The following is a 115343-nucleotide window of genomic DNA, read 5'->3' on the forward strand; positions in this document are numbered from 1 at the left end:
GCGTCATGGGTCATATTCTACGACACATGCTCTACTTTTGTTCCTTCTTCTTTTTTCTTCTTACCCCGACTTACTGAGCGGATACGATTATTTGATGTCTCTAAATTCTTGATAGTTCAATACTATAGCGTTCCTACTTGATTCATGAACAGATAAATCTTGTAGAGACTTAGCAATGCTGCATCTACAGAATTTTGATTTTTACACACGAATTATTTAGGATTACGATATAAATACTTAAAACATAAGTTAACTTAAAATATAAATCTATCCCTCATTTAGCAAAGGCTTAAATAATGGCGGTTTTCAAGATACTTTGGAAACAAAAATTATGAAAACAAAAATACTCTTGAGGAGTACATAACTCTTCTCCTCAAGAGTAAAATAATCGTTTTCTTTCAATTTTCAATATGCGTCCTCTACCTCAAGTTGTGCAACTGTTACAGCATTAAAAGCAAAAGCCGCAACTATTGGTAACGGACACCGAAAAACATAAGCAACTAAAGCTGCGGTCATTGTTGCACCAACTGCAAAAATTGACCAAAAGCGTTCTTCACAGGTTAATCCATGCTTTGCTTTAATTGCTCTGAGAACCTGAACGGGAATTGGTTCTGGTATTACCCCTCCAGGAGGAAAAGCCCAATAGTTATTAGACCGCTCTTCAAATAAATCAGTCCAACCGTTTTCTTGGCACCATTCCTGAACCCATTCGTTGCTGTAATGCTTCATAATAACTGTTTGCAAATAGATTCTGTGTCTGTGTAGAAATTTGGAATTTAATAGATTCCTTTTTTATCCTTCAAATGCTCTCAATTTATGTGGCAATATCTCTGTGAAAATATTTCGGATTTCGGAATACTATGTTCGGGATACTATATGCCCAATACTATGTGTAGATGCTGAATTTATAGGCCCTAAATCATAAATTCTAAATATTAACTTTCATTAAGGAAATAATACGCATTAAATTTTCAAGACCAGTAAACATTTATTTTCTATTCTAGATATTAACAGCATATCGCTAGGCACTGCATTAAATGAAAATAAATTTATCTCTTTTTGAGAGACATTTTTCAATATTTTTGCCACGACATACTATTTATTTAGCAAATTTTTCAGGTACTAACAAGTCATATTTTCAAACTAATTTAAGCGCCAACAATAAGCGCAATATTTCTTAACAAATCACTTCTTTTTTATTGAGTAAATCTTTGTCAAATTGACTTTATGTAAATAAATATAAAGACTATTCTTAGTGAGTGATGATCAACAGCAAGCTAGTATTCATACTCAATAAAACATTATTGTATTAGGCTTTTATTTATCCGTAGGTGTGAGATATTTAGAAGAAATCTTCGTGAGTACCAGTGGCTATTTGCTAGTAGTTCAGTTTATTGGATATGGAATTATTCAGCATTAAGCATACCGTTCTAGGAGGAGTGTTCTTAGTGCTTATATTTTCTTGGGGCTAGAGCAGAAACTGATTTACAAATGTCAAAGATGAAATCTGAGATTTCAAAGCCTCGACATAAATCAAAAGCACTGCTAGTTATCGAACAGCCAGTTATCAATTTGTCGAGTTTCGGCTTCTTAGCCTCGTTCAGAAGATAATTCAAATCTCCCAACCAGTGAAATTTAGGAGGGGTTGGAGAAAAATAACTTCAGTTAACAACAAGTAATAATTAATTACTGATTTTCAGTTCTTAACAATTTAATGGGATAATTAAAATTTCAAATTTTTCAAATTCCGGTTTATTCTTATTTTTCGACTATTTATCCCTCAAATTGCACATAAATCCTATGTCCATTTCCAAGGAAGAAGCAAAACAACTTCTAGAACGAATGATTTTTGAAGATACGCTACCTCAAGACTGGGTGCAGGATGTTTGGGGACTAAGTCCATTATTAGGCGATGGTGCGGCAAAATTATTCGATGCTTTTGAAGCATTAATTGATTGTTGTCCAGAAGCACAATTGGAAAATTTAGTTCAAAGTCTGTATCAAGAACGCATCGATAATTCCTAGGTCAATTTTTAGATCGTACTTCTTAATGTATAGTTACGACATTTATACTTGTGACTGTTAACAAGTGCTTTATAGCTTCATGTTTCAATCCCTGTGATTTAATCTTCCCCTTCGATGGGAAGATTTTTGTTTTTTTATGAGCGCGAATTAATTATTAAGTATATAATTATTATCCTAAAGTTTTTATCCACAAAATATTTTTTGGAACTATCTAATAATATTTTCCAAGAGAAAAAGGATAAGATACCTCCTTGTTAATTTTTGCGTTTCATAGATTTAGAATCGATTCCCCCGCGATCCTGGATTAAAGAATAAATCTGAGCAGTCAATGCTGTAAAAGTTAGAGCAACCTGAGTTGCATAGAACTGAAACAGCAAATACTGCCAAATTACACAACCACTTCACCTATAGGGTGCATCTATCAAATATGTTTCAGTTGGGAATCGGATCGCGTTGCTTGGAAGTAGAATCCAATCAATTTGGAGTTGAATCACATCCAATTACACCAGTAATTCATCCTTGGTTAGCATTGTTTCCATTTTCTTGTTTTATAATGATGGATCGTGTTGACATAAAACAAAATAATGCCCAAACTCAAGAGTCGCAAAGCAGCAGCAAAAAGGTTCCGCGTTACTGGTAGCGGTAAAATCGTCCGCCGTAAAGCTTTCAAGAATCACCTTCTAGAAAAGAAAACTACTGGTAAAAAACGCAAGCTATCAAAAACAGTGATCGTAAATGAGCGCGATGCTGATAACGTTCGTGGTATGCTTCCATATTTGTAAGTCTCATAAGGAAGTATTAAATAAAAGAAGGATTGAATTATGACAAGAGTAAAGCGCGGTAATGTTGCTCGCAAACGCCGCAAAAAGATTCTCAAGTTAGCTAAAGGTTTTCGCGGTTCCCATTCAACTTTATTTAGAACCGCTAACCAACAGGTAATGAAGGCGTTACGCTATGCTTATCGCGATCGCAAAAAGCGCAAGCGTGATTTTCGTCGTCTGTGGATTACCCGCATTAACGCTGCTGTTCGCCAACATGGTATGAGCTACAGTCAATTTATGGGCAGTCTGAAGAAAGCTGACATTCAAATTAACCGTAAAATGTTGGCACAGATGGCAGTTTTAGACCCGGAAGGTTTTGGTAAAATTGCCGAAATAGCCGGTCAAGCTAAAGCATAAAGAGAGTAACGGATGAATAACGGATTTTACAATTTAAAAAGGTTTAATCCGTTACATCTGCTACTAGTAACGGCGATAATTTGTTTGTTAACCTTTTTCTTTGTATTTGCAGATAATGGACTTGTAGCATCTGCTGCCGAGTTCAAAAAAATTCAAGAACGGGGTTATATTACAATTGCGGTCAAAGACAACTTACCTCTGTTGGGATTTAAAGATTCAAAGGGCGAACTCCAGGGACTGGAAATTGATTTAGCTAGGCGTTTAGCATCAGACTTATTCAATCAACCCGATTCAATAAAGCTTCAACCGGTAGGAAATCGAGAGCGTCTTTCAGTAGTTGTGGATAATAAAGTCGATCTTGCTATTGCTAGAGTTACAGCTACTGAGTCGCGATCGCGAATAGTAAGTTTTAGTTTTCCTTACTATTTTGATGGTACGGTATTAATTACAAAAAACGCTTCAATTCAAAAGTTAACAGATCTAAAGCAGCAGAAAATAGCCGTACTTGAGAAATCTAGTACTATCGCTCCAGTGCGTTACTATTTACCTGACGCTAAATTAGTCGGAGTAAGTTCATATTCGGAAGCTAAAGAAATTTTAGACACAAACCAAGCTGTTGCGTTTGCTGCAGATGCTAGCGTTCTTGCGGGGTGGGTTAAGGAAGATCCAAGTTATCAAATTCTTGAAACCAGAATTTCCACTGAACCATTATCTGTTGTGATGCCGAAAGGTTTACAATATGCTGAATTGCGCAACAGAGTAAATCAAGCTATTACTGGTTACTTGAAAGAAGGTTGGTTGCAAAAACGCGTTGAGTTTTGGGGTTTACCTGAATCCAAGTTTGCAGGGGCGAAATTCAGGAGTTGGAATCAAGAATGAGTTTCGCCTATACAGGTCCAAATATCTGCCTAGGAATTAATTCCCAGGCTCATAGAAAAAGTCTGATAAATCAGACTGGGTAAGGTTTGTAGTGCGTTTTAAGGTACTTGGATTATAAGCCTTGTTCGCTAGAGCGGCGACACGAAGCGTGTTGAAATTTATTTCAAGGTGGGATGTTGGACATAATCAGATTGCTGCAAGTTATCAGTTTCAACAGATAACTTACTGCATTTTCAAATAATCTAAATATCCGCCTAGGAATGAATTCCCAGGCTCATAGACAAAGTCTGATAAATCAGACTGAGTAAGCTTCGTAGTGCGTTTCAACGTACTTAGATTATAAGCCTTGAAATTTATGATGCTGTTGGCGAATATAAAGGGGGTTTGACCCATCATTCCCAAACCATATTAATTTCCCCGATTTAAGTGCTTTGAAATAGATTCATAAACTTTAGCCCGTATTTATTGTATGGAATATAAACGACGCAAAATAAGGACTTTTAGAGTGAGGGGTTAAACCCTACGCAAATTAACCAACAACATCATTTATTTCAAGGTGGGATATTGGACTTAATCAGATTGTTATCCCTGATAGGGATTAGGTTTAGTTTCAACTTAGCAAAAGAATTACTATCTTCAAGCCCTAAAGCGTCTCAATCCCTGATAGGGATTAGGTTTAGTTTCAACGTGTTCCGGATTTATTCGCTTGCCATTTATTTTGTTTCAATCCCTGATAGGGATTAGGTTTAGTTTCAACGGGTATTAACATTAATGTCGCCATTATCATTTTTGTTTCAATCCCTGATAGGGATTAGGTTTAGTTTCAACGGAAATGTTAGCAGCAATTAAATCCAAGTTGCAACGTTTCAATCCCTGATAGGGATTAGGTTTAGTTTCAACAATACTAAAGTTACTTTTCATATAGCAGGAGATATGTTTCAATCCCTGATAGGGATTAGGTTTAGTTTCAACTCAACCACTCCTCAAGCTTCACTGCGGTCATCCCAGTTTCAATCCCTGATAGGGATTAGGTTTAGTTTCAACAAAAATCCAAGAATTCGTCAAAGATCGGCGAAAGTTTCAATCCCTGATAGGGATTAGGTTTAGTTTCAACAGCTCGCTCCAGAACCCTTACTATATTTGATTTTCGAGGTACATTTGCGCCAACCTCATTCAAAAGTATCGTTTCAGCCCCTGGCTTGTCAACAGTAGCAAAAATAAAAACTCCGAAACCATCGCACAGAAGGTATTTCAGCGATTGCGCCAACCTCAAACACTCTAAAAAACCTTGAAACTCTTGCTGCATAAGGAATTCAGCCGAAAAAATTGACCTATGTTTTTTAACACCCCCAGGTTGGCGCAAATTTTTGCTTCAACGGGAGAAAATTACTGATCTTTGATTCGCAATAATCCTTATCTTATGTTAGCCAATTTGCCCAAGCTTGGCGGTGCGTTACGACGCGATTGAAGCTTACTTGTAAATGCTTTATTTCTTTGCGCGTCTAACAGCACCCTACGGGAACAAAAATTAATTTTTTCTACTATTCTTCTCGATTCCCGGTAGGTTATTCTCTATTACTTAATAATAGAAACAGAAAAATCGACAGTTCATAAAGGCAATGGATAACAATCTAGCGATTATTTATCTTTCTATTTTGGTTGCGGTGCTACTATTCACCGTTATCAGCGTTTTTCGCCAAATTTTTAAAAGTCGAAGAATAGAAGGTTCTTTTTCTAAATTACGGAAAAAACTGACTAAAGAAAAAGGAACGGCTCAAGAATATTACCAGTTAGGCAGCATTTACTCTGACAAGAAATTATATGCTCAAGCACTGACTTTGTTTAAAAAAGGAATTAAAGCTCTTGAGGATGAGGGAAACCAAGAGGAAGAACAAGAAAATCTTGCTTTGATTTACAATGCTTTAGGTTATGTGTACTTTGCTCAGGAACAGTACGATTTATCGATTCGTAATTATAAAGAAGCAGTCAAATTAAAACCTGATTACGTCACTGCTTACAACAATCTCGGTCATGCTTACGAGAAGAAAAAGTTAAATGCTCCAGCTCTAGAAGCTTATGAAGAAGCATTAAAATTAGACCCTAAAAATAGTACAGCTAAACGCCGTTGTGAATCTTTACGACGCTTGGTTGCGGTTTGATTGGGAACTGGGGACTGGCGATTTGAGACTGAGGACTGGGGAGAAGTCAAAAGTAAGAAGTAAGAAGTAAGGAATTTATTATCCGGATTACCAATTACCAATTACCAATTACCCATTACCAATCCCCAATCCCCTAAAGATAAAGCCTGCACCAACGTTCCATTTCCCACAATACGTGGGCTACAGCTTCGCGGGAACTGTAACTGTGACGCTCAAATGGTAGTGATACCCATCTCACATTTCCCCCAAGTCCTTTAAGTGCTTGATAGAGTCGTTTGGTTTGTAATGGGTATGTACTGTGATGATCGTCGCTTGCACCGTGGATTAGTAATAGCGGAACTTTAACTTTATCAACGTGGGTAAAGGGAGACATTTGAGTATAGATTTCTTGTGCTTCCCAATAATTACGTTGTTCTTCTTGAAAACCAAAGGGAGTTAAGGTTCGGTTATAGGCTCCGCTACGAGCGATTCCCATTTTAAATAAATCTGTATGGGCTAGTAAATTTACTGTGGTGAAAGCTCCATAGGAGTGACCCCCAACACCAATTCTTTTCGGATCGGCGACACCGCGTTCTACTACGCAATCTACTGCTGCTTGGGCTCCTGCAATTAATTGTTCTACGTAGGTGTCATTGGGCTCGGTATCTCCTTCGCCAATTATTGGTAGGGTGGGACCGCTTAAAATTCCGTATCCTTGGGTGAGGAGAAATAAAACTGAAGCTCCCCAAGGACGAACAAAAGCATTTTCTGCTGTGGTTACCTGTCCTGCGAATTCAGCATCTTTAAATTCTCTCGGGTATACCCAAAATAGTAATGGTAATGGTCCGTCGCGTTCGGCACTATAACCGGGGGGTAAATAAAGTTTTGCTGAAAGTTTAACGCCATCTGCTCGCTGATATTTAAGCAATTCTTTTTGCATCCCGGCTAATTGGGGTGCAGGGTCTTGGTTATTTGTGAGGGCGGTTTTATTGGTGCGATCGCTAAGATTAAATAAAAAGTAGTTTAGTGGTTCTGTTGGGGATTGACGATTGGTAATTACAGTTTGGTTTTCCGGGTCGAGCAAATAGGAAATACCTTCAAAATAAGGGTCTTGACATTGCCATAAACGCTCTGTTTCCGCTGTTTCTAAATTAAATTTATCTAAAAAGGGGTATACACCTTTAGGCGATGCACCGCGACCGCTCAGATAAATGGTGTTATCTTCTGGTGCAAAGCGCAAAACTCTGTATCCATATTTCCCTGTGGTCATCAGGGGAACGCCCGGGGAATTGTATCTGTCCTCAGTGCTACGATCAAATAAAAGTTTTGCTGGTGTTTCAGGTTGCTGGGGATTAATACGCCAAGTTCTTTGTTTGCGGGTGTCGTACCATCCTTCTACAACTACAGCAAGGTCATCTTTACCCCAACGAATGCTACGAAACCGATATTGCGATCGCCAAATTTGTTTGGGTTCCTCAGTAAAAGGAGCATCTAACTCAAATAAAACATCCCGAAAAGGTACTTCATTTTTGGGGTCTCCTTCATCTAAAGCTTCTACCCAATACAAGGTCGCCGGACGATCCCCACGCCAATTAATTTTTCTCGGACCTTGGCGTACTGTTTCATGTTTGGTGGAAGGTCGTTCGTAGGTGGGTAGGTCAGCAAGTTGATAAATCAATTTTCCAGTATCATCAATTATCTCGACTCGCAGGGGAAAACAAGAAGCTCGAACTTCATGGGAAAATGGACGATGTATTGTGGTTAATAAAATAAATTTACCGTCAGGTGACGGTGTTGCTGCGTAGATCGCAGATGGAGCCAACAAGTCCAAGTTATTACATGCACCATCCAGAGTAACCTTACTCAATACACAGGTTAGATAATACTCAAATAGCACCTCATCATATTCAGTTTTTAGTAAATGGGTGTGAGTGCGTTCTGGTCTTTTTTGACCTTGATTTTCCTGAATTAACGGTCCTGGAGGAATTTCGGGTATAATGGGAGGTTCCCCACGTTGAGGAGGTACGCATTTGCAGATCAGCGCATTATTATTTAACCAACTATAAGGAGAACCCCAAACTCCATTTAAGATAGGTTCGGTTAGGCGTTGGGTTACTCCTTGCTTGAGATCCAAAACCCACAGTTCCAAACCATCGGGCTGAGTTAAGGTAAACGCCAGTTTTTGACTATCAGTTGACCACCTCAAAAAATCAATTTGGGCATTTTGCGGTAAATTTGCAGTTACAACATCTGTAGAAGCTAATTTCCGATACTTTAAAATATGGTAGGGACTGTAACGAGCTGGTCCATTGGATTGGGGATGCCAACGCAATCCCGCTAATGCCATAGTTTTCTGTACAGATTGAGCAATTGGTACAAACGAAACTCTTTCCAGTTCTACCATCCATTGCCGATCTGGAGAAAGAAATACCAGTGGAGGGGGTGGAGAATTAAGAATTTGATTTATCGGATCTGGAGGAGATTGCCAAACTCGATCTTGATGAGAAGAATCAATCATGTGTAGTGGGATTAAATAGGACTCATCCGGTTACGAGTCAGCGATCGGGAGTGAAAGGTGCGCGCTATATGTAAGGCGCTATATATAAAATCTCTCTGACTCTCGATCCCCAGGATGAAGATTTCTTGATGCTAGTTTTTAGATCCTAGCTTTTAGCACAATACGGTTCAGATAAGGATAAATTTCTTGCTAGAGACGTACTGTGGTAAGTCTCTACAGTTTTATTTTTTTGAAAAAAATATTAACTGAACTGTATTGGTTTATAGCAACTATTTTATTTATAACTATTTTACTGGTATGCAATCTCACTTCACTGGAAAAGCTTCAAAATATACACATTAAATTATGTTATCAGTTTGACTATTTTCCCTATTATTCCGTGAAAATTGGGGATTAGCGATGGCTATTAAAAGTAAAAAGTAAAAGTAAAAAGTAAGAACTAACCAATCCCCATATGCCGTAAGGCGGCACGCAGTGCTATCCCTAGTCCCTAATCCCCATTCGCCGTTAGGCGCGGGCTCACCCTAATCCCCAATCCCCATAAAGAGAGAGATAAACATGAAATTAGCTTATTGGATGTATGCAGGTCCTGCCCATATTGGCACTTTAAGAGTCGCTAGTTCCTTTAAAAATGTTCATGCAATTATGCATGCTCCATTAGGAGATGACTATTTTAATGTTATGCGCTCAATGTTAGAGCGGGAGCGGGACTTTACCCCAGTAACAGCAAGCGTCGTAGACCGCCATGTTTTGGCGCGAGGTTCTCAGGAAAAGGTGGTGGATAACATCACTCGCAAAGATTCTGAAGATAATCCGGATTTAATTATCTTGACTCCCACTTGCACCTCCAGCATCCTCCAAGAAGATTTGCAAAATTTTGTTGACAGGGCGCAGATGGACTCTAAGGGTGATGTGATGTTAGCAGATGTCAATCACTATCGCGTCAACGAACTGCAAGCAGCAGATCGTACCTTACAACAAGTTGTTCAGTATTACACTGAAAAAGCTCGCAAAAAAGGCGACTTACCACAAGGAAAAACTGAAAAACCTTCCGTTAACATTATCGGTATTTCCACCCTTGGTTTCCACAATCAACACGACTGCACCGAGTTGAAAAAATTGATGGGAGATTTGGGAATTGAAGTAAATGTTGTAATTCCCGATGGTGCTTCCGTTCATGAGTTAAAGAATCTATCTCGGGCTTGGTTTAACCTCGTACCTTATCGGGAACTAGGTATGATGGCGGTTGAATACTTAGCAAAAGAATTTGAAATGCCCTATGTAGATATTACGCCTATGGGTGTAGTGGAAACTGCTCGGTGCATTCGTAAAATTCAACAGGTAATTAATCAGCAAGGTGCGGATGTTAATTATGAAGCATTTATTGAAGACCAAACCTTGCATGTATCTCAAGCTGCTTGGTTTTCCCGTTCCATTGACTGTCAAAACTTAACTGGGAAAAAAGCAGTTGTATTTGGCGACAATACCCACGCTGCAGCAATGACGAAAATCTTGGCGCGGGAAATGGGTATTCACGTTGTTTGGGCGGGAACTTATTGTAAATATGATGCTGATTGGTTCCGGGAACAGGTGAGCGAATACTGTGATGAAGTTCTAATTACCGATGACCACGGCGAAATTGGCGATGCGATCGCACGGGTTGAACCTTCAGCAATTTTCGGTACCCAAATGGAACGCCATGTGGGTAAACGTCTGAATATCCCTTGCGGTGTAATTGCTGCTCCAATCCACATTCAAAATTTCCCCATTGGTTACAAACCATTCATGGGTTATGAAGGTACCAACCAAGTTGCAGATTTAGTATATAATTCCTTCACCTTGGGAATGGAAGATCATCTTCTAGAAATCTTCGGGGGACATGACACCAAAGAAGTAATTACTAAAGGTATATCTGCTGATTCCGATCTTAACTGGACAAAAGATGGTTTAGCAGAATTAAACAAAATACCTGGTTTTGTACGCGGTAAAGTGAAGCGCAACACTGAGAAATTTGCTCGCGATCGCGGAATTAAAAATATTGATGTTGAGGTACTCTATGCTGCGAAAGAATCTGTAGGTGCTTAGGACTCTTTTTTGACTGGAAGTTTTAAAAATTAATCTCTGAGTGATACGACACAATTTTTATTTTCAGGTGCGTTACTAAGTATATGTAATGCACCATTTTGTTATTGATATAACTATTCCAATTATCTTTGAAAAATCAGGAGACAGGAGAGTAGATTTATTAACCAATTTGTTAATGAATTTATTAATTTAATTTAATTTGTTAGTTAGATTCTTTGTCGTTTCAAACTTTCCTGACAGTTTATATTCTTTCTTATTTTCGTATTAAAGTTTTTTTCAAATAAATAGTTCGTATGAACTAAACTATTTATCAAGAACATAACTCCTAATTGATTCTAAATTGTCACCCACTTCTTGAATTAAATCATTAGCAACATTTAAGTCTTTCAGCGTTGATACCAAGTGCTCAAATACTGCATCAAAATGTTCATCACTCAATCCAAATTCTTTAACTAAGTTTTGATGGGCTTTACGTAATGAAAGACCTTGATAATATGAACTTCCACCAAATGTAAATTTTAAAAAAGCTGCCTGATGTTCCCGCTGTTTCTCCATATTAACTCCAGCGAAAAAATGATTTATTCGGCTATCTTCCATAACTCGAAGATAAAACTTGTCAACAACAGCTTTAACTGCAGTCTCGCCGCCTAGTCGTTCAAAAAGTGTGCTAGTACGAACGGTCATTTTTTAGGGTTCACATTAAAAATAAACACGATCAATTCTACTATTTTTCATTCAAATTATTATCTTTTTTCTCAGCAAATCAATACTCATGTAGTGAAAATTTTAGCTTGGTATTTTTTAATACAAATCTTGATGTATATAGAATATACTGCTTGAATTAATTTGATTAAATCATATTTTTTTATAAGGTATTTCATCATTTTATGTACTTATGATTTTACCTCGTTATTAATTATTTTTTGATAGCGCAAATATTTTGGAGTAAATACTACAAGTGTAAAAATTACATCCAAAGACAGATATAATTCATGTTTCTCATTGTATTTAGACTAATTTAGGGCTGTATCACATATATTTTGACATCTTAAAAATTGTGATATTTTGGTAGCGAATAAAACCTTTATGTTGAGTCTGTGTCTCTAATAGTATTTTTTATTAACTGTAATTTAATCAATAATTTGATTATTATTGTTTACAATTTTTAGCTAGAAATTATTATTACTAAAATTATTTTTTATAAAAAAATAAATTGTATTCGTAAGGTTACGAGTATATAAAACAACATTTGAATTTGCAAACTACATTATAGTAATTCATCACCCTGATAGATAAAAACTCCACCACTGCAGCCAGATATTATCGCCTTTCATGTTGAAATATTTTTTACTTCTTTTGCTGACGTAACTAAAAGAGTAAAGAATTTTGTCTTTATTTTTTATACCGTAGTACAGCTAAATTTTATTTAACAAATGGTAACAGGCGGCTAGTACCCCAAAATTCGACATGTAGGAGTTATCAATTAGTTTGTTCGTAGAAAATACCTCTTGCAAAACTCCCACTATCTATCTCTAGATAGGCACCTATCTGATTCTAAATTCAATAAACTGCCATTTGAGTTAACTTGGGTCGCACTATTACTGTCATTAATCTTCAAACTATTGTTCGTCGACTTGAGGGTGCTTGCGGTACTGAACATTTGAGTGTCAAACCTAATTTTTCAGAGGAGTGAAGCTATGACAGCTGCTAGTGGGATCGCAACCTTTGTCGAATTACTACGCTACCGTGCTAGCATTCAGTACGAACAAACTGCTTATACTTTTCTTGCTGATGGAGAAGTCGAAACGGGACGTTTGACTTACGGTGAGTTAGATTTACAAGCGCGGGTGATCGCTGCAAAACTCAAATCGCTTTGCGCTCCCAAAGATCGGGTTTTATTAATTTACCCATCAGGTTTAGAATTTATTAGCGCCTTTTTTGGTTGTTTGTATGCGGGAGTAGTAGCGGTTCCGGTTTCTCCTCCCCGACGTCATCAAAATTTATCCCGATGGAAAGCGGTTGCTATTGATGCTCAAGCGAGAGCAGCGCTGACAACTGAAAAGATGTTGGCTGAGCTTGAGCAGCGAGGTTTAAATAAGTTGGGTTTAAATCTGGAGTTGAATGAGTTACATTGGCTCGCAAGCGATTGTATTACTTCGGATAAGCCATCTGATTGGGTTTCTCCTGATGTAATGGAGGAGAGTTTAGCATTTTTGCAATACACTTCCGGTTCCACCGAAGCACCGAAGGGGGTAATGGTAACTCATGCTAATTTGCTTAATAATTCCGAAACAATAAAGCAAGCTCTCGGACATAACGAGCAGACAATTATGCTCAGTTGGTTACCAAATTACCACGACATGGGATTGATAGGGAATATACTGCAAACAATCTATTTAGGAAGCTCATGTTTGTTGATGTCACCAACTGCTTTTTTGCAAAAGCCTTGGCTTTGGCTGCAAGCAATTTCTCGCTACAAAGTTACGACAAGTGGAGGACCTAATTTTGCTTACGATTTATGTGTAAACAAGATTAAGCCTGACGAACTTGCGAATCTCGATCTAAGCAGTTGGGAAAAAGTTTTTAATGGGTCTGAACCGATTCGTGCGGATACCTTGGAAAAATTTGCCAATTATTTTAGTTCTTATGGATTTAGTTCAGAAGCTTTTTATCCTTGCTACGGGATGGCTGAGGTAACTTTATTGATTTCGGGTAGAGCGCAAGCCAAAAAGCCAGTAGTTCTTCAAGTTGACCGGAAAGCTCTCGAGCAAAACCGAGTTATTGTTGCATCTGACCCACAAAGTGCTCGGGCGATAGTTAGTTGCGGTAAAAGTTGGTTGGGACACGAAATAGTTATTGTTAACCCTGAAACTTTAGCTCGGTGTCAGGATGGAGAAGTGGGAGAGATTTGGGTCTCCGGGGAAAGTGTAGCTCGGGGATATTGGAATCGACCCCAAGAAACAAGAAAAATCTTTCAGGCTCGTTTAGATTCTCAAGGGAAAGATTTTCTCCGGACTGGTGATTTGGGATGCTGGCTTGATGGTGAGTTATTTATTACAGGTAGACTCAAAGATTTAATTATTATCAGAGGTCGTAACTATTATCCTCAAGATATCGAATTGACTGTTGAGAAGAGCTATCCAGGCTTGAGACGAGGCTTTGGAGCAGCATTTTCTATAGAGGTAAATGGGGTTGAACGGTTAGTTACGGTTCAGGAAGTAGAACGAACTTACCTGCGAAAGTTGGATAAAAATGAGACAATCAATGCGATTCGACGGGGTGTCTCCCTGGAACACGAGTTGGACGTTTATGCTGTTGTGTTGCTCAAGACTGGAAGTATTCAAAAAACCTCTAGTGGAAAAATTCAACGCCGTGCTTGTCGAGATGCTTTTTTACAGGGAAATTTATCCATAGTCGGAGATTGGAAGCAGGGATCAGCAGAGCAGGGGAGCAGTAGAGCAGAGGAGAAGATTTGGCTTTCTGGTGCGCAAAATCAAACTCAACAGGACTTGCACGCAGATAAGTCACTTACGGTTGAAAGCAATACTCAAGCTCTCAATTCTCATCACAACTTTACAGGTCCCACTCAAAATCAAATTCAAAATCAAATTCAAAATCAAGCTAAAAACAGCGATCCATCTGTAGAGAAAAAATTACGCGTTCGCATTGCTCAAATTTTAGAATTCGACTCTACGGATATCAAAATCGAGCAACCTTTAACTAGTTTGGGGTTAAATTCTTTAAAAGCGATTGAAATTAAAAACTTTGTTGAAGCACAATTTAATCTATTTTTACCAATTGAAAAATTCTGGGAAGATTTAAGTATTAAGGAACTAGTCAATTGGATTGATTTACAGCAGACATTTTCGACCCCAGAGGTTCCATCTGATGAGGTCTTTTCTCAAGGGGTAAACTCTGAGGGGATCGTCCTATCTTCCCCAAAGCAAATATCAAGTACGAGTTCTGCAACTAAAACCACTGGAAATATAACTAACATGCAGTTCAGCCTGTTATATTTTTCTAGTAATGAGGCTGGATTTGAGAAAAATAAATATGAGCTACTGATTGAAGGAGCAAAGTTTGCCGACCGCCATGATTTTACTGCGGTATGGATACCGGAACGTCATTTTCATGCTTTTGGTGGTCTTTATCCCAATCCTTCTGTATTAGGTGGGGCTTTAGCGATGGTGACGGACCGGGTTCGTATCCGCGCTGGAAGTATTGTTCTACCGCTACATAATCCGATCCGAGTTGCTGAAGAATGGTCCGTCGTCGATAATTTATCTCAAGGTAGAGTCGATCTAGCCTTTGCTAGAGGCTGGAATCCGAATGATTTTGTCATCTCTCCAGAGACATATGCTAACTCGAAAGATGTGATGTATTCGAGTTTAGCTGCTGTCAGAAGGCTTTGGCGTGGGAAAAATCTACGGTTACCTAATGGAGTTGGTGAAGAAACTGAAGTTACAATTTATCCTTTACCTTGTCAGCAGGAACTTTCAGTTTGGATAACTTGCACGGGTGGAAAGGAAAGGTTTATTGAGGCTGGGTATCGGGGCGTCAATATCCTTACAGCCCTATTGTTTCAGCCCATAGAAGAGCTAGCCGAAAAAATATCTCTTTACCGTCAAGCTCGTAAAGAGCATGGTTACGATCCCGATACGGGACATGTAACATTAATGTTACATACCTTTGTCAGTGAAGATTTGGGGACGGTACGTAAAAAGGTAAGACAACCGTTTATAGATTATTTAAAATCTTCCGTCAATTTATGGCGACAAGAAGCAAAAAGTTTAGACGATTTAAATGAGCAAGACCGAGAAGAGTTATTGAATTATGCTTTTGAGCGTTATTTTCAGACCAGTGCATTATTCGGTACTCCGGAAACTTGCTTGACGATGGTAAATCGACTCAAGGGGATTGGAGTTAATGAAATTGCTTGTCTAATTGATTTTGGAATAGATACAGATTCGGTGATGTCTGGTCTTTATTCCCTCAAGAAGTTGAAGCAGATTTCAACTAATTCTTTAAAGGGAGGGGGGGTAGCGGAGGAAGCAGAAGAAGCGGAGGAAGAAGGGGAGCAGGGAGTGCGGGGGGAGGGCGAAGATAAGGATAATATTATTGGCGATAGCTCTGGTGAAAATCTCGATGGATCCTATAGAGACTTAGCATGCTACATTTCCCACGAAAAGGCTGCGATCGCGGATAATTATTCTTCCCAGATTGATGTAAGTACGAGTTTGGTTAAATCTTATCCACTTTCTGAGGGACAAAAAGCTTTATGGTTTTTATACCAGTTAAATCCGGAAAGTGCTGCTTACAATACTGCTTTTACCGTTCGCATCCGTTCTAAGTTAGATATTGAAGCTTGGCATAGTGCTTTACAAGCTTTGGTGGAAAGACATCCAATTTTACGTAGTAGTTTTACTCAGCAGGGAGACGAACCGTCTCAGAAAGTTTATGATTCTCGCAAGATTAATATCGAGGAAATTGATGCTAAAGGTTGGACGCAGAAGGAATTAAAAGAAGAGGTAATTAAAGCCTATCGTCGTCCTTTGAGGTTAGAGAAAGGGGAAGTATTAAGGGCGAGTTTGTTTACTCGTACACAACAAGATAGAGTATTTTTACTGACAATACATCACATTGTCCGCGATGGATGGTCGATGGGGATTTTGATTCAAGAGTTACGAGAACTTTATTTAGCTCAATTGCAGCAGCGAGAAGCATCTTTAGCTCCTCTAGAATACAATTACCAAGATTTCGTGCAATGGCAAACCGAGATGTTGCAAAGTTCCCACAGGGAGCGCTTGGAGAATTACTGGTGCAAACAGTTAGCTGATGCAACACAGATTTTAGATTTACCCACAGATAGACCGCGTTCGCTTCACCAAAGTAATAATGGAAGGTCTTATACTTTTAAGTTGAGGAGTAGCATAACTCAACAACTTAAGGAGTTTGCTCGGGAAGAAAAAGCAACTTTATATATGACTGTTTTGGCTGCTTTTCAAGTATTGTTGTATCGCTACACGGGTCAAACAGATATTTTAGTGGGTTCTCCTGCTATTGGTAGAAATCAAACTAAATTTGCTCAAACTGTCGGTTATTTTGTGAATCCGGTTGTTCTAAGGGCTAAGTTTACCGAAGATAATCTTAGCTTTAAGGCGTTTTTGGCTCAGGTGCGTCAGACAGTTTTAGAAGCGATAAGCGCTCATCAAGATTATCCTTTCCCTCTGTTGGTAGAACAGTTACAACCACAAAGAGATTCTAGTTATTCTCCTTTGTTTCAAGTGTCTTTTGTATTGCAAGAAAGGGAAGGTGAATTAGCAGAAATTACGGATTTGTTTGTACCTGAAGCTGGAAAAATTCAAGTTGATTGGAATGGGTTAAAATTGGAGCCATTTCCAATTCCCCAAGAAGAAGGACAGTTCGATCTAGTTTTAGAGGTAATAGAAGGACACGACTCTCTACATTGTGTCTTTAAATACAATAGCAATCTGTTTGATCAAACTACTTTTGTGCGGATGTCTGAAAATTTCCAAACCTTACTGGAAGGAATTATCTGCAATCCGGAGCAAGAAATAGTCAAATTACCTTTGCTTGCTGAAGTTGAGAAAAATCAGCTACTTAGAGAATGGAATTTGACTCAAGTTGAATATCCTCAAAATAAATGCATTCATCAGTTGTTCGAGGAGCAGGTAGAGAAAACTCCTGACGCAATCGCAGTAGTATTTAAAGAACGACAACTGAGCTATTCGGAGTTGAATCGTCGAGCAAATCAATTAGCTCATTACTTGCAAAGTTTAGGGGTAGGAGCAGAAGTATTAGTAGGTTTATGTGTCGAACGCTCCCTGGAAATGGTAATAGGGTTACTCGCAATCCTCAAAGCGGGTGGTGCATACGTACCATTAGATCCGGCTTATCCCCGAGAGCGCTTAGAGTTTATGCTTTCGGATACTGGCGTTAAAGTACTGCTAACTCAACAGAACTTATTGACGATTTTGCCAGAGTGTAGTTTAAACGCAAAATTAATTTGTCTCGATAACCCCAAAGAGGTTGCGCGCTCTAACGCGGTAAACCTAACGCATCAGCGCGTGCTCAGCGATCACGACTGGGATACAATTTCTCAAACTTCTGCAGACAATTTATCTGAAGACAATTTAGTTAGTGCAGTCAAACTAGAAAATTTGGCTTATGTTATCTACACTTCTGGTTCCACAGGTAAACCAAAGGGAGTTTTAGTTCCTCATTCCGGACTAATAAACTTGACTTTTTGGCATCAATCTGAGTTTAAAATTACTCCATTAGATAGAGCCACTCAATTAGCAGGAATTGCTTTTGATGCTGCGGGATGGGAGATTTGGCCTTATTTAACCACTGGAGCTAGTATTTATTTGGTTGAGTCTGAGATTGTTGTTTCGCCAATAGATTTACAAAATTGGTTAACGAATAAGGAAATTACAATTAGTTTTGTCCCGACCCCGTTAGCAGAAAAGTTATTATCTTTGGAATGGAGTAAAAATACAGCTTTGCGAATCATGTTGATTGGGGGAGATAAGCTTCATCAAGCTCCATCAGCATCAATTCCTTTCCAGGTAATTAATAATTATGGTCCAACGGAGAATACTGTTGTTACTACTTCTGGGGTGGTTGTCGCTGACGAGGAAGTAGATAATGCACCTTCCATTGGTAATGCGATCGCAAATACTCAGGTGTATATTCTCGATCGCTCTTTACAACCAGTACCAATTGGTGTTCCGGGAGAATTACATATCAGTGGTGCGGGTTTAGCAAGGGGTTATCTCAACTGTCCGGAATTAACCGCAGAAAAATTTATTTCTAACCCGTTTTTAGGAAGAGGAGCACAGGGAGCAGAGGAAGCAGAGGAAGAAAATTGTCTTTCCTCCCTAACTTCCTGTGCTCTTTCCCCAGTCACAAATCCCCATATGACGCTGTCGCGTCACGCTGCGCTAACGCAAATCCCCAACCTCTATAAGACGGGAGATTTAGCGAGATATTTACCGTCAGGGAAGATTGAATATTTAGGAAGAATCGACAATCAAGTAAAAATTCGTGGTTTTCGGGTTGAATTAGGTGAAATTGAAACGGTATTAGCTCAACATCTGCAAATAGAACAAGCTGTAGTAGTTGTAAAAGAAGAACATGCAGATAAACGCTTAGTCGCTTATCTTGTTGCTCTCGATGAATCCACAATTACGACAACACAACTCAGAGATTACTTGCAACAAAGGCTACCAAATTACATGTTACCTTCAGCCTTTGTATTCCTGTCAGAGATTCCATTAACACCGAATGGCAAAGTTAATCGTCGAGAGCTTAGTGTACTAGAAATAACCAGAGAGCCTAGTCAAGCAGAATTGCGAGAGCTTACAGCAACAGAAGAAATTTTAAAGGGAATTTGGATCGAAATTCTTGACCTAGAAGATTTAGCGATCGATGAAAATTTCTTCGAGTTGGGGGGACATTCCCTACTCGCGACTCAAGTTATTTCTCGCATACGTCAAACATTCGAAGTAGAATTACCTTTGCAAAGTTTGTTTACATCCCCTACGGTAAAACAGATTGCTCGAGAACTAGAATCGTTTCGTCAACAAGGTTTGGAGTTAGTTGTTGGAAGTATTAAACCTCGTTCACGAGCATTAGAAACTCAAGAATTACCTTTATCCTTTGCTCAGCAACGATTATGGTTTTTAGAGCAACTTGAAGGAGAAAGTGCGGCTTATAATTTACCAGTAGCAATAAGTTTGAATGGAAATCTGCAGCTAAATGCTTTAAAAATGGCTGTGGAGGAAATAATTCAAAAGCATGAAATCTTGCGTACTAATTTTTCTTGCATAAATGATTCACCCATACAGATAATTCATCCAAATCTTGAATTTAATTTATCTGTAATCGATTTACAGCATTTGAGCGAAGAAGAAAAACCTGTTGAAGTTCAAAGTTTAGCAAGAATTGAAGCACAAACTCCTTTTCACTTATCCCAAGATCCTTTGCTGAGAATGAAGCTGTTACAGCTAGCAGAATCTGAATATGTGTTGCTGTTGACGATGCATCATATCGTTGCTGATGGTTGGTCCCTGGGGATTTTTGTCAGGGAATTATCAGTTCTTTATCAAAGCTTTTGTAAGGGTAAAGTTTCTCAATTAAAAGAATTACCAATTCAATATGCTGATTTTGCTGTATGGCAAAGAGAATGGTTAACTGGAGATGTCCTAGATAAACAGGTTAATTATTGGAAACAACAGTTAGCAGATGCTCCCCCATTATTAGAGTTACCCACCGATAAACCTCGTCCTCCCATCCAAAGCTTTCGTGGTGGAAGTGAATCTTTTCGTTTGAGTGAAGAACTTACGCTTAAGCTGAAAAAATTAAGTCAGCGATCGCAGACAACCCTATTCATGACTTTACTGGGAGCTTGGGCGGTATTATTATCTCGTTACAGTCAGCAAGAAGATTTAGTAATTGGTTCGCCGATCGCAAATCGCAATCACTCAGAAATAGAACCTTTAATTGGGTTTTTTGCAAATACTTTAGCTTTACGATTCAATTTGCAAGATAATCCTAGTTTTGAACAGTTTTTAGCGCAAGTTAGAACTGTCACTTTAGATGGATATGAAAATCAAGATTTACCTTTTGAGCGTTTAGTTGAAGAATTACAACCGCAACGCAATTTAAGTCATAATCCTATTTTTCAAGTGATGTTCACTTTGCAAAATTCTTCACTTGAAGAACTTCAACTTCCCGAGTTGAATTTGAAAGTACTAGAAACGGAAAGACTCAGCACTAAGTTTGACTTGATGTTGTCGATGGAGGAAACAAAATCAGGACTTAAAGGAATATGGGAATATAACTGCGATCTGTTTGAAAAAACGACTATTCAGCGCTTGATCGCAAATTTCCAGACATTACTCGAAAGTATCTCTACCGAACCGACCCAAGCAATAGCAAACTTATCTTTAGTCAGTGAAACCGAACTGCAACAATTACTGTACCAATGGAACGACACCGAGTTAGATTATCCTCAAGACAAATGTTTGCAAGAATTATTTGAGGAACAAGTAAAGCGATCGCCAGATGCGGTTGCAGTAATATTTAAAGAACAAAGTTTAAATTATAACGAGTTAAATATTCGTGCTAATCAGCTAGCACATCACCTCAGAGAGTTAGGAGTAAAACCGGAAATTTTAGTCGGAATTTCCATGGAACGCTCTTTGGATATGGTGGTAGGAATATTAGCAATTCTCAAAGCTGGTGGTGCTTACGTTCCACTCGACCCAGCTTATCCCTCCGAGCGCTTAGCTTTCATGCTTGCTGATGCTGAAGTAAAAGTGCTGCTGACCCAAGAAAAATTAGTAGCAGATTTACCAAAATTATCAGCCCAAATAGTTTGCTTAGAGCGAGATTGGGAGATTATTTCTCAACAACCTCAAAACAATCCGGTTAATAAAGTTCGACCAGAAAACTTGGCTTATGTCATTTACACTTCTGGTTCTACAGGTAAACCAAAAGGAGTTGCGATCGCCCATCGCAGTCCGGTAGCTCTATTATTTTGGGCGCGAGAAGTCTTTACAATTGAGCAAATAAGGGGTGTCTTAGCTTCAACTTCTATTTGCTTTGACCTTTCGGTATTTGAGTTGTTTGTCCCCTTGAGTTGGGGAGGTAAAGTAATTTTAACTGAGAATATTCTCGAGTTACATAATTTACCTGCAGCTGACGAGATCACCTTAATTAATACGGTTCCTTCTGCGATCGCGGAGTTAATTCGAATTAAACCTTTACCGCGTAACGTGCGAACCATTAATTTAGCTGGAGAAGCTTTGCAAAACAAACTCGTACAGCAGCTTTATCAACAAGAGAATATTGAAAAAGTCTTCAATCTTTATGGACCTTCGGAAGACACCACATACTCAACATTTGCTTTAGTTGGGAAAGGAGCGGATAATTCACCGACCATTGGTAATGCGATCGCAAATACTCAGGTGTATATTCTTGATCGTCATTCACAACCTGTACCAATTGGTATCCCAGGAGAATTACATATCGGTGGTACGGGTTTAGCAAGGGGTTATCTCAACCGTCAGGAATTGACCGCAGAAAAATTTATTATTGTAGAGACCTTACACCCACAGACGTCACACGTGGAAACGTCGAATGTAGAGACGTTGCATGCAACGTCTCTACAGGGTGTACGGTTGTACAAGACGGGAGATTTAGCGAGATATTTACCTTCAGGGAAGATTGAATATCTGGGAAGAATCGACAATCAAGTAAAAATTCGCGGTTTCCGGATTGAATTAGGTGAAATTGAAACGGTATTAACTCAACACCCGCAACTAGAACAAGCAGTGGTAGTTGCAAAAGAAGGAAATGCAGCTGATAAGCGTTTAATAGCCTATCTCATTACTGATTCACACTCCTTAATTACAACAACACAACTACGAGATTACTTGCAACAAAGGCTACCAAGTTATATGGTGCCATCAGTCTTTGTGTTCTTGTCAGAGATACCATTAACGCCGAATGGTAAAGTCGACCGTATAAGACTTAGTGTATTAGAAGTAACTAGAGAGCCTGGTCAAGTAGAATCTCAAGAGCTCACAGCAACAGAAGAAATTTTGAAGGGAATTTGGATCGAAATTCTCGGTGTAGAAGATTTAGCGATCAATGAAAATTTCTTCGAGTTGGGGGGACATTCTCTACTTGCGACTCGAATCATTTCTCGGGTACGTCAAGGGTTTGAGGTAGAATTACCTTTGCAAAGTTTGTTTACATCCCCTACAGTAAGACAGCTTGCTCGGAAAATAGAATCACTTCGTCAACAAGGTTTAGTTTTAGAATCTGTAATTGCAAATATTAAACCCCGTCCCCAAGAATTAGAAGTTCAAGAATTAAAAGTTCAAGAATTAAAAGCTCAAGAATTACCTTTATCCTTTGCTCAGCAGCGATTATGGTTTTTAGAGCAACTTGAAGGGGAGAGTGCAGCTTATAACTTATCAGCAGCAATGAGTCTGAGCGGAAATCTGCAGTTAGATGCTTTAAAAATGGCTGTAGAGGAAATAATCCAAAGACATGAAATCTTACGTACTAATTTTTCTACCCTAGCTGATTCACCCATACAAATAATTCATGCAAATCCCGAGTTTAATTTATCTGTAATTGACCTACAGCATTTAAGCGATTTAGATCGACAATCTGTTGAGGTTCAACGTTTAGCAGTTATTGAAGCACAAACTCCTTTCGATCTATCTACTGATGCTTTGCTACGAATGAAGCTGTTACAGCTAGAAACATCTGAACACGTTTTGTTGTTGACGATGCATCATATTGTTGCTGATGGTTGGTCGTTAGGGATCTTTGTCAGGGAATTGTCCGAGCTTTATCAAGATTTTTGCGCAAATAAAATTTCTCAATTAAAAGAATTACCGATTCAGTACGCTGATTTTGCTGTATGGCAACGAGAATGGTTAACTGGAGATGTCTTAGATAAACAGGTTAATTATTGGAAACAACAGTTAGCAGATGCTCCCCCATTATTAGAGTTACCCACCGATAAACCTCGTGGTGCTGTACGAAGCTTTCGCGGTGGAAGTGAATCTTTTAGTTTGAGTGAAGAACTTACACTTAAGCTGAAAAAATTAAGTCAGCGGTTGGGGGTTACCCTATTCATGACTTTACTGGGAGCTTGGGCGGTATTATTATCTCGTTACAGTCAGCAAGAAGATTTAGTAATTGGTTCCCCGATCGCAAATCGCAATCACTCAGAAATAGAACCTTTAATTGGGTTTTTTGCAAATACTTTAGCTTTACGATTCAATTTGCAAGATAATCCTAGTTTTGAACAGTTTTTAGCGCAAGTTAGAACTGTCACTTTAAATGGATATCAAAATCAAGATTTACCCTTTGAACGCTTAGTTGAAGAATTACAACCACAACGCAATTTAAGTCATAATCCCGTATTTCAGGTGATGTTCGCTTTGCAAAATACACCACTCGAAGAACTCGAACTTCCCGGGTTGAATTTGACACAACTAAAAATAGAAACAGCGCGAGTTCAGTTCGATTTAATCTTGTCGATGGTGGAAACTGATGGGGAATTAACTGGTTCGCTCGATTACAATACCGATCTGTTTACAGCTGAAACAATTCGCCGTCAAATCGGACATTTTCAGACTCTACTTGAGGGAATAACTACCAATCCCCAACAAAAATTAGGACTATTACCATTACTAACAGAAGCCGAAAAACATCAGTTACTCTTTGAGTGGAATAACACCCAAGCCGATTATCCTCAAGATAAATCTATTCATCAATTATTTGAGGAGCAAGTAGAAAAAACTCCCCACGCGATTGCGGTTGTATTTAAAGAGCAAAAACTGAGTTATCACGAATTAAACACCCGCGCAAATCAACTTGCTCATTACCTGCAAAATTTAAACCTGCAAAATACAGGAGTAAAAGAAGAAGTACTAGTAGGTTTGTGCATTGAGCGAACTACTCCCGAAATGCTTGTTGCGATGTTAGCAATTCTCAAAGCTGGAGGAGCTTACGTTCCCTTAGATCCGAGTTATCCCCCCGAGCGCTTAAATTTGATGCTTCTTGACGCTCAAGTAAAAGTATTAATCGCACAACATAAATGGGTGACAAAGTTACGACAAAGTGAAGCACAGTTGGTTTGTATAGACACAGATTGGGAAGTAATTTCCCAACAAAGTCAAGAAAATCCCGACCTCCAAGTTAGTTCGGACAACCTTGCTTACGTAATTTATACTTCAGGTTCTACCGGTAAACCCAAGGGTGTAGCCATTCCCCATCGAGCGATCGCGCGCCTATTATTGAATGCAAACTATATTCAAATCGATTCTACCGACAACATTGCTCAAGTTTCCAATATCTCTTTTGATGCAGCAACCCTTGAAATTTGGGGTGCACTGCTTCACGGTGCAAAACTGGTAATCATTGATCGAGATACAATACTCTCACCCCACGACTTCGCAAACTGTATCCGCGATCAAGAAATTAGTATCTTATTTTTAACAACCGCTTTATTTGAACGTTTAGCTAGCCTTGTCCCCCAAGCTTTCCAACCTTTGAAATACCTTCTGTTTGGTGGTGAAACTGTAAATCCTCAACGAGTTCGAGAAGTACTTAAAAACAATTCTCCTCAGCAATTGTTGCACGTCTACGGTCCGACAGAAAGTACAACATTTGCTAGTTGGTATTTAATAGAAAAAGTTTCCCTAAATGCAACTAACCTTCCCATCGGGAAACCAATTAGCAATACCCAAATCTACATCCTCGACTGTCGACTCCAACCAGTACCCATTGGTGTACCTGGAGAATTATATATTGGTGGAGACGGTTTAGCCCGAGAATACCTCAACCGTCGGGAATTAAACGCAGAAAAATTTATCCCCAACCCTTTTTACAAGTCAAAACAGACCGCGCTTTCAGCGAGAAAAAGTAAAAATTCAAAAGTTAAGACTCAATTACCAATTACCAGTCCTCAATCCCCGGTCCCTAGTCCCCAATCCCCAATCCCAAATTACCAATCCCCAACCCCCAAACTATACAAAACGGGGGATTTAGCAAGATACTTGGCTGACGGTAATATTGAATACCTTGGCAGAATCGATAATCAAGTTAAAATTCGCGGTTTTCGGATTGAACTAGGGGAAATCGAGGCGATACTAAACCAATACCCCGGGATACGCGAGTGCGTTGTGCTTGCTCGAGAGGACAAACCTGATAATAAATATTTAGTAGCTTATATTGTCCCCGATCACGAGTTAGCTTCACCACAACTGAATTTAACCAGATCGAAAGAACAAAATAAGCTGGCTGATAAATCGCTGTCTGAGTCGATTAGAGATATTCGCTCTCACCTCAAAGAGAAGCTACCCGAGTACATGTTACCGAGTAGATTTGTACTGCTACCAAAATTACCTTTGACAGCTAACGGCAAAATTAATTACCGCGCTCTACCTAAACCTGAAGAGTACAAAGTTGAAGAGACTGCATTTATAGCACCCCAAACCCCAACCCAGGAAATAATTGCTGAGATTTGGACTGAAGTTCTCGGAGTTAATAAAGTAAGTATCCATGACAACTTCTTTGAAATTGGGGGACATTCTCTGCTCGCAACATTAGTAATGGGTCGTCTACACGATAGCTTCCAAATAGATTTACCTCTACGCTGTCTATTTGAGAACCCTACCATTGCTAGTTTGGCAGAAATTATTGAGAAAATTCGTTTCACATTCGAGCAATTACAGTTCGCTCCAGGTGACGAGTCAGGAAATAGGGAGGAAATTGAGTTTTGAATATCTACGATTTTTTAGCCAGACTTAGCAAGCAGGATATCAAATTATGGATTGAGGGGGAGCGTCTGCGTTGTAATGCTCCTCAAGGTGTGCTGACAGGAGATTTACGCGCTCAAATCGCCGATCGCAAAGCAGAAATTATCTCTTTTCTCAAGCAAGTTAACTCTGCTTCGGATTCTACTGTTGAGGAAATAAAACCCGTTCCTCGCGATGGGAATTTACCTTTATCATTTGCTCAACAGCGATTGTGGTTTTTAGAGCAAATAGAAGGTTCAGCTGCTGTTTACAATATACCAGCAGCGATCAAGCTAAAGGGTTCTTTAAATATTGCTGCTTTAGAACAAGCATTGAATGCGATCGCACAACGTCACGAAGTTTTGCATACTCGTTTTGAAGTGGTAGATAATTCACCTGTACAAATAATTGAAGAACAAGGAGTAGAGGAACAGCGAGCAAGGGGAATGAGTTTCCCTATAGTTGAATTACAGTATTTAAGCGATGAAGATAAATCTCTCGAACTCAAGCTTTTTATTGCTAATGAAGCACGACATCCCTTCGATTTAACTAAACTACCTTTATGGAGAGTAAAATTATTACGCTTAGAAGAATCAGAATATGTGTTGTTATTAACAATGCATCATATCATTGCTGATGGTTGGTCGTTAGGGGTATTAGTGCGAGAGTTATCTGTTCTCTATCAAGCTTTTTGTGAGAATAGGGCTTTTCCTTTAAAACCATTATCCATTCAGTATGCAGATTTTGCGGTTTACCAACGTCAATGGTTAACAGGGGAAGTTCTTGATCGACAACTTAATTACTGGAAACAACAATTATCTGATGCTCCTTCATTATTAAATTTACCTACAGATAGTCCCCGTGGAGCAGTACAAACTTTTTCGGGTCGCAGTCAGTCATTTACAATTAATCCAGAACTGACACAAAAACTTAAACAAGTTGCTCAAAATAGTAGCGCAACTTTATTCATGACCCTGTTAGCTGCTTGGGGTATTTTACTTTCTCGTTACAGTCAACAAGAAGATCTAGTAATTGGTTCGCCGATCGCAAATCGTAATCATAAGCAAATTGAACCATTAATTGGTTTTTTCGCCAATACTTTAGCTTTACGTCTCGATTTATCAGATAATCTTAATTTTAGTCAGTTTTTAGAGCGAGTAAAACAGACTACTCTAGATGCTTATGTTCATCAAGATTTACCCTTTGAAAGGTTAGTTGAAGAATTACAACCACAACGCAATCTAAGTTATTCTCCCCTGTTTCAAGTGATGTTTGCTTTACAAAACGCACCATTGGGAGAATTAGAATTACCGGGTTTGAGTTGGAGCGAGCTAGAAAGACAAAGCGTAACAGCGAAATTCGATTTAACCTTAGCGATGAGGGAAACAAATCGAGGATTAGAAGGAAACTGGGAATATAACTGCGATTTATTCGAAGATGAAACTATCTCTGGAATGATAGAACATTTCCAAACCCTACTTACAGCGATAGTCACCGAACCTCAATCATCCACTGCAAATCTACCACTACTAACTTCAACAGAAAAACATCAATTATTCTTGGAATGGAATGTTGTAATACAGAAGCAGAAACAAGAACCCTTATTCAAAGAAGTATGGGGAAAACTCCTCAATGACAGAAAATTAAAGCTACTCGGTTCGAGCGATCAACAAATTTTGCTCCAAAGTTTTCGAGTGACTATTGGGGAAATAGAAGCAACATTATTAAAACTTCCAGAGATTAACGATTGTCGCGTACTACTCAGACAAACACAAACCGATATTTCTCAATTCAATATTTTTCAACTCGTCGCTTATATTGTCACCTCAAAACAATTCAATCCAGAACAATCACATTTAAACTCAAACTCAAACTCAAACTTAAAATTAAAATTAAACTTAAACTTAAATTTGCAGGCTTTATTACCTGCTCATATGTTACCTGATGTCTATGTCCCCCTATCTGCTTTACCACTGACTAAAACGGGGAAAGTAGACGAACAAGTTTTACAAAGCTTACCGGTAATAGATTCTAATTTAGTACAAAGCTGGGAAGAGCAAATCAGATCCCTTCCGGAAGTTGAAGAAGTAGCGGTAGTAGTTCGGGAACAACGTGAAAATATTCCTCTCCTACACCTGAGGGACTTACTTATCCCCATAGAAGAGAGAGTCAACCCGATTGAAACTGAAAAACAGTTTTCAGTAAGTGTTTCCAAAACACCCAAACAACAATCCAATTCGAAAAAACTAGCTATAAGTCATGGAGAAACTTTACAACTAAAAGCTGATACACCTCTGACTTTAGGAAAAGTTTTACAACGCGCAGCATCTCAAAGTTCAGGTAAAAGTTCGACCAAGGGAGTTACTTACATTCGCTCTGACGGTTCCGAGTTGGTTCAATCCTATGAAGAACTACTAGAAGAAGCACAAAGAATTCTTGCTGGGTTGAGAAAGCTAGGTTTAAAACCTCAAGACAAAGTAATTTTCCAGTTGGAATTACTTGAAGATTTCGTTCCTGCTTTTTGGGGTTGTATGCTTGGAGGTTTTGTCCCCGTTCCCGTCTCTATTCCTCCCAGTTACCAGCAAGTTAACGCTGCTGTAAATAAACTCCATAATGCTTGGGAGATGTTAGAACAACCAATTGTCCTAACTGACGAAAATTCCGCTCCTCAAGTTAATAACCTATCTCAACTTTTCGGTATAGAAAGCTTTAGAGTTGAAACCATTGATCGTTTATGTCAGTGGGATCCCGATAAAAACTGGCATCAAAGCCAACCTGATGACCTGGCAATTTTACTGCTAACCTCCGGAAGCACCGGACTTCCCAAAGCAGTGATGCAAAGCCATCGCAGTATTATTAGTCGATCTGCAGCTACTGCTGTGACGAATAATTTTACCAGGAATGATATCTCATTAAATTGGTTTCCCTTAGATCACGTTGGTGGTTTGGTGATGTTCCATATCCGGGATGTTTTCCTTGGTTGTGAACAAATCCACGCTCCAACCCAAACAGTTTTACAACAACCCCTCAAATGGTTGGATTGGATCGAACATTATCGAGCTACAATTACCTGGGCTCCTAATTTTGCTTATGGTGCGATCGCGGCTTTGGAACGAGAATTAAATAGCCGAAAATGGGATTTATCCTCAATGCGTTTCATCTTAAATGGTGGTGAAGCGATCGTCGGAAAAACAGCGAGAAAGTTTTTACAATTGCTTGCTCCCTATGGATTACCTGCTACTGCGATGCATCCAGCTTGGGGGATGTCGGAAACTTGTTCTGGTGTGATGTATTCCCAGAGTTTTTCTGTAGATTCGAGCGCAGAGGATCTACATGTGGAAGTAGGAACACCAATTCCAGGATTTTCTGTTCGGATTACAGACGACCGAGACCAGGTAATAGCAGAAGAAAAAATTGGTCGGGTTCAAGTTAGAGGAGCAAATGTTACTTCGGGTTATTACCAAAATCCAGAACTTAACCAAGCAGCTTTTACCGATGATGCTTGGTTTAATACGGGAGATTTAGGTTTTCTGTGTCAGGGAAGTTTAACTATTACCGGTCGTCAGAAAGATGTCATTATTATCAATGGCGTTAATTATTACGCTCATGAAATTGAATCGATAGTTGAGGAAATTACAGGTGTAGAAATTTCTTATACCGCTGCGGTTGCGCTTCGAGATGACCTTAGCGATACAGATCGATTAGTAATCTTTTTCGTTCCGAGTTTTACTGATGAAGGGAAATTAACCCAACTGATAAAAACGATTCGCACGAAGGTCATTCATGACATTGGTATTAATCCAGAATATTTAATTCCCCTAGAAAAAGCATCCATTCCCAAAACTTCCATTGGGAAAATTCAGCGATCGCAACTTAGTAAGAGTTTCAAAAATGGTGAATTTGACGCTACTGTTAAACAGCTCGATTTAATTTCAGAAAATGCTAATACTCTTCCCAATTGGTTTTATCGTCAAATATGGCGACCAAAAGTAATTCCTAGTCAAGTAACCAGTCAAACAACCCTTCCCCAAAATAATTTTACCATTGTATTCCTCGATTCTTCGGAGTTAGGAACTTCTATTTGTCATCAATTGACTAAACTCGGTCGAAATTACATTCAAGTAGAAGCAGGAACAGAATTTCGTCAAATCGATCAGTTCACAGAGCATGCGCTATGTGATTGCAAACGCTATCAAATTAATCCCAGTAAACCGGAACATTATCGTTACTTATTTGAATCTCTAGCTGAGAATAACTGTTGTGTCGGTCAAATTTTGCACCTTTGGACTTACGGTATTGAGATTGATACTCTAAAGACGATTGAAACCAAGGGAATCTACAGTTTATTATTTTTAACTCAAGTTCTCTTTGAGTCTACCGGAGCAAGGGTTGATGAGAAAAAAATCCGCTTACAAGTTGTTTCTAACCAGGTTCAGTTAATTGAAACTGCAGAAAATATTGCTTATGAAAAAGCATCCATTTTAGGATTACTTAAAACAATTCCCCAAGAAATACCTTGGTTAGAATGTCGTCATATCGATCTAAATGTCGACAATGTTGAAGTTAATACAAAGTTTATTTTACAAGAATTAAGTGATTTCTCCACAGAACCAGAAGTAGCTTATCGTCACAGACAGCGTTTAGTTTCCCGTTTAGCTCCAGTAGAGTTTAAAGAACAAGAAAAACATCCACTCCCTTTTAAAACCGGAGGAATGTATCTCATTACCGGGGGAATGGGTGGTATTGGAATAGAAATTGCGAAGTATTTGCTCGAATATTACCAAGCTCGACTTTTATTGGTAGGAAGAACTCCCCTATCAGAAAAAACTAGCGAAGAAATTGCAACTTATAGGGAACTAGAGCAACTTGGAGGTAAAATCACTTACAAAGCAGTTGATATCTGTGATTTTCCCCATTTACAACAGATAGTCGAGCAAACTAAAACTATATGGAAAAGCGAATTAGATGGAATTATTCATCTCGCAGGAATTTTCCAGGAACGATTTTTAGTTGAAGAAACTCAAGAAAGTATCGCAACCGTACTCCGTCCTAAAGTTACCGGGACTTTGGTTTTACACCAATTACTCGAGCAGTATAATAAACAGGGTCTTTTCATTAACTTCTCTTCAGTCAACGGTTACCAAGGTGGTACTAGTGTAGCTGCTTATGCTGCTGCGAATAGTTTTGTTGATAGTTTTAGTCGTTACCAAAAATCCCAAACTTCCTTATCAAGTTATTGCTTCGCTTGGAGTATGTGGGATGAAACAGGAATGAGTCGGGGTTATCAATATAAAGATTTAACTCGCGATCGCGGTTTTTTCATTCTCAGTCCTACCCAAGGATTATATTCTTTCCTCGCGGGTTTGCACTACAAAGAGCAACTTTGGATCGGTTTGGATGGTACGAATTCTCATGTGCGTCATCAGATAGAGAATAAGAGGGAAGCGGGGAACGGGGAACAGGGAACGGGGAACACTTATGAATTACAAAGCTTAATTGCTTATTTCACTGAGAAGCGAGTAGGGAACAAGGAAACGGGAACAGGGGATGCGCTACGCGATAAGCTTTCTGAGCATGCGCTACGCGACCGCTTTGGAATAAAGAGTGAATGTAGTTTTGTCCAACTTGCTGAAATACCTTTAACAGAAGCAGGAGAGGTGGATCGAAAGCAATTACTTACTTTCAAAACCCCTCAACAGCAAAAAACTGAAAACCGGATCGAACCCAAAACAGAAATTGAACGTCAAATAGCGAGTATTTGGAAAGAAGTTCTGAACGTTCCCCGGGTAGGTACCAATGAGAATTTCTTTGAATTAGGAGGACACTCACTACTCGCAACTCAAGTTGTCTCCCGGATGCAGGAAGTTTTCGGTATAAAGTTATCCCTAAGGTCTTTGTTTGAGTCTCCCACGATCCAGGAACTAAGCAAATATCTAGAAACTCAAACTCAAACTGCTCTTCAAGCAGATAATGCTTTAAAAATTTCCGTCATTGAGCCAGTTGAAAGAGATGGAGATTTACCTTTATCATTTGCTCAACAACGATTGTGGTTTTTAGAACAACTTGAAAGTTCAAGTGCTACTTATAATGTTCCAGCTGCGATCGAGCTAAAAGGTTCTCTCAATATTACAGCTTTAGAACAAGCATTAAATGCGATCGCACAACGACATGAAGTTTTGCGTACTCGCTTTGAGATGCTCCATAATGCACCGGTGCAAATTATTGAAGGACAAGGAGCACAGAAGCACCCAGCAGGGGAATTAAGTTTACCTGTAATTGACTTACAGCATTTAAGTAATGAAGATAAATCTACCGAAGTCCAAAATTTAACCACAACCGAAGCACAACATCCCTTCGATTTAACGAAAGCACCTTTGTGGCGAGTAAAATTATTGCAGTTAGGGGAATCGAAATATGTGTTGTTATTGACAATGCATCACATCATTGCTGATGGTTGGTCCTTGGGAGTCTTGGTACGGGAGTTATCTGTTCTTTACCAAGCTTTTTGTGAGAATAAACCTTTTCCTTTAGAACCATTATCTATCCAGTATGCAGATTTCGCCGTTTACCAACGTCAATGGTTAAGAGGGGAAGTTCTTGATCGACAACTTAATTACTGGAAACAACAATTATCTGATGCTCCTTCATTATTAAATTTACCTACAGATCGTCCCCGTGGAGCAGTACAAACTTTTTCTGGTCGCAGTCAATCATTTACAATTGGTTCGGAACTGACGCAAAAACTCAAACAGCTGACACACAAATCCGGCGCAACCTTATTCATGACCTTGTTAGCTGCTTGGGGTATTTTACTCTCTCGCTACACTCAACAACAAGATATAGTCATTGGTTCGCCGATCGCCAATCGCAATCACAAACAAATTGAACCATTAATCGGCTTTTTTGCTAACACTTTGGCTTTACGTCTCGATTTGCAGCATAATCCCAACTTTATTGAGTTTTTAGAACGAGTCAAGCAAGTAACACTCGACGCTTACGCTCATCAAGATTTACCTTTTGAGAAGTTAGTTGAAGAATTACAACCACAACGGGATTTAAGTTATTCTCCTATCTTCCAAGTGATGTTTGCTTTACAGAATGCACCGTTCGGAGAATTAGAACTACCGGGTTTGAGTTGGAACGAACTAAAAACACAAACCGTTACAGCTAAATTCGATTTAAGTTTAGCGATCAGGGAAACAAACGCAGGATTAGAAGGAAATTGGGAATATAACTGCGATTTGTTTGAAGATGAAACAATCTCCCGAATGATAGGACATTTCCAAACCCTACTTACAGCAATAGTCGAGCGTCATCACCAACCCGTTAGCAACCCATCGGTTTGCGACCCCGAATCACAAATTACTAAACCGTCCGTTGCAAATTTACCACTATTAACTCAAGCAGAAAGACATCAACTGCTCGTAGAGTGGAATGCAACCGAAAGTGAGTATGCTTCAGATAAATACGTTCATCACTTATTTGAAGAGCAAGTAGAGAAAACACCCGAAGCGGTAGCGATAGCGACTCCCTTAAGGAGTATCGCATTGCTGTTTGCAGAGCAAAGACTAACTTATCAGCAATTAAACGCCCGCGCAAATCAACTCGCTCATCACCTACAAAATTTGGGAGTAAAGGAAGGAGCACTAATAGGGTTATGTATCGAGCGAACTACTCCCGAAATGCTCGTTGCAATATTAGCAATTCTTAAAGTGGGAGGGGCTTATGTCCCGTTAGATCCGGCTTATCCCTCCGAGCGTCTAGAGTTTATGCTCCTTGACGCTCAAATAGAAGTATTACTCACACAAGATAAATGGGCGACCAAACTACCCGCAAGTGAAGCACAATTGGTTTGTGTAGATAGCGATCAGGAAGTAATTTCCCGACAAAGTACGCAAAATCCCGTTCGTCGATTTAGATCCGATAACCTTGCTTGTGTAATTTACACTTCCGGTTCTACAGGGAAACCCAAAGGTGTAGCCATTCCCCACAAAGGGATTGTGCGCTTATTGTTAAACACTAACTACGTTCAAATAAATTCTGCTGACAACATTGCTCAAATTTCCAACATCTCCTTTGATGCAGCAACTTTTGAAATTTGGGGTGCACTGCTCCACGGTGCAAAACTAGTGGTTATTGATCGAGATACGATACTTTCTCCCCACGACTTCGCAAACTGCATCCGCGAGCAAAAGATAACCGTCTCATTTATAACAAACGCTCTATTTGAACGCTTAGCGACCCTTGTCCCCGAAGCTTTCCAATCTTTTAGATATCTTCTTGTTGGTGGTGAAGCTGTAAGTCCTCAACACGCTCGAGAAGTCCTGAAAAATAATCCTCCCCAGAAATTATTGAACGGTTATGGACCAACGGAAAGTACAACATTTGCTTGCTGCTATTTAATAGAAGAAGTTCCCCCAGACGCAACCAATATTCCCATAGGACGACCAATTAGCAACACCCAAACCTACATCCTCGATCGCCAACTCCAACCAGTACCGATCGGCGTACCTGGAGAATTACACATCGGTGGGGATGGTTTAGCACAGGGTTATCTCAACCGTCGGGAATTAAACGCAGAAAAATTTATCCCCAACCCCTTTTATAAGTCAAAATTAAAAACAGACCGCGCTTTGGGCGAGCAAAAGTCAAAAGTTAAGACCCAATCCCCAGTCGCAAATCCCCATATGACGCTGTCGCGTCACGCTGCGCTAACGCAAATCCCCAAACTATACAAAACAGGGGATTTAGCCAGGTATCTACCCGATGGTAATATTGAATATCTTGGTCGAATTGATAATCAAGTAAAAGTTCGCGGTTTCCGGATTGAGTTGGGAGAAGTCGAAACTGCGATCGCGCAACATCCCCAAGTGCAACAAGTAGCAGTCATTATCCGGGAAGATAAACCAGGTAATAAACGTTTGGTGGGTTATGTTGTTCATAGTGAAACATCCCTGACAACCAACGAACTGCAAAGTTTTCTTAAAGAAAGACTACCAGAGTACATGGTGCCTTCAGCATTTATGTTACTCGAAGCAATGCCTTTAACCCCAAATGGCAAAGCTGATCGTCGCAAACTACTTACTATTAAGCCAACACGGGAAAATGTAGCAAGTGATTTCGTCGTACCTAGTAATGATACTGAAGCAAAACTAGCAGCAATTTGGAGCGAAGTTTTGGGGTTAGAACGAGTAGGTATCCACGACAACTTTTTTGCTTTGGGTGGAGATTCGATCCTCAGTATTCAAGTGGTTTCCCGAGCAAGTCAAATTGGTTTGGGACTAACACCAAAACAACTTTTTCAACATCAATCGATTGCTGAATTAGCTGCTGTGGTGGAGACAACAGTTCCAACTCAAGCTCAACAGGGTTTAGTTACGGGTTCTGTTCCTCTCACCCCAATTCAACATTGGTTTTTTGAACAAAACCCTAAGTTTCAATCCCAACCCCAACTCCATCACTTTAACCAATCAGTATTATTAGAACTATCTCCCGACGTCAAACCAGAATTGTTACGAGAACTCATCAAACAATTACTAGAACATCACGATGCTTTGCGCTTACAGTTTGTACGGGAAGAAGGCGAAAGTTGGGAACAAATTAATACCGATGCAAAAGTTGAAATACCTTTCCAAGTACAAGATTTATCGAATTTACCTCCAACTGAACAACAAGCAGCTTTGGAAACAGTAGTAAATCAACTCCAAGTAAGTTTGGATATTTCGACAAAATCTTTGCTCCAAGCAACTTTACTCCATTTCGGTAATAACCAACCAAGTAAATTACTAATAATAATTCACCATTTAGCTGTGGATGGGGTTTCTTGGCGGATTTTATTAGAAGATTTTGCACTAGGTTATCAACAACTTAGCCGGGGGGAAACCAAACTAAAATTCCCTCCTAAAACCACCTCTTTCCAGCAATGGGCTAAACGGTTACAGGAATACGGGAAATCGGAAACTTTAGCTAACGAATTAGATTACTGGTTAAATCAATCTCACTCCCGTGCTTCTTCTTTACCAGTGGATTACCCCTATGATGAAGAAAATAATACCGTAGCGAATACAGATGTTATTACTGTCGATTTGAGTAAAACAGAGACTCAAGCCCTATTACAGGAAGTACCATCAGCCTACAATACTCAAATTAACGATCTGTTGCTAACAGCTTTGTTACAAACTTTTGTGACTTGGACAGGAGACAATTCCCTGTTAGTTGACTTGGAAGGACACGGAAGAGAAGAACTGTTTGAGGATGTGGATTTATCCCGGACGGTTGGCTGGTTTACGAGCATATTTCCCGTACATTTGCACTCAAATTCAAATTCAAATTCAAATTCAAACTCAAACTCAAACTTTCCAGAACCTGGAGAATTAATTAAATCAGTCAAAGAACAACTGCGTCGGATACCTAACCGGGGAATAGGTTATGGTATTTTACGTTATCTCAGTCCAGATCCAGCGACGCGGACAAAACTTGAAACATTACCAAAACCCCAAGTAAGTTTTAATTACCTCGGTCAATTCGAGCAAACCCTCAACCTACCAGGAATACTCGGTGTCGTTCGAGAATCAGTTGGGAATGAAGTTAGTCCCTTCACAGTTCGCAGACATTTGCTGGAGGTTAATAGCATTATTGTCGAACAAAAACTGCAATTTTCTTGGACCTACAGTCAAAAAGTACATCACCCACAAACCATTGCAAGTTTAGCAAATAATTTCCTGCAAGCATTGCAAGCTTTAATCGCCCACTGTCAGTCCCCATCTGAACAGTGTTATACTCCATCAGACTTCGCAGCAGCTAAGCTTAACCAAAAACAACTCGATAAGTTTGTTAATAAGTTTAAGAAGAAAAAGCCCAAAAATAAATAATCCAAAAATAAAGAAAAAACAAAAAAATAATTAGGAGTAGTGGTGTGGATGATATTGCAGATATATACGAACTTTCTCCCTTACAACAAGGGATGTTGTTTCACAGTCTTCGTTCCCCCCAGTCGGGGATGTATTTTGAGCAATTAAGTTGTACTATTGATGGTAAAATTAACCTCCGGGCATTTAAACAAGCCTGGGAAAAATTAGTCAGCAGACACCCAATACTGCGTAGCTCATTTCATTGGGAAGAAGTAGATAAACCCCTCCAGGTCGTACATACAACTGTCGAATTGACTTGGACTGAACATGATTGGCAAAATCTAAGTTTAAGTGAGCAGCAAGAACGGTTAGAAAACTTTTTACAAGCCGAGCGCGATCAAGGTTTTGAACTCGAGGAAGCACCACTGATGCGTTTAGCCCTAATTCAGTTAGGTGCTGAAAATTACAAATTTGTTTGGAACCATCATCATTTACTCGTAGATGGTTGGTGCTTACCAATTTTATTCAAAGAAGTTTTAGCTTTTTACCAAGCTTGCGATCGAGGCGAGGATTTACATTTACCGACTCCCCGTCCTTACCGAGATTATATCTTATGGTTGCAGCAACAAGATATGAGTTTAGCTCAAACTTGGGCAGAACAAACACTTAAAGGTTTTCATACTCCCACCCCCCTGATCAAAAATAGTTCAAAAAATAGTTCAAATCATAGTTCAGAACATAATTCAACTACTCCAGAGACTGACACCCCAGAAACATACCAAGAACAGCAAATCGAACTCGATCGCGAGTTAACAGCATCTCTACAATCCTTTGCTCGACAACATCATCTCACACTCAGCACTTTGATTCAGGGAGCTTGGGCGCTACTTTTAAGTCGTTACAGTGGCGAACAAGATGTCCTATTTGGCACAACTGTTTCTGGTCGTCCTTCCAGTTTGAAGGGAGTAGAATCGATGGTCGGACCGTTTATCAACACCTTACCAGTGCGGGTACAAGTCGAACCACAAACAGAGCTATTACCCTGGTTCAAAGAGTTACAAGCAAGCCAGGTAGAACGAGAACAATATTCTTACGCCTCCTTAGTTGATATTCATGGTTGGAGTGAAGTACCTCGGGAAACACCCTTATTCGAAAGCCTAGTAGTGTTTGAAAACTATCCAGTAGATAGTTCTTTAAGCAAAAGTAGTGACAGCATCAAATTTGGTCGAGTTCAAGCAGTCGAACGTACTAATTATCCCTTAACGGTTGTCGCTGGAATCGTCGAAGAATTATCGATGCGAATTATCTACGATCGCGAACGCTTTGATGCTGGGACGATTGAGCGGATGATGGGTCATTTTCAAACTTTGCTTGCGGAAATAACTAACAATCCCCAACAGCAATTAGGAAAATTATCATTACTAACAAAAGCTGAAAAACATCAGTTACTCTTTGAGTGGAATGCAACTCAAGTTGAATATCCTCGAAATAAATCTATTCATCAGTTATTTGAAGAGCAAGTAGAAAAAACTCCCAATGCGGTAGCGATCGCGACTCCCTTAAGGAGTATCACAGTTGTATTTAAAGAACAAAAACTGATAAATCCGCCTTTGTCCCCCTTAGTAAGGGGGATTAGGGAGATTAAGGATCGCTCTTTTTCCCCCTTATCAAGAGGGGTTGGGGGGATCTCAAATTTTATTGGTATGAGTTACCACGAATTAAACATCCGTGCAAATCAACTTGCTCATTACCTGCAAAATTTAAACCTCCAAAATTTAAACCTCCAAAATACAGGAGTAAAAGAAGAAGTACTAGTAGGTTTGTGCGTCGAGCGAACTACTCCCGAAATGCTTGTTGCGATGTTAGCAATTCTTAAAGCTGGAGGAGCTTACGTTCCCTTAGATCCGAGTTATCCCCCCGAGCGCTTAAAGTTGATGCTCCTTAATGCTCAGGTAAAAGTATTAATCACACAATATAAATGGATAACAAAGCTACCTGAAACTGAAGCACGATTAGTTTGTGTAGACACAGACTGGGAAGTAATTTCCCAACAAAGTACACAAAATCCTGTTAATCGAGTTAAATCAGATCGCCTTGCTTGTGTAATTTATACTTCAGGTTCTACTGGTAAACCCAAGGGTGTAGCCATTCCCCATCGAGCGATCGCGCGCCTATTATTGAATGCAAACTATATTCAAATCGATTCTACCGACAACATTGCTCAAGTTTCCAATATCTCTTTTGATGCAGCAACCCTTGAAATTTGGGGTGCACTGCTTCACGGTGCAAAACTGGTAATCATTGATCGAGATACAGTACTCTCACCCCACGACTTCGCAAACTGTATCCGCGATCGAGAAATTAGTATCTTATTTTTAACAACCGCTTTATTCGAACGTTTATCTAGCCTTATTCCCCAAGCCTTCCAATCTTTAAGATACCTCATGTTTGGTGGTGAAACTGTAAATCCTCAACGAGTTCGAGAAGTACTTAAAAACAATCCTCCCCAAAAATTATTACACCTCTATGGTCCGGCAGAAAGTACAACACTTGCTAGCTGGTATTTAGTAAAATCGGTTTCCCCAAATGCAACTAACCTTCCCATCGGAAAACCAATTAGCAACACCCAAATCTATATTCTCGACCGTCAGTTGCAACCAGTACCTATCGGCGTACCTGGGGAATTATACATCGGTGGAGACGGTTTAGCCCGAGAATACCTCAACCGTCCAGAACTAACCGCAGAAAAATTTATTGTACAGACGCGCCATAATGTAGAGACGTTGCATGCAACGTCTCTACAGGGTTTGCGATTATACAAAACAGGGGATTTAGCAAAATATCTCCCTGACGGTAATATTGAATATCTTGGTCGAATTGATAATCAAGTCAAAATTCGCGGTTTCCGGGTCGAACTGGGTGAAATTGAAGCAGTCCTGAGCCAGCATTCTGGGGTACGCGAATCTGTAATTGCAACTCAAAAAGATACTCTTGGTAATCAATCTTTGGTAGCTTATGTGACTTTGCTGCAACAATCGCTGAATCTCGATGACTTACGAAGCTTTCTCATAGCAAAACTACCCGAGTACATGGTTCCTTCGGCGTTTGTAGAATTAGAAACACTACCATTAACACCAAACGGTAAAGTAAATCGCTCCGCTTTACCAACTCCAGACATAACAGCTTTTACCCGTTCAAATCAATTTATTGCTCCCCATACCCCAACCCAAGAACTTCTAGCGACCATTTGGGCTGAAGTTCTAGGACTAAAACAAATAGGTATCCACGACAATTTTTTTGCTTTGGGAGGTCATTCTTTACTTGCTACCCAACTTATTTCTCGGGTGCGGGAGGCTTTCTGTGTAGAAATACCACTCAGTAGTTTATTTACGAACCCCACCATCGAACAGCTGAGTTTAGCAATTGAGACAGAACACCAGATAGACTCAGGGCTAAAACTTACAGCCATCGAACCGGTTGATCGAGAAGAGATAAATACACATCTACCCTTATCTTTTGCTCAACAACGACTGTGGTTTCTCCATCAACTTGAAGGGTCAAGTGCTGCTTATAACATGCCAGCTGCTGTTAAATTAAATGGTAATCTGGAAATTTCAGCCTTAGAGCAAGCCTTAACAGAAATTGTCCAGCGTCACGAAGTTTTACGTACCAGTTTTAAAGTAGTTAATGGCTCTCCCGTACAAGTTATTAACCCCAATCAAAGTTTATCTTTACCACTAATAAACCTACAGCATTTACCAGAAAACGAAAAAACTGCTGAAGTAAAACGGTTAGCGATCGCCGAATCTCAACAACCCTTTGACTTAAGCAAAAGTCCTTTACTCCGAGCTACCATTGTGCAACTGGGGAATGAATCTCATGTGCTATTGTTAACAATGCACCACATTGCATCTGATGGCTGGTCAATAGGTATATTTATTCAAGAATTATCCACCCTTTATCAAGCTTTATCTCAAGGAAAACCATTATCTACAGCCACGCAATCCCTTGCACCCTTACCAATTCAATATGCTGACTTCGCCCATTGGCAACGAAAATGGTTAACTGGAGAAGTATGGGAAAATCAACTCAAATACTGGAAGCAACAACTCGCAGACGCACCGCAGATTTTAGAACTACCGACTGACCGTCCGCGACCCCCAGTGCAAACTTTTCGCGGTAGCACCCACCAATTTGAACTTGATCGCAAACTGACCCAACAATTAAAAACTCTCAGTCAAAGTTCAGGGACAACCTTGTTTATGACTTTGTTTGCAGGGTTTGCAATCTTACTTTCCCGTTACAGTAACCAAAAAGATATTGCTATTGGTTCCCCGATCGCAAACCGTAATCATCGTGAAGTAGAATCATTAATTGGCTTTTTTGTCAATACTTTAATTTTGCGTACTAACCTTGAGGATAATCCTAGCTTCTCGGATTTACTAACTCAAGTTCGCCAGGTCGCTTTAGACGCTTACGCTCACCAAGATTTACCTTTTGAGAAACTAGTAGAAGAATTACAGTCCGGACGAAATTTAGATCGCAACCCCCTCGTACAAATAGTCTTTACTCTCCAGAATGGATCTACAAGTTCTTGGGAACTGGAAAATCTCAGCTTGACCCAATTAGAATTGGATTATCAAACGGTTAGATTCGATCTAGAAGTACATTTATGGGAAGTAGGAGAACAACTCGATGGCTATCTTGTTTACAATACAGACTTGTTTAATAAAACTACTATTACCCAAATAGCAAATAACTTCCAAACCTTACTTAAAGCAATTGTCGCCGACCCCGAACAACAAGTTTTCTCATTACCTCTGTTAACCGTAGACGAACGACATCAATTACTAAATCGATGGAACGACACCGAAATTAACTATCCTCAAGATAGATGCGTTCATCAATTATTTGAGAAACAAGTAGAGCAAAATCCCCGCGCAGTAGCTGTAGTCTGTGAAGAACAACAACTAAGCTATGAAGAATTAAACACCCGCAGCAATCAACTAGCCCATTACTTGCAATCTCTGGGAGTAGGAGCAGAAACATTAGTAGGAATTTGTGTCGAGCGCTCCTTAGATACCATTGTCGGAATATTAGCAATTCTCAAAGCTGGTGGTGCTTATGTCCCGTTGGATCCGAGTTATCCAAAAGCACGTCTTGGGTATATGTTGTCAGATTCTCAGGTATCGGTACTATTAACTCAACAAAAATTAGTACCTGAACTTCCCGACTATCAGGGTAAGTTAATCTGTTTAGATACAGACTGGGAATCGATTTCTCAAGCAAGCAAAGAGAACTTAGTTGTTAATATTACTCCTGAAAACTCAGCCTATGTAATTTACACATCCGGTTCTACCGGAAAACCTAAAGGAGTATTAATCACCCATAAAAACCTGTTAAACTTAATATTCTGGCATCAAGAAACCTTTGCAATTACTTCCTCAGATCGAGCTACTCAATTAGCAGGAAATGCATTTGATGCTTCAGTATGGGAAATATGGCCTTATTTAACAGTAGGAGCAAGTCTTTACCTAGTCAAACCCGAACTTCTCAAATCTGCACTGAATTTACAACAGCGGTTAATAGACCAAAAAATTGCGATCGCATTTGTACCTACACCCCTAGCAGAAGAATTATTTTCTTTAGAATGGCCCCAAAACACAGCTTTACGAACTATGCTAATTGGTGGCGATCGCCTGCATCAATACCCAGCAAATACCCTTCCTTTCCAAGTAATTAACAACTACGGACCTACAGAAAATACTGTAGTAACAACTTCTGGGCTTGTGGTTAACCCTAATCTAGGTAAGACCTCACCACATAATATTTCACCACCAATTGGTCGCCCAATAGCCAATACCCAAGTTTACATATTAGATGAATACCTGCAACCATTACCAATAGGCGTTCCTGGAGAACTGTGTATCAGTGGAGCTTCCCTAGCCCGAGGTTACCTCAACCGTCCGGAACTGACCGCAGAAAAATTCATTACAAATCCCTTCATAGAGACGTTGCAGAGGCTTAACGCCGACGCCGCAGGCTCTGTGAGGTCTCTACATGGCGCGTCTGTGCAAAAGCCAATCGCCAGTCCCCAATCCCCAATCGCCAGTCGCAAATCCCCAACCCCCAAACTCTACAAAACAGGTGATCGTGCTCGCTATCTCCCAGATGGGAATATTGAATTTCTCGGTCGTATTGACCATCAAGTGACACTTCGCGGCTTTCGAGTTGAACTCGGAGAAATTGAATCTGTATTATTGCAACATCCTGGGGTACAAAACGTCATCGTAGAGATGCGACATGCACGGATGCACCATGAGAGGTTGGATCCAACGTCCCCACAGGAAGATAAACGTTTGGTTGCATATATAGTTCCCAACACCGAAAATCAAAGTTTGCAAACCCAATTAAATCAACCACAAACCGAATATACCTCCCACAAGGGAACACCTTACGAAGAAACTTATAGCCGATCGCCTCAGTTAATACCCAAACTACGTAATTACCTAAAACAAACATTACCTCATTACATGGTGCCCTCGGCATTTGTAATGCTATCTGCTTTACCATTAACCTCCAACGGGAAAATAGATCGAAAAGCTCTCCCCACCCCCGAAACTGATAATAATCGAGAAATTCCCTTTGTTGCTCCCCGCGATCGCTTGGAATCAGAGCTAGCGCAAATTTGGTCAGAAATTCTCGATGTTCGATTGATAGGAGTGCGCGATAACTTCTTCGACCTTGGGGGTCATTCCCTATTATCCGTCCGTTTAATGGATCGAGTAAAGCAAAAATTTGCCAAAAATCTATCCCTAGCAACACTTTTCCAAAATCCCACCATCGAACATTTGGCTGACTTTCTCCGTCAAGAAACTGAATCTTTACCCCACTCTCCCTTAGTCCCAATTAATTCAGGTGGTTCAAAACAACCATTCTTTTGCGTACCCGGAGCGGGCGGTAATGTAATTTACTTTTATGACTTAGTGCGCCATTTGAGTCCAGAGCAACCATTTTACGGACTCCAAGCTCTCGGACTTGACGGAATATCCCAACCACTAACTAATATTGCAGATATCGCCACCTACTACATCAAAGCCATCCAAACCGTTCAACCCCAAGGACCTTATTTACTCGGAGGTCATTCCTTCGGCGCAAAAATAGCCTTTGAAATATCTCAACAGTTACAAAGCCAGGGACATGAGGTTAGTTTACTAGCAATTTTTGATGCTCCAACACCCTTATTTAGCGATCGCCCCGTTGGTGTTGATTGGGATGATGTTGAGTGGTTTTCCCAAATCGCCAGTGTAATCGAACGCCTACTTGGGGAAAAACTCCAAGTATCCACTGAAGTTCTCCAATCTCTTACACTAGAACAACAGTTTAACTACTTTCATCAACAACTACAAACAGTTAACCTTTTACCATCAGGGGAAGTAGGTAAACAACAAGCAAGGGGTCTAGTCCGAGTTTATCAAGCAAGTTGTCAAGCAAATTACGAATTACCAAAGAAAATTTACCCCACGAAAATTTTGCTATTTCGCGCCAACGAATCTAACTTCGCAGAAACACAATCTCAAGAATTTTCTCAAGAATTTTCCCAAACTTTAGCAGATCCAACTTGGGGTTGGAAAGAATTTTCCTCCCAACCCGTAGATATATATACAATTCCCGGAGATCACATTACCATGATGAGCGAACCTCACGTTCGAATTCTGGCAAAATATTTAGGACAAACTTTGTAGAAAAAAATCAAAGCAACTTCATAAAATAATATTCTTGGTAAGGCATCGCACCATCGTTTCTATCTATCATTTCACCACGTTCATAACCATTTTTCTGATAAAAAAAATGTGCCCGCGTGAATCTTGTATCCGACCATAGATGCAATTTACTTATTTGATTTTTTTTACACCAATTAATTACCGTATCGTGCAAAGTTTCTGCCAATCCCAAACCGCGATATTGTGGTAGCAAATAAAATCTTTTCATTAAAGCGGTATCTTCATAATCTAATTCTTTTTTAACTGCAATTGAACCAATAATTTTATTATCATCATTATTTGCAGTTTCCACCCAAAAATTACCATTACTGAAATAATTATTTTCTATATCTAGCAAATCGCGATCATAACCTTCTAAATATATAAAATCGCCATATTCTTTATAAATTGAATCAATCATTTGAATAATACTGTCTCTATCTTGGGAACGATATATTCTCATGATTTTTACCGTTGACAACTAATTACAAAAGTTCTAATTACTCGTAGCAAAATCCACATTAAGTAGAATTTGTGATGTTTCTGGACCCTATTTTGATTCAAAATAGCTAATCAGCATTACCAACACCTATAAAAAATAATATAATCTTATGAAAAATCAATATAAATCATTTTTTTTTGCTGTCTTAAAAAAACAATATTCTTCACCACGCTTTTATTTAACAACTTTACTAATACCAGTTGTATTAGGAAGCCTCTGGATTTTAGGAAATAGTTCTTCAAAGACCTGTGCTTGCGTTCCTATGTTTAAAGAAGCACAAACATATTTGGGTGTAATGAATCGCGCTCAGCAAGCTTTATATTTAGAAAAAAAATTATTTGCAAGCTCGCTCAATGAACTGAATAATTTACAAAAATTAGATCTTATTAGTGAAACTGGACATTATCGCTACTCTATTCAGCCAACGAAATTAGGTACATTTCATTATGCGATTCCAATCAAGAAAGCTGGTAGAAAATTACCGTACCATACAAGTTACATTGCAGGAGTATTTGTTTCTCAGGACTCTGATAAGCGTTCTAAAACTTCAACAATCATATGTGAAGTTAATACTCCCGACTCACATCCCCTTCCCCAACCGAAACTTAAAAATAATGTTCCTACTTGTCCTACAGGTACATCTCTTGTGAAGTAATACTAAGTCCGGGTTAGTTACCCCTTTTTTGAATGAGAGAGGGAAGTGTGGGAGGTGTGGGAAGTGTGGGAAGTGTAGAAAGTGTGGGGGAAATCCCAAAAAATATATAAATAAGCGATCGCAAAAGTAATACCAACCGACGGCAAATAAAACAAAAAATCCAAACAAAAAATCCATTTCCCAGATTGAAGGTGAGAAACGGAACCAAGAACAAAAAATTATTTTCGAACTGAACTACCAATTAACCATTACCAAAATTAATTTGGTTTGAGCCGCTCGCGCCAAGAAGTTGTACCTCTTGGTGTCGCTTTCGGACGCGATTTAGGTGCAGCAACAGGTGCTCTTCTTCTCCTTACAGGAGCCTGTCTGGTACTGCGTCGCAATTTTGACGAACCAGAATTATTTGGGCTTGATGTAGCACCTCTGCGCCGTCTATATCGCCTAACTTGAGAAGAATTGCGCCTGACTCTACGTCTAAGTCTGCGTCTTAGAGAGTTTCCACTATTATTGCGACGAGAACTACTTCTTCTCCGACGTCTACGAGAAGACCTTCTTGAATTTCTTCCTTCTGAATCTTCATCACCTTTTTTTGGAATCGGACGATTTATAAGTTTTTTTGGTTTAATTGTTTTAGCTTTAATCGAAGATTTTCTTCCTTTTAATTTTGGTCGAGGAGGGAAATTTTCTATTTTCATCCCCTCAACAACATTTTTCATGAAATCACGCCAAGTGTAAGCTGCTGTGCTGCTACTACCCCTGGTTGATTTATTGTCATCATTACCTAACCATACCCCTGTAACCATTTGAGGTATGTAGCCAATAAACCATAAATCTCTAACGTCATCCGTAGTACCAGTTTTACCCGCAACTGGGCGATTATGTAAGCCAGCACTACCACCCGTACCCTGTGTCACAACCCTACGCAACATATGGGTCGTAATAGCTGCACTATCACTATCCAAAGCACGTTTGGCATTAAATTTACTTTCGGATTTGGCATTCCAGATTTCTTCGCCCTGACGGTTAAAAATTCGACGAATACCGTGGGGTTCTAAATGCAATCCTTTGTTAGCAAAAGTTCCGTAAGCACTAGTTAATTCTAATAAATTTACTTCATTAGACCCCAGTGCTAAAGAATACATGGGCTTCAATTCTGATTTTATACCCATGTCACGAGCTAATTTAATTGTGGGTTCAAAGCCAACTTTGAGCATGACTCTGAGTGCGACAATGTTTACTGACTTTGTCAAAGCTTGTTGCATGGTCATCCAACCCCGATAACCTTTATCAAAGTTCTTCGGTTCGTAACCATCAACAACTATTGGTGCATCTAAATAGCTATCATGAGGATTTTTGCCGCTAGCGATCGCCGCAGCATAGACAAATCCCTTAAAAGTTGAACCAGGTTGACGCTGTGCTTGGGTAACACGATTAAATTGATTTTTGTCAAAGTCTTTACCCCCCACCATCGCCTTAATTTGACCATCGCGGGGATCTATCGCGACCAAGGCTGCTTGTTTAAACCTTTGCCATTTTCCTTCTCTTTTTAAAACTTTTGTAATAGTTGCTTCGGCAAATTTTTGCCACTTTGGATTAAGAGTCGTTTCTACCGTTAAACCACCAGCTTTAATAATCTCCGGGGAGATAAACTTTGGCAGTTCTTTATGAATATAACTAGTAAAATAAGGTGCCTGAACTTCCAAACGTTTCGGCTGATTTGGCTTTAGGGCGATTTCATTTTCCAGTGCTGCTTGTTTCTGAGCCTTAGTAATTACCCCGTCCTCAAACATCCGCTGCAAAACCAAATCGCGCCGCTTTTTCGCAGCTTCGGGATTTTCTATTGGGGAAAATATACTAGGTGCAGGAGTTAAACCAGCAATTGTTGCTGCTTCTACCAAGGTTAGTTCATCTACTGATTTACTGAAATAAACCCAAGCTGCATCTGCAACCCCATAAGCACCGGAGCCCAAATAAACTAAATTCAAATAGCGCTCTAAAATCTCATTTTTAGTCAATTCCTCTTCCATATTTTGGGCTAAGCGAAATTCCTTAAGCTTGCGCCAATAAGTACGTTCTTGCTTGAGGAAAAGAATTCGCGCTAGTTGCTGCGTGATAGTACTTCCACCTTGCAAACTTTCCGAGCGTAAATTATTGTAGACTGCGCGGGCTATCCCCTGATAATCTACTCCACCATGTTTCCAAAATCGCCTATCCTCAGAAGCGATAAAAGCTTTTTTCAGAACATCAGGTATTTCTTCTAAATCTAACTGTTCTCTGGTAGCTTCACCACGTTGCTGTAAGATAGTGCCATCGCCAGCCTTAATAGTTAAAGTTTGTTCTCGAATAACTGCGTTTAACTCTGCCTTGTCTGGTAGAGTTTTGTCTATTTCGGAAATCCCACGTTCGACCGCAATTATTCCACCTGCAACACTTAAACCAGCCGCCGCCCAAAACCAGTAACGACGATAAAATGGTTTGCGAGGACCGCCTGAAATTCTTCCTAATACCCCAGATGAAAAATGTTTAAATCCATAAATTAACTGTTTTGTTTTTTCTAATTTTGTTTTTGGTAAGGTATTTTTTTCAGATTGATCGGTTCCTTGAGTATCTTCAGGTGTCAATTCTGGCTTTCCCCTATTCCCATCGTCCGATTTGGTTGGTTTATGATTCAACCAAGAGTTAAACTTCGGCACCTCAACTCCTCGCTTCTAGCAGTTAGTTAATTAACTACCACAAAAAATTATTTAAGATTAACGTATCAAGACTGAATTGTTGGGTTTCGCTAGTATAATATCTCGTAAAAATCTAGTGATGTCTACACTTAAAAACCATTTTTTCATAGTTTTTTTATTGTTTCTTTAAAGTTAAAAGTAAATTATAATACATTGCTTTTAAAGTATCTAAAGGTAGTAAAATATTATCATTCCCTAGGAAAAATCTGGTAAATTCAGTTGTCACATCAGGCAAATATTTCAGCAAGTAAAGTTGCGATTGCACTTGGAAGCAATTTGGGAGATTCAATTGCAACTTTGGAAGCTGCGATTAAAGCTCTAGAAAGAACGCCAGGGATTGAGATTGTTATTGTATCTAGCTGGTATCAAACCAAAGCGATTGGTCCTTCACAGCCGGATTACATAAATGGCTGTGTTTCAATCCTAACAGAACAAGAACCACATTCGCTTTTGCAAATATTGTTAGAAATAGAAAGAGAGTTTGGACGTATTCGCCAGGAAAGATGGGGACCTCGTACCTTAGATCTAGATTTGTTATTATACGATGACTTAATATTAGAAACTGCAACCCTTCAAATACCCCATCCCAGAATTCAAGAAAGAGCTTTTGTACTTGTTCCCCTAGCGGAAATTGAACCAAACTGGGTAGAGCCGGTTTCTGGAAAAATGATTCAAGAACTAGTTAAAGTTGTGGACTGTACTAGTGTAAATTTAATAGGGAATGGATAAATTTGTAACTTATTGAAGGAACTAAGCTCGGAAGTTTTAACAATCTATTTTACAAATGGTTTGCGTAATTTCAGAATCAAAGTTTATGCCATTAGGTAGAGAAGTACCGCAATTACTTAAAAAACGTTTGTTTTACACTGGACGCAAGTTTAACTTTGAAGTTAATCGCTTACGTTTACCCAATAAAGCTGAAGGTGAGTGGGAGTGCATACGCCATCCCGGAGGTGCATTAGCTATACCTGTAACACCAGAAGGTAAATTAGTTTTAGTGCGCCAATACCGTTTTGCAGTCAGCGGTAGGTTACTGGAATTTCCTGCAGGTACTGTAGAAATAGATGAGAACCCCCTAGAGACAGTAGAACGGGAAATACAAGAGGAAATAGGTTACAAAGCCCATGAATGGCAAAAAATAGGCGAATTCTTCCTTGCTCCTGGTTACTCTGATGAAATCATCTACACATTTTTAGCAAAAGGTTTAGAAAAATTGGAACAACCACCAATTCAAGATGCAGATGAAGATATAGAGGTCGTCTTCTTCACATCCTCAGAACTAGAACAAGCAATTATGGACGGTGAACTCGTGGATTCAAAATCTATTTCTAGCTTTTTCTTAGCTCGTCACCTTTTGTAAAGATTACCCAAACTGAGACAAAATTAGATAGCTTAAGTATTGTGGGAAAAGATTAATCAAAATAAAAAAACTAATGAGCTACAATCTCTCAAACAGTAGCTCTTAAGTCTTATTAATTATTTTTAAACTCCCCAGGTAGGATTCGAACCTACGACCAATCGGTTAACAGCCGACCGCTCTACCGCTGAGCTACTGAGGATTACGAGTTCTAATAGTAGAGTAAATTTTAGGATTTGGCAAGGGTTTTGAAAAATTTTTTTTTATTCGATCTGTGGCTGCTCAAATCCCAAGATTTTAAGTATTACTAATGAACTCGCTAATTCTAGATTAGAACGCAAAAATTCCACACACATAACGAAATCTTGAATCGAAATCTCCAAACTGAAATTCCTAAGACTAAACTTCTAAACTGAAATCTCTAGCTGACATCTCTAGTTGACATCTCCAGTTGACATCTCTAAAAATTCCCTGCTTGGTGATATGCAGTTGGGAATTAATTCAGAGCTATCCCAAGCCCATTCGTAGTTCAGCTAAACGTTGACGTGCTTTCGCATCGATTGAGCTAGCCAGAAACCTACTGCTAGGACGTTTTTGTGATTTATACTTCTTGCGGATACGACAAATGTTGGACTGCACTTCATGACACAATTGTTGTGCAGAGAGCCATTGTGCACCATATCCCTGTACCATCAATTGCTGTGCCCGGTCAGATGTTGCAACAACCACACGAGAAATCAGCGCTTGAGCCACCCGGTCACGCAAAGATGCGCAAAGTTTTTCTATATAAGTGTCTGCCGTTTGTCCGAAATCAGTATAATAAACGGACATATAGTGATTAATTACTTGTTTATTGCTAGGTGTATTTTGATAATGGGCATCAAACACTACTTCTGTATGGTAACCCTCAAAAGCACTGTAGCCGGTTAGAGTTTCTACAAGTTCGATTCGAGCTGCTTCTAGTCCTGCCGTGTCACGGGTTTTTTTCAGGCAAGACCAAGCTCCGATGATATTGTAGCCATCCACTAATAGAATGGCCTTGTGCGAGGTAGAGGACATGGTTTTGAATCACAATTTCTAAGGTAAGCAAAATTCGTTCATAATTTTTATAGTAGTCTAAGCAATGCTTGTAACACTAATGTTACAAACTGAAAAAATGATTTTGCCTTATTAATCTTCGGATTTGAGGAGCGAAAGGTTAATTGAGAGACTTATAGTATAAAGTTATTTTTATTAATTAAGTATCCATTACTACAAATCAACATTTACCGAACTATGCTATTTTTTACCAATTACTTTGAACTGAAATAATAAGTAATGAGTAATGAGTAATGAGTAATAAGTAATAAGTAATGAGTAATAAGTGATTTTAGACCAAGCTTGTAGCTAGGATGGCGTAACAGGTATTACGTGATGTTATACCAAATCCGATTTTTAAAACCCCTTTATATTTTTTGGGATTCCCCCCCACACTTCCCACACCTCCCACACTTCCCCCTCTCATTCTAAAAAGGGGTAATTAACCCGGACTCAGTATTAATCGTAGTTTGGGACAACAAAAATCTCAAAGTCCCAAATTATTGGGGACCTAGAACTCATTGCTATATGTTCTCGTTTGCCCAAATACTAATAGAGACGACTTATAGAATCGCCTCGGGAAAAATATTGGTCTGTGGAGATGGGCTTAAAATAAATCAAAAAATAAATAAAAACTGCCATACACCGTACAATTATGAGCAGTTCAATAAAAACGTAGTGACCGTAACTAATATTGCTACATTATAAGAATAATTACTCAACCTACATATTCTGTAGCGTATTATGTTTGCTATACGTATATTAACTGTAAACTTTGCAGCTAGAAACCTTGCTTTAGTTAACAACTGTTAACAATTGACTAATTAAGACTTATTCCCTTCAAGATTCATTAACCGCTTTTTAAGCCGCTGAGGATCTCCTTGGTCGACCAAAGCACCCTTTTCCAGTAAAAAAGCACCGTCACAATAATTTAGTTCATCCAAGCGATGGGTTACCCATAAAGCAGCAATTCCACGACTTTTAACTAAACTGCGCACAGACGAAACCAATTCAACTTGGCTATCTGGATCGAGTAAGGCTGTTGGTTCGTCCAATAATAAAACAGAACAATGTCGAGCCAAAGCACCAGCGATCGCTACTCTTTGTTTCTGTCCTCCACTTAAAGCGTAAATGGGACGGCGTTGCAAAGATAGTAAGTTTACAGCAGATAATGCTTCTTCTACCCTTTTCTTGATTGTAGCTGGCGATAACTTTTCTTCAACCAACCCAAACGCCACATCCGCCCCAACACTTGGCATCACCAATTGATGGTCGGGATTTTGAAACACAAAGCCAACGGGATGTAAAATCCCAATCTCACCCGAATGAGGTGCTAAAAGTCCAGCTAACAGTCTTAGTAGAGTTGATTTACCACTACCGTTAATACCCAAAAGCATCCAAAATTCTCCCCGGGGTATTTCCAGAGAACAAGATCTAATTGCTGTTTCTCCCGATGGCCAGTGAAAATTTAATTCCCTAACCTTAATGGCTAATTGCCCCATTTGTATTTCACCAGATTATTACTCAGAAGTGAGTGCGAAGAAACCAGGCTGTCTGCCAGCAGCAGCACCAGAACCTTCTTTGCGGGTCATTTGTACGCCAGAAATTTCACTGCTGCGGATGGCAACTTTTTTTTCTTGCTTACCTTCGCTTTTGGCTTCTAGAATTTCTGGCTTGCCAGAGTTCATCGCTGTCAGAATTTCTTGGAATAAAGCTTCAGCGTCTTCTTCTGACTTGCGTTCCAGGGATACTGGGAATGGAACATTTCTTAAGGTTAAGTCGATGGTAAACATAAACGCTTGGTTCAAATTTGACTAGTTGAATTATTCTAGCGTTAGCCGGCTCATTGTAGCGGCCAATTATTGTGTTCTTCCAGCATTTATGAATACGAATAATCCTAAAAATAATATTTTCTTTAAATTCTTCGTATTCTTTGCCCAGACTGAGATACTGGAAATTAAAGGGCAGACAAATTAAAAACCTGATTGAAAAAAATAGGGATTTGCACCTAGAATAGATGAGAGAAAGTAAAAAAATGTAAACTAGATTGACAATCTGGTTAACATCCTAATCTTTAAATTAAGGCAGTTAATAATTAAATACTTGTCTGAGATTAGGGAAAACCCGTAATTATAAATATCTGAATTTGGAGATTTACGCGATATGACTATCGCAGTTGGACGTGCCCCCGCGCAAAGAGGGTGGTTTGACGTCGTAGATGACTGGTTAAAGCGAGATAGATTCGTCTTTGTTGGTTGGTCGGGATTACTACTATTCCCTTGCGCTTACTTAGCATTAGGTGGATGGTTGACAGGGACAACCTTTGTTACATCTTGGTACACCCACGGTTTGGCATCATCTTATTTGGAAGGATGTAACTTTTTAACCGTAGCAGTATCTACTCCCGCAGACAGCATGGGACATTCCCTATTGTTGTTGTGGGGACCAGAAGCTCAAGGAGATTTCACTCGTTGGTGTCAATTGGGCGGTTTATGGAGTTTCGTCGCTTTACATGGAGCTTTCGGTTTAATTGGCTTCATGTTGAGACAATTTGAAATTGCTCGCCTAGTAGGGATTCGTCCTTACAATGCCATTGCATTTTCCGCACCAATTGCTGTATTTGTCAGCGTCTTCTTGATGTATCCCTTGGGTCAGTCTTCCTGGTTCTTTGCCCCAAGCTTCGGCGTAGCAGCAATCTTCCGTTTCTTACTATTCTTACAAGGTTTCCACAACTGGACACTTAACCCCTTCCACATGATGGGAGTAGCAGGTGTACTAGGTGGAGCGTTACTCTGTGCGATTCACGGTGCAACAGTAGAAAACACCTTGTTTGAAGACGGTGAAGGATCTAACACTTTCCGTGCTTTTGAACCAACCCAAGCAGAAGAAACCTACTCAATGGTGACAGCAAACCGTTTCTGGTCTCAGATTTTCGGTATTGCTTTCTCCAACAAACGTTGGTTGCACTTCTTCATGCTGTTTGTTCCAGTAACAGGTTTGTGGATGAGTGCGGTAGGGATTGTAGGCTTGGCATTGAACCTACGGGCATACGACTTCGTATCCCAGGAACTTCGAGCAGCAGAAGATCCTGAATTTGAAACGTTTTATACCAAAAACATTTTGTTGAACGAGGGTATCCGTGCTTGGATGGCTCCTCAAGATCAGCCCCACCAGCAATTTGTATTTCCAGAAGAGGTTCTACCTCGTGGTAACGCTCTGTAATTAAGAATATTCTTTAGCGTTAATTAGTAACCTTACCCCTGTCCTTCTCGGTCAGGGGTTTTTTCTATTGGGTTTCAAGTCAAATCAGTACCTAGGGTTTGCTGTTTGCAGCTTACCGATTCCTTCCTTAGGGAATGAACGGCGAGCGTTAACCCCTAAACCCTAAAGGGTGTGTCTCAACCTGTAGCGTACGTCAGCTGAAAAAAAGTCTTTTGGTGAAGTTAAGGAACAGCGAAAAGTACGACTACCCCACGCTTTTTCTAAGCGCTATTCGGCGGCGCAGCCACCCCGCAGGGTGGAAATGCTATTTTTGGATGCAGCAAGCTGTATGACTACGTCACGCAATACCTATAGCTGCGCTACCTACGGATCCGGTACGCTACGCTAGCAACGCTAACATCCGTAGGATGCGTACTAACACCTCTGGTACCCCTCACATCCACAGGCTGTTTACTAACACGGTAGGTGCCTGCAAGCAAGACAGAGAATGGAGAACATTTTCACGCTTACTTTTCCAGTTTTTCCAACCAGAAAAATTTTGTTTGCAAGCTTTTCAAGTATCTTACCCCTATTCACTTGCACTTTTTCCTTGCCAATGGCAATGCCAACCTGAAGTTATTTCGGTAAACCGAACTATCTTGACTAGTCGTTAAGCAAAAATATGTTATATTCAGGAAGGAAAAGCAAAAGTTAATTTAATTGACTTTGCAATTAGAGATTAAGTCCGCTTAGGCAAAAAGGAGGTGATGCCCATGCAAGATAGTAGTATAAGCATGGGTCCTCAAGTTGCAGTAGGCCGGCTGTGCGCCGGGGCTGTTCTCTAAGATTAACCTAAGTCTCTTTGAGACACTAGTTAATCTCAAGTAGCTAGGTTCGCTTGGAGATCCTTCCGGCAGTCTGGTTGCAACTTGAAGACCCGCTAGACCGCTCTTATCTAGGCTCCTTAGCCTATCATAAGAGCGGATAGTTTTTAGAAATAATTTGAACAGAAGTAAGAATTTTAAAGGTAAGAATTTTACAGATAGTAGGTAAAGGAAAATAGCAGTTGGAACCCGGCTCTTCTGAAAGGTCAACTTTTATTCCAGAAATACTTCAAAATTTTTAGGTAATATTGTTTATAGATTATTTGCAGTTAAATTGCTGAGTATAGATATTTTCTATGCATCTTATATGGATGATACTCACCATGTGTTGATATGAAACAGTTATTTTTCAAGTAATAACAAGAATTTTTTAACAGCAAATATGTAGTGGTTTTCGTTCGATACATACCTATATCCCGCAGATACACTTTGGGAATGATGAAGGTATCTCTACCAAGCAATTCAGTCCTATCTAAGCCTAACCTAAGTACTTGGGCAAAATTAATTAGACATTTTTTTGAGGTAGGGAACGGGGAACAGGGAACGGGAAAAAGGTAATATAACTAGATAGTCAAATATATAAATAATTTTACTTACCTACTTATATCGGATTCTAAAGTGATATTGCTATGTAGTCTAGTTTCCCTTATTATCTCGAACGCAAGTAAAAACTCATTGATGTGTGGGTCAAAACTAAAAATAATATGTCGGGAACATTTTAATTCTAACTCCTGTCCTATATATTTTGGGTTATCCTATTGGCCTATATGATTGTTTAATAAAAGCCGCTAAGCATATATAGCCTAAGAGGAAACCTAAATTTCAGGTTTGATAAATACCTAAATTAATAAGATAAAGGATATCGCATTTAATTGCGCTTCACTGCAAAGGATGAAAGTACATACTATTTATGCGATTATTGAGCGTATAAGTTTGAATTTATCTATAATTATCGTTTATACATAGGTATTATTAGCAAATCAAAGTTTAACTAAATTATCCTACTTCTTAAAACCCCGGACATTAAAATTAATAGTATTCTTTATAACACTAAAATTATTTAATAAACTTATAAATACCCAAAAAGCAAGAAATAAAGCAGGGATTTTACAAGACCGCTGACAAAGAAAAAGTGTGAAATTTTTTAAACAAATACTATCAATTATTTAATACTATATAGAACATTATGAAACTAATCTTGATTTGAAATCGCAATTAGTAAATAGCACAGTAAATTATATTACTTTCAAGTAAGAAATAACTAATGGCTTGTGTGTATAAAATAATCAGTTCCTTACAAAGAAGTATGTTTGAGACAAATAATATATTATTGTATGGTTTTAAATTATACTATTTAATAGGGCAATTAAAAAGTATCAAAAGAAATATTATTTCGCCAAAAAACCCTTGTTATAGGGACATACGAGTATTTTGAATATTAATTGTAAGATTTTCCCTTAAAAGACACGGACAAAAAAAACGTAAAAAAAACTGTAAAAACAATGAGCTTTAATTTGAGATAATTAAAAAAAATACCTTAAATCATAAGCAATAATAATAATAAATTTCGATATCTATATTACGTATATTCAACTATTAAGATAATATAGGACTTATATTTTCTCATGTTGCTATATCAATCAAATGATTTATAATCCGATATTATAAATAAATGTTTTTGCACAGTTGTTTTTGCACGAGTTAATAACGAAAGTATTAATTAAAAATTTTTCTGAGCTGTTAGCTTTGCAAAAAAAACTAAAATCATAGTTAGGGCAGTCAAGCCTCTTCCACAGAAGAAGATTTAGTTAATTTCAAGGAATTGTGTTTGCAGCAAGTGAAATTGTCTATGCAAGGTTGTGAGGAGAATAGAAAAAATGTCTAATTTATTGTGGAAATCCTTGGTGGTGACTCCAGCTGTTTTTGGAGCATCAGTACTTGTCTCAACTTCAGCGATCGCTGCAACTAATGCAGGGTCATCCAAAGTCTCAACAACACAAGAGCTATCCCAGGCTGAGAAACAAGAGCCTTTAGCATTAAATAGTCAAGAAGTCCTGAACCAACCAGAAGTAATAGCTCAAGTTCAACAACAACAAACAGTACAAGTTAGCGAACTAGAGAAAATTGATCGCTACAGTCAAGAGGGGGTTAGTGGCGATTCTCAGTCCCAAGTAACATCTGTTTCTCAGTTCTCTGACGTACAACCAACTGACTGGGCGTTTCAGGCTTTACAGTCTTTGGTCGAAAGATATGGTTGTATCGCTGGTTATCCTAATGGTACCTATCGTGGTAACCGTGCTATGACCAGATATGAATTTGCAGCTGGTTTGAATGCTTGTCTGGACAGGGTAAATGAATTGATTGCAACTGCGACAGCCGATCTGGTAACCAAAGAAGATTTGGCAACTTTACAGCGGTTACAAGAAGAATTTTCAGCAGAATTAGCAACATTGCGCGGTCGTGTAGATGCATTGGAAGCTCGAACTGCGGAATTGGAAGCAAACCAATTTTCTACTACAACCAAGCTGAAAGGGGAAGCCATTTTTGCTCTTACAGATGCATTTGGCGATGGTGCTAGCGATAACAATACTGTCTTCCAAAATCGTGTTCGTTTAGGTTTGGAGACTAGCTTTACTGGTAAAGATAGGTTGATTACTCGCCTTGATTCCGGTAATGCTGAAAGGTTCGATCTAAATGATGATAACGATAATGCAGTAGATACTTTTGAAGGAACTCAAACCTTTAATGAGCCTGAAAATGGTAACGATGTTGAAATCGGTAGATTGACTTACGAAGTCCCTGTTGGACCAGCAAAACTATATGTCGCTGCTGCTGGTGGTAGACATAGTCACTACGCTGCTACCAACAATCCTTACTTTGAGGGTGAAGAGGACGATGATGGTCAAGGTGCACTATCCACCTTTGCTTCTGAAAATCCGATCTATCGCATTGGTGGTGGTGCAGGTGCTGCACTTAACTTCCGGTTTGGCGATAAAGGCGGTATTCTCAAGGGTACTTCTGTGACCTTGGGTTATTTAGGATCTGAAGGAAGTGGTCCTGGAGATGGTGAGGGCTTGTTCAATGGAAACTACGCTGCACTAGGTCAACTCAACTTTAACCTGGGTGATCGTATCGGAGTCGCAGCCACATACGTACATGGCTATCATGGTGCAGGCACACTGTTATTCGATGAAGGCGATGTAGGTGATGAAAACGAACTTCCCAGCGCTACTGTTGGTACTGGGTTTGCAAACCGTGGGGGAATAAACAGCGTTACAGGTGCGAGTAATCCCTTCTCTAGTAATACCTACGGATTATCTGCAGCTTTCAGAGCGAGTGAAAAGATTTCCATTAGCGGCTTTGTCTCTTACACCGACCTAACAGGTTTCGGTAGCAATGATGATGGTGAAGTTTGGAGTTATGGCGCGGGTGTAGCTTTCCCTGACTTTGGCAAGCGAGGTAACCTTTTAGGTATCTATGCTGGCGCACAACCTTATCTTGGAGAAGTTGGTGGTGAAAGACCCTACCACATTGAAGGTTTCTACAAGTATAGAGTCAACGATAATGTTGCCATTACCCCTGGTATCATCTACTTAACCGCTCCTGGTCAAGGTGATGACGCTGAGGAAGCCTTTATCGGTACTTTGAGAACTACATTCAGTTTCTAGAATATTCGGGATTCTGAAAGATTCGGGTTCTTGAAAGATTGAAAAAATTTAGAATAAAATAACTCTGATTCTTTTCTAATGGGGGTATAGCAGCGCTATACCCCCTATTAGTATTAATGGAAAACAACAAACCCCAGTGGAGAACCGGAGTATACTGTAATAGTAGAGATTCTCAGCCATACTGGTAATTATCCTTAATAATTATCTGTAAGTTTTAATCTCTAAACTTTCAATTTCGCACTCCGAAGTTACTATTTATTACCTGTGGAACTATCATGTAAATCTGAATATGCAATTCTGGCGTTAATAGAACTTGCAGCTAACTATCATTTGGCTGAGCCACTACAAATAAAACAGATTGCAACCAAACAAAATATACCCGATCGTTATCTAGAACAATTATTAGCAACTCTTAGGCGTGGGGGCTTGGTTAAAAGCCAACGTGGCTCAAGGGGGGGCTATTTTTTAACTAGAGAACCACGAAAAATTACTGTTTTTGAAGTTTTAGTATGTTTAGAAGGGTTAGATAAAATACATGGATGCGAAGAAGACAAACAACCCAAAACAGTGGAAAGCTTTATTGTTCAAAAAGTTTGGCAAGAAGCCCGTTATGCAGCTAATTCAGTTTTAAAAAAATATACTCTTGCTGATTTATGCGAGCAACGGGATTCACACAAACAGTTGGACATCATGTATTACATCTAATTTCAACTTGGTTGTTATCTTTCAATAGTCGATTAAACTTGACTACTAGTAATCGTAAATTATTTCTGGATGATAAATATCCCTTCCTACGGTTAGTCTCAAAATCTGTTAGGTTCAAAATCTAGGAATTAGGTATAAAACCATAAATCTTTTTTTGTTCCTATTTTTGTTCCTGAAACTCTATCTTGAGTTCTCAATTTTGTTATAAACATCCCTCTGATTTTTTGTAAAAAAAACACAATAAATATGGATATTGCTCGTAATATTACAGAATTAATTGGTCGTACTCCCCTAGTTCAACTTAACCGCATTCCCCAATCAGAGGGCTGCATAGCAAATATTGTGGTGAAGTTAGAAAGTATGAATCCTGCAGCATCAGTTAAGGACCGCATTGGCACAAGTATGATTAATGCTGCTGAAGCTGAAGGTTTAATTTCTCCCACTAAGACAGTATTGGTAGAACCTACATCTGGAAATACTGGTATTGCTCTAGCAATGGTTGCAGCAGCAAGGGGGTATCGGTTAATTTTAACTATGCCGGAAACGATGAGTGCTGAAAGGCGATCGATGTTGAGAGCATACGGAGCCGAACTTGAATTGACTCCCGGGATAGAAGGGATGAATGGAGCAATTCGCCGAGCACAGCAAATCGTAGACAAAACGCCTCATGCGTATATGTTGCAACAGTTCCGTAATCCTGCGAATGCGAAAATACACAGAGAAACAACAGCGGAAGAAATCTGGCAGGATACAGATGGAACAGTAGATATGATTGTTGCCGGGGTAGGTACCGGCGGTACAATTACAGGTATATCTGAAATCATCAAAGCACGCAAACCTAACTTCAAAGCGATCGCAGTTGAGCCAGCGAGCAGTCCAATATTATCTGGTGGTAGACCCGGACCCCATAAAATTCAAGGAATTGGTGCAGGGTTTGTTCCCCAAGTATTAAATGTAAAATTAATAGATGAAGTAATTACTGTTACTGATGAAGAAGCAATTCATTATGGTAGGCTGCTAGCGAGAAAAGAAGGTCTATTATCTGGTATATCTAGTGGAGCAGCTTTATGTGCTGCAATTCAGGTTGCTAAACGTCCAGAAAATAAAGGGAAGTTGATTGTGATGGTACAACCAAGTTTTGGAGAGAGGTATTTAAGTACACCACTATTTCAAGATTTAGAGCCAAGAGTCACTACTAATATCAGCTAAAGATATATTTCTGAGATATGTTTCTAAATATCTTTCTAAAGTACTTTCTCTAAAATATGAGTTCTAAATATGTCTAAATATGGCAGAACCCAATCATTATGAAATTCTTGAGGTTAGTCCGGATGCAAGTCAAGCGGAAATAAAACAAGCCTATCGTCGTTTAGTGAAGCGGTATCACCCCGATACCAATCAGCAAAATAAAGATAACGAGCGAATTATTCGCATAAATGCTGCTTATGAAATATTAGGTGACCTTCAACGTCGCCAATCCTATGACCGACAATTGGGGATTGGAAACTTCAGTTTTGATCGTCACAACCGACAAACTAGCGATCGCAGACAGAAAAGAGCAGCTACAGCGCAACAACAACACCAAGCAAAGCGCAAACGTCGAAAAAATGAAGACGAGAAAATTGAAGAATGGCTGCGCTTTGTTTATAAACCAGTTAGTAGTTTACTTCATAAAATTCTTTATTCTTTGCAACCACAAATTGAAAAATTGGCTGCAGATCCCTTTGACGATCAACTGTTAGAAGAGTTTCAGGATTATTTACAAGTTTGTCAAGACAAAATTAAGCAAGCACAAAATACTTTTCGTTCTTTACCCAATCCTGCTATTTTGGCGAGAGCTGCTGCTCATCTGTATTACTGCTTGGATCGGGTTGGAGATGGGTTAAATGAGTTGGAGTATTTTCCCCTCAATTACGATGAGAGTTATTTGCATGCTGGACAAGAAATGTTTCGAATCGCTGATGCATTGCATCAAGAAGCTCAAGATGCTGTGAATATATATGCTTAGGAAGAAGACAGGAGTCAGGAGTCGTAGAGACGTAGCATGCTACGTCTCTACAGGAGTCAGAAGTAAGTCAGGAGACAGGAGTCAGGAGTAATACCAATTTGGAAAAATCATGAGACAAATAAATTTTTGTAGAGACGCGACATGTTAACCTAGCGGTTACGCTGCGCTAACGCGTATCTACTGGAGAATCTATTGCAATTATTTATTGAATTGATATAAGAAGTAGGAAGAAAAGTTAGATTTGGTTTTTTAAATCTATATTTAATCAATATTCTTTAAACTCTTTTTTTAAGACGCAGATCTAGACCGCAGTAATTTTACAAAGGTATTACTTATCGTATGATCGTTGGTATCAGCAGCACATTGAATTTGTTTACTTTGTGATAGCATTTAGTTATTGATAAATATCACTTTTTTGATGCACTACCATTTGGCAATAACCTGAGAAACGCGGTAAGTAACAACTGTAGTCAACATCACTTCAAACTTTTGGTATATGAAGACTCCTTAACCATTTAGTAATTGACTCTTCAATCGATTTACGCAATCGACGATTTTCCCAGGAAAAACTATCATAAGTATGACCTTGGATATATACGCTATGCTTACGGATCAAATCTTCTTCTATCAATAGCAGAACCTGTTTACCTAAACCTTCCATATAGCTTGCCTCCATAGCTATTTTAAGATTTAGTTCATCACTATGTTCGCACCCTAAAATAGCTATACCATAAGAACAAGAGATTGCGTGTACTTTTGCATTATCCCAAGTAACCGGCGTAGCCGAAAATTCATCAGATCGAATAACCTGCAGATCGAAATTCTCTCCAATTTTTTTAATCGTATTGTACATATCTCGAAGAATTAAATCTGTCCTAGAAGTATTTTTGGAATCTGGAAACTTCATCATCAAAAAAATTAGCTTGTTTGGATTATCACCATAATGCTTCTGAAACTTCTTAACAAACCCTTCTAATACTATTAGATGCTTGTATCCTAATAAGTTAACAATTGCTGTTCCAACGGTACTTTTCCTAGACGGCTTGCTTACCAAGCTGCTTAATGGATACTTAGACTTCTTAGATTTACCCAATAATTTAATACTAGAAATCCAATGTCGTAGATAAAATATAACGGATTTTATTATACCCAAAAACGATAAAAACAAATCATAAAGTAAGTTGAGTATGCCACCCAATTTATTTGAAGAATTAGTTATTTTTCCTCCTTCAAAATCATGCATACCCAAATCTTTAGGCGTAGCATATTTTTTTATAGTACCAAGTTCCCAAAATTTTTTATAATACTTCATTGAGATATTATGAAAATAATCATTTAATAGCTCTTGTGAGTCAACATCAAGTTTTTTACTTTTAACAATAAAACCTTCCGCATGCAGAATTTTCCTACCTTGTGAGTCTCTCAAATATTCATTAGAGAGCATACTAATATCTTTACAGACAGCATATACAACTCGAAAAATTAACATTAAGTTACCAATACGATTTTTTCGTAGCTGCCGATGTATGACTTGTCCTTTAGCAGTTGGCTCTTCCTCTCCAATAGTATCAGCAATAACATGTAATAAATCCTCATCCCAGATAAAATGAGGTCCTAAAACTATTTTGTAATCTGATTGTTGATTACGACTAAATAAAAAAGGATATAAGGTATCTTTTAGCATCGTTTTAATTATTTTATCTTAGCGGTAAATCACTCTGTGAACGTTTTAATTTTATAATTCTAAATATCACTTTTTGAGTATGCTTCCTTTATTCTCAGGTGATATTTCAAAATTTTGTACATCATCTTTAAATTGCCTTACTAGCTTAAGTAATGCTTTCCTTTTTTCATTTGTAATGTAAGAGTCATTAGATTGTTTACGAAAAATTTCTTCAAGTATTCGCACGCTTATCCATTGAAATCCATTAGGTAGAAATTCAGATAATGGGTTTAATAAGTAGATGAGAATTGCGGAAGATCTTAAACTTAAAATAAATTTTCTAAATCCTGTTATTTCTTCTAATTTTATACCTTGTTTATTTTCATATTTATCTAATGAACCTTGAAGAACATCAATCAAAATATAAGCTAAAGGAATTTCAATATTTAAAGCTTCTATCTTTCTGCTCATTGTCATATTTATTTTTTTTCTTATCATTTTATTAATTTTATTGATAAATCTCTGTCTTCTACTCCCTCTGTAATCAACAAAATCTCTTCCCAAAGCACTTATAGGAATTAAACGAGTAGTACTCGGTGAATCCCTTGCCTGTAAAAACTTGTCAAATTCTGGAATGTCTGATTTAAGTTTTTTATTTATATCTTGCAATGAAAATTTACTTAACTCTTTTATATAATCCCACTTAGAAATAATGAAATGAACAGGTAGTGAGTGTCGGTCATTTTGAGTTATCTCTTGAAGCATTTTTCTTAAATCGTAAAGAAATTGATCGTGATCTTGTGTCTTTTTATCCTCTATAAAATCTAGTAACTTAGCGCCATCTAATAAGCAAAGTAAAACATCAGCAGATGCTATTTGACTTTTTAGTCTTTCATTATTTCCTTCAATAAAGGTTCCGCCAGCATAATCAATATAACTAAACTTGCAAGCTTTATAAGCTCGATTTTCACCTGGAACTATCAAATAGCAATTGAAAAACCATATCTGTGTACTACGGGTTCCATCAGGCCAATTTTCAGAAGGTGAGACCAAGGTTTCAAAAACTTTTTCTAGAGAATTCTCTCTTTGCCCATTTGATTCTAGAAAAAGATAATAACTGCCTAGTTGTAATATTTTGAGCTTATTATATAAACAAGAAAGATATATGGTCTTACCTGCACCAGACCCTCCTAACATCACAATACTAAAATTAGGTATCATAATTAATTACAGATATCTCATTAATTTTGATAATTAAAGATAAATCGATATCAAATCAAATTGACTCAAGATAATAAATTTTGCGTCAATCAAGATGGTAAAAATTAGAAATAAGTTAAGAATCGAGGCCTCAATCTTTAAAATTCTCAAATGCAAGGCAACTAAGAATATTCAGCTATAACAAAAGGAAATCTGCTACTCAGAATCGGATACCAAGTTGATATAACAAATAAACTTCAAAGTAATTATATACAAAGCTTTCATCAAGACATCAATGCTTGTGAACTGGCAAAATATCAACTATAATATTATACCTTCATTTTTTATATAGCAAGTATTTTTGATAACTTCCCCAATAAACGGGCAATAACAAAATTAATTAACAAAATTGGTTTATGCTGGTATCAGAGAAAGTTTAAGAAATTTTAAGTTTTGCTAAGAGTTCGCTCATGCAATGCATAGTTAATCGTCGCGCTCAATTTTCTGCTAGTCACCGATATTGGCTACCAGAATTGAGCGAATCTGAAAATAAAGATAAATTTGGTGCTTGTTCGCGGTTCCCCGGACACGGACATAATTATGTCTTGTTTATTTCCCTCGCTGGGGAACTAGACGAATATGGAATGGTACTAAATTTATCTGATGTCAAACAAGTAATCAAGAAGGAAGTTACTTCTCAACTTGATTTTTCCTATCTCAATGATGTGTGGGAAGAGTTTCAAGAAACACTCCCTACTACTGAAAATATTGCCCGAATTATTTGGCAACGTCTAGTACCTCAGTTACCTTTAGTCCGCGTGCAGTTGTTTGAACACCCAGAACTTTGGGCTGAATATATGGGAAACGGAATGGAATCTTATTTAACTGTTAGTACTCACTTTAGTGCTGCTCACAGATTAGCGCACCCCGACCTGAGTCTTGAAAATAATTTTGAGATTTACGGTAAATGTGCTCGCCCTAATGGACACGGACATAATTATCATTTAGAAGTTACCGTCAAAGGGGAAATTGATGGACGAACTGGAATGATTGTTGATTTAGGAGAGTTAAATCAAGTCATCGAAGACTTAGTTGTCGAACCATTCGACCACACTTTCTTAAATAAAGACATACCTCATTTTGCTTCTGTTGTTCCTACCGCCGAGAACATTGCTTTGCATATTAGTAACTTATTGCAATCGCCGATCAAGGAATTAGGAGCAAAACTTCATAAGGTTAAGCTAATCGAAAGCCCAAATAATTCTTGTGAAATCTATTGCACCGAATCTGGAGATAATTCCCAAACTGGCGTTCAAAATCAGCCTGTATTGATGCAGGTATAACAAGCTTTCTTTAAGCAATAAACTTTGTAGAGATTTTGTAGAGACGTTCCATAGAACACCTCTACTTTAGCGTCTCTACATTTTATTATTTGGAGTTTCTAACCTCCAGAAAACTTCTAAAAAAACTTATAGCGGATTGCAAGTAAGTGAGGTGTAGCCAAAAAGCTAGAAGTTATATCATGTCCGGTAAAACACTTGCGATAAGGTTCGTAGTAGCGCTTTAGCGCCATAGTAAAGATATTGGCGCTAAAGCGCTACTACAAACAAACATATTTTTTCATAAGTAATTAAGCGGACATGATATTATACGTAAAGCAGGTTTCACTCCTGACTCCTGTCTCCTGTCTCCTGACTTCTGCTATAAGGTGATTCTTCAGTATGCTCTAACCCATCAAGCTTCTGTGGTAAATACTGGGTTCCGGAAAAGTATAGGTAGCGATATATTCCCCAAGCTAAGATCCCAAAACCTATATTTACTAAAGAACGACTTAGTGTAAACCACAAAATACTTGACCCGAAAAATTCTCCCCAGCTTAAGGGACTTAAAATTCGAGCAAGAAGAAATAAACCAAAAATTGCATTACCACCTAATATCAAGGTTAATAAAATCAAACCGCGCTGGAAGTAACGATGTTTGGGAGTTTTTGCTGTGACGAGAATTATTGACGACTTGCGTTCGATTTTGCGCAGTAATTGTTCCAAGCGCCAGAACATCCACAATAATAATGGGAATAACCCATAGTTCAAAAAGCTGAGTGAAGGCTCGCGCGAAGCGCTCGAAAGAATATTTACCAATGCATGACAAATTATAGAATTAATCCAAGCTTGGGGAAATAGCTTGCGATCGTCTTCGGAATCGATTCTACATCCAACAGTAATTGCAATCGCATATGCCCAAGGTGCAGAAAACATTGCATGTGCTGGCGTACGAATTAACCTTTCTACAATTGATTCAGTGCCATTAAGTAGAGAAACACAATTTTGTTGGGCAGTAAATCCCAAAGAAACTGCGATCGCAAATAAAAAGAGACTAGTACGTCGTAATTTGTACCGTCTTTGAAAAAACCAAGCAGGTAAGAATACAGTAGCTAATTTACAAGTTTCTTCAATTGGTGCAACTTTTACAAGTTGTCGCCAAATTTCTACCACTAGGTAGCCTCTAATGCTTTGCCAATTTGTAAATGTACCCAGAATTATTTCAAAATTGGATTGTAAAATAAGAGCAATCCCACCAGAAATTGCTCCAAGTGCAAAAAACAACAGTAGACGAAACAGGGACGGGCTATTGGGAACGCGGTGAAAATAGTAAAATAAAAGTAGTAGTGGTGGTAAAACTCCCCACAATATTAAATAATTCAGTTCGCTCAAATTTTTTATACCCGAGCAATGACTGTACGATGTCGAGGACTATTGAAGCTGATGCTAGGAGTCTGGAATCCAGCATCAATTAGAGCTTGCTTAATGTCGAAACTGAAGTACTCATCAAGATAAGGCTCAGTACTTTTAAGTAATGTCAACACATAAGGTGGCATTTTTTTGAAAGCTTCCGAGCAAGGATTCATATCCATAATTGCAAAATATCCACCAGGAGTCAGCAAACGTTTAGCCTCTGCAAATATCTGTCTAGTTGCTGACTGGGGTAATTCGTGACAAACCAAACAGATAGATACTAAGTCATATAAAGCATCTTTTAACCCTGTGGATTCTGCAGCTGCATGAACCCAATTGATATTAGCTTGACGTTGTTTTGAATTATAGTTAGCAACAGCTAAAAAGTAGGGAGATAAATCTACACCTGTGATTTTGGCGTGGGGATAAATTTCTTGTAAAGCAAAGGTGCTCAGACCTACACTGCAACCCAAATCTAGAATATTTTCGGGTGTTTGGGAAATTTCGACCTTGAGGACATCGTGATAGCTTTGGCGTAGTTTTGCATCACCTTCCGAATTGGTACCACCCCAAAGTTTAGCGTGAACGGCGTAAGCTGCAGATTCTACCTCAAAAGCAGCTAGCCAACTCATATTACCTTGTTCGTAAGCATGAAATGAGGTGAGGTAATAATCTGGATAAGAAATTTGGTGATTTTGTACTTTTGCTAAATCGGTTTCCCAATTACGTAATTGCAATTGTTCGACTGTTTTTGTCCAAGGTACGCCAATTTTTTCCGCACGTTTAATCATCATTTGACGTGCTTGGTGTTTAGCAAAGTCAGCTAAAGGTTTAATTGATAGCACTCCATTTACTAACCGGGAGGCTAGATCGGGAGGATTTTTGACAGCAACACTCATCGCTCAGCTTTTCTTGGACTATTCGTTCACTTTTGGCATGATAACTGAGCTTGGGGCATAAGAAATATAAGAAGTCTTTACATTAGGTGGTAATGGGTAATTGGTAATTGGTAATGGGTAATGGGTAATTGGTAATTGAACAAGCCTGTAGCTTTCAATAAAACAGCAATATGAATGTCAGTAGCATTGCATCTAAGATTATTAAGATTTACCACTCAGATAGATAAGACGCATTTAACTCCCTGTTCCCTTCATAGTAATCCCATAAATAAGAAGAATTATTGATCGCAAAGAATTAACGGTTCAGGAGGCTCAGTGGTTTCAAGAGAACCTTTATAAACTAAAATTTCAGGTTTAATTGCTGTGTTTGTAGGTATAAAGGTCAGGATACATAATTCTGGAATGCGATCACAATCATCACCGTCAAGATCCCTGTATTTGAGATGGGGAGAATTTTCGATCTCCTCCGTAGTGAAATTGCGATTTTGAAATAATAATTGATAGTGTCCTACCGGTAATGTAAAAGAAAAAATCGTAGCATCGTCATCTCCAAAAAGATATACCCGTTCCCCATCAACAATTTGGAAAGGAAGGGCGATCGCACTAGCTTCAAAGGAGTCCTTAGCCGCAGCAATAATTGGATCCATCTCTAAGGTTTGAGAAACTGCTATCTTTACCCAATAACTTTCAGCATCGCTCAACATATCAAACCCAATAAAATCGGGATACCAAATAAATCCTTGGGGTCCCATTAGTAAATTTGGCACTCGATTTTCATATCCTTCCTTCCTCCTATACACTTCCGATGACTTAGAAATGTGGATAAATGGAGTGGATACATTATCTATTTTGATTTCTGCAAGTATTTTATTCACAAATAAATAACAATTACTGGGTGATTCTTATAGTCCCACGTTTATAAGACGAAGGGAGAACATCAGTTAATTTTATAGGTAAAATCAAGCTACAAATAAAATTTAGCTTTCATTTTCCTGCCTGCATAAAACAGATGATCATAATTAAGATTAGGTGCAGAAGTCATTTTTAATATGTTATTGCAGGGTTAAAATACTGCGAGCGTCCCAATAAGTTTAGTATATATGCGGTAGCAAGTCATCTAGGTATTAAGTAACTATTTTTATATTAGCTTTCAGGTATTATACTTGGACACATCCTAGTTTTATAAAGTTACAATCTGAGTGTTTACGCACTTACAGTAATTCAGTATTTATTTTTACTTAAAATGAAAAAAGTTATTTATTGGCTGATGGGTGACAAAGCCGGTCGTACTGTAGTTGGAGCTTGGAATTGGTTATGGGGAATACCCGTAGAATCTGGTGGTAAAGTTGCCGTAGCGGTTGCGGAGGAATCGCTACAATCAATGCAAGAATCCGTGCAAAAATTAGCACAAGCAGTTGCCGGTCAAGAAGGTGCTTATAAAAGGGCAAAGCAAAAATATGAAGAAAAAATCAAAGAGCTAAAAACCTTTGAAAAACAAGCTTTGACTGCACAAAAACAGGGGAATCAAGAAGCTGCAAGGCTGGCGATGACTAGAGTTGTCCAAGCGGAACAGATTTTACCGAAGCTTGAAGAGATGGTTAAACAAGCTGAAACAGCAGTCAATGCTTCCAAAGATAAGCTAAACCGGGAACGGATTAAGTTAGAATCATATAAGGCTGACATGCAGAATATGAAAGATATTTCTGAGGTCAATGCCGCATTAGAACAGATTGCGAAAGTTAACAACGAATTTGATATCGGTTCAGCGAAAAGTCAATTTGAAGCAGCCAAAGGTGCAGTCGAACGTCGAAACTTAAGTGCGGAAGCCTTGGCTGAATTATCAGAAAATCCGGCGGAAAAGTTACAAGCTGATTTGGAAAATATGACTTTAGATGACGAAGTTGCTCGTCGTCTACAAATTTTAGAAGATTCCGATCCTAAGCAACTACCAGAATAAGTAAATACGTAAGTTTAAGTTTTAACTACAAATCAAATTAAATATTATGAGTAAAAAAAGTGGTCCTCCCCCGATTGTTTTTATACTTTTATTCCTAGCTTTGCTCGGTGGTGGTTATTGGTGGTTCTTCATGCGTAAGCCAGAAACCACGGTACAAAATAGTGGTCAATCGTCTAAAAATCAAACAGGTCAAGGTTATCAACAAGTTACTCCTGTTTTTCCCGCACCAACTTCCGTATCTCCAGATACTAGTGTAAGAATTGATGGTTCTACCAGTATGGTGACCATTAATCAAAATCTCAAAAGAGGTTTTGAAAAAAAATTTCAAGGTGCGAGTGTTATAACAAATGCCAAGGGTAGCAGTAATGGTATCCAAGCTTTAAGTAAAGGTACCATTGACATTGCTGCGGTTTCTAGACCCCTAACTCAACAAGAACAAAGTCAAGGATTGGTCGCAGTACCCGTTGCAAACGATGCGATCGCAATCATCGTCGGCATAGATAATTCTTTTATCCGCGGAGGGTTAACCACCGATCAAGTGGCAGATATATTTCAAGGTAAAGTTAATAACTGGTCTCAGGTCGGTGGTTCAAATGGAAGTATCCGAGTAATTAATCGTCCTGCGGTTAGCGGTACCCATCAGACTTTTAAAGAATTGGTACTTAAAGGTAATAACTTCGGTACTACATTAAATATCACTACTTTACCAAGGGATGAAACAACTGGGCTAATCCGCTCTTTAGGAGTTAATGGTATTGGCTACGCTACTTTTGCTCAGGTTCAAAACCAGTCAACAGCGCGGGTACTTCCCATAGATAGTCTCAAACCGGAAGCTGCTAACTATCCCTACGTTCGACAGTTATCTTACGTTTATAAAAATCCTCCCAGTCGTCCAGTTCAAGATTTCTTGGGTTACGCAACTTCTCCCGAAGGACAACAAGCTGCATTGGTTGGTAATTAATTATTGATAGAAATTAGTAATCAATAGAAATTAATAATTAATTGAAATTAATATTAATTCGGCTGTAGAGATGTAGTTATGTTGCATCTCTATTTTTTTATCTTTTAACTTTTGCTATCTGATGCTCCACAATACTTACAGTAAGTTGCGCTAGCCGTTAACACCCTAAGATCGCGGTCTGTTTCAATTTATGTGTAGCGATATATTCAGGTTTGTAATTTCTCTGACAACATTTATACTGATAACTGGGATACATCAGTAAACAACAATAAAGAAATCAAACTTTATGAGTAAAAAAAGCAGCCTTTCCCCAATATTTTCTATGCTTTTACCGATACTGTTGCTTGGTGGTAGTTATTGGTGGTTGCTTGCGAGTAAATCTGACGTTACAGCACAAAATAGTAAAAAACTATTGTCAAATAATCCCATTACTCTAGAGGGGAAGTCTGAGACAAAAGCACTGGATAGCAAAAAATTCTTGGCTAACAGTTTGATTATTCAAAAGGACAAATCCGATCTCAAAGCACAGAGTAACAAACAAAAATTAGCAAATAATCCAATTAATCGAGAAAGTACTCAAAAAAATCAACCTGTATCTCTAAGTTTTTCCAAACCAACTTCTGTCGCTCCCGGTACGAATATAAAAATTGATGGTTCTACCAGCATGGCGATAATTAATCAAAATCTCCAGAAAGGTTTTGAGAGCAAATTTCAAGGTACAAGCGTAGTCACAACCGCTTATGGTAGTGGTCATGGTATTAAAGCTCTGATTGATAATAAAGTTGATATCGCTGCAGTTTCTAGAACTCTGACTCCAGAAGAAGAAGCTCAGGGATTAGTTGCAATACCTATGGGTAGTGATGCGATCGCAGTAATGGTGGGTAAAGATAATCTCTTCATCAAAGAAGGATTAACTAGCAATCAAGTAGCAGATATTTTTCAAGGCAAAGTTAATAACTGGTCGGAAGTAGGTGGATCTGATGGAAGTATTTTAGTAATGAATCGTCCTCCTGTTAGCGGTACCCATCAAACCTTTAAAAAGGTAGCTCTTGGAGGAAATAATTTTGGTACAACACCAAACATCACGACGTTACCACGGGATGAAACTACAGGATTGATCCGTGCTTTGTCACTTAATGGTATTGCTTACGCTACCTTTCCCCAGGTTCAAAATCAATCAATGGCGCGGGTAATTCCTATAGATGGTCTTACACCGCAAGCTTCTAACTATCCCTATAAGCGAAATTTGTTTTACGTTTACAAAAATCCTCCTAGTCCTGCAGTAAAAGCATTTCTAGGTTACGCAACTTCCCCACAAGGGAAAAAAGTTGCATTAGTTGATAAGTAATCGATTCACAGTTTTAGGGATTGGGGATAGCACTGCGTGCCGCCTGCGGCATATAGCGACTGGCGACTGGGAATGTAGTTTATCACTGTAATAGCAGCGTGGGCGTCACCTAATTCCCAATTCTTATCTTAACCTTATGGAAAATTACACGCCTCATATCAGGCGCTTTACAAACTTTAAGGTGTTACCATAGCAGATATACAGTACCACAAAACTTCAATTCATTTTTAAGTAGTAGCTGTTTAATTTGAAAGGTTTTGACTCTAAAAGTTTTGACTCTAAAAATTAAGCTCGATTGCATTACTCAATAATGAAGTAAAGAAAGTAAAAATATTGCGGCCAAGCTGGATCATAAATCATAATTATTACTCGCGTTTATTATTGTGTCTGTTTATATATTTAATTCATGAAAAAATTTATTTACTGGCTAATGGGTGATAAAGCCGGACGTGTAACCATTAGTATTTGGAACTGGTTATGGGGATTACCCGTAGAGTCTGGTGGTAAAGTTGCTGTAGCAGTTGCAGAAGAATCTCTACAATCAATGCAAGAATCTGTGCAAAAGTTAGCACAAGCTGTGGCTGCTCAAGAAGGTGCTTATAAAAGAGCAAAGCAAAAGTATGAAGATAAAGTCAAAGAGTTGCAAACCTTTGAAAGACAAGCTTTAACAGCAAAGAAACAGAGTAACGAAGAAGCTGCACGAATGGCTATGACCAGAGTTGTCCAAGTAGAACAGATTTTGCCGAAGCTTGAAGAAATGGTCAAGCAAGCCGAAAATGCAGTAACTGCTTCCAAAGATAAGCTCAAGCGAGAACGGATTAAGCTAGAAGCTTATAAGACTGAAATGCAGAATATGAAAGATATGTCTGAAGTCAATGCTGCATTAGAACAAATTGCCAAAGTTAATAATGAATTTGACATTGGTTCTGCAAAAAATCAATTTGAAGCCGCTAAAAGTGCTGTGGAACGGCGAAATTTAAGTGCAGAAGCTTTGGCTGAACTTTCGGAAAATCGAGCGGAAAAACTGCAAGCTGACTTGGAAAATATGACCTTGGATGATGAAGTTGCTCGTCGCTTACAAATGTTAGAAGATTCCGACCCCAAGAAATTACCATAGTAAGTAAGTAAGTAAGTCAATTAATTAATCGACCTATCTATAAAACCACATATTACAGAAAAAATATCGATTTACTTTGTTTGCTCAGTACTGACCCCAAAGTTATTGATTTAAATCGAAGAAAAAATTGTTATTTTGTAACTTCTTTTATTATCCTAGTCGGATTTATACTTAGAGCAATAAGGTGTGAGTAAACAAAAATAAATTAAATTTTATGAGTCAGAGAAAAGGTCCTCCTCCTATTGTTTTTATACTCTTATTTATAGTTTTGCTTGGTGGGGGTTATTGGTGGTTCTTCATGCGTAATCCTACGCAACAGGATAACGTTCAAATACTTCCTAAAAATAATCAAAATCAAGTAGCCCCTGAAGTTACTCAAGCACCGGTAGCAGCACCAATCCCTGAAGCTTTCCCTTCGCCAAATTCTGTTTCTAGTGGTACTGATATAAGAATTGATGGTTCTACCACTATGGTAACAATTAATCAAAATCTCAAAAGAAGTTTTGAGAGGAAGTTTCAAGGTACAAGTATACTCACATCAGCTACCGGTAGCAGTAATGGTATTAATGCTCTGATTGATAGTAAAATTGATATCGCTGCAACTTCTAGACCTCTAAAACCAGAAGAAAAAGCTCAAGGATTAGTTGCGGTTCCAATAGCTAGTGATGCGATCGCAGTAATTGTAGGTAGAGATAATTCTTTTATCCAGGAAGGATTAACTAGCGCTCAAGTAAAAGATATTTTCGAAGGAAAAGTTAATAACTGGTCGCAAGTCGGTGGTTCTAATGGAAGTATCCTAGTAATTAACCGTCCTCCGGTGAGTGGTACCCACCAAACTTTTAAGAAGTTGGCCCTTGGAGGAAATGATTTTGGTACCACACCAAATATAACTACGCTACCACGAGATGAAACCACAGGGCTAATACGCGTTCTGGGACTTAACGGGATTGGTTATGCAACTTTTGCTCAGGTGCAAAATCAATCAACAGCGCGGGTACTTAGGGTAGATGGAGTAACACCTGAGGCTGCCAATTATCCATATACTAGAGAGTTATTTTACGTTTATAAAAATCCTCCTAGTTCTGGAGTAAAAGCATTTTTGGGTTACGCAACTTCTCCAGAGGGACAACAAGCTGCATTAATTGGTAATTAGTGTTTGCTTTTGGGGAGGTTTAGGGGTCAGGGGTCAGGAGTTAGAAGTCAGAAGTCAGGGGTCAGGAGTCAGAAGTCAGAAGTCAGGAGTCAGGGGTCAGGAGTCAGAAGTCAGAAGTCAGGAGTCAGGGGTCAGGAGTCAGGGGTCAGGAGTCAGGGGTCAGGAGTCAGGAGTCAGGGGTCAGGAGTCAGGAGTTAGAAGTCAGAAGTCAGGAGTTAGAAGTCAGGAGTTAGAAGTCAGGAGTTAGAAGTCAGGAGTCAGAAGTCAGAAGTCAGGGGTCAGGAGTCAGAAGTCAGAAGTCAGGAGTCAGGGGTCAGGAGTCAGGGGTCAGGAGTCAGGAGTCAGGGGTCAGGAGTTAGAAGTCAGAAGTCAGGAGTTAGAAGTCAGGAGTTAGAAGTCAGGAGTTAGAAGTCAGAAGTCAGGGGTCAGGAGTCAGGAGTTAGAAGTCAGAAGTCAGAAGTCAGAAGTTAGGGGTCAGGAGTCAGGAGTTAGAAGTCAGAAGTCAGAAGTCAGAAGTCATATCAAGTCCGCTTAATTAGTTACTATATAACCCTCTTGAAAAGACGGTGGTTATTACCTAATAACCCTTTTACTTATTACTTATTACTTATTACTTACTACTTATTACTCATTACTGTGCGCTGTAGACACTAAAGTGTCTGTGTGCCTTGCTAACACTTTGTGTTTGCCCGCATCCTAGCGGATGTTAGCGTTGCTAGCGTAGCGTACCGTAGGTATTGCGTGACGTAGTCATACAGCTTTGCTGTCTATAACGCGCCCCGCTTAGCTAACATTACTTCGCCCCCACAGATACGCTTCAGTTAAGGTTTTTTAGTGATGATTTCAGGTCTGTAGAGACGTTGCATGCAACGTCTCTACCAACTAATTTAGTCTTAACTGAACTGTATTGGGTTATAAGGTATATTTCCCAAGGATTTTTGAGTTTATCTCACCAAACTCAAATCAATATCTTGGATTCTGCTACAACCACATAATGCCATTGCAACAGATAGTTCATTTCGTAAAATGTCTAGAACATGAGTTACTCCTGCTTCTCCTCCCACCGCAAGACCCCACAAAATCGGTCTTCCAATTAGTACTCCAGAAGCACCCAAGGCTAATGCTTTGAGAATATCTACCCCTCGACGAATACCACCATCTACAAGTATTGGAACTTGACCATCGACAGCTGTAATAACTTCAGGTAAAGCATCAAAAGAAGCGATCGCGCCATCAAGTTGACGCCCACCGTGGTTAGAAACAATAATAGCTTTAGCCCCGTATTCAACAGCGCGAAGAGCATCGTCACCCCGCAAAATTCCTTTAACGATCAAGGGTAGGGGAGATAGCGATCGCAACCATGCTAAATCTTTCCAAGTGATTGCTGGGTCTAGCTGTTGGGCGAAGTATAACAGTAATCCTGATTCGCCATGCTCAGTGGGAATTTCCAAATCTGATATGCTGGCAAGATTAGCTAAATTTAAACCTGCTGGTAAAGTAAATTCGTTCCGTCTGTCCCGTTCTCGCTGTCCTAAAACTGGAGCATCTACAGTCAAACAAAGTGCATTGTAACCAGCAGCATAAGCTCTTTTTACTAAGTTACTGGTTAAATCTCGATCCTTATGGATATAAAGTTGAAACCATCTGGGAGTATTATTAGAATTATTACTTGAAGAATTAATATCTGAATAATTACCTTGCGTTGCTACTTCTTCAATACTTTTAGTAGACATGGTACTTAGTGTCATACCAACACCGGCTTTTTTTGCCGCTCGTGCTGTTGCAATTTCTCCCTCTTCATGGGCTAAGCATTGAAAAGCCATCGGTGCAGTTAACAGAGGAGATTGCAGAGATTGTCCTAAAATTGAAGTACTCAAATTGCGATCGCTAACATCTATAAGTACGCGGGGTTTTAATTTCATACGCTCAAAGGCTACCCTATTATCACGTAGGGTCAATTCATCCCACGCACCACTGCTGTAATAATCAAACGCCATTTGAGACAATTGTTTTTTTGCTAATTCTTCATATTCGAATAAATTAATGGGCACAGTTTTTTATTCCATTTTGTCACGTTTAAAATAATTTATATCTCAAATAATGAATATTTAAACAAATCAGATAGTACAAACTACTATAGGAGTTTAAGGTATAAATTAGTTGATTATGAAATTCATAAATACTTAAACAGATTACAGAATCTATTAGCGCTTTTGCAAAGCGTGTATTTGTGGCTCGAATTACGTTTCTAGAATATTTTCTTCACAAAATCTTTAGCATTTATAGATTGCAGAGTAAGTGGAAATTTAAATATTGAGAATAAAATATCTTACTCTCTTCCAAGCACCAAAAAGCCACATTTAATGGATAAGTACTATCGGTAAGCCTCAAAAATTTTTATTCAAAAACAAAAAAATATATATAATCTTGATACAATCATGAGCGAAGGGTAATTAGATTGCATTAAAGTTTATCTGAGATAATTCATATCTCAAAGTATAAAGTATGGACAAATTAATCAAGATTTTCAATGGGATGTTTGCCTTAGCGGTATTAACCATTTTAGCTTCTTGCGACCGTTCTCCGAAAGTACAGAATTGCAAATTTGTTGACATAGAAAATCCAGTGAAAGAACTTAAGCTTAATGAAGTTGACGCCAAGGGTGGAGAGGTTGAGATGCGTTGCGGAGATAAAAACCTTGATGTTGCTTGGCGTCAATTTCGTCGCGGTTTCAATATCGATCCGGAAAAATATAAAAATAATTTACAAGCATTAGAAGACCAAGTGACATGTATTAAAGACGAGCATACAAAAGGTCAAGAAATCTTATGTAATAAACCGGGCGATCAAAATAATATTGTTATTTTAAACTTTACTTATGACGATTAGTGCGTGCAAATTTATTGTTGATTTATTTTTTGATAGCTATTGGTTATTAACCATAGACATCTACTCACATCATCATAATCACATGTCTATTGGTTTTGATTCAATACTGTTAATAATCGATGAGGTTGAATAATTAAAACTAATCTTAGTATTGCGATCGCTTCATGGAATACCTCTTAGGTGATTATCAATATTTAATTGCTAAATCATCTCAAAATGTGACATTGATTACGTAAACACTGAGAACAAAAAGTACTATCGATACCAGTAACAATAGTATTAGTAACTTCAGTAAGATTGATATCTGCAATCAGTAGGTCTTCATGCGGAATTGAAGAAATAAATTTATTGGTAACTTTTTTGTGTTCCTATCTTCTAAACAAAGCAAAAAACTGTTTAAGTTCAAATGATAAATTTTATTTGATTCGTATCAGACGCGATATATCGCGTCTAACGAACGTAATACCAATTTAGAAAAATAATGAGACAGATAGATTTTGTAGAGACGTTGCATGCAACGTCTCTACCGGAGAATCTGTTGCAATGATTTATTGAATTGGTATAAGAATCACCTTAGTTGCGATTTTCTACCTTGAGAACTATTCTCTGGAGAAACTTTTGGTGTTAATGGTGGAATATTTACAGAGATATCCCTTAGTGCACCTCGATAGATTAATGCACCTACAGTATTCAACTTAAATCCCCAACCTTGAGGTAAATTTCCATCACCATCATTTTGTCCCAAGTCTACATAAATGCGTGGTGGAACAAAATATTTTGCATCATCTGCGCCGATCAATTCATCTACTTTTGTCATAATTTTATCGACAATCAAATCGAGTTCGGCATAACTGCTATAGTTTTGTTGTAAGGTCGATTGAGTAAAGGCGATAAATTCCCGCACTGATTTTACTTTCTGATCTATTTCTGTACTTGATTCTTGACTTATTCTGCTCAAAGAAGAATTGTCAAGACCCAATTGTCTTAAGATTAGAGGCTCTAAATATCCAAAAAGCTTCACTTGTGCTTCAATAATTTTGGTATCATTAACGTCTTGATGACGGGGTAACAAAGTACGGAAAGCACGACGCAATACTTGAGAAAGGGTAAAAGGTGGAAAAGGAATACTGTTAGGATCTACAGCAATTCCATTGTTTGTCATGAGTACATCCAAGGGTGGTAAATCAGGAGGTACAATTGGCATTGGAATATTAAAAGCTTTTAATTGTGGGTTTAAGCTTTTGCTACTGAGAATATTTTCTTGTCTGCCATTCTGTTGCTTCTGAATTTCCAGAATTTCTTTGGCTTTACCTTCATCCCCATCTAATATTGAAGTTAACCCTTTGAGATTAAAGGGATAAACGATAGTATTCAAACTGATATAAACAAATTCAGAGCAATAAGCTTTATTTTCAGGATTATTAAGGAATTCTACTGCGCTTTCATCACCTAGACTAGCTAAAGCACAATTTTTGAGCAATTCTTTGAGACTAGTCTTATTAAGAACGCGAGTGGGGTCTCCTCCATTAAAATTATTGCTGGAAAATTGAACGAAGGGATTCATTAGTCCCATCCAACAGATAATGCTATTGGTATATCCCCTCTGCAGATCTGGCGTCACAAATTTGGGAAAAACTAAGTGTTGTGCTACTGCAACAAACCCATTTTCTCCATATAAACCCTTATGGTAATCATCGGGTTCGTTAAAAGAGGCAAAAGCTTTGGCTCCACTTTCTCTAATAACAGGTACAATTACACCAGAGTGATGTCCCTCATTTTTGATGAAAATTTCCATCAAATTATGGATGTCATAATTACTCTGGGGAGGATGACGTAAATCGACGGCTTGACCGTAACGATCCTTATTGTATTGATAGGTGCAAACTAGCAAACCGTATCTATCGAGAAATTGAATGATATCTTGATGTCCAGAAACCGTTTTTCCTTCAAAGTTAGTAATCGTCTCCCCATCTGCAATCCCAATAAACCCTGGTACCCGAATAGTTTCTATATCTATTGAGGTTTCATCATCAACGACAACTTCTTTATGAAACAATCGTTTCATATCCTCTACAGGCTTTCCTTGCATGTCATCGGGACTTCGGATAGAGTTGAAAACTTCCAAATCCACATCTTCAGGAGAATACAAAGGTAAATCTGTAGAATTAAAAGTACTATTTATCGCGTTCATGTCGAATATTTATATGTAACATACTTTGTATTATGCAATTATTTACTCCAGAAAATAGTTAGTTTCAGAAGAATTTTATATTTGAGAAAATAAATAATTAATAAGTCTTAAACTTTCAGAGGTAAGAAACCAGAGTATTTCATCTCAATTGACTTTTATTATTGAGAATATAGACTCAATTGGAATATATTTAAAAGTTATTTTTATGGTTTTGTATTTTTATAGTTTTGGGCTACGGATTTACTTATCTTGTGAAACTATCAAGACTACATAGAATATAAAATCTTCTTATTGTTTTTTATCCTATTTTTGCAACACAATCTTATTTTGAGCGATCGACATCAATAGGTACAAAACCAGCCTCTTTAATTAATTCTTTACCTTCATCACTAAGAAATAAGTTGACATAAGCTTCACCAGCCTTTTGGGCTTGACCAGCATCTTTTTTAATAACCACAAAAATTTTCCGAGTAATGGGATAGGAACCATCACTAAAAGCTTTTATATTGGTGGAATAAAAGTTATCTTTACTTCTTGGGGAAATGTAACTGTAATTTTTATTTGTTGCAAGAGAGAGAAGCTTAATTTTTGCTTCCTTTTGGTTGACAACTTGTGAAGCTGTTGCATAACTAATTCCACAAGGACTTATAGATACCTTATGGACAGATTCAGTTGTGCTTTTCACTTCTTCAAAATCTGCAAACTCTTGCTCTGCTAACACATTTTCTTTAAAATAATCTACAGTTCCACCAGCCTTCAAATTACGACTAAAAATCTGAATATTACAATCTTTGTAATTAGAATTTAATTCTTGCCAGTTATTGATTTCCCCAGTAAAAATTTTCCGTAATTCAGATATAGTCAATTCCCCAACAGCTAACCCGGAATTGACATAAACAGCAATTCCATCAATTGCTATCGGTCTAAATTCCATTTCAAATCCTTTTTCTTTAGCCAGTTGGATCTCAAATTCTTTGACAGGTCGAGAAGACTCAGAAAAATCTATTTCTCCATCGATAAGCATTTGAATTCCTGTACCTGAGCCTGGATTATATTTTTTCGACTTTACATATTCTAAATTAAAATTCGGGTGTGCTTTTTTGACTGTAGAAATTATTTTATCAGTGCGCAGCGATGCAAAAGTTGTAGAGCCACCATACTTAAAATTACCTTTCGGAACATTTGGCACTTCAGCCATTTTTCTAGGATGATGTCTCCTGTAAATAAAAGATACAGTGAATAAAATAACAACTACTATAAAAGTAAAAAAATTTAAGTATTTCTGTTTTCTATACTTACGTTTATTTAGTTCTTTACTAACCCAGTCTTGATTGAAAACAATCTCATAAATACCATTCCCAACTACTAGATTTCCCCTCTGATTAACTACCAATCCCAATTTAATCAGCTCTTGCTGCTCAAGGCTATTATTTGTTTTTATCCTTGGTCGCTGTTGCAAAATTTGGCGATAAATTTTTAGTAAATTATTAGTGTTTTTGCTTTTTAATAGTTTTTCACGTATTGTTCTTAGATGTCCCTGCTTATCTTGATGCCAATCCTTAATTATAAATTCATCAACTATTCTAGCTATCCAGCCAGCTTTATCCTCAATCTGCTTCTTGGGAAGTTTATCATCAAGAATGCACTGGAAAATTTTCTGGGTAAGAGCAGGCTCCGCTCTAGTTATATCAGCCGACAATACTCTTCTGATTATAGGTAAGGGATTGTCAAGCTTCCGGAGCAAATTTTCTGCCAATTTAATGGTTTTCCGATCTGCTTGTGTTAAAGTCCCGCGTTTGTCTGCGATCGAACTAGCGATCAAAAACTTATACTCCTTAAGACTAAAATCATCTTTTGGAACTAAGCCTTTATCTTTCAACCACTTCAATCCATAACTAAGTTCTTCTCCATGTAATAGCAGCGAATCATCTTGAGTTTCTAGCCAAGCTCTCAAGGATTCTGCATAAGGTCGAAGCTTATTAAATTCTTGTTTGACCCAATCTTGGTTAAAAACTTCTTTATATATTTGGTTATATACCTGTAATTTCCCTTCGCATTTGACTACTAATCCTGTAAGCCGTAAATTCATCTCTAAATCATAATCATCAGTGCTTGCTCTGCCTGCTTGTAAAATAGAATCATATAATTTTAGCTTCTGGTTTATCTTAGTTTTATCCTTCAAAAGGCGATCGCGAATTGTCTTTAAATGAACTGGTTCATCCTGTGATTCCCAATTTTCAATAATATGCAGCTTGACTATATTTTCAACACTCTGCGCTTCGGCTGCAACAATAATCTTAGATTGATAATCAAGGACTAATTTACAAAGTTTTTGGGTTAGAAAGGGTTGTCCACCCGTCCATCTTAATATTTCTTTAATAACTTTTTGAGGATTTTTTACTTTGCCTTCTAATCCCTTAGCTAACAATTGAGATTCCTCTAACTGAAAACCATTCAATATAATGGTTCTACCAATATTAAAGGGAGTTCGTTTTTTATCCCGAATCAATTCTGATGGGTTTGCTACACCAATAAGGGCAAAGGTTAAACGATGATATTCTGGTCTATAAGTTCTGCGGTTATAGCAACTCCTAATAAAAATAAAAAAATCATCTGTTTTAAAATCTAAGCTAAAAACACTATCAATTTCATCTATAAAAATGACAATATGCTGGCTTATCTGTACAAGCAAAACTTCTTCAATAAAGTCAATAAATCGCTGCATAATAGATAACATCTCATGCTTTCGCCACCAAAGTGGTAGCTCAAACTTTAAGTTAAAACTTTTAGCCAGACTTTGGATGATGTTTGCATACCACTGCTCTGTAGTAACATTTTGGGTTCCAAATACAGATAGATCGATTACAACACAAGCAACATCCTCTGCTTCTAATTTTTTTCGTGTTCGTACCTCCAAGCTAGATTTACCCATTTGACGAGAACCCAGCACATAACAATAATCGCCAGCTTTTAATGCTTCATAGAATTCTCGATCAGCTTGTCTTGATACATAACTAGGAGCATCGGGAGGTAGAGTTGCCCCAGCTTGATAATATTCTTGTGTTTTTTTTATTGATTTTTGCATCTTTTGAAAGTACTCAAAACCACAACTGTCTGAAAAATCAACTTTGTCAAAAAACTGCTAACACAAAGAGTAGATTCAGGGCAAACAGATCTTACTAAGATGAACCTTAAAATAACTGTGGTATAATTGGCAGTTGGGCTTTACATTATTACCCTCTATTTTGACTATTCCCATACTATGTAACTTAAACGCTTGTACTGGATCTAATTGAACCCAATCGTTTTTGAGTACTACATCTTGGAAAGCCGCTGCCAACTTGGGATTTTCTTCGAGTTCTCCTAAATGTTGGCGTAGATAGTTACTATAAATACCAGCTTCTGTGGGAGCTTGTTGCAACAGTTGTTCTAGAGTTACATTTGAATACTTCATGTAATCAAGAGCTAACTGCACTAAATATGGATGTCCTCCTACTAAATTAACTAGTTTATTAACCTGAACATCACTCCAATCCAGTTTATGCTTATGTGCTAAATCTTTTACTTGTTCATGGTTCAACTCCGGTAACTCAACAATTTTACCCACATTAGCCAGAGGTGAGGAATTTATATCCATTGAACTGTAAATATCTGTTGCGTGTACGATAATCAGGCGAAGTTTTTGCCAAGTTTCACTATCGCGATTACCGCGACGGGCTTGCTCGTGCCAACCTCGGAGCAGTACACAGAAATCATTCGCTATTGTAGAATGCTCAAAAACCAAATCCACGTCATCCAAAGCAAGAACCAAAGGGCTGTTGATTTCTTTTAACAGATAATCCTGCAAATAAATTGTGGTATTGTAATTACATCCAAAAAGATCGTTCCAATAATCATCTAGCTTGTTAGGCAACCTTAACTTATTGCTTATAACAGCACAAAACCATTTGGAAAACTTATCTAGTTCAGTGAATATCTTACTATCTGCCAGTTTAAAACTTAAAGTTTCCGTTTCATAACCAATACTTTTGGAATATTGAATAATTCGATCCATTAGCGATGTTTTACCCATATGCTGGGGTGCTTTGATTCGCAGTAGAGCTCCTGGTTTTGCTATCTCCTCATAACAATAACTCTCAATTGGAGGGCGTTCTACATAAAAGGCAGAATCTATACTAACTGGAGAAGTGAAAGATTGCTGTTCGTTATTCTCAACACCCAGATTCAACAGTTCACAATTGACTAATCCAGGTTTGTATTTCGCAAATAAATTGATCAACACAGGACGTTGTGAGTACTGTTGACCAGGAAAATTTTTTAGTTCAAATACTTTGCAAATTCTTTGAACATGTTTTCTAACAGATACTTCTGTTATGTTTTTAGATTTGGCGATCGCTTTATCTGTCTTACCAGATAATATTTCCTGCAATACCTCTTTCTGTCGATGTGTCAACCCCTCAAATGCTTTGTCAAATTTTAGTTTATCCATTATGTATCCTATTATATACAAAAGTCACAATGTGATATTAAATTAGATCGGAAATATCATTATTTCTTTCCTTGAAATGCTATGCATTAGTCAAATATTTCTTAACATCGCTGTAAGTAAGTTAGAGAAAGGGTCGCAAAAGGAAGGAAGAACCAGGATATTGACAAAACTAGATAAAATCTACCCAATTCAAAGGCAAATAAAGTGATAAGGGTAAACTTAGAAGTTGTCCTTGATTAATTCCCAGATTGTGGCGATATCATGCAAGAGTCGTAGTCCTCGCTAAATCGTTCTTACACCAGGTTCTTCATAATTACATCTTTAAGACTACCTGTATCTTTTGTCAAACTCTGTGGAATAAGATTTAACCCTTGGGGAAGACCTGCTCAAAATATTTATTTTTTTAGTGCCGCTAGAATTATTTTCACTCAAAAAAGGGTAATCAATACGTGTTCGGCATGATTTCACAAAAAATATAGTCACAGTGTGATAGCATTCCACATATCAACATCAAGTCTGAAGTCTTGCTAAGTCACTTTGTGACCTGAGGTGGATATTTAATATGTGTATCTTGTGATAAAACTGAAAAAATCTAAAACCACTATTTTGTAAAAGTTTTTTGTACGCACCTTGCGGACAAAAATCTGCCATGTTGTTGCTTATGGTAGAGTCACAACTTTTCTCCCTACTGGTATTGACAATTAACAAAGGAAAATCACAATGTTTGAAATTAAAGTTATCTCTAAACTATTGCCAAATATATCAAACCCTAACTCTAACCTTGATTGAAGACATATGAATAACCTTCAAAATCTTTATACAGCAGAGGTGATGAATTTGTGGACAATTCATCTATCACAAAGATAGTTTGCTCAAAAATGCTAAACCCACCTATAAAAGAGAAAAAAAGCACTAATTTAAATTAATCTTCAGCTATACGAGGTGACTAGTTATATTGCTGAAAATTATTAACAACCTAACACAAAGTATTTCTTCAGAAAAGATTAGTAATTAACGGCTAATGTGAATGAGATTCAGCCTTGTAATATCAAGTATTTCAAGAATCGGCTTAAATCACGTTTGTGATTATTCTCACGAATTTACGTTATCAGGAAAGGCAGAAGTTCGACGGCAGAAGGCAGAAGGACTATGCCGTAGAGCTTCTGGCGACCGGAGGGAGCAAGGGTTTAAGACCCCCACCAAATTTATTTTGGTGGCTTGCAATTGGTAGCGGGTCGGAAGCCCCTACCAATTGCTCCCTTCTGCCCTCTGCCTCCTGCCTTCTGCCTTCTTCACTTCAGCTTCTAATTCACATAAGACGTAATTAGTATTTAAGCATTCCACCCTCAAGGGCATGATTCAGCTTACGGTTTATAGAGTAAAGGAAAGCACAAACGATAAGATGGGTAATTTTCAGGGTGGAGAGATTAAAACTCTCAAGGGGCATAACTCTGATGTTAATAGTGTAGCATTCAGTCCTGACGGTAACATCATTGCCTCTGCTAGTACAGACGGCACTATAAAGTTGTGGAATTTGCAGGGGGAAGAGATTAAAACCCTGTTAGGGCATGAAGGATCGGTCTGGAGCGTAGCATTTAGCCCCAATAGCACCATCATTACTGCCAGTTGGGACAGTACTATTAAGCTATGGGACCTTCAGGGAAATGAGATTAACACTATTCATAATGGGTATAGTTCTATGGTCTTTAGTGTGGTATTTAGCCCTGACGGCAAAACCATCGCTTCTGGTCATGCGGATGGAACGATTAAGCTTTGGAACTTACAGGGATACGTAATTAAGAACCTCGAAGGACATGGCTCTGTGGTCTTTAACGTAGCATTTAGCCCCGACAGTAAAATCATCGCTACTGCTAGTTGGGACAATACTATTAAGCTGTGGAATTTGCAGACACAGGAGATTAAAACCCTAAAGGGGCATACTGGATCTGTGTGGGACGTGGTATTTAATTACAGTGGTAACATTATCGCCACTGCTAGTTACGATAAAACTATAAAGCTTTGGAATTTACAGGGTCATACGATTAAGACCCTCGAAGGACACACTAATAGGGTTAATAGTGTAGCATTTAGCCCCGACAATAACATAGCTTCTGGCAGTAGCGATAACACCGTGAAGCTATGGAATTTACAGGGTCACTTAATTAAAACTCTTAAAGGACACTATTCTGACGTCAATAGCATAGCATTCAGTCCTGACGGTAACACTATCGCCTCTGCTAGTACAGACAGTACTATAAAGCTATGGAATAATTGGTAGTTTTGTAGATGGGATAAAACGGGTTGTGTTGCAAAAATAGGATTAAAAAAAACCCTTATTTGTTACTAGGAAATTGGACTTGACACAAAAAAAGGGGCGTTGCATCAACACGGAATGATTTAAATATATACAAAAAATTCCCCCTTATTTATCAATAGTTTCAGCTTATACAAATTTGGTTTCCCAACCGCAAATATGCAACGCCAAAAATGGAACAGAATTACAGTTGAATTTCTGCTGTTAACACGGAAGGATCCTCTGTACGCTCGATATGAAATCCTAGTTTTTTACAAACATGTTGCATCGCCGTATTTTCAGCCAGAATTTCGGCGCTGATTTTCTTCAGGTGTTCGTCGCGTCCAATTTGCAAAAGTTGTTGTAACAACTCACTTCCGAGTCCCTGACATTGATGGCGATCGCTAATTATGAGAGCAAATTCTGCTTCTCGTTTTCCATTGAGTTTACTCAATCTACCTACAGCCAAAATTTCATGCTGTTGGGTGTGGGGATTTTTGTAATCTGCGACTAAAGCTATTTGTCGGTCGTAGTCAATGAAACATAAACGTGTGAGGCGCTCGTGAGCAATTCTTCGACTTAGTTTAATCAGGTGAAAATAGCGAAAATAAACACTTTCCTCGGAAATTGTGTGATGAAACTTAATTATCAATGGTTCATCTTCAGGACGAATCGGACGAATTTTTACTTTAGTACCATTACGCATTTCCCAAGTATAAATATACTGATTAGGATAGGGACGAATTGCTAGTTTTGGTAGTTGAGTTTCTTTGCTCGATGATTTTTGTAGTACCACCCGAGCATCAAGGGCTAGTAAGGAGTCCCCATTAGCTTGTGCTAACAAAGGATTAATATCAATTTCCTTAATCCAAGATTGTTCTACTACTAATTGACTGAAGCGGACTATTAGCTGTTCTAATGCGGCTAAGTCAACCGATTCTTTACCTCTCACTCCTTGCAAAGCTTTGTATATCCGCGTTTGCTCCATCATTCGACGCGCCAATGTGGTATTTAGGGGAGGTAAACCCAAGGCTCGGTCTTGAAATACTTCTACTAATTCACCACCACAACCAAACAAGAGAACGGGACCGAATTGGGGGTCAATACTACTACCCAAAATTAATTCATAACCGTTTTTCAAATTTATCATCGGTTGAACGGTAACCCCTGCAAAGTGATTTGCTCCCACTTTTTCTGCAACAGAAGACTCAATTGCTTGGTATGCCGTTCTAACTTCATCAGATGTGTGTAAATTTAAACGTACGCCACCAACATCAGTTTTATGGGTAATGGTTTCAGAAAATAGTTTTAATACAACCGGATAGCCAATTTCTTCTGCAACTCTGACAGCTTCCTCTACACCTATAGCAATTCGCGTAGTAACAGTGGGAATACCGTAGGCTCCAAGCAATTCTTTTGACTCGGCTTCGGTAAGTAAAGTTCTTCCAGCTTCGCGGGCTGTATTAATAATTTTGTCCACTAGGGCGCGATCGGGAATATCGGTATCCGCATTATCGGGAAGTACTGGAGTTTCGTAGAGCGATCGCAAATTGTAGCTATAATGCCACATATAATTAAACATTCGCGCCGCTGTATCGGGATAGGGAAAAGTGGGAATAGAGGCTTTGTTGAGAAGTTCCGATCCCGTTTCCACTGCAATATCTCCCATCCAACTAGCTAGCACTGGTTTACCCAGGTGAGCATAATTTTGTAATAGCTGAGCGGTTTGGGTCGGATCGGTCATGGCTTGGGGTGTGAGAATTACCAGCAAACCATCACTTGCAGAGTCTTTGGCTGCAATTTCTAAGGCGCTTGCATAACGACTTGGTTGAGCGTCCCCTAACAAATCAATCGGATTATTATAACTACCATTGGCAGGTAACAACTGCTTGAGATTATTTTTTGTATCTTCAGATAGTTGCGCTAACTCACCTCCACCGGTATTTAAAGCATCGGTAGCAATAACTCCCGGACCTCCTGCATTTGTAAGAATTGTTAGTCGTTTGCCTTTCGGGCGGGGTTGTTTAGCTAAAATTTCTGCCATGTCGAATAGTTCTGAGATGCTATCGACCCTTAAGACCCCACAGCGTCGTAATGCAGCATCTAATACTGCGTCACTTCCCATTAATGCTCCAGTGTGGGAAGCTGCTGCTTTTGCTGCTGCAGCCGTGCGCCCTGATTTTATGAGAATAATTGGTTTTGTTAGAGCTACTTCCCTCGCCGCAGAAAGGAAAGATCGAGCATCACCAATTGCTTCCATGTAAATCACTATACTTTCAGTATTAGGGTCATCACCGAGATAATAAATCAGGTCGCCCCAACCAACATCAAGCATGGAACCAATGGAGATAAAAGCGCTGAAACCCACATGTTCTCTGAAACTCCAGTCAAGAATTGCCGTACAAAGTGCCCCACTTTGACTAATAAATCCGACTTTTCCCGGAAGAGCCATACTGCTAGCAAAAGTAGCATTGACGTTAGTATGGGGATTCATGATACCCAAACAATTGGGACCAATCAAGCGCATACTTCCCCGGCGTAATTGCTGGAGTATTTGTCTTTCTAGTTCTACTCCAGCCTCACCTGTCTCTTTAAAACCTGCTGAAAGTGTTATCGCACCCTTTACTCCTGCATCGATACACTCGCCAATAATCCCTGGGACCGTATGAGCTGGTGTCGCTATAATTGCCAAATCTATGGATTCGGGTAAATCTGAAATTTTTGGGTAAGCCTTTATACCTAGAACGCTGTTGCGTTTAGGATTAATCGGAAAAACTGTCCCCCCAAAAGGATTACGAATCAAATTCCACAGTAGAGTTCGTCCAACACTACCTTCTTTTTCTGTTGCGCCGATAACTGCAATATTCTTAGGTGCAAAAATAGCATCTAGTGGATGATATTCAGAACGCAAAATATCGTAAGCACGGTCGGTAGCATTGGTAAGGCTTTGTGGCATAAATTACTCCTCACTGAAACCATTCTTTCTAGTCAATTAATCTTTATCAGCTAATATTTCAGTTAATCCTTCTATTTGGGAAACGCATACTTATACCAATTTGGAAAAATAATGAGACAGATAGATTTCTATAGAGACGTTGCAGAGCCTGCGGCGTCGGCGTTAGCCTCTGCAACGTCTCTACCGGAGAATCTGTTGCAATGATTTATCGAATTGGTATTATCTGCATATATTATGCAAACAATAAGCTGTAACTATAGTCTGTCAAAGCATTATGTAAGCCATTAAATTTAGGTAGTAAAGGTTTAGCGTAAACCGGCTAACTACTGATAAATAATACTGATAACTATAGCCCGTAAGGACGTGGCGTTCGCTGTTAACTGTTAGTTAATTACTGTTCTTTTTTGCCGTTGACTACTCACTTATAATTGTGTGGCTGGGGGCAGTATTTGCACTAAAATCTCAATATTCTAAAGTTTATAGTTCCCTCAGGATAATTAAATTAGGGAAAACGCAATTTACTGTGAAATTACTCCTCAAAGGCTTAACTTACTATTTTTCTGCCTTGGTGCTGAACTGTTTTCCGTTATTTCCTAACGCCTCTTTGATTTTAATAGAAATATCAACTAAGTGTTAAAGATTTTGGTGACCTTAATTAATTTTTTATTTTTGCTCTTAACTCAAATATTTTCCTTTTCTACTGACGACGGGAATGCTGTGAAAGCTTTGTGCGAAAATAGTTTTAAAATCAAGAAGTAATTCTTGCTGAGTAATTCTTGTTGAGTAATTCTTAATGAGTAATTGGAATTTCAATTATAAATTCAGTTCCTTGACCACAATTAGATTGGCAAGATAACTTGCCACCGTGTTTTTCAACAATAATTTGATAGCTAATAGATAATCCTAATCCCGTACCATTACCAATATCCTTAGTAGTAAAAAAAGGCTCAAATAAACGATCTTGAATATCTTGGGAAATCCCAGGACCATTATCGGTAATTCTAATTGTGACACTGTTATCTGAAATTCTTTCAGTGGCAATATTTATGTAGCAAGGATAAACGTTAATTCCTGCAAAAGTCAGTGTTTTACTATACTCATCCAGAGCATCAATTGCATTGTTGAGAATATTCATAAATACTTGATTTAACTGGCTGGGGTAACAATCTACCAAAGGTAAGTTGTCATATCGCTTCGCGACTGTAATTTCTGGACGATTGGGTTGAGCTTTCAAGCGATTGCGTAAAATCATCAAAGTGCTATCAATTCCATCATGAATATTCACCTTTTTGAATTCAGATTCATCTAAGCGAGAAAAATTGCGTAGAGAAATGACAATTTCCTTAATCCGGCGCGTTCCCTCTTGCATTGAATCTAGCAGTTTTGTTAAATCCTGTTCGAGAAAATCAAGTTCTATAGTTTCTATCTTTTCTTGGATTACCTGTGGGGGTTCGGGATAACATTGTTGATAGAGTTTCACTAATCCGAGTAAATCTTGGAAGTATGAGGAAGCCGGATTCAAATTTCCATAAACAAAACTGACAGGATTATTGATCTCATGGGCTATCCCTGCTACCATCTGACCCAAACTGGACATTTTTTCACTGTGAATTAGTTGAGTTTGGGTGTAACGAAGTTCAAACAGACTTTTTTCCAATTCTTCTGCTTGTTGCTTTAGTTGTAGTTCTACTTGCTTGCGTTCGCGAATGTCTCGACTGATGCTAGCTGTATAAAGATGTTCTTGAGTTTGTTGATCACGAATCAGAAAAATACTACTTTCGATTTCAATAATTTCACCAGTCAAACAGTGTTTGAGAAGTAATTCTCCTTGCCAAGATCCAGTTTTCAAAAGGGTTGGTTGCACATCTTGTAAGATATACTGCCATATCTCAGGAGAATATATTTTTCTAAAAGTTTCATTTTTAACTTGACAATAGTCACTAATACCCAGAAGTTTACAACCCGCAGCATTGATATAAAGTAATTCATTGTCCGGTGAGGCAATTGTAATTAAATCGTGACTGTGTTCAATCAGGGCGATTAACTTTTGCTCTTCTACTTTTGCCTGCAATAGCTGCTCTGTACGTTTTTCAACTCTAAACTCTAATTCTTCATTTAATTGTTTCAATGCTGCATCTGCATTTTTACGTTCCGTAATATCACGAGCAATTGCGCAACTGTATTCTTTATCATTAAACTTTAAATAATTAGCACTGATTTCTACAGGAAACTGCTTGCCACTTTTTGTTTGCAAAATAGACTCAGGATTTAAAAATTTTTCCTGTTTTAGTTGATCCCAAATTTTTGACCAATTATCTCGAGGTAATGTGATATCAACATCGAACACGCTCATATTCAGGAGTTCTGCTTGGGAATAACCAAGAATATGGCAAGAAGCCTCGTTTACGTAAGAAAAATTTCCCAGGGAATCAACTAAGAATACACAGTCTTGAACTCGGTTTAGGGCAAATTGGATTAGTTGTAAACTTTCTTCTGCTTGTTTGCGTTTGGTGATATCTTCATAGGTTCCAAGAATCCCCACCACATGTTCTTCAGTATTTCGCAGTGGTATTGTATTGGTGTTTGCCCAAAATTCTTGTCCATCTGCTTGCTTTTGAGTCTCAACAATATTTAATTGTGCAAAACCTGTTTGCAAAACCTGTCGTTCCCGTTCCCATTTATGGGAAAAATTAAACTGGGAATCTTCCCAAGATAAGTCATTATCAGTCAAACCAATAATATTTTCTGGTTTCTCAACACCAGATATGCGTGCAAAGTTACTGTTACAGCCAAGATAAACAGAATTACAGTCTTTCCAGAAAATAGACTGGGGGATATTATCTATTACCAGTTGTAGGAACTGTTGTGATTCTCGTAATTTTATCTCAGTTTGATGGCGCGCGATCGCTGTACCCAAAGTACCAACAGCAGACTTTAATACCAACTGTTGACATTCTGACCATTGATGTTCTATGTGACAATTATCAAAACCGATAAATCCCCAAAATTTATTCTTTATCTGAATTGGCATCACAAAAATTGAGTGTATACCTTGGGATGTAAGAATCTCTTTCTCGCTATCTGGAAAATCTTTAATAATTCCAACAATAGCATCGCCTTGAGAAAGGAGTTCATACCAACGCGGACAAAAATCCTTATAGGGAAGATTTTTTAATAATGGGTTATTAATCTGTGATTTAATTCCAGGTGCAACCCATTCCCAATTCTGTGTCATTTGTGGTTCGCCAGTTTCAGGGTGAAGAGAATTTTCAAAGATGTATACCCGATCCACAACAGTAGCTTTTCCTAAAGCCGCCAAAGCAGCGTCGATAGAATCATCATAATTAGTTACAGATAACAGACAATTAGCCGCAGTTGCAACCCCACTCAATAGTCGATTACGTTCTTCTAAATCTTGCCAAATTTCCTGTTGTTCGCTACGTATTTGAAAAGATTCTAGTCTTCCAAGCTTTTCCCGCAAGCTCGTAACTTCTTGCAGGAGAAAAAAGTAACTATTTTTATCTAGGTTAACGAAATCATCTGCCATAAAGCTATCAACTGTAGGGCAACACACATAAACATATTATGCATCCCCATGAATAGATGATGTTAATTTCTGATTTTAATGATTAATTGGTTATTTCAAAATTATTAGTTTATAAAACTAACCAAGTATTTGTAAGTCTTTAACAAAGTATTGGTAAGTTTTTTTGTTTTTCCTGAAATTATACTAAAAAGCGACGGCAAAGTATTGAGATAAGTATGATGCGACAAATGGAAACCTGGTCAGCCAAAATCGATATGCGCGACCTGAGTGCTACTTATGGAACACCACTGTATATATTTAATCGCGCTCAACTCAGGCGTAATTTTATAATTTATGCTGAGTTGTTGAAGTCTACTTCGAACGTCTTCTATCCAGTCAAGACCAACCCTTCTATGGCTGTACTTGAGACTTTAGCTGCGGAGGGTAGTGGAGTTGACTGTGCGACTGGTCATGAAATCTTTTTAGCTCGTCTGGCTGGAATTCCCGTTTCTCGAATTAGTTACTACTCTCCTGCTCCAGATATTTGTCTTGCAGAGAACCTTTTAAAGGCTGGCGCTTCAGTTGTTCTTGATGCACCATCCCATATTCGGAAACTGGAAGAGCGTCTAAATGACCAAAAATTCCCTGGAAAACTTTTTCTTCGAGTGAATCCTGGTAATTTACCAGGTTACTTGGAGTATGCAGAATACCAACGTTACACTGCCCACAGTTCCCCTTTAAGTCAGTTTGGTATAGCCTCTGAGGAAGTAATTTTTTGCTTGCAGCAGACACATCTTACTTTCTCCGGACTCCATGTACATGTGGGGACTCAAATGGATAATCTGGAGATATTCGAAGTCTGTCTAGATTTCTTGCACGATCTAGCAGATATCATTAACGAAAATACTTCCCATTCAATTGAAATACTCAATCTTGGTGGTGGACTGGGGATCCCCGGTCGCCAGGAAGAAGATTATCCTTCTCTAACTTCTTTTACCAAAATTTTTGCATCTCTGATGCAAGATAGATTTACATATCGCTTAGAACCTGGAAATTCTTTAGTAGGAGATACTATCGGTCTTCTCACGCGGGTAGTTACAAGAAAGACTACTAGGGGACGTGGATGGGGAATTATAGATGTGGGTACTAATCAGCTTCTGAAAGTAACAATGGCAGGTTTTGGACAGACAGTACTCAATGCAGAACATTCTCCTCTTCCCCGGGGTGGTTCAGATGCAATAGCTGGTCCTCTTTGCTTTGCTGGAGATGTAATTCTTGATCGCACAGACTTGACAGGGATACAAGAAGGAGATCCACTCTTTCTCACCCACTGCGGCTCTTATTGTAGTGCGATCGGTAGTCGCTTCAATGGTTATAAAACACCCGGTCTTCTGATGATGGAAGAAGATAAAGTATTGGGTCTTGTTCAGTCCCATGAGGATCTCTGTTGGGAACCAGATTTGCAATCCTTTAAACCCGATATTCTCAAATCTGTAGACGAATCATTTGCTATTCCTATTGAAAAGGTAGAGAAAATGCAGAGTGAATACCTTAAGGAGAAACAACATAAAGATAACTACCGCTTTGTGTCATTTAAAAAAGTTGCACCAGGGACCTATGATGTGAGTGTGGATGTGCGATCGCCAGTTTCTTTCATTTCTGGGCCTTTTGCTCTACGTATTATTGGGGATGCTGCAATTGTAGCCACAATTCAAGAACTTGGTAAAGAAAGTAAAGATATCTCTGTGTGGGGTAACCGCTTTACTCTATCCCTTGACGGTATATTGAGAGCTAATCGGATTCAAAAATGTCAAATTAGCTTGAGTCCTTTCATTAAATCTCTAGGTGATAAGACTCGAAACTGTTGGGCTAATTGGTCCCTTGGTGATGGACGTTTCTTTGGTAGTATTCTGATTACGATCTGAAGCAGTGATCGTCCCAAAATAATCGAGTACTCAAAAATGGGATACTCAAAAGTAGATATCTTATTTTTGGACAGCTTCAGGGGGAAAAATAAAATGGGGATGCGACTGGAAGGAAAATTTTTCGCAATACTTGCATTAGTGCTATTTTCCCTCAGCAGCTGTTCAATAAAAGTCAATTATGGTGAATCGAGTAATTCAAATAAAAGCGTATCGAATGTTGACTATACTCAATTACGTCCTTTACTCAATAGTGAAAGAATAAAGTCAAAATTTGGCAGCTATGGGATTGAAGTTTTAGAATCTGGGGAAAAAATAAGAGTATCAAACTTATACAGTATTAGTCATGATCGCAAGACTACTCGAACCCTTGCGATTGTACGTTATCCAGATATCGTCGATCCACTTTTTGCCAAAGAGCACAACGAAATACTTGGAGGAGAGTCCATTGGGGCGGTTTTTAAGAGAAATGGATGGAAAATTGATAAACGTCATCAGTATTTTGGGAATATAAATGCTTCAGAAGATTTAGCACCTGTGTACAAATTATTTGGTGAAATTACCCCAACCCAATTAGCAATTCACATCTATTCATTTTTCATTAGAAAAAATCGTTCTGAGTTTCTTTATGCAAGAATTGCTGAAATTCACCATCCCAAATACCTTACTCTAAAAGAATTAAAAGAAATCTACCGTGTAGATTTTGAAAAATATCAACAAACAAGTGATGAAGTTCGTAATTTCCTTAGAGTTATAGATAATAAAATTAAAACATTAAATTGATAAACACTTTCTAAAAATGGTAATTTTCTCAAGCTTTAATGATTAAGTTGAAATTTTATCTCTTAATTCTATAATCCAAATTCATCTAAAGCCTCAAAAAATTACTTATAAGTTCGAAGTTTTACTTTTTATCCTGCATTATATATCTTTACTAGGATTTGTGTCAGTTTGATTTTAAAATTAGGATTTTAATGAAGTTACAAAATTGTTACTCAAATGATTTTCTGCTATCTCAGAATTTATTACAGTGGAGTTTGATTTGAATTGAATACAAATCAGAAGCGGAGTGAATTTTATTCGTAATGACTAAAAATCAAGTAGATTGTCGAATATAAAATCAGATATTCGAGTTATCCAATTTAATTACGATATCGTTATCATCATTGTCAAGTTGATAGTTGAAACCGAAGACATTACCATCAAGTAGTTTAATGCGATCTAAGCCATCACCACCAATAGCACCAGCATAGGAAAAGTAAACTTTTGCGTTACCTTTTTGTACTTCTGCGAGACTTCCTTCTTCTATAACTAAAGGAACGATTAACGAACCAGCATCCAATTGAAGAGTTCCACTTTCTATCTTATGAGCGCTGTTAGAAAAGTTGGGGAAGATGATATTATTCAGTGCAGCTTCCACATAACCATTCTCAGTTGGTGCTAAACCTTCTACAGTACCATTAATATCGTCAACGACATAGAAGTAAACTTCATGTTTACAGTTGTTTTTTCTAACAATACTATAATTAATTATTATTTCATCAGTTAAGGTATTTAGACCATCTTCCTGAATTAAGTTGGCAGTAACATCAGCAGGTAATATTTCTACTTCTTCCTGACTTGGGATTGATTCGGGTAAGTCTTCCTCGAAAGTTAAACTGCGATCGCACTCTAATTCCAAGATAGGGGTCTTACTATCCCAAATACCATTTTGCTCAATCCAGTTTCTAACAAACTCTACGGATTCAGAAAAATCCATTGCAGTTCCAATCCCAGTCTCAATCATAGACCAGAAATCATCTTCATCTCCCCCCAACACATCCAAAGATGACCTAATGCAATTCATAGTAATTTGACTATTCTTAAGTTCCTGCTTAATTAATTCATTTTCTGTTTGATTTATTTCACAATTTTCTGTGACGAGATCTGCAAGAACGCTTACATCTAGCTTACTGTACTCTTCTTCAGCAGATATCCAACTTGGGGACTCGGCTTGTAAACCATAATCGTACAAGTTAAAGAATTGATCGCTGTCTTCCGGGTGCGAATTAGTAACATTTTCAGCCAAGACTTCAACTGTATTGGAACCGTTTTTTAGCAAGTTATATATCTCATTATACCCTTCATTGAGGAGTGTCTTGTAACCATCTTCACTAACATATTTGAAGTCATTTTTATCGAAACTAGTACTAAACCAAGAATCTGGTTGGGTCTGATTTAAGATTTTACGACCAATGTCGATCTGTTCCTCTATGGTTGGCAAACTCGCAAACTTGTTATTTTCACTATTTTCAATTGCAAACATAAAACTCTTACTCACAGTAGATATTTCCCTTGACTTATTTGCTTATACTTAAAATAATAAGCAGGCCGCAAGAGCTAAATATCATACTTTGTTGTGATCTCTGTCACTGCAAAAATCACAACTATTTGAAAAATCGCTTATAGAAACATTTGAGAACTAATTTTTTAGTTCTCCCAAGCTTGTTGAATCTTTTTTTTTACATCGGTAAAGACAACACAAGTATTTTTCTTTAAACCAGTAATAATACTAGTTTACTTGGTTATCTTTATGGAAAATGAAGAGATTTATATCATTGATAATAGCATTGAATAGTAGATAAATCACGGTTTTTACAAAAATAAATCAACTTTGAAGGCTAATGGCAGATATTTTTTGGATAAAAGTATTTTGGGATACATTTTTTCTCTTCAGACTGAATCAAAAATAATCAATTTCGTATTACATAAGACTATACATGTTTTATGGATATTGGCTTTGGTATTTGTTCTACGAAAACTAAATATTAGTAAATTAAAATTGGTATATTTCAATAATTATTCATAGTTAGAGCAGTATCTAATAAGATATCGGTTGCGTAAATATTTTTTTGGGAAGGACGATAGGTGTAGCCAGACGCCTGAACGGCAGATCGCAGCCAAATCAAACAAAAAAACAATAATTGCTTAAGTGTGTCACAATAAAAGCGTCACATCACCTCACAAGTTCCTCACGTTTTTTATTTACAACGGAATTATAGAAGAATGTTGGAGTTTTTAAGGGATAAACTAGGACAAGCATTCAAAACTGTTTTTATCCACAAGCCGACTTGTTTACTGATTTTTTGGGTTGCACATTTTTATTTTCTACCTCAAAGCTTTAATGTCTAGAACTCATCATCGGAAAATTCGTGTGCAATAATTTTACTTTTTTGCTCGTCATCAAATAAATATATACTGCTAGAGAGTCGAAAAAATGAAACAATGGCATGGGTTTCAACCTGGCAAATGGATGAAGGGAATCAATGTACGTGACTTTATCCAAAATAACTACACACCCTATTTGGGAGATGAGTCTTTTTTAAAAAGTGCAACACAACGGACTCAAACTCTCTGGAGTCAGGTGAATAATCTGATGAAAGCGGAGCGAGACAAGGGGATTTTAGATACTGACACGGAAATTGTTTCGACAATTACTGCTCATGCACCGGGCTTTATTGATCGTGAACTGGAACAAATTGTAGGTTTACAAACAGATAAACCCCTCAAACGTGCAATTATGCCTTTTGGTGGCGTTCGAGTGGTGAGATCATCCCTAGAAGCTTACGGCTATAAGCTTAGTCCTAAGACCGAAGAGATTTTTACTAAATATCGTAAAAGCCATAATGACGGAGTTTTTGATGCTTATACAAGGGAAATGCGTCTAGCACGACATTCCGGTATTATCACAGGTTTACCTGATGCTTACGGTAGGGGTCGAATTATTGGTGACTATCGTCGAGTAGCTTTATACGGTGTTGATCGCTTAATTGATGATAAGAAGGAACAACTCTCATCTCTGGAAGTTGATACAATGGAATCTTCTATCATTCAACTCCGAGAAGAGATTAATGAGCAAATAAAAGCCTTGTTTGAATTTAAGAAGATGGCTTCTAGCTACGGGTTTGATATCAGTTACCCCGCTAGCAATGCTCAAGAAGCAGTACAATGGCTTTACTTTGGTTATCTTGCAGCAGTCAAAGAACAAAACGGTGCTGCAATGTCTTTAGGAAGAGTTTCGACCTTCTTAGATATTTACTTCGAACGGGATTTACAACAAGGTAAAGTAACCGAACAGCAATTGCAAGAGCTTATCGACCACTTCGTAATGAAGTTGCGAATGGTACGTTTTTTGCGGACTCCAGAATACAACCAATTATTCTCCGGAGATCCCACCTGGGTAACTGAATGTATTGGTGGAATGGGTGAAGATGGTAGAACTCTAGTCACTAAGAATAGCTTCCGCATTCTTAATACTCTGTACAATTTAGGAGCAGCACCAGAGCCTAATTTAACTGTATTGTGGTCGGAACGCTTACCGAAACCATTCAAGCAGTTCTGTACTAACGTTTCTATAAATACTAGTTCAATCCAGTATGAGAATGACGATTTGATGCGTCCTTACTGGGGTGATGATTACGGTATCGCTTGCTGTGTCTCTGGAATGCGAATTGGTAAGCAAATGCAATTCTTTGGCGCACGGGTTAATCTTGCTAAGTGTTTGTTGTACGCAATAAACGGTGGTAAAGATGAAAAATCCGGCGACCAAGTTGCGCCTGCTTTTGCACCAATTACTTCAGATTACCTTGACTATGAAGAGGTAATAAGCAGATTTGATTTGATGTTAGATTGGTTAGCAAAAACCTACATCAATACCCTTAATGTCATCCACTACATGCACGATAAATACTGCTACGAACGGATAGAGATGGCGTTACACGATCGTGATGTCTTTCGGACAATGGCTTGCGGTATGGCTGGTTTATCAGTAGTTGCAGATTCCCTAGCCGCGATTAAATATGCCAAAGTGAAAGTCTTACGGGATGAGGAAGGATTGGTTGTAGATTATCAGATAGAGGGCGATTTTCCTAAATATGGAAATAATGATGACCAGGCTGATGATATTGCTGCTGGTTTAATTACTAATTTTATGAAAAAATTGCGGCAGCATAAAACCTATCGTAATGCTTTACCAACTCAATCAATATTAACCATCACCTCTAATGTAGTCTACGGTAAGAAAACAGGTGCTACTCCAGATGGGAGAAAAGCTGGAGAACCCTTTGCTCCAGGTGCGAATCCCATGCACGGAAGAGATACAAAAGGCGCGATCGCTTCTCTTGCATCGGTGGCTAAACTTCCCTACGAATACTCTCAAGATGGTATCTCTAATACCTTTTCTATTGTTCCTAGTGCACTAGGGAAACTTCCAGAAGACAGAGTAAATAACTTGGTAGGAATGCTTGATGGTTACTTCCATGATGGCGGACATCATATTAATGTTAATGTCCTGAATCGGGAAATGTTATTAGATGCAATGGAACATCCTGAAGAATATCCGCAGTTAACGATTAGAGTTTCGGGTTACGCGGTGAATTTCATTAAACTAACGCGAGAACAACAACTAGATGTTGTGAAGCGGACATTCCACGAAAGAATGTAAATAGATAAATGTAGAGATGTACCTTGGTACGTCTTTACTATAGGACTGCAAACAGATATTTGAGATGAATCTAGATAGATATTTTAGTTTGTGATATAGATAATGAAACTACAAAAAAGACTGGGTATTCTCACAAGTGGAGGAGATTGTCCGGGATTAAATACCGTAATTCGAGCAGTAGTCAGTCATGGGATATTGACATATGACTGGAAAGTATTGGGTATTCCTTACGCAACAAAGGGTTTATTAGAAAGAAAAACTATCCCACTATCACTGCACAGTTTTGACCTGCGTGGAATTGACCCACTATTAAACATGGGTGGGACAATTCTTGGAAGTATTAATAAAGGAGATACCTTAAATCAAATTGATGAACTTATTTGTGGTTATCGAGATTTAGAACTTGATGCATTAATTGGTATTGGTGGAGATGGAAGTTTAGCAATATTGAATAAATTACAAATTATTGGAAATTGGCAATTTATTGCGATCCCCAAAACCATCGATAATGATGTAGCTTTAACAGATAGGGTCGTGGGATTTGATACTGCTGTCAATACAATTGTCGACTCCTTAAATCGTCTCACATTCACCGCAGCAAGTCACGACCGAGTAATGATTGTGGAAGTTATGGGACGGAGTGCTGGACACTTAGCTTTGTGTGCGGGGATCGCTGGTGGAGCAGATGTAATTTTGATCCCCGAAATTCCCTATTCTATTAAGGGAATATGCAAACATCTTGCAGAATTACGCGATAAATGGGAACGAAGATTTGCAATTATTGTAGTTGCAGAAGGAGCAAAGGTCGCCGATGATTCATCTTTATATAAATCGTGTCAAACTCCCAACTGTGGTATGGCACAATATATCGCAGATGAAATACATCATTGCAGCAATAACAAACTTGATATTCGTGTTTCTGTACTGGGACATATCCAACGTGGGGGAATACCTACAGCCTTAGACAGATTGGTCGCAACTGCATTTGGTAAGGCTGCTGTAGATTTGATTGCTGCTGGGGAAAGTGGCAAAATGGCGGCTTGGCGAGATGGTCAAGTGAAGGCTGTTGCTTTAGATGATGTTTTGAGTCAAAGTCCATTGCATGTGGCTAAAAATCACTATTTAGTTGAAACTGCAAGTGCTTTGGGTATCTATATTGGAAATGGACGATAAAGTAAGTTGTTAGTAAAGTAGAATTATCGTACCGGAGCAAAATATTTATGACTACACTAATTTAGTATTTAAGGGGAAATACTTAATAATCTATTTATAATTTCCCTCCAGTCTATGGTTTGGATTCACACAAACTAGGCATATACTTTAGTCTTTTTGTAATTCAACTTGTAAAATAGTATTTGTACTCTCCTACGACAACAAAATCTGTCTTCAATCAAGAATCGCCATACTATCTGAAAAATACAGAAGCATACTCTACCTATCCCAGAGTAAACAAGGACTTAGAAGTAACATTTGGTAAATTTTCTCATTTTTTCACAAGTTCCTCAAATTATTATCCTATAACTCACAGTGAAGCGAATACAAAAGTAAACTTTCCTCTGCACTATGGGTATATCTCAAATCACTACATCAATCACAAACATATCAGGCTACATCCACTCAGTGGAAACCTGTGGAACAGTGGATGGTCCTGGAATTCGCTTTGTAATTTTTACTACAGGTTGTCCCTTACGTTGTTTGTATTGCAGTAATCCCGACTGTCGCTATCTGGAAAATGGGAAACGGGTAACAGTTGATGAATTAATTACAGAAATTCAGAAATATGTTTCTTATATGAAAGCTTCTGGTGGAGGTGTAACAGCTTGTGGTGGTGAACCTTTATTTCAACCAGAGTTTGTCAGAGAGATTTTCCGACGCTGTAAAGAATTGGGAATACATACAGCTTTAGATACATCTGGATTTTGCAACTTAGAAACAGCAAAATCTGTATTAGAATTTGCAGATTTAGTACTACTTGATATTAAATCATTCGATCCTGCTATCTATCGGAAAGTCACAAGCGTTGATATTGAACCAACACTCAATCTTGCTAAATACTTAAGTAAAATCAATAAACCAACCTGGATTCGATTTGTATTGGTACCTGGTTTAACCGACGACCCGGACAACATCGCGATGTTAGCTGATTTTATTTCTACTCTGAATAATATTGAGAGGGTTGAAGTTTTACCATTTCACAAGATGGGTGAATATAAATGGGAAGAACTAGGTTACGAATATGAACTCCAAGAAACTCCAACCCCTACTTCAGAAGAGATAGAAAAAGCATTAACTATTTTCCGTAATAAGGGTTTAACGGTGTTTTAAGCTGATAAACATTCTTGATTTAAACTTTTACTTAAACTTTGAATGTGCGAGGCTCTACATAACACTTCGTATCATTTCAAAATCCAACATATGGTAGTAAAAATTATGAAAGAAATTATGCAAGTTACAAACATTCAAGAATTAGAATTACTTGTACAAAAGGTCAAGAAAGCACAAGAAATATATGCTAGCTACTCTCAAGAAAAAGTTGATTTGATTTTTAAGCAAGCAGCCTTAGCAGCTAACAATCAAAGAATACCGTTAGCTAAACTGGCTGTTTCAGAAACTGGTATGGGTATTATTGAAGATAAAGTAATCAAAAATCACTTTGCTTCTGAATATATCTATAACAAGTATAAATCCCAAAAAACCTGCGGTGTTATTGAAGAAGATAAAGCTTTTGGTATTCAAAAAATAGCTGCACCTGTGGGAATCATTGCTGGGATAGTTCCTGTTACTAATCCGACCTCTACGACTATTTTTAAAACATTAATTGCTCTCAAAACTCGTAACGGAATAATTCTTTCCCCCCATCCTAAGGCAAAGAAATGTACGATTGAAACAGCAAAAATTATTCTTGAAGCAGCAATTTCTGCTGGTGCTCCCGAAGATATTATCGGTTGGATTGATGAACCAAGTATCGAACTATCCAAAACATTAATGCAGCATCAAGAAATCAGATTAATTTTAGCAACTGGTGGACCAGGAATGGTGCGTGCTGCTTATTCTTCAGGAAATCCATCTTTAGGTGTAGGTGCGGGTAATACTCCTGCAGTAATTGATGTTTCTGCAGATATTAAAACTGCTGTTAGCTCAATTTTGCTGAGTAAAACTTTCGATAATGGGATGATTTGTGCTTCGGAACAATCTGTAGTTGTTGTTGATGAAATCTACGAAAAAGTTAAACAGGAATTTATTTGTCGCGGTGCATATTTTCTGAATGATGAGGAAAAAAATCAAATCGGTAGCTTGATATTGAAAGATGGGAGATTGAATGCAGCAATTGTCGGACAGTCGGTGGGAACGATAGCAAAACTTGCTGACATTCAGCTCAAACAGGAAGTTTCTGGATGTGGAGAAGATAGTTATTGTCCGTTACCCAGTAGCTATAAAACTTTGATCGCTGAAGTTGAAGAAATTGGCGCTACCGAAGCTTTTTCTTATGAGAAATTATCACCGATATTAGCCATGTATCGGGCAAAAAATTTCCATGAAGCGGTTACAAAAGCCGAAAATTTGATTGAATTTGGTGGTCCCGGACATACTGCTGTTTTATATACCGATCCTGCAAACCTCGATGATATTGCTTATTTTGAGAATGGTGTAAAAACTTCACGAGTTCTGATTAATACACCATCTTCCCAAGGTGCAATTGGGGATCTATATAATTTCAAATTAGACCCATCGTTAACTTTGGGTTGTGGAAGTTGGGGTGGTAATACCATATCTGATAACGTTACACCCTATCACCTACTTAATATTAAAACAGTGTCCCAGCGTCGGGAAAATATGCTGTGGTTCCGTATTCCACCAAAAGTCTATTTTAAATACGGTTGTTTACCTGTAGCTTTGCGAGATTTAATAGGTAAAAAACGGGCATTTATTATTACCGACAAAGGTTTATTTAACCTGGGAATTGTCGATCGCGTCACCCAAGCTTTAGATGAAATTGGAATTAAATATGATGTATTCCATGACGTGGAACCGGATCCAACTTTATCTAATGTCGAACAAGGTTTAAGATTATTGAGAAATTATCAACCAGATGCGATTATTGCAATTGGTGGTGGTTCACCCATGGATGCAGCCAAAGTAATGTGGTTGATGTACGAACATCCCGATGTGGAATTTGCAGGTTTAGCCATGCGATTTATGGATATTCGCAAGCGCGTGTATGACTTACCACCATTGGGACAAAAAGCCATGTTGGTGGCGATTCCGACAACTTCCGGTACAGGTTCGGAGGTCACACCATTTGCAGTTGTCACCGATGAAAAAGTAGGAGTTAAGTATCCTTTAGCAGACTATTCGCTCACACCAAATATGGCGATCGTAGACCCAGAATTGGTCTTGAATATGCCGAAAAAGTTAACCGCATATGGTGGAATTGATGCTTTAACCCATGCATTGGAAGCTTATGTTTCGGTAATGGCGACTGAGTTTACAGACGGATTAGCATTACAAGCAATAGATTTATTATTCAAATACTTACCAAGAGCTTATAACAATGGTAGTAACGATCCTGAAGCGCGGGAAAAAGTTCACTATGCTGCAACCATAGCCGGAATGGCATTTGCTAATGCCTTTTTAGGAGTTTGTCACTCCATGGCTCATAAATTAGGAGCAACTTTTCACGTACCTCATGGCTTAGCAAATGCACTGATGATTTCCCATGTCATTCGTTATAATGCTACCGATGTTCCTTTTAAACAAGCGATTTTTCCACAATATAAATATCCCCATGCAAAGAAACGTTACGCACAGATTGCAGATTTCCTTCAACTAGGCGGAAATACATTGGATGAAAAGGTGGAAAAACTAGTGGACAAGATAGAAAATCTTAAACACCAAGTCGATATTCCTCTTACTATTAAAGAGACATTGGGTTCGGATGATAAGACTTTCTACAATAGCTTGGAAAAAATGGCAGAACAAGCATTTGATGACCAATGTACTGGAGCAAATCCTCGCTATCCATTAATTAACGATTTGAAAGAATTGTATGTTTTAGCTTATTGTGGTTGTCGTATCGATGCAGCTTTTTATCATGAAGATGAATTGGGGGATTTGCAACTTGAAACAGTATGAGTTGAAAATTATGATCCCTCCTCAGAAATATAACTGGAGATACGAAAATTAGGAATTAGCTACGGATTTACAAGTAAAAAGTAGGATTAGGGCGCACATCGATGCGCCCTTACAGTTTATGAAATTCACAACTAGAGACTGCTTTATCATTTGTCTTTTCAATTGACATCTACTGGAGGTGTATTATAAAAGACCTCTGTGATAATTAGCTTGAAACCACTGTGATTGCTGAACTCTCCCAGTTGCTAGCTTCTTAGCAACTTCTAGCGTTCAACCTCTCAGTTTTCTCAGAAAACTCTTAGTCAAGTCTCAGTTATCCATCACTAGTTCCTCAGTTTCATCCCCGATATTGGTAATAACAGACCGCGCCTATGGCGACCAGAAGTATGTTTATCATAGGTTTTACCGCGTCTACGGCGTTAGCATAGCGTGTCCGTAGAACAAACAGGATTTATCAATATCCTAACCTAGGTACGTAGTAAGATATGAGTAAATAAAAATACCAGTTTAGGGAGTTCCATGAAACGTAATTTTTTTGTCTTCGCAGGTTTAATTATGGCTACTGTTGCGATTATTGGCTGTACTCAACAGCAAGCCGTTACTCAAACAACAAGCCCAAGCGACGAAAGTACAGTCACCGCAAGTTCCAGTTCTGCTGATTCTCTGACAAAAGAAACTACACAAACATCTAAAGCTCTAAGCTCTGGAACTTTTGTGGACGGAGAGCATCCCACCTCTGGGACTGTCCGTATTGTCAAAAAAGACGGCAAGCACATTTTAGAACTCGACTCGGCTTTTAAAACTTCTACTACAGGGCCAGATTTAGTTGTAATTTTACATCGTTTGCCAGATGTGATTGGCTCAACCAAACCACCTGCTTATCCTATTAATGAGGGCGATTACGTTATTCTTGCCCCTTTACAGAAGTATAGCGGTGCTCAAAGCTATGAGATTCCAAAAAATATCAATTTAAAAGAATTTCAATCGGCTGCTATTTGGTGCCGCAAATTTAATGCAACCTTCGGAGCCGCCAAACTTCTGTAGTTAAGGGAAACCTAAAGTGCGAAGCGATAGGCGTAGCCACCTGCTTGCAGATCGCATAGCGCAGAGCCTTTGGCGTCGGCGCAGTCTCTTCTCTGCCCTTGAGGCTTATCGCTTTACGCATCGAAACACTCGCCTAGCATGGTCATAAGTTATATTTATTGTGTGAATCCCTACACGTAATAGTGATGCGATCAGCATTTCTTATTCATGATTTGACAACCGGTAGTGATTCCCATGTAAGTGATTTATGTTACTTATTAATAACGTCTGGTAATTCTTCTTCTACTAGTCGCAGGGGAGAATACAGGTAAGTAATTGAGGTGAGTGAGATAACTAAAAATCCAATCATAACTAATAGAAGTCCTATACCACGACTTGTCCCAGTACCAATAATTTGCCCGAGCGCGATCGCGATAGGACTCTGGGATGTCATTAAAGGTTCAAAAATGTGGTCCGTTAAGAAACCAGCGCTGACATAACCAAGGGACAAGCAGGTAGTCGCGATCGCTCCCTGTAAGGCAAAAACTCTCCCTTGTATATTGGTAGTAACTTTCTTTTGTAAGATTGCCAGAACTGAACTATTAACAACAGGTACTGTGAGGAAAAAGAGAAAACCAAAAGCAGTAAACAGGTATAGGGAAGGTTGTAAACCAGCAATTAAAATAAATAATCCTGCAAGGATAGTGCTGATAAATATGGTGTGAATATAACTTTGCCATTTTCCCCAAATACTGGTGGCAACACCACCCACTAAAATACCAGAACAAGTGATAGAAAAGATTGTGCCAGTAATGACTACCGAGTTAAATGATAAAGCTAGGGGTATGACAACAACGTCGAATACTCCTACAAGATAATTAATGATAATGGTAAACAGCAGTATTGCTAGTAATCCAGGACGTTGACGCAAATAGCTAAAACCTTGGAAAACTTCCCCTAGGAATAAATTTTCTTCTGATTCCTTGGTGTCCTGGGTCTTGTCACTGTTGTTATGAATTTCTGGGAACGGGAGTACTAGGAGAAAAATTTGAGCAAAGAGTATTGTGGAGAAATCGATAACGATAATACCCTTAAGATGGATAATACCCAATAGTGTAGCTCCGAGAATAGGGGCAGTCAGTCGAGCAAAACCATCGGCTAACTGGTTCATAGCATTGGCACGACTGAGGTGTTTTTCTGGTACAAGTAGAGTAACTGAGGCATTATAAGTAGGCCATTGGATACCCAAGAAAGCATTACTCAAAGCGGTAGCAATATAAATATGCCAAATTTCTAGCTGACCGTTGATATATAGCAATGCGATGGTCAAGGTACATAAACCCGCACATAATTCACTGATAATCATTAGCCAACGACGACTAAAACGGTCCGCTAATAATCCAGCGATAGGAGAAATAAGTACAAAAGGAAGGGTATTAAATAGTATCAGTAGTGCAAATTGAGTGACTGACCCAGTTTTTTGATAAACCCAGATATCAAGGGCAAAATTGGTTAAACCAGAACCTGTAACAGAAACAATTTGTCCAAACCAGATGAGGATAAAAGTTCTCATTTCACGGAGGACAGTTAGACCTTCTTGTATCGGTGATTTTTCGATAATTTCCGTCATTACTTTACTTTTAGACGATCTATTTCTGAAATTTTTTAGGGATTAGTTAAAAAACAATACAGTTGGTTACCTGCCGTTAAGCATTTTCGTAGGTTGGGTTGAGCCACAGTGCAACCCAACGGTTATGTCCTAAGGACACGCTTTGCTAACCTTCGTCAACGCAACCTACTTCAATTTTGAGATTTAGCCTTAACTGAACTGTATTGAGTTAAAAAACCACTCTTGATAAAGTAAGAAAAATAAGCTTTCAATAAGTTTTGTTCCATAGGAGGAAAAACAATACCTGTATCTGCTAAGCCTAAATCGGTGTTTGTACGATCGAATTGTGGTTCTGATACTGACTCTGCTGCGCTTTGAGAATATAGAGCGATTAATGGTTGCAAAACATTACCTGAATCTAACTGTGACTCTCTTATAAGTCGATCTAACCACTGTTGATAAGAAACTTGTTTGAGAGGGTAACCTAAAGCAAGGATTGATTTAAACAGTTCGTTCATGGGAGTAGAATGGGGATTAAGCAAGTGAAATGCCTTCCCTAAAGACTCTTTTTGTTGTGATAGATGGGTAATAGCTTTACTGACATAATCCACAGGTGTCAAGTTATCTATAACACCATTCATTTCGGGAGCAATACCCATTTGTATACAACCTTTAATTAGCCTGCAAAACAAGTCATTTGTGTTACAAATACCGGTTTGGCTATGTCCTGTTACTCTGGCTAATCTGTAAATACTAGCCGGAAGTCCGCGATCGCGTGCTTGCATGACTAATTTTTCTGCTACCCATTTACTTTGGGGATATCCACCTTCAAGACCTTCAGTTTTTTCTAAAGGGTCTGACTCCAGGACTAAGTTGGTTTGGGAATAAGCAAGAGGGGAAAAAACGGAGGTGGTGGAAATATAATGTACGGGTTTGAGTTTACTTTCACTCGCTAATCTGAGAATTTCTTGAGTTCCTAAAACATTACTAGGTTTGAGGATGGAGTAAGGATAAATTGTATTTATCCACGCAGCATTGTGATAGATAACATCGATTTGACTAGCTAGGTTTTGAAATTTTGATGGAGAAAGACCCAAAAGTTTTTTCGATAAATCCCCCACTACAGCAATAATTCTGCGGTTTTTATTTACCTTAGATAAGCCGTAGGATTCAAGTTTGGTTTGTAGTTTTTGTTTAGCTTGCTCCAGATTTTGAGAACGGATGAGACAATATATATCAGCTTCTGTTTGCTCTAGTAATTCCTGCAATAAATAAGCTCCGACAAACCCAGTAGCTCCAGTTAGTAAGATATTTTTAGGTTGACTTAGATATTCAAAAGGTAATAATCGGGGTTGAATGCTTTGGTCTAAGACTGCATCTTTACGGAAATTTTCCTCTGTGTTTATCGTATCTGTGTTAGTGGTAATTTTGGTATCGATTAATGCTGCGAGTCCGGCGATCGTTGGTTCTTCAAATAAATAACGTAGGGGTAACTCCAGCTTAGTCTTGAATTTCCCAGCTTCTTGTAAACGAGACATTACTTGAGTTGCGCGTAGAGAATGTCCTCCCAATTCAAAGAAATTGTCATGAATGTTGATTTGTTTGATACCCAAGACATCACTCCAGATTTGAGCTACAGTTTTTTCTGTATCGGTACGAGGATGAACTAGATTATCTGCTTGAGAAACAGATGGTGTTGGGAGAGCGCGACGATTTACTTTTCCGTTGGGAGTTAAAGGTAGTTCCTCTAAGATCGTAAATATTGAAGGAAGCATATAATCGGGTAATTTTTGTTTGAGGAAACCCCGAATTTGATTTTGGATGATGTTTTTTTTCTCATTTTCGTTCTCAGTTTCTGATTGGGAATAGCGAGCGCAGTTTTTCAAAGATTGTTTATTAGGGACGATATAAGCGACAATTTGCTTGTTTTCCGATTGGTCTTCCCTGACAACAACCACAGATGCTCGAACCAAAGAGTTTTGAGCTAACAGAGCTTCAATTTCTCCTAATTCAATTCGGAAACCGCGAATTTTAACTTGATTGTCGATGCGACCCAAAAACTCGATATTACCATCTGCTAGATAACGAACTAAGTCACCAGTTTTATACAATTTTGAATTGGTAATTGGTAATAGGTAATGGGTAATGGGTAATAATTTGTCATTAATATCTCCCCCTGCTTCCCCTGCGTCCTCTGCTCTCCTACTTCTTAAGAAGGGATTTTGGATAAATTTCTGCTCGGTTAATTGTGGAAGATTCAGATAACCAGATGCTAAACCCACACCACCGATATGTAGTTCTCCCGGTACACCAATTGGAACTGGTTGGAGATGTTTATCTAAGATGTAAATTTCTGTATTCGCGATGGGACGACCAATGGATACGGAATTATTATAAGAATGCTTTGATGATGGTTTTGGTTTATAGACTGTAGCTGTAATAGTGGCTTCTGTGGGACCATAGGCATTTATCCACATTACCCTATCTCCAACCAATTTTTGCCACAAAGCCAATCGCTCTGGTAAAACCTGTTCGCTACCGGTAACTAACAACCGTAAATTGCATGGTACGGTAGATTTACCTTGAGATATTTCTAAAACCCATTCTTGCCAGTATGGTGTTGGTATATTAACAACCGTTAAGCTTTTTTCCTCAATAAATCTAGAGAAATCTGCAAAGGAACTAAAAATTTCCGCAGGTCTCATTACCAATGTTCCACCGCTTAATAAGGTGGGGAAAATTTCTTCTAATGCAACATCAAAACTAAAGGAAGCAAATTGCAGGACTAGATCGCGATTTGTTAAACCATATTCTGCGATCGCAGCGGTTGCATGATTGACTATAGCTTGGTGGGAAATCATTACCCCCTTTGGTTTCCCGGTAGAACCAGAGGTGTAAATTACATAAGCTAAATTATTCGGTTTTACCTTACCAACTACTGTAGAGACGCGACATGTCGCGTCTCCACATGTCGCGTCTCTACAAATAATGTCATTATCCAAATAAACTACCTTTGCACTACTCTTAGGTAATAAATTGACTAACTTCTGCTGAGTTAGTAATACAGATACTCCAGAGTCATGCACCATATGAGCTAAACGTTCTCGAGGATAGGTGGAATCGAGTGGTAAATAAGCACCTCCGGCTTTTAATATCCCCAATAATCCGACTATCATTTCCACAGAACGTTCTACACATAAACCGACTAACACATCTGCTTTAACTCCCAAAGTCCTTAAATGATGTGCTAACCGATCTGCACGATGATTCAATTCTTGGTAAGTCAGTGTTTCGGAACCAAACTCTAGAGCTATATGCTCGGGAGTGCGTTTTACCTGTGACTCAAACAACTCATGAATACATCGATCGCGAGGAAAATCACTCTTGTGAGAATTCCATTCCACTAACAACTGATGCTGCTCTTTTGCTGTTAATAGTGATAATGTACTAATCGATTCTTCGGGATTAGCAACAATAGCTGTTAACAAGGTCTGAAAATGACCTGTCATCCTATTAATGGTATCTACATTAAATAGATCGCTACTGTATTCCCACCAACCTCTGAGATAATTTCTTTTATCTTCGATTACTAAACTTAAATCGAACTTTGAGGTGACAATCTCTGTTTGTAAAGGATTTACAGTTAAACCAGGAAATTCTAATTGCTCCATCGAGTCATACTGTAAATCAAACAAGACCTGAAATAGAGGACTATAACTAAGATTTCTTTCTGGTTGTAATGCTTCTACAACTTGCTCAAAAGGTACATCCTGATGAGTTTGACCATCAGCAGCTACTTTTTTGACTAGATTGAGTAAATCGGAAAAGCTGAAATTTTCTCCAAGTTGAAATCGCAACACCAAGGTATTAACAAAGAAGCCAATTAATGGTTCTATTTCTTTACGGTTGCGGTTAGCAACGGGAGAACCGATACAAATATCATCCTGACCGCTATACCGGAAAAGTAAAGTCACAAAAGCCGCGAGCATAGTCATAAAGAGGGTAGCTCCTGACTTTTGGCTTAAAGTTTTCAGCGATTCAGTTAAATCTGAATCTAGTTGAAATTCTACAACACCACCGCGAAAACTTTGAACTGCTGGACGGGGACGATCCGTAGGTAGTTCTAATAATGGTGGTGCGTCAGCTAACTGTTTTTTCCAGTAGTTGAGTTGTTTTTCTAGAACTTCACCTTGCAGATACTGTTGCTGCCAAACCGCAAAATCTGCATACTGTATAGATAATTCCGGTAAACCTGTATAGACGTAGCATGCTACGTCTATACATGTCGCGTTTCCAGAATCGAAGGTTTGATAGAAAGCAGACAACTCTTGAATAAAAATTCCCATGGACCAACCATCAGAAACAATGTGGTGCATATTTATCAACAACACATGGGACTGTTCGCTCAACTTCCAGAGATGAAAACGCACCAAACGACCGTCGATTAACTCAAAGGGTTTGTCACCTTCTTGTGTAGCTAATTGTTTTACGGTGGTTAATTTTGCAGCGGAGGGTAAACCCTGTAAGTCAGTTAATGGTAGGTTGAAGTTGATTTCTAAAGTGATTTCCGGGTCAATTACCTGTATTGGTTGGTCATTAACTATAGCAATACGGGTACGCAAGATTTCATGACGTCGAAATATTTCTCTAATTGCTTGTTCTAGGGCTGTAATATTGAGATTTCCGGTAATTTCTAGAGTTAAGGGTAAATTGTAGGTACTATTTCCCCCTTCTAACTGATAAAGGAACCATAATCGCTGTTGTGCAAAGGATAAAGGTAAATCTTGGTTGCGCGAAACTGGACTAATAGACTCAAAACTAGAGTTTGAATTGACGTTAATTTGTTGCAGAAAATCAATAATTTCTGGTTTGCGATCGGATAAATGGGTGCGTATTTCTGGTGTGAGTACTCCTTTAGGTGCATTACAGCGCAAACGATCTTCTTCAAGCCATAATTTAATATCTAAACGGGAAAGATCTGACAAAAATTCTTCAATGGTTTTCATAGCTCAATCTCCTCCCGTTCCTCTTGGTTTTCTGATAGATCGTTAGAATTTATTTCTGTTAGTTTTTGCGCTGTTGAAAGCAGAAGGTCAATAACAGCAGCTAGTCGAGCTATGGTCGGTTCTTCAAACAAACGACGTAGGGGTAATTCTATCTTCCAAGTTTGGCGCAACCGGGAAATTACTTGGGTCGCAAGTAAGGAATGTCCTCCGCATTCAAAGAAGTTATCGTGAATGCTTACTTGTTTTAATCCTAAAACTTCCTGCCAAATTTTTCCTAAAGTAGCTTCTGTGGGAGTGCGAGGTGGAACAAAACTCTCTGGTTCGTGAGTTACAGAAGGAGTAGGTAGCGCACGACGGTTTATTTTACCGCTAGGAGTCAGGGGTAAAGCATCCAAAAATACAAAAGCACTGGGTATCATGTATTCGGGTAATTCCTGTTTGAGAAAGTCCCGTAACTGTTTTTGGATTGAGGAATGATTTTCTAAAGATTTTGTATCTAGAGTATTTAGAGTTTGTGGAGCAAACTTGTTTACCACATATGCAACTAAACGCTTTTTACCAGGAATATCTTCTCGAACAATAACTACTGCTTCCGATACCTGTGGATGTGCAGCGATCGCAGTTTCAATTTCTCCCAATTCAATGCGGAAACCTCGTATTTTTACCTGATTATCGATTCGTCCCAAGAATTCAATATTACCATCGGGTAAATAACGTGCTAGGTCGCCAGTTTTGTATAATCGTTCTCCCGACCGATTACTTAAGGGATTGGGGATAAACTTCTGGGTAGTTAAATCTGAACGGTTGAGATATTCTCTAGCTAAACCGATACCTCCAATGTACAGTTCTCCTGGAACTCCAATAGGTACGGGTTGATGATGAGAATCGAGAATATATATTTGTGTATTAGCTATAGGACGACCAATGGGGGGAAGGGTTAAATTTTGAGATGTTTGAGATGTTTGAGATTTTTGAGTATAAGCAGAACTTTCTAAGGTAAAAGCTGTGACGACATGGGTTTCTGATGGTCCATATTGATTTTGTAAGGTGCAATTAGGGAGTCTTCTCAAAAAGTTATTCAGAGCAGTTGTCATTTGTAACTGTTCTCCCGCAGTAATAATTTCCTGTAAACTCACAGGTAAATCATCGCTACTAGCAGCAACCTCAGCTAACTGTTGTAAAGCAACAAAAGGTAGAAATAATCTTTCAATTCCTTGTTCTGTAAGTAACTTTAATAAAGCGATCGCATCTCGTCTTACATCGTCAGGAATTAAAACCAATGTTCCACCAGCACACAAAGTAGAGAAGATTTCTTGGAAGGAGACATCAAAACTTATCGGTGAAAATTGCAGAGTTTTGCTATTTTGATTAGCAATTCCATTTTCGATTTGCCACATTAGTAAGTTAACCAGGGAGCGGTTACTCATCGCAACTCCCTTGGGTTTACCGGTAGAACCAGAAGTGTAAATTACATAAGCTAAATTTTCCGGTTTTACGCTTTGTGGTTTTACAGTTGTAGGTAATGGTTTGTCTTGAAGTTCGTCTCTATATTTAATCTCTTTGTCTTTGTCCAAACAGACTACTGTGTCGTGCTTGGGTAAATAATCGATAAACTTTTGCTCAGTTAGCAACACCGATGCTTGAGAATCGCTCAACATATAAGCTAAACGTTCTTCAGGATAACTTGGATCTAACGGTACATAAGCACCACCAGCTTTGAGAATTGCTAGTAATCCCACCACCATTTCCACAGAACGCTCGATACATAAACCCACTAACACATCTGGTTTCACACCCAAGGTAATTAAATAATCTGCTAATTGATTAGCACGATGATTCAATTGCTCGTAAGTTAATGTTTCGCGACCAAACTGTAACGCTATATTTTGGGGAGTGCGTTGTACTTGTTCCTCAAACAACTCATAAATACATTTGTCGGGATATTTTATGTGGGTATCGTTCCATTCCCCTAATAACTGATTTCTTTCTGTCTTAGTTATCAAAGTTAAATCTTGCAATTGACCAGTTTGATTTGCAACCACTCCCTCCAACAAAGTTAGGAAATGATTCCCCATTCTCGCGATCGCATCTGCATCGAAACGACTACAATCGTAAAGCATTCGCACTAACAATTCTTCACCCGGTATTATCACCAATGTCAAGGGGTAATTTGTGCGCTCGTAGGATTTTATTTCGTCAATTTCTAAACCTGCTGTATC

56 protein-coding genes, 1 tRNA gene, 3 pseudogenes and 1 CRISPR repeat array (1 of these 61 running past the window's edge) are annotated in these 115343 nt (G+C 38.4%); of the genes and pseudogenes, 35 read left to right on the top strand and 25 right to left on the bottom strand.

Going from position 1 to position 115343, the window contains the following annotated elements; translation table 11 throughout:
- Positions 1-405 precede the first annotated feature (405 nt).
- Positions 406-729, bottom strand: coding sequence for a slr1957 family protein (locus BC008_RS09680; RefSeq protein ID WP_027846476.1), 324 nt, complete (start codon positions 727-729; stop codon positions 406-408).
- Between the two features lie 1071 nt (positions 730-1800).
- On the opposite strand from BC008_RS09680, the gene BC008_RS09685 reads away from it, so the two are divergent.
- The 5 genes from BC008_RS09685 to BC008_RS09705 all read left to right on the top strand — a co-directional run bounded on the left by BC008_RS09685 (position 1801) and on the right by BC008_RS09705 (position 6241).
- Positions 1801-2025 carry a hypothetical protein gene (locus BC008_RS09685; RefSeq protein WP_027846477.1) on the top strand — a complete coding sequence of 75 codons (225 nt, stop codon included), beginning with the start codon at positions 1801-1803 and terminating at the stop codon, positions 2023-2025.
- 584 nt (positions 2026-2609) lie between these two features.
- Positions 2610-2807, top strand: a complete 198-nt coding sequence (gene rpmI / locus BC008_RS46255) for a 50S ribosomal protein L35 (protein WP_027846478.1) — start codon at positions 2610-2612, stop codon at positions 2805-2807.
- Positions 2808-2846: 39 nt separating this feature from the next.
- Positions 2847-3203, top strand: a complete 357-nt coding sequence (rplT, locus tag BC008_RS09695) for a 50S ribosomal protein L20 (RefSeq protein ID WP_027846479.1) — start codon at positions 2847-2849, stop codon at positions 3201-3203.
- Positions 3204-3215: 12 nt separating this feature from the next.
- Positions 3216-4082 (top strand): transporter substrate-binding domain-containing protein, encoded by an 867-nt coding sequence (locus BC008_RS09700; RefSeq protein WP_058183471.1) that lies wholly within the window; start codon positions 3216-3218, stop codon positions 4080-4082.
- A 578-nt stretch (positions 4083-4660) separates the two neighbouring features.
- Positions 4661-5196: direct repeats of the CRISPR family, unit length 37 nt; unit sequence GTTTCAATCCCTGATAGGGATTAGGTTTAGTTTCAAC.
- A gap of 505 nt (positions 5197-5701) precedes the next feature.
- Complete coding sequence (locus BC008_RS09705; RefSeq protein ID WP_027844742.1) at positions 5702-6241, top strand: tetratricopeptide repeat protein; 540 nt, start codon at positions 5702-5704, stop codon at positions 6239-6241.
- Between the two features lie 133 nt (positions 6242-6374).
- Here the strand turns inward: BC008_RS09705 and BC008_RS09710 are convergent, their stop codons facing one another.
- A complete protein-coding gene (locus tag BC008_RS09710; protein WP_027844743.1) occupies positions 6375-8738 on the bottom strand; it encodes a S9 family peptidase in 2364 nt (787 codons plus the stop codon).
- Between the two features lie 558 nt (positions 8739-9296).
- Here BC008_RS09710 and bchB point away from each other — a divergent pair.
- Positions 9297-10823 (top strand): ferredoxin:protochlorophyllide reductase (ATP-dependent) subunit B, encoded by a 1527-nt coding sequence (gene bchB / locus BC008_RS09715; RefSeq protein WP_027844744.1) that lies wholly within the window; start codon positions 9297-9299, stop codon positions 10821-10823.
- A 303-nt stretch (positions 10824-11126) separates the two neighbouring features.
- Here bchB and BC008_RS09720 read toward each other — a convergent pair whose 3' ends face one another.
- On the bottom strand, positions 11127-11507 hold the full coding sequence (locus BC008_RS09720) for a group I truncated hemoglobin (RefSeq protein WP_027844745.1): 381 nt from the start codon (positions 11505-11507) through the stop codon (positions 11127-11129).
- A 1013-nt stretch (positions 11508-12520) separates the two neighbouring features.
- Here BC008_RS09720 and BC008_RS09725 point away from each other — a divergent pair.
- From BC008_RS09725 to BC008_RS09735, 5 genes and pseudogenes are all read left to right on the top strand, one after another.
- Positions 12521-22624, top strand: a pseudogene (locus BC008_RS09725) (amino acid adenylation domain-containing protein); the annotation flags it as partial.
- Positions 22625-22759: 135 nt separating this feature from the next.
- Positions 22760-26077, top strand: a pseudogene (locus tag BC008_RS52915) (non-ribosomal peptide synthetase); the annotation flags it as partial.
- A gap of 77 nt (positions 26078-26154) precedes the next feature.
- A pseudogene (locus tag BC008_RS09730) lies at positions 26155-33471 on the top strand (SDR family NAD(P)-dependent oxidoreductase); the annotation flags it as partial.
- 243 nt (positions 33472-33714) lie between these two features.
- Entirely contained in the window at positions 33715-37044 is a 3330-nt protein-coding gene (locus tag BC008_RS52665) for an amino acid adenylation domain-containing protein (RefSeq protein ID WP_407657046.1), read from the top strand.
- 44 nt (positions 37045-37088) lie between these two features.
- Entirely contained in the window at positions 37089-44768 is a 7680-nt protein-coding gene (locus BC008_RS09735; RefSeq protein ID WP_058183474.1) for an amino acid adenylation domain-containing protein, read from the top strand.
- A 7-nt stretch (positions 44769-44775) separates the two neighbouring features.
- On the opposite strand, the gene BC008_RS09740 is transcribed toward BC008_RS09735, so the two are convergent.
- Positions 44776-45249 (bottom strand): GNAT family N-acetyltransferase, encoded by a 474-nt coding sequence (locus BC008_RS09740; protein ID WP_058183475.1) that lies wholly within the window; start codon positions 45247-45249, stop codon positions 44776-44778.
- A 148-nt stretch (positions 45250-45397) separates the two neighbouring features.
- On the opposite strand from BC008_RS09740, the gene BC008_RS09745 reads away from it, so the two are divergent.
- A complete protein-coding gene (locus tag BC008_RS09745) occupies positions 45398-45943 on the top strand; it encodes a type IV pilin-like G/H family protein (RefSeq protein WP_058183476.1) in 546 nt (181 codons plus the stop codon).
- 257 nt (positions 45944-46200) lie between these two features.
- Here the strand turns inward: BC008_RS09745 and BC008_RS09750 are convergent, their stop codons facing one another.
- The gene (locus BC008_RS09750; protein ID WP_036267415.1) at positions 46201-48636 is read right to left on the bottom strand and encodes a transglycosylase domain-containing protein; all 2436 of its coding nucleotides are present in this window, start codon (positions 48634-48636) and stop codon (positions 46201-46203) included.
- Between the two features lie 258 nt (positions 48637-48894).
- Between BC008_RS09750 and folK the strand changes: the two genes are divergently transcribed.
- Positions 48895-49404 carry a 2-amino-4-hydroxy-6-hydroxymethyldihydropteridine diphosphokinase gene (folK, locus tag BC008_RS09755; RefSeq protein ID WP_082650527.1) on the top strand — a complete coding sequence of 170 codons (510 nt, stop codon included), beginning with the start codon at positions 48895-48897 and terminating at the stop codon, positions 49402-49404.
- An 85-nt stretch (positions 49405-49489) separates the two neighbouring features.
- Positions 49490-50035, top strand: coding sequence for an NUDIX hydrolase (locus BC008_RS09760; RefSeq protein ID WP_027845630.1), 546 nt, complete (start codon positions 49490-49492; stop codon positions 50033-50035).
- A gap of 127 nt (positions 50036-50162) precedes the next feature.
- Here BC008_RS09760 and BC008_RS09765 read toward each other — a convergent pair.
- The 5 genes from BC008_RS09765 to BC008_RS09780 all read right to left on the bottom strand — a co-directional run bounded on the left by BC008_RS09765 (position 50163) and on the right by BC008_RS09780 (position 52902).
- Positions 50163-50234 (bottom strand) — tRNA-Asn (locus BC008_RS09765).
- Between the two features lie 305 nt (positions 50235-50539).
- Positions 50540-51091: an NYN domain-containing protein gene (locus BC008_RS09770; RefSeq protein WP_027845631.1), complete on the bottom strand. Its 552-nt coding sequence runs from the start codon at positions 51089-51091 to the stop codon at positions 50540-50542.
- 310 nt (positions 51092-51401) lie between these two features.
- The gene (locus BC008_RS52050; RefSeq protein WP_268768214.1) at positions 51402-51536 is read right to left on the bottom strand and encodes a hypothetical protein; all 135 of its coding nucleotides are present in this window, start codon (positions 51534-51536) and stop codon (positions 51402-51404) included.
- Between the two features lie 397 nt (positions 51537-51933).
- Positions 51934-52611, bottom strand: coding sequence for an energy-coupling factor ABC transporter ATP-binding protein (locus BC008_RS09775; protein ID WP_027846967.1), 678 nt, complete (start codon positions 52609-52611; stop codon positions 51934-51936).
- A gap of 18 nt (positions 52612-52629) precedes the next feature.
- Positions 52630-52902 carry a hypothetical protein gene (locus BC008_RS09780; protein WP_027846966.1) on the bottom strand — a complete coding sequence of 91 codons (273 nt, stop codon included), beginning with the start codon at positions 52900-52902 and terminating at the stop codon, positions 52630-52632.
- A gap of 370 nt (positions 52903-53272) precedes the next feature.
- On the opposite strand from BC008_RS09780, the gene psbD reads away from it, so the two are divergent.
- The 5 genes from psbD to BC008_RS09805 all read left to right on the top strand — a co-directional run bounded on the left by psbD (position 53273) and on the right by BC008_RS09805 (position 61575).
- Positions 53273-54331 carry a photosystem II D2 protein (photosystem q(a) protein) gene (gene psbD, locus BC008_RS09785; protein ID WP_058183477.1) on the top strand — a complete coding sequence of 353 codons (1059 nt, stop codon included), beginning with the start codon at positions 53273-53275 and terminating at the stop codon, positions 54329-54331.
- Positions 54332-57071: 2740 nt separating this feature from the next.
- Positions 57072-58862, top strand: coding sequence for an iron uptake porin (locus BC008_RS09790; protein WP_027843819.1), 1791 nt, complete (start codon positions 57072-57074; stop codon positions 58860-58862).
- A gap of 264 nt (positions 58863-59126) precedes the next feature.
- Complete coding sequence (locus BC008_RS09795) at positions 59127-59567, top strand: RrF2 family transcriptional regulator (protein WP_027843818.1); 441 nt, start codon at positions 59127-59129, stop codon at positions 59565-59567.
- A 246-nt stretch (positions 59568-59813) separates the two neighbouring features.
- Complete coding sequence (cysK, locus tag BC008_RS09800) at positions 59814-60776, top strand: cysteine synthase A (RefSeq protein ID WP_027843817.1); 963 nt, start codon at positions 59814-59816, stop codon at positions 60774-60776.
- A gap of 79 nt (positions 60777-60855) precedes the next feature.
- Positions 60856-61575, top strand: a complete 720-nt coding sequence (locus BC008_RS09805) for a J domain-containing protein (protein WP_027843816.1) — start codon at positions 60856-60858, stop codon at positions 61573-61575.
- A gap of 481 nt (positions 61576-62056) precedes the next feature.
- On the opposite strand, the gene BC008_RS09810 is transcribed toward BC008_RS09805, so the two are convergent.
- Both BC008_RS09810 and BC008_RS09815 read right to left on the bottom strand, forming a co-directional pair.
- Positions 62057-63259, bottom strand: a complete 1203-nt coding sequence (locus tag BC008_RS09810) for a hypothetical protein (protein ID WP_027843815.1) — start codon at positions 63257-63259, stop codon at positions 62057-62059.
- Between the two features lie 66 nt (positions 63260-63325).
- Positions 63326-64459 (bottom strand): TRAFAC clade GTPase domain-containing protein, encoded by a 1134-nt coding sequence (locus BC008_RS09815; RefSeq protein WP_027843814.1) that lies wholly within the window; start codon positions 64457-64459, stop codon positions 63326-63328.
- A 449-nt stretch (positions 64460-64908) separates the two neighbouring features.
- Between BC008_RS09815 and BC008_RS09820 the strand changes: the two genes are divergently transcribed.
- Entirely contained in the window at positions 64909-65781 is an 873-nt protein-coding gene (locus tag BC008_RS09820) for a 6-pyruvoyl trahydropterin synthase family protein (RefSeq protein ID WP_027843813.1), read from the top strand.
- 321 nt (positions 65782-66102) lie between these two features.
- On the opposite strand, the gene BC008_RS09825 is transcribed toward BC008_RS09820, so the two are convergent.
- The 3 genes from BC008_RS09825 to BC008_RS09835 form a co-directional block, all read right to left on the bottom strand.
- Positions 66103-67149: a PrsW family glutamic-type intramembrane protease gene (locus BC008_RS09825; RefSeq protein WP_063800755.1), complete on the bottom strand. Its 1047-nt coding sequence runs from the start codon at positions 67147-67149 to the stop codon at positions 66103-66105.
- A 5-nt stretch (positions 67150-67154) separates the two neighbouring features.
- Positions 67155-68069 (bottom strand): class I SAM-dependent methyltransferase, encoded by a 915-nt coding sequence (locus BC008_RS09830; RefSeq protein WP_027843812.1) that lies wholly within the window; start codon positions 68067-68069, stop codon positions 67155-67157.
- 278 nt (positions 68070-68347) lie between these two features.
- Positions 68348-68944, bottom strand: a complete 597-nt coding sequence (locus tag BC008_RS09835; protein WP_153009557.1) for a hypothetical protein — start codon at positions 68942-68944, stop codon at positions 68348-68350.
- A 368-nt stretch (positions 68945-69312) separates the two neighbouring features.
- Between BC008_RS09835 and BC008_RS09840 the strand changes: the two genes are divergently transcribed.
- From BC008_RS09840 to BC008_RS09865, 6 genes are all read left to right on the top strand, one after another.
- Positions 69313-70026: a PspA/IM30 family protein gene (locus BC008_RS09840; RefSeq protein WP_027843810.1), complete on the top strand. Its 714-nt coding sequence runs from the start codon at positions 69313-69315 to the stop codon at positions 70024-70026.
- Positions 70027-70072: 46 nt separating this feature from the next.
- Positions 70073-70987 (top strand): phosphate ABC transporter substrate-binding protein, encoded by a 915-nt coding sequence (locus tag BC008_RS09845; protein WP_027843809.1) that lies wholly within the window; start codon positions 70073-70075, stop codon positions 70985-70987.
- Between the two features lie 286 nt (positions 70988-71273).
- Positions 71274-72335 carry a phosphate ABC transporter substrate-binding protein gene (locus BC008_RS09850; protein ID WP_027843808.1) on the top strand — a complete coding sequence of 354 codons (1062 nt, stop codon included), beginning with the start codon at positions 71274-71276 and terminating at the stop codon, positions 72333-72335.
- Positions 72336-72741: 406 nt separating this feature from the next.
- Positions 72742-73452 (top strand): PspA/IM30 family protein, encoded by a 711-nt coding sequence (locus tag BC008_RS09855; protein ID WP_027843807.1) that lies wholly within the window; start codon positions 72742-72744, stop codon positions 73450-73452.
- Positions 73453-73666: 214 nt separating this feature from the next.
- Complete coding sequence (locus tag BC008_RS09860) at positions 73667-74605, top strand: phosphate ABC transporter substrate-binding protein (protein WP_027843806.1); 939 nt, start codon at positions 73667-73669, stop codon at positions 74603-74605.
- Positions 74595-74852: a hypothetical protein gene (locus BC008_RS09865; RefSeq protein WP_201026104.1), complete on the top strand. Its 258-nt coding sequence runs from the start codon at positions 74595-74597 to the stop codon at positions 74850-74852. The genes BC008_RS09860 and BC008_RS09865 overlap by 11 nt, the downstream gene beginning before the upstream one ends.
- Positions 74853-75549: 697 nt before the next feature.
- On the opposite strand, the gene BC008_RS09870 is transcribed toward BC008_RS09865, so the two are convergent.
- On the bottom strand, positions 75550-76656 hold the full coding sequence (locus tag BC008_RS09870) for an alpha-hydroxy acid oxidase (RefSeq protein WP_027846885.1): 1107 nt from the start codon (positions 76654-76656) through the stop codon (positions 75550-75552).
- Between the two features lie 454 nt (positions 76657-77110).
- Between BC008_RS09870 and BC008_RS09875 the strand changes: the two genes are divergently transcribed.
- Positions 77111-77494, top strand: a complete 384-nt coding sequence (locus BC008_RS09875) for a hypothetical protein (protein WP_027846886.1) — start codon at positions 77111-77113, stop codon at positions 77492-77494.
- Between the two features lie 568 nt (positions 77495-78062).
- Here BC008_RS09875 and BC008_RS09880 read toward each other — a convergent pair.
- From BC008_RS09880 to BC008_RS09890, 3 genes are all read right to left on the bottom strand, one after another.
- Positions 78063-79685 carry a hypothetical protein gene (locus BC008_RS09880; protein WP_027845328.1) on the bottom strand — a complete coding sequence of 541 codons (1623 nt, stop codon included), beginning with the start codon at positions 79683-79685 and terminating at the stop codon, positions 78063-78065.
- 322 nt (positions 79686-80007) lie between these two features.
- A complete protein-coding gene (locus BC008_RS09885) occupies positions 80008-82770 on the bottom strand; it encodes an AAA-like domain-containing protein (protein WP_058183479.1) in 2763 nt (920 codons plus the stop codon).
- Between the two features lie 75 nt (positions 82771-82845).
- Positions 82846-84174 carry an AAA-like domain-containing protein gene (locus tag BC008_RS09890; protein ID WP_027845327.1) on the bottom strand — a complete coding sequence of 443 codons (1329 nt, stop codon included), beginning with the start codon at positions 84172-84174 and terminating at the stop codon, positions 82846-82848.
- 1402 nt (positions 84175-85576) lie between these two features.
- Here BC008_RS09890 and BC008_RS09895 point away from each other — a divergent pair.
- Positions 85577-86452 (top strand): WD40 repeat domain-containing protein, encoded by an 876-nt coding sequence (locus tag BC008_RS09895; protein WP_235595843.1) that lies wholly within the window; start codon positions 85577-85579, stop codon positions 86450-86452.
- Positions 86453-86672: 220 nt separating this feature from the next.
- Here BC008_RS09895 and BC008_RS09900 read toward each other — a convergent pair whose 3' ends face one another.
- Positions 86673-89423 carry a bifunctional acetate--CoA ligase family protein/GNAT family N-acetyltransferase gene (locus BC008_RS09900; RefSeq protein WP_027845326.1) on the bottom strand — a complete coding sequence of 917 codons (2751 nt, stop codon included), beginning with the start codon at positions 89421-89423 and terminating at the stop codon, positions 86673-86675.
- 790 nt (positions 89424-90213) lie between these two features.
- Complete coding sequence (locus tag BC008_RS09905) at positions 90214-92970, bottom strand: PAS domain S-box protein (protein WP_058183481.1); 2757 nt, start codon at positions 92968-92970, stop codon at positions 90214-90216.
- A gap of 215 nt (positions 92971-93185) precedes the next feature.
- On the opposite strand from BC008_RS09905, the gene BC008_RS09910 reads away from it, so the two are divergent.
- Positions 93186-94874, top strand: coding sequence for a diaminopimelate decarboxylase family protein (locus tag BC008_RS09910; RefSeq protein ID WP_027844086.1), 1689 nt, complete (start codon positions 93186-93188; stop codon positions 94872-94874).
- 36 nt (positions 94875-94910) lie between these two features.
- Positions 94911-95654 carry a hypothetical protein gene (locus BC008_RS09915; protein ID WP_058183483.1) on the top strand — a complete coding sequence of 248 codons (744 nt, stop codon included), beginning with the start codon at positions 94911-94913 and terminating at the stop codon, positions 95652-95654.
- A gap of 337 nt (positions 95655-95991) precedes the next feature.
- Here BC008_RS09915 and BC008_RS09920 read toward each other — a convergent pair whose 3' ends face one another.
- Complete coding sequence (locus tag BC008_RS09920) at positions 95992-97191, bottom strand: hypothetical protein (protein ID WP_153009558.1); 1200 nt, start codon at positions 97189-97191, stop codon at positions 95992-95994.
- A gap of 936 nt (positions 97192-98127) precedes the next feature.
- On the opposite strand from BC008_RS09920, the gene pflB reads away from it, so the two are divergent.
- From pflB to BC008_RS09945, 5 genes are all read left to right on the top strand, one after another.
- On the top strand, positions 98128-100353 hold the full coding sequence (pflB, locus tag BC008_RS09925; protein ID WP_027844088.1) for a formate C-acetyltransferase: 2226 nt from the start codon (positions 98128-98130) through the stop codon (positions 100351-100353).
- Between the two features lie 102 nt (positions 100354-100455).
- Complete coding sequence (locus tag BC008_RS09930; protein WP_027844089.1) at positions 100456-101526, top strand: ATP-dependent 6-phosphofructokinase; 1071 nt, start codon at positions 100456-100458, stop codon at positions 101524-101526.
- A 390-nt stretch (positions 101527-101916) separates the two neighbouring features.
- Positions 101917-102678, top strand: a complete 762-nt coding sequence (pflA, locus tag BC008_RS09935) for a pyruvate formate-lyase-activating protein (protein ID WP_036265984.1) — start codon at positions 101917-101919, stop codon at positions 102676-102678.
- Positions 102679-102795: 117 nt separating this feature from the next.
- Positions 102796-105486: a bifunctional acetaldehyde-CoA/alcohol dehydrogenase gene (gene adhE, locus BC008_RS09940; RefSeq protein WP_027844091.1), complete on the top strand. Its 2691-nt coding sequence runs from the start codon at positions 102796-102798 to the stop codon at positions 105484-105486.
- 519 nt (positions 105487-106005) lie between these two features.
- Positions 106006-106530 (top strand): DM13 domain-containing protein, encoded by a 525-nt coding sequence (locus tag BC008_RS09945; RefSeq protein ID WP_027844092.1) that lies wholly within the window; start codon positions 106006-106008, stop codon positions 106528-106530.
- A 250-nt stretch (positions 106531-106780) separates the two neighbouring features.
- On the opposite strand, the gene BC008_RS09950 is transcribed toward BC008_RS09945, so the two are convergent.
- The 3 genes from BC008_RS09950 to BC008_RS09960 all read right to left on the bottom strand — a co-directional run.
- The gene (locus BC008_RS09950) at positions 106781-108139 is read right to left on the bottom strand and encodes an MFS transporter (RefSeq protein ID WP_058183484.1); all 1359 of its coding nucleotides are present in this window, start codon (positions 108137-108139) and stop codon (positions 106781-106783) included.
- A 170-nt stretch (positions 108140-108309) separates the two neighbouring features.
- The gene (locus tag BC008_RS09955; RefSeq protein ID WP_082650528.1) at positions 108310-113124 is read right to left on the bottom strand and encodes a non-ribosomal peptide synthetase; all 4815 of its coding nucleotides are present in this window, start codon (positions 113122-113124) and stop codon (positions 108310-108312) included.
- A protein-coding gene (locus tag BC008_RS09960; RefSeq protein WP_058183485.1) for a non-ribosomal peptide synthetase crosses the window boundary here: on the bottom strand, positions 113121-115343 show its 3' portion. Its footprint extends 1173 nt past the window's final position; 2223 of the gene's 3396 nt are visible here — the last part of the coding sequence; its start codon lies off the right edge, out of view; the stop codon is at positions 113121-113123. Before BC008_RS09960 ends, BC008_RS09955 begins: the two co-directional genes overlap by 4 nt.

It is taken from the genome of Mastigocoleus testarum BC008, assembly GCF_001456025.1.
In the GTDB taxonomy this organism is placed as follows: Bacteria; Cyanobacteriota; Cyanobacteriia; order Cyanobacteriales; family Nostocaceae; genus Mastigocoleus; species Mastigocoleus testarum.

Excerpts from the sequence above, each read along its gene's own strand:
- psbD (WP_058183477.1), top strand. The coding sequence starts at position 53,273 with ATGACTATCGCAGTTGGACGTGCCCCCGCGCAAAGAGGGTGGTTTGAC.
- BC008_RS09710 (WP_027844743.1), bottom strand. The coding sequence starts at position 8,738 with ATGATTGATTCTTCTCATCAAGATCGAGTTTGGCAATCTCCTCCAGAT.
- rplT (WP_027846479.1), top strand. The coding sequence starts at position 2,847 with ATGACAAGAGTAAAGCGCGGTAATGTTGCTCGCAAACGCCGCAAAAAG.
- BC008_RS09895 (WP_235595843.1), top strand. The coding sequence starts at position 85,577 with ATGGGTAATTTTCAGGGTGGAGAGATTAAAACTCTCAAGGGGCATAAC.
- BC008_RS09840 (WP_027843810.1), top strand. The coding sequence starts at position 69,313 with ATGAAAAAAGTTATTTATTGGCTGATGGGTGACAAAGCCGGTCGTACT.
- BC008_RS09705 (WP_027844742.1), top strand. The coding sequence starts at position 5,702 with ATGGATAACAATCTAGCGATTATTTATCTTTCTATTTTGGTTGCGGTG.
- BC008_RS09855 (WP_027843807.1), top strand. The coding sequence starts at position 72,742 with ATGAAAAAATTTATTTACTGGCTAATGGGTGATAAAGCCGGACGTGTA.
- BC008_RS09885 (WP_058183479.1), bottom strand. The coding sequence starts at position 82,770 with ATGCAAAAATCAATAAAAAAAACACAAGAATATTATCAAGCTGGGGCA.
- BC008_RS09915 (WP_058183483.1), top strand. The coding sequence starts at position 94,911 with ATGGGATACTCAAAAGTAGATATCTTATTTTTGGACAGCTTCAGGGGG.
- pflA (WP_036265984.1), top strand. The coding sequence starts at position 101,917 with ATGGGTATATCTCAAATCACTACATCAATCACAAACATATCAGGCTAC.
- pflB (WP_027844088.1), top strand. The coding sequence starts at position 98,128 with ATGAAACAATGGCATGGGTTTCAACCTGGCAAATGGATGAAGGGAATC.
- BC008_RS09760 (WP_027845630.1), top strand. The coding sequence starts at position 49,490 with ATGCCATTAGGTAGAGAAGTACCGCAATTACTTAAAAAACGTTTGTTT.
- BC008_RS09740 (WP_058183475.1), bottom strand. The coding sequence starts at position 45,249 with ATGAGAATATATCGTTCCCAAGATAGAGACAGTATTATTCAAATGATT.
- BC008_RS09955 (WP_082650528.1), bottom strand. The coding sequence starts at position 113,124 with ATGAAAACCATTGAAGAATTTTTGTCAGATCTTTCCCGTTTAGATATT.
- BC008_RS09900 (WP_027845326.1), bottom strand. The coding sequence starts at position 89,423 with ATGCCACAAAGCCTTACCAATGCTACCGACCGTGCTTACGATATTTTG.
- BC008_RS09905 (WP_058183481.1), bottom strand. The coding sequence starts at position 92,970 with ATGGCAGATGATTTCGTTAACCTAGATAAAAATAGTTACTTTTTTCTC.
- BC008_RS09830 (WP_027843812.1), bottom strand. The coding sequence starts at position 68,069 with ATGAGTGTTGCTGTCAAAAATCCTCCCGATCTAGCCTCCCGGTTAGTA.
- BC008_RS09945 (WP_027844092.1), top strand. The coding sequence starts at position 106,006 with ATGAAACGTAATTTTTTTGTCTTCGCAGGTTTAATTATGGCTACTGTT.
- BC008_RS09775 (WP_027846967.1), bottom strand. The coding sequence starts at position 52,611 with ATGGGGCAATTAGCCATTAAGGTTAGGGAATTAAATTTTCACTGGCCA.
- BC008_RS09805 (WP_027843816.1), top strand. The coding sequence starts at position 60,856 with ATGGCAGAACCCAATCATTATGAAATTCTTGAGGTTAGTCCGGATGCA.
- BC008_RS09790 (WP_027843819.1), top strand. The coding sequence starts at position 57,072 with ATGTCTAATTTATTGTGGAAATCCTTGGTGGTGACTCCAGCTGTTTTT.
- BC008_RS09700 (WP_058183471.1), top strand. The coding sequence starts at position 3,216 with ATGAATAACGGATTTTACAATTTAAAAAGGTTTAATCCGTTACATCTG.
- BC008_RS09875 (WP_027846886.1), top strand. The coding sequence starts at position 77,111 with ATGGACAAATTAATCAAGATTTTCAATGGGATGTTTGCCTTAGCGGTA.
- BC008_RS09685 (WP_027846477.1), top strand. The coding sequence starts at position 1,801 with ATGTCCATTTCCAAGGAAGAAGCAAAACAACTTCTAGAACGAATGATT.
- BC008_RS09910 (WP_027844086.1), top strand. The coding sequence starts at position 93,186 with ATGATGCGACAAATGGAAACCTGGTCAGCCAAAATCGATATGCGCGAC.
- BC008_RS09930 (WP_027844089.1), top strand. The coding sequence starts at position 100,456 with ATGAAACTACAAAAAAGACTGGGTATTCTCACAAGTGGAGGAGATTGT.
- BC008_RS09880 (WP_027845328.1), bottom strand. The coding sequence starts at position 79,685 with ATGAACGCGATAAATAGTACTTTTAATTCTACAGATTTACCTTTGTAT.
- BC008_RS09720 (WP_027844745.1), bottom strand. The coding sequence starts at position 11,507 with ATGACCGTTCGTACTAGCACACTTTTTGAACGACTAGGCGGCGAGACT.
- BC008_RS52050 (WP_268768214.1), bottom strand. The coding sequence starts at position 51,536 with ATGAGAGGGGGAAGTGTGGGAGGTGTGGGAAGTGTGGGGGGGAATCCC.
- BC008_RS09890 (WP_027845327.1), bottom strand. The coding sequence starts at position 84,174 with ATGGATAAACTAAAATTTGACAAAGCATTTGAGGGGTTGACACATCGA.
- BC008_RS09680 (WP_027846476.1), bottom strand. The coding sequence starts at position 729 with ATGAAGCATTACAGCAACGAATGGGTTCAGGAATGGTGCCAAGAAAAC.
- BC008_RS09845 (WP_027843809.1), top strand. The coding sequence starts at position 70,073 with ATGAGTAAAAAAAGTGGTCCTCCCCCGATTGTTTTTATACTTTTATTC.
- cysK (WP_027843817.1), top strand. The coding sequence starts at position 59,814 with ATGGATATTGCTCGTAATATTACAGAATTAATTGGTCGTACTCCCCTA.
- BC008_RS09850 (WP_027843808.1), top strand. The coding sequence starts at position 71,274 with ATGAGTAAAAAAAGCAGCCTTTCCCCAATATTTTCTATGCTTTTACCG.
- bchB (WP_027844744.1), top strand. The coding sequence starts at position 9,297 with ATGAAATTAGCTTATTGGATGTATGCAGGTCCTGCCCATATTGGCACT.
- BC008_RS09780 (WP_027846966.1), bottom strand. The coding sequence starts at position 52,902 with ATGTTTACCATCGACTTAACCTTAAGAAATGTTCCATTCCCAGTATCC.
- BC008_RS09810 (WP_027843815.1), bottom strand. The coding sequence starts at position 63,259 with ATGCTAAAAGATACCTTATATCCTTTTTTATTTAGTCGTAATCAACAA.
- BC008_RS09860 (WP_027843806.1), top strand. The coding sequence starts at position 73,667 with ATGAGTCAGAGAAAAGGTCCTCCTCCTATTGTTTTTATACTCTTATTT.
- rpmI (WP_027846478.1), top strand. The coding sequence starts at position 2,610 with ATGCCCAAACTCAAGAGTCGCAAAGCAGCAGCAAAAAGGTTCCGCGTT.
- BC008_RS09745 (WP_058183476.1), top strand. The coding sequence starts at position 45,398 with ATGAAAAATCAATATAAATCATTTTTTTTTGCTGTCTTAAAAAAACAA.
- BC008_RS09950 (WP_058183484.1), bottom strand. The coding sequence starts at position 108,139 with ATGACGGAAATTATCGAAAAATCACCGATACAAGAAGGTCTAACTGTC.
- BC008_RS09820 (WP_027843813.1), top strand. The coding sequence starts at position 64,909 with ATGCAATGCATAGTTAATCGTCGCGCTCAATTTTCTGCTAGTCACCGA.
- BC008_RS09815 (WP_027843814.1), bottom strand. The coding sequence starts at position 64,459 with ATGATACCTAATTTTAGTATTGTGATGTTAGGAGGGTCTGGTGCAGGT.
- adhE (WP_027844091.1), top strand. The coding sequence starts at position 102,796 with ATGCAAGTTACAAACATTCAAGAATTAGAATTACTTGTACAAAAGGTC.
- BC008_RS09770 (WP_027845631.1), bottom strand. The coding sequence starts at position 51,091 with ATGTCCTCTACCTCGCACAAGGCCATTCTATTAGTGGATGGCTACAAT.